The organism is Pseudovibrio axinellae, from assembly GCF_900110875.1.
In the GTDB taxonomy this organism is placed as follows: Bacteria; Pseudomonadota; Alphaproteobacteria; order Rhizobiales; family Stappiaceae; genus Pseudovibrio; species Pseudovibrio axinellae.
The window spans coordinates 1-115,343 of record NZ_FOFM01000008.1; the positions used below are offsets into that span (position 1 = coordinate 1).

A 115,343-nucleotide genomic window follows, 5' to 3' on the forward strand; every position below is an offset into this window, starting at 1 on the left:
GGAATTTGAACAGCTAAAGCAGCAGGCTAAATCTGAGCCGGTTCACCTTGTGGTCGACAGCACCGGATTGAAAGTATTCGGAGCCGGAGAGTGGCGGGAAAACAAGCATGGAACGGCAGTCAAGCGCCTATCCTCGCGTAAGCTACATCTTGGGAGGAATCTGGACACCGGCGAGATTGTTTGTTCTGAACTGACTGAGGAGAGGGTTGGAGACCCGACGCTCTTGCCCGATTTACTGGACCAGATTGAAGGACCGGTTTCCCGGTTGGGGCTATGACGGAGAGCCTGTCAGCAATGAATTGCAGCGACGCTTTGAAGGTGTCGAAGTCATTACTCCACCGCCTAAAACGCTGTCGTCAGCCTCGGGGCTGAGACCAACCCCACACAGCGGGACCGGCATATTGCTATCATCCAGAGCGAAGGACGGATGGCATGGCAGAAGCAAACCGGGTATACTCAGCGCAGCCGGATTGAAACTCAGATGGGCCGCTTTAAGCAGGTGATTGGCAACAAACTGAAAGCGCGTAACATCAAAAATCAGAGGGCAGAGATAAAAGCTGGCGTCAATGCTCTCAATAAGATGACGATCCTCGGGCGCCCGGCGTTTGAGCGCGTTTTGTGACCCAGACTTAGAGGCGGCGGGGGAACTTTATCTCAGTGCTGACCCGTGCAACACGGCCTCGGAAGACATATATTGGTCAACGCCAGCTAGACTAGGATGTTTGATCCCAGCTTCGAGCGCAAGCCTACGGGTATCATCTCTTTCAAGGGGGAACTGCTCACGGATTTGAATAACTTCACTATGCCATTCCAGCAGCAGGAACACTGAAAGTTCAAGGTCAGATAGTAGATGATGGGTTCTCTTCGATTTATGGCCGAAGACACGGTGTACTCTCCCAAGAGACGGCAAGTCCCGAACAGTCAGTCAGGGCTTATATTCAGAATACTCACCACTGCCCCGTCCCTCTTTAATCATCTTTGCAAACTTGGCGTCAGAAAACGCTTTACTCTTACCTGCCATGAAAAAACCGCCGGTCATTGCTCGCAAAACAAGCATAATACCGGCGGCTTCAGTATGTAACTTTATTACTCAGTATGATACTTTATTACTCTCCCACAAAAAAACATAAGTTTTTTGAGTACTTATTCAACCGTAACCGATTTCGCCAGATTACGTGGCTGATCCACGTCTGTGCCCATAAAGACAGCGGTGTGGTAGGACAGCATTTGCAGTGGCAGAGCGTAGATGAGTGGTGCAACGATTTCAGGAAGCTCTGGCAGAATGATCATCTGGTCAGCAGCAACACCTGCTGCCTCAGCGCCTTTTTCATCTGTGAACAGAGCAATCTCACCGCCACGAGCTGCCACTTCCTGCATGTTGGAAACAGTCTTCTCATAAACACCATCGAATGGCGCGACAACCAGAACCGGCATATTCTCATCAATCAGCGCAATCGGGCCATGCTTCAGCTCACCTGCTGCATAGCCTTCTGCATGAATGTAAGAAAGCTCCTTCAGCTTCAGTGCACCTTCTAGTGCCAATGGGAAGCTTGTACCGCGGCCAAGGAACAACGCATGATGCTTCTTCGACATCCACGGTGCCAGCTTCTCAATCTCTGGCTCTAGTTTCAAAGCCTGCATCGCATGTGCTGGCAATTCAGAAAGAGCGCCAACCAGCTCTTTCTCCTGCTCTTCACTCAAGTTTCCTCGCTGACGACCTGCAAGCACGGCAAGGCTGGCAAGCACAGCCAGCTGGCACGTGAAGGCTTTCGTAGATGCAACACCAATTTCCGGGCCTGCAAAGATCGGGAATACCAGATCAGATTCACGTGCAATCGTGCTCTCTGGCACGTTCACCACCGCACCGATGGTCATGCCCTGCTCTTTACAATAGCGCAGAGATGCCAGCGTATCTGCCGTTTCACCGGACTGGGAAATGAACAGAGCCAGATCGCCTTCTCCCAGAGGCATCTCGCGGTAGCGAAACTCTGAAGCAATATCGATATCTACCGGAAGGCGAGCGTATTTCTCGAACCAGTACTTTGCAGTCAGGCCAGCATAATAGGCCGTACCGCACGCAGAAATCACAAGTCGATTGATCTTGGAGAAGTCAAAGTCATTGCCCTCAGGCAATGCAACTTTACCTTCATTAAACTTCAAGTACTGCGAAATAGCATGGCCCAGAACCTCTGGCTGCTCATGAATTTCTTTGGCCATGAAGTGACGGTAGTTGCCCTTGTCCATCATGGTTGAGCTGACGCTGGACGTTTGAACCAAACGCTCAACAGCAGTGTTGTTCTCGTCAAAGATCTGCGCCCCAGCGCGTGCCAAAACAACCCAATCACCCTCTTCAAGATAGCTGATACGGTCAGTAAAAGGAGACAGCGCAATCGCGTCAGAACCGAGGAACATCTCACCCTCACCATATCCAACAGCAAGTGGCGAGCCGCGACGTGCGCCAATCATCAGATCATCCTGATCGGCAAACAAAATCGCAAGAGAAAAGGCACCTTTCAGGCGACCAAGAACGGCAGCAACAGCATCCTGCGGAGCTTTACCGCTTTTAACTTCGAGCGAAATCAGGTGTGCAACAACTTCAGAATCCGTTTCAGTGGAAAGTTTCACACCTGCACTGCGCACCTCTTCGCGCAGTTCAAGGAAATTCTCGATAATACCGTTGTGGACCACCATGACTCCATCAGAGGCATGTGGATGGGCGTTTTCAACCGTCGGGGCGCCATGCGTGGCCCAACGGGTATGACCAATGCCGCTCATGCCACCAAGAGGGTTATCTTCCAGCACGGCTTCCAGATTACGCAATTTACCTTTTGCACGGCGGCGAACCAGCTTGCCATCTTGGACAGTTGCAATACCAGCAGAGTCATATCCGCGATACTCAAGCCGTTTCAGCGCATCTACCAATAAAGGTGCAACAGGTTTTTGCCCTAAAATACCGACAATACCGCACATAAGTTATCTCCTTGAAATCCCACCTCGCAACCCATGCGAGCATCAAACCTGGGCTCAGTCTTTAGCCGCTGATACCTTGCGAGGGAAATCAATCCGTGTTTCGTTTCATTACAGCTTGAGGAAAATTAGAGATACACACCGTCAACCCAGACAGTGTGCAACAATATTACCTAACCCTTTTTTGCAGCTTTCGCGGCGGCGAGAGTTTCACGCATCGAGCTTGCGCGATTTTCCTTAGTGATCTGCTTCCCGCGGCCAATTGCAAACGCGTTTTCTGGCACGTCAGAAGTTATCACTGATCCTGCTGCCACAAACGAGCCTTTACCAAGTGTAACCGGCGCGACCAACACGCTGTCGGAGCCAACAAAGCTGTCAGCCCCAATATCGGTATGATGTTTCAGGTAGCCGTCATAGTTACAAGTAATCGTGCCTGCACCGATGTTCGATTTGGACCCAATCCGAGCATCGCCGATATAGGAAAGGTGATTTACCTTAGCGCCAGTCTCGATTTTTGCGTTCTTAATTTCAACGAAGTTGCCGATGTGGGCCTCTTCGCCAATCTGGGCACCTGGGCGCAGCCGCGCATATGGACCAATAACCGCACCCGTACTCACATGAGCGCTCTCTAAGTGTGAAAACGCGCGAATCCGAGCACCACTCTCAACCTGGACACCAGGAGCAAACACAACATTAGGTTCCACGACAACGTCTGCCTCGATCTGCGTGTCGTAAGAAAAATATACAGTATCAGGCGCCTGCAAAGTCACGCCGTTTTCCATGAAGGTATCGCGTTGAACCTGCTGGAACACCGTTTCGCAGGCAGCCAATTGAGACCGGTTATTGATGCCTTGCACTTCTTTCTCATCGGCAAGCTCGGAGACAACACGCATGCCTTTTGTTCGGGCAACCTCAACGGCATCGGTCAGATAATACTCGCCCTTAACATTGTCGTTGCGTATCTCTGAAATCAAACTCGGCAGCACTGTGCCCTTAAAGGCCATGATGCCTGCATTACATAAGGAGACGCTGCGCTCTTCATCAGTTGCATCCTTTTCCTCGCGGATCGCAGTGAGCTCCCCGCCACTCTCCAGCAAACGGCCATACCCAAAGGGATTTTCTGCTTCAAAACCAAGCACAACAACATCTGCCCCTTGAGCAAGCCGGCTGCGCAGTCGGTCAAGTGTTTTTGCGGTGACCAACGGCGTATCGCCAAACAATACAAGAACATGTTCGCAGGTTTCTGAATAGGCAGTCTCTGCCGCTTTCACCGCATGTGCAGTGCCCAAACGCTCATGTTGAATATGGCAGGTCGCATGAGGGACGCGAATGGCGACATGCTCCTCTAATTCAGGCATTTGCGGGCCGACGACAACAGCGACCTTGTCCGCTCCTGCCTGTACAACGGAATTGAGAACATGACCCACAAGCGGCAAACCACCTACCTCATGCATAACCTTAGGCAAGGCGGAACGCATTCGCGTTCCTAATCCAGCAGCCAAAACAATCGCCAAACAAGAACTATTGGACATGCAAACCTCTTGGGAACCCTTGAATTTCATACAGACTGGCAATTTGCACGAGAGCTGCAATTTTTCAAAGGAGATCCCTATGCTTTCACCAAGAAATTAAACGTAACCATCAGAAAAGGCGTAATTTGGTTGTTGTATCCCCTCACAGTACGTTTACACCTTATTAACCATAACTAATCAATGTAGCCTAAGTAGATTCAACTGGATTCGAGTGCGAGGCGATTGGAAGCTTTGAAACTTCGCAAAAAAATCATAGAATTACGCGAAGATCCTCAAAAGATGCGTGAACAAATCACTGTCCTTGCATGGGGGCTTTTTGCAGTTTCGTTTGTCGCGCTTGCAGTGTCGGCTGTTCAATTGCCTGGCCAATTTGCCCAACAAAAAAGGCAGTTGCCCCAAGTATCCTATGCTTTACCGGCTTCAGGGCCAGTCGAGACCACGGCGTCTATCGGCCAGAGCCTCTCTCCAAGACATATCCAAGTCTATAGTGGAGTGTTTAATCAGCCTAAACCAGAGCAGTACGCGCGTGATAGCAAAGACTTAGCTGTCGTCCGCACTGAACTAGTCTCCCTGCGCCGTACTATGTTGCACCTTACAGAGCAAAATCGCAGGCTCGCTGTTAGGCTGAATTCTATTGATGTGGCATCGTCCAGCACACAAGATGAACCCAGTACTCAGCTCAAGCAAGCATCTGCCTCTCGTCGCGCTGTTGTGCCAACACCCAAAACCACATCACCTGTAGAAACCTTGCCCGCTCCTGAAACTGCAAATATTCAGGTATACGAAGCATCCGCCAAAGCCCTGCCTCTGAGAGTGTTTACAGCGCCTGTACAGATCAAGGAGGTTGTACTTCCAAAAGCAACTGCACTTCAAACCGTCGCCGCCATACCGACCACAGCGATGCCAGATGAAGAGCTGGACTTTAAAAGAACACCAGAGGCTGGAACCTTTCACCAATCCGGCGCGCGCAAAATAACCCGCACCCGTTTTGCGGTGGATCTGGGGCGCTTTGACGATCAAAATGTTGCAAAAAACAGATGGAAGACACTGAAAGAAGATAACCTAAGCATACTCAGCAGTCTTCAAGAGCGCGTTACATCAACGAATACTGATAGTGGAACCTATTATAGGCTGCTTGCTGGGCCGTTCTTTAATGCAGCAGACACAGCTGTGGTCTGCGCAAGACTGACACGAGAAAAAGTCAATTGCTTGCCGACCGTATTCCAATAGGTTGACTTCATCTTCTTTCACCTGATTTCTGGTTGACTCATTTTCACGAGAGAAATTCCGATCAGATTTTGCAGGTCGTTTTGGAATAGTACACGTGCCGACTTCATCTCCGAGTTCAAATTGGGCCACAACCTATGCCCTGTTGTTTCTTATGCCAGTGTTCATGAGTTCCAACATCATTATTGCCAAGCCTGCAATTGAAAGTACAGAGCCTTGGACCCTCGCGTTTTTCAGGTGGGGCCTTGCCTCCCTCCTCCTGCTGCCATTTACTTTTCGCGAATTAAAAGCCTGCCTGCCAGTTATTCTGAAGAATCTAAAACTGCTGAGCTTTATGGCATTTTTGGCAATGTGGGTTTGCGGTGCAATTGTCTACCTAGCTTTAAAAGAAACATCGGCAACCAATGGCACTTTAATTTATTCTGCAGCCCCTGCCCTGATACTCACGCTTGAATGGCTCTTTCGAGGTCGCAAGGTTGCGTTTCGAGAGTTCATCGGCATCGGTCTTGCAATTACCGGCGTTTTCGTGATTGTGACCAAGGGCTCATTGAATAACCTGCTTAGCCTTCAATTGAACAAAGGTGACTTACTGTTTGCGCTGTGCACCCTAAGCTGGGCTATCTATTCCGTACTTATCAAGAAAAGCCAGTTACAAAGCATCTCAACCGTTCCTTTGTTCGCAGTCCTTTCAATCCTTGGAACCATTTTACTTGCTCCTTTTGCTTTGGGCGAAATGGCTATGACTGCTTCGATCCCCGCAACAAGTGAGGTTTGGCTTTCAATCGCAGGGGTCGCCCTCATCGCCTCAATTGCCTCCTTCCTTAGCTATCAGTACAGCATAAAGTTGGTGGGGCCTTCTATTGCAGGCATGTTTATGTACTTGATGACCCCTTATGGTGTTGGGATGGCCGTTTTGTTTTTAGGTGAAAAATTACAGATGTTCCATTACCTTGGCTTCCTGCCAATTATGGCAGGCCTGTTGCTTGCTACCCTACCCTCAATGGTTTTCAAGAAAACGGCCAGAGCCTGATATTTCCCTTAGTTTAAGGCACAAAAAAAGCAGGCTGACTGGCCTGCTTTTTCGTTTTAATTCTCGCCACATCTTATCCGATTTGTGAAAAGACCGGGAATGTCTCCAGTAACCAGAAAGAAAATGCCTGAATGTAACCGGTCAGGAAACCAACGCCTGTTAACACCAAAAACGCGCCCATGACCTTCTCCACAGTTCCCATGTGTTTTCTAAAGCGCGCCATAAAGCCCATAAACGGGCCCGCAAACATAGCCGCAATCAAAAATGGCACACCAATACCAAGCGAATAGGCCGCCAGCAGAATAACACCCTGATTAACAGAGCTTTGCGTCCCTGCGACCAGCAGGATGCTTGCCAGAACCGGGCCGATACATGGCGTCCAGCCAAACCCGAAAGCCAGCCCCATAAGGTAAGCACCGCCAAATCCACCTGGTTGACGGTCCATCTGTACGCGCGCTTCACGGTACAAAAATGCGATTTTGAAAGCGCCAAGGAAGTGAAGACCCATGATGATGATCATGGCGCCAGCCAAGTACGCAAGAAACTGCGAGTACTGCAGGACAAACTGCCCCAAGAAAGAAGCGCTTGCACCAAGCAGTATAAAGACCGTTGAAAAACCGGCCACAAAACACATGGCAGCAACCATCACTCTGTTGCTCTGGGCGGCACTCTTATTTCGGCTCGTCACCTCTTCAATAGATAAGCCGGCGATGTATCCAAGGTATGGAGGCACAAGCGGTAAAACGCAGGGTGAAACAAAAGACAATATGCCCGCGAAAAATGCCCCCCAAAGGGTAATGTCTTGCAACATGTATTTATCCTAATTCCGTTTGGAATACATCCATTCAGATTTGTGTGCGCTCACGCGTTCATACGCATCAGCACACCGACCCTGAATTGGATCATCAACGTTTGTATATACAATTTTGTTGAGAGTTTGATGTGTTTCGTCAAACAGATGCAAAAAACCTGCGACACTTTTTGGTGAACGGAAACTAGGAGACCCTACTCACCGTTCACCAATCACACAAAATGTGACGCTTAGTTGTCACGAACAACCAGTACTGACTGGTTGGCATGGCGTACGACGCGGGCCGCATTCGGTCCGAGAAGGAAGTCTTTAAGCTCAGGGCGATGAGAGGATAAAACGATCAGATCTGTACCCAGCTTATCTGCAGCACTGGTGATCTCCTCATAAATCGTCCCATGGGCGATATGCCCCTTCACATTAAGTTCTTCTTCAGGAAGCTGTGTATCGAGAAACTGCTCAAGAGCCTCACGTGTACGCTCCAACGCCTCAGTCTCAAACTCGCGAGCAAAGTATCCGCCAACGATTGACTTTCCAAAATCTGGCAGCACCGTCACCACATGCAGCTGGGCCTTGTAATGACGTGCCAAATCAATGGCCACGGGCAGCGCAGTTTTCCAGCTGCTTTCTTCATTCAAGTCCAATGGCAACAAGATATTGGAGTACATTTCCCAACTCCTCAATAGATAAAAACGTTATGGCACAGCCCGCTTAAAAAGCAGGCTGTATTTGGCGCCGGCGTTGAAGCCCGACAACCAGTAAGAGCAAGAGCAAAGCAGGTATATAGAACAGCTCTTTAGGCATGCGTTGTGCGTCAACCTGAGAATTCAAAATCACTACTGGAACATCTCCGTAGAAATCAAAATCCTGCAGCTTTTCAGCAAACTGAGTGCCTGGGAACGGTTCTTCCAACGTCAGTTGGCCATCCATATCCACGGTCACCAAACCTGACGCATTCAACCTTGCTTCAGCGCCTTGCTCGTCTCCAATGGTTAGCGGCAATGTGATTGTCTGGATTTTATCCATGTCATCAAAATCCGGACCTGAGAGGTTTAGACGCACCATATCACCCGGTTGTGCATCTCCCACCATCTGCATGACAGCTGGACCTGTGACAGTTACGTACGGGTCTTGCACCTGATCAAGCCAGAAGCCTGGACGGAACAGCGTGAACGCGATGAGAAGCAGTGCAACAGATTCCCACAAACGCGAACGTGCGAAGAAATACCCCTGCGTAGCGGCTGCAAATAACATCATCGCGACCACCGCCACAACGAAGACAAAGACCGCCTCAAGAGGTTCAACATCGATCAGGAGAAGATCTGTGTTGAAGATGAACAGGAATGGCAACGCTGCTGTACGCAACGAATAAATGAAGCCCTGAACACCCGTCTTGATTGGATCACCACGACTGATCGCAGCTGCGGCAAATGCCGCCAGCCCCACAGGTGGCGTGACGTCGGCCATGATACCGAAGTAGAAGACGAAGAAGTGAACCGCAATCAGAGGAACAATGAAACCGGTCTGTTCACCAAGATCAACCACAACCAGTGCCATCAACGAGGACACAACAAGGTAGTTCGCAGTTGTTGGCAGACCCATGCCCAAGATAAGGCTCATCACAGCAACCAGCACCAGCATCAACAGCAAGTTGCCACCGGAAAGGAACTCCACCAAAGCAGCGATCATCTGATGCATGCCGGTTAGAGATACCGTGCCCACGATGATACCAGCAGCAGCTGTTGCTACTGCAATACCGATCATATTGCGCGCGCCGCCTGTCATGCCTTCTACAAAGTCCACAACACCCTGCCAGATATGGCTTGTTATAGATTCTTTACGGAAGAATGCTTTGAGTGGGTGCTGGGTAACCACAATAAAGATCATGGCCATTGTTGCATAAAACGCTGACAGAGACGGTGAGAACCGCTCAACAAGGATACACCAGATCAGGACAACAATCGGCAGAATAAAGTAGTAACCAGTCCGGCCAACATCGCCAGCTGCAGGCAGTTCTTTCACTGGCGCATTCGGATCATCGACTTCTAGGTCTGGAACCTGCGCAGCAATATAAAGCAAGCCAACATACCCAACTGCAAACAAGGCCAGAACCACTGGGAATGTTAGTGATGGGAAGGCTGTTTTGGTCCATCCAAGGCCGTAATAAACCGCTGCACCAACAATTGTAATCCCGATAAAGCCGGTCAAAACGCCGATCAGACGCTGCAAGATGGTTACGTGTACGGGCGGCTTTGGCAACCCTTTCAGGTTCATCTTCAAGGCTTCAAGGTGCACGATATACACCAGCGCAATGTAAGAGATGACGGCTGGAATGAATGCGTGAATGACGACCTGATGATAGCTGGTACCAGTGAATTCAGCGATCAGGAATGCTGCTGCACCCATCACAGGTGGCATCAGCTGACCATTTACCGAAGACGCCACTTCAACAGCGCCTGCTTTTTCAGCAGGAAAGCCGGTGCGTTTCATCAAAGGAATGGTGAATGTACCTGTGGTCACAACGTTTGCAATGGAAGAGCCTGAGTAAAGACCACTCATTGCAGAAGCAAGAACGGCTGCTTTTGCAGGACCGCCGCGCAAATGCCCTAAAAGCGCAAATGCTGCTTTAATAAAGTAGTTGCCAGCTCCAGCTTTTTCAAGCAGCGAGCCAAACAAAACAAACAGGAAGATCATGGAGGCCGAAACGCCAATGGCGACGCCAAACACGCCTTCCTCTTGGATCCAGTAATGCCACATGGCTTTACCGTAGGACGCTCCGCGCCACTGAATAACTTCCGGCAGAATTGGAGAGTTACCAAACATCGCATAGGCAACGAAAACCGCTGCAACGATCACCAATGGCAAGCCAAGGCTACGATAAACCGCTATCGCGAGCACTGCCAGACCAGTTGAGGCAACGATCAGATCCATCTGCGTTGGAAGGCCAGCGCGATTTCCAAGATCACCGCGCATCACCACAAGGTAGAGACAAGCCGCGGCCCCTAAAAATGCAAGTATCCAATCATACCACGGGATCGTGTTACGCGGACTGCTGGAAAACAGAGGGTAAGCAAACGCTGCAAGCACGAGGCCAAAGGCCAGGTGGATGTTACGCACAGCGGAATCGTTAAAAATGAGATAGACACCAAAGGTATCATTCAGCCAAAATGGAACGTTCGACGCCACGTAGAGCTGAAAAACGGACCAGAAAAAGGCAATGGCCGCAATCATGGTGCCTAAGTTGCCAGTAAGGCTCCGCGCACCGGTATCTGCCTGAGCGACCAATTCTTGCGCATCAACTTGCGCTTTGTGTCGTTCTGGACTCATTTGCACCCCCAAAAACAGTTACCCTTTGCCTTAGCTGGAAAGGCAGAGCAAGGAACCTGCGAAATCTAATAGAAAAACAAAAAAATGCGGGGCACAAAGCGCCCCACATTATCGAAAACCGGGTTAAATTACATCCAACCACGTTCTTTGTAGTACTTCACCGCGCCGTCATGCAGAGGAGCTGTCAAGGAATCCTTGATCATCTCTTCTTCTTTCAGGTTTTTGAACGCAGGGTGAAGCTTTTTGAAGTCATCGAAGTTTTCGAAGACTGCTTTAACGAGTGTGTAAACAACATCATCCGGCACAGCAGCAGAGGAAACGAAGGTCGCGCCAACACCGAAAGTGTTGATGTCTTCTGCGTTGTTGTACATGCCTGCTGGGATAGTGGCTTTACGGTAGAAGGAGTATTTGTCGACCAGGTCGTCAATTGCCTTGCCTTCAAAGTTCACCAAGCGCGCATCACAGGTGCTTACTGTTTCCTGGGTAGATGCAGATGGGTGGCCAACGAGCCAGTAGTACGCATCGATCTTGCCATCACACAAAGCAGAACCAGCTTCAGCGGACTTCAGCTCAGTTGCCAGAGCCAAATCACCAGTGTTGACGATGCCTTCTTTTTCAAGCAGCTGCCAAGTCGCGTACTGGCCGGAACCTGCGTTGCCGATGTTGACTTTCTTACCCTTCAGATCTGTGTAGTTGTTTACACCAGAATCTTTGGAGGTCAGCATGGTCACAGGCTCAGGGTGTACTGAAAATACAGAACGCAGCTCACCAAATGGCTTGCCTTCCCACTGTGCGCGACCATCATATGCGTTCGCCTGAACGTCGGACTGTGCAACACCAAATTCCAATTCACCATTTTGGATGGTGTTGATGTTGTAAACAGAACCGCCTGTGGATTCTACAGAACAGCGAATGCCGTGTTCCTTGCGTGTCTTATTTACAAGACGACAAATCGCACCGCCTGTTGGGTAGTAAACACCGGTTACGCCGCCAGTACCAACAGATACGAAACGATTTTCGGCCGAAGCCCCGGTTGCTACACTCGCAACAATCAGCGCAGCTCCAACTGCAACATTGCTTAGTTTCATATGAACCTCCACTTAAGTTTTAATTGCGCAACACCGTAGCTCACGGTATCACGAAAAAGAATTCTCGGCATTTTAACCATCAGATACGCCTAATTCCCACTGGCATATAACGTAGGATGCCAAAAGCGGGGAACTACGTACACAGCAAATGGGCAGATTACCAGTGAGCTTTCAAAGCTCCTGAAAACAGCAGCGCCCTGCTGCTATTCATCTAACAATCTGATTCAAATGTAATTTTCACGATTTCAAGGCATTTCGCGCCAACGAAAGCCCCACAGATATTTCTCAAAAACAACGTAAAAACGATTAAATTTTGTATGAAAAATATAAAATTGTACACTAAAGTATTATATGTTTCATGAAGTATCACAAGTGAAATCTCACTCAAACCCTACGTTATTATACGTAGGGTACTCATACTAGCCTATCCCGTAGCAGCTCAGTTTTATGCACCAACTTCATAGAGCCAGAGCTCCCAGAAGCGCTCAAAACCACACCACATTCTATATAAGCTCCCTGCCCATCTCTCATGGCTGGATCTCTTTGTTTGATATCGCAGCTTATAACAACTCCTACAAACAACCGGCAAAGAAAGAGCATCAACGATGAAACCAATTCATCCTATGTCATTTAGGATAAGCGGTAGAACCCAAATTGAAGGCTCAGCAATGCAAAATACTGTCTGTGTGGAAAATGAAAAAAAGCACTTGCGCTAAGTCCCTGCGATCCTTAGAAGACCCCTCACAGGCAGCGACCACACCAGACGCTCCTAAGAGCCCGTAGCTCAGCTGGTAGAGCAACTGACTTTTAATCAGTAGGTCCACGGTTCGAACCCGTGCGGGCTCACCATTTAACCTCATGGTATACAAAGAGGTTTAGCAAAGCTCCCTTCCGGGAGCTTTTTTGCATTTGCGCTCCGTGTCATCACTATGTAAGCAAATGAGAGCCTTTCAGAAACCGTATTTGCTCTGCTGAACCTCTCAATTCCTCCATTATTTTACCTTTGGATAAGTTGTGAATGCCGTCACTATCGGTCAGTAGCAAGGCTTTGCGTGAGGTTTGACACAATCCAAGCCGTCAGAACGTTGTCACCGCTTGTCACAGTCTTCACATGCTTCGCTGTCGTCCAAGTCAGATTGACTTATACTCCTCAACCAACTCAGCTTGTTACAGCTATTCATCTGGCAACGGTGAGTTGTCGCTTGATTCCCAACGCAACTGACAGTGACAATCCAAATGCAGAAGGCGAAGCCCGATCAGGTCTAGAGGGGTTGGCCGTCATAAGAGCATTCCTTGAAACAGCGGCAGGAGTGACGGCGATCCGGTTCACTAAAACGGGCAGCCAGTTTCTGACGCTATCCAGATCATGGAACATGACTATACATAGAAGCAACCTTCTCATGCTGGAATAAATCAGTCCAATTTACTTACTTCATAAAGCAACCATAAATTGCATCAGTCAACAAGTGTTAATTGGTGGATGTGCTCCATCAGGAAAGTCACCAATGGCCGCATGGCACAGTTTCCCTCCAGAGATGAACCAAAGCACGCGAGCCAAGTTGAAAGCATTGCTCTAAAAACTTTATCCCCCTGTGCCCAAACACCCCTTACTCTTAGTTGCATGCCCACGTAACGGGCTGCTGGCGGACCGTCCGTCAGTGTGGCGTGGGCTGGGTGGGGCTACTGGGGGAAGTAACGTATCTCTCCAGCAGGTCCGGTGGAACCGATTTTCAGAGGTGACCGCATGCTCTGGAAGGAAGGGCTCAAGGCTGAAGGGCATCACGCGGTGGCAGGCTCCATTGGGGTTTATCAGGGATGAAGGACCTGTTTGGGCAAGGAAACGCCCCCAAACAAGCCCTTATTCTTCCAGGAAACTGGCTATCGTGTCTTTCAGTATAAGAGCGATGTTGTCTATAAAAAAAATGCCCGGGCAAGGCGACAAGCCAATGCCGAAGAAACTAGTTTAATAAGTAGCGCAGGCATTGCCTGCTCGCCTTGCTCACCCCGTATCTGGGGATTTCAGCTTCACCACTGCATGGCCAGCCATGCGGTGCTATTGGCACATGGGGCAGCAGCTCATGATAGACCAGCGGTCGTTGTCGGCTCCTCACCTGCTCGCGGTTTGATGCAAAGGATATGAGAGCACATGAGGAGACCTCCCTGCCCCGAACAGCCCAAGCCCGATGCTGACAGTAAAACGAGCAACTGGCTCATCTCTGGCAAAAGCGGCGTGACAGGCTGCCGGTTTCATCAGTTAGTTTCATTGGTGCCAGGTATCAGGTCGCGACGTTGTTGACAGCACCTCCAAGAAAACTTCTCCTTGCCCTGTCAAGAGTCCAACAAGATTGAAGCCAACCAATGATGTTGAGTTTATAAAACACAAGGATCGCCTGACCCAACGTTTACCTCCGTAATGCCGTTACAAAGGCACTCGCTAATTTCGCTCCGCTCCCATGCCTCAACTCGTCGGCTAGCCGTAATGCGCTCTAAGTCTTGGTCGATGAGAGAAATATGCCCAACCCTTTTGGCATCACCTTGCCCTTCTGAGTATTCTCAAGAAACACCAAAATGCATACGGTTTTGTTCAAGCACACGATCCAGGCGGTCTGCGTATTTTTCGAACCAAGGCTGATTTTTCAGGTCATCGTCATTGACGATAACACCAAGGATGGGTTCTTGCGTTTCAAGCCTTGCATCCAGCGCCGCTTTGATCAGCTGGACAGCCGGACTGTCTGATGTGAAGTTTTCGCGCTCTTCATCACTCTCAGCAATCAGCAGATCATAAACATGCTCATCTCCAGCGCGTGAATAAGCCCACATCACAGATGTTTTCTCGTCTGCACTTACCTGATCAAGAAACTGGATCGACAATTTGATCGCATCCAGGTGGTCATGATTATTAAGAAACTCAGATTTCAGGCTGATTGGGCCCCAGTAGTACCCCATGGCGAGCGCCTGTTGTTGCTGCATCAACCATCTTGCTTGTTCCTGCTCCGATTGAGTAAAAAGCCCACCTTCATTGCTGCTTACCGCAAACAGCGCGCGTCTGTCCAACTCGCCGAATGTGGCATTCCTATCCGCATGAGAATCCTGACCAAAGACACCACTGGCATGCATCTGCTCCAGTCTTGCATCCATGCTGGCACGGGCAGCTTCAGCCACGTCTGCCAGTGAACGATTTTGTGAAAAAACTTCAGACCCCGGGTCCTTAATGGCCGCGGCAAGATTAGTGATCGAAAGCCCTTCATAGCTTGGGTAAAATTGCTCATAATAACTATTAGAAGTTGTCGTCTGCTGGCTGACTTGCGCGACTGCGAAAAGGGCCTCCACTGAAAGGGAGGCAGCTGCTGCACCCGTTCCGGCGAGCGATTCAGAAGATTTACTTTGTTCTTGCTCAGCAGGAGTGTTTGCCGCAGCATCTTCAGTTCTGTTTTCTTCGAGTTTCAACTGGCCGTGATAGCTGCCAAATGCAGCAATTGAAGATACTGACATCTAATTTAACCTATGTAGAATCGATATGAACTGGTATAGTTACTTAAACTTGAGCGAAGCTTTCTGCGGAAGCTTGGATTTTTTATTATTAACTCACAGTAAACCCGATGCTTGACCGCAAACTCGTCTGTTTATTGATACTTACCGGCCAGGCTGGAATAATAGGATGCCTTAAAGCTAGATTTGGGATGAACCATAGATATTAAACCGAGACCTAACCACGCTCGAATCAATCAGTGCGGAACTTGCTCTAGCGTGCAAGCATTCCATGTCAGCCAGCGCATCCCGAAAATATGAAGGTTGATATGCGGGTGTTTCTCTATCTCTTCAATCGATTCTACCATCTATTTAGGCAAGCGTTCGCTATTTGATACTGCTGCAAGCATCTGGCTCTCGAAGAAAACATACACAAAGCGCCAAGCCTGCTGGCAGGCGCACCTAGCGTAATCGGTACTTTTTGGAGAAAGCCACGTTGCGTTTACCTATTTCTGATCTTGTAGAGCTAACTGGCGCAACTTGAGCCTTGCAAGAAGATTTGAGCAGGAATGCTTATTGAGTTTCGAAGGCCGCTTTTCACTGGCGCAAATGATGTGTCAGGGCACTCAACGGTGCCGCGTTTTCCTGGTATCGGCCCGCTCTGACCACTCAGAATTCTCCGCAAAGCACAAAAGAAAGCTGCTCTGCTGAACCCACGCGTTGATCAAACCGGAGACCCCATGCCTGACTCTCAAGCCCCAAGAAAAGCTTCCGATCTTCTTGTCGCCGCATTGGAGGCAGAAGGCGTCGAATACGTTTTTGCCGTTCCCGGCGAAGAAAACCTTGACGTGCTGGAAAGTCTGCGCACATCCACAATCGAGCTGGTGCTGAACCGACATGAACAAGGTGCAGCCTTTATGGCCGCCACGTATGGGCGCCTGACTGGTAAGGCTGGCGTGTGTATGGCAACCCTTGGCCCTGGCGCCACCAACTTTACCACCCCGGCGGCCTATGCCTATCTGGGCGGCATGCCGCTGATCATGATCACGGGCCAAAAACCAATCAAACAATCCAAGCAGGGGCAATTTCAGATTGTTGACATCGTTAATCTGTTTGAACCCATTTGCAAAATGTCCAAACAGATTGTGCATGGCAACACTATTCCTGCGGTGGTCCGCGAAGCTTTTCGCGTGGCTGAGGAAGAACGCCCCGGCTCCGTCCTGTTAGAACTTCCCGAAGATATCGCCATTGAAGAAACGAATGAATCTGTCCTGCAACCCCACCCCCGCTACTACGCTATTGCAGGTGATACAGTACTCAATGAAGCAGCGGAGATGATCCGCAACGCGAAAATGCCATTGATGTTGCTGGGCGCAGGTGCCAACCGAAAGGACGCACATGCGATCTTAGGTGACTTTGCTGAAAAGACGCAGATTCCTTTTTTCAACACACAGATGGGCAAGGGTGTCATAGACGAACGCTCCCATCTTTTTCTGGGCACCGCGGCACTTTCTGATGGCGATTATGTGCACTGTGCTATTGCACGTGCCGATCTGATCATCAATGTGGGTCATGACGTGGTTGAAAAGCCCCCCTTCTTGATGGAGGAAGGCGGCACCAAGGTTATCCATATGAATTATAAGGCAGCGCAGGTCGACCAGGTCTACTTTCCTCAGGTTGAGGTGGTGGGAGATCTGGCCCGTTCTGTTGAACGTCTTGGGGATATTTTGGGTGGCCCACTGGAGTTTGACCACAGCTACTTCGAGCGCATCAAGCAAGAGGTAGATCTACATACCTCAGAAGGTAGCGAAGACCCCCGTTTCCCGGTGATCCCGCAGCGACTGGTCGCAGACACGCGCAAAGTCATGGGCGACTTCGATATCATTTCGCTCGACAACGGCATCTATAAGATTTGGTACGCTCGTAACTACAAGGCTCATCAACCCAACACAGTTCTCTTAGACAATGCGTTGGCAACAATGGGCGCAGGCCAAGCCTCTGCAATGATGGCAGCAAAGCTCAACCCAAACCGGCGTGTGATGGCAATTTGCGGCGACGGAGGCTTTATGATGAATTCTCAGGAGCTGGAAACCGCTGTTCGTCTAAAACTTAATTTGGTGATCACTGTGCTTAATGACAGCGCCTATGGCATGATCCGTTGGAAACAGGCCCATGCCGGCTTTAAGGACTGGGGGCTTCAGTTCGGCAACCCGGATTTCGTAGAATATGCCAACAGCTTCGGTGCCACTGGTCACAGGATTACCCGTACCGAGGATTTGGTCCCCACGTTTGATGAAGCCTTTGCAGAAGGTGGCGTACACCTCGTTGATGTCCCGGTTGATTACAGCGAAAACAAACGGGTTCTGATTGATGAACTTGCAGCAAAGGTGTGCTTGTTATGAGCAAAACGCTGGAGGTCGTGAACCCCTACAGTTTGGCACCTGTCGGGCACGTCACAACGAGTGACTGGAAGGGGGTCAACGCACTGCTGGAAACAGCGCATACCCTCTTTCGCCAAAGTAACAGCAGGATTCCTGCCTATCAGCGGATCACTATACTCAAGAAAGTTGCCCACCTCATGGAGGAGCGGTTTGAGGAACTGGCCTTGCAAATCGCCAGTGAGGGCGGCAAGCCACTGGTCGATGCCCGCGTTGAAGTCAAACGTGCCATAGACGGGGTGGAGCTTTGCGTGCACGAAATAGGTCAACTGACTGGCCGGGAAATTCCCATGGAGCTGACAGAGGCTGGCTCAGGGCGCATCGCCTTTACACAGCGTGAACCAATCGGCGTCGTCGTCGCTGCTAGCGCCTTCAACCACCCCTTGAACTTGATCGTGCATCAAGTAGCACCTGCAGTAGCAACCGGCTGCCCGGTCATTGTCAAGCCTGCCCCTGACACCCCTTTGAGCTGCCTTGCCTTCGTCAGTATGTTATATGAGGCGGGCTTGCCTCAAGATTGGTGCCGCGCGGTTATCTGCGACAACGCGGTAGCTGAACAAATGATCACCGACACAAGGGTCGGCTTCCTCTCCTTCATCGGGTCCGCACGCGTCGGCTGGATGCTGCGTTCAAAGTTAGCCCCTGGTACGCGCTGCGCGTTGGAACATGGCGGCGCCGCGCCAGTCATCGTTGCGCAAGATGCGGACATTAATGCAATGATCCCGCTGCTTGCTAAGGGTGGTTTCTATCATTCCGGTCAGGTGTGCGTTTCCGTCCAGCGCGTATTTGCGCCCAAAGCCAAGGCAAAAGAAATTGCACAAAAGCTGGCAGACGTTGCCACCGCACTAAAAGTTGGCGATGCAACTGACCCCACAACCGATTGCGGCCCGCTGATCCGCCCCGCCGAAGTCGATAGGGTTGAAGCTTGGGTCGATGAAGCAATAGCGGGAGGCGCAAAACTAATCGCCGGAGGTAAACGTTTGGGCGCAACCACTTACGCCCCAACCGTGTTGTTGGACCCACCATCTGACGCTCGCGTCTCGCAATCGGAAATCTTTGGTCCTGTAATCTGTGTTTACACGACTGATAGTACAGCGGAGGCAATTGAAACTGCAAACAGTTTGCCCTTCGCCTTTCAGGCCGCGGTCTTCACCAAAAGCCTTGAAACAGCAATGCAAGCCGTGCACGAACTAGATGCCACCGCCGTCATGGTCAACGACCACACTGCCTTTCGTGTCGACTGGATGCCCTTCGCAGGCCGCCGCCACTCTGGCTACAACACCGGCGGAATTGGCTACACCATGCATGACATGACACAGGACAAGATGGCAGTAATCAAGTTGGTTTGAAGCCTACTTGAAAAATTAGATGACAACACCGTGTCAGACCATGCAAAGTTTTGGCATAACAAAACTGCCTAGAAATGAATTTAAGAAAAACGCGTAAGCCATTGAAATCAAAAGATTTACTTTTGCACATACCGATTGCTTACGTCATCACGAATTACTCATACGAAAGCCGGAGAAACCACTTCGAGCAACTAGTACATAGTCAAGGATAACAAGTAGAGGAAGTTAATAATATTTTGCTATATTGCACAATAAACACACCAACGCCCATTTAAAGTAATATAGAGAATACATTTCATTAAAAATAAAGAATACATATTTTTCGTGCGTCAATTACCATCACACTCAAAGCTCGACATCATCTGTAATTATTTCCAATACTAAGATTAACTGAGATAACTAGTGCCATGAAAACCTGTAAGAAAGATACTCTTTTCCAAGCCGAGAAAAGCGGCAACGGTGTGCAACCAAAAGGGACATACGAAGATAGCAAAACGGCGATGGCAGAATCTTTGAGACTTGATTTGCCTCCATCGCCAAAGCACATTGAGATAAACAACAGGCTAGTTGCTTGGGAAGCTTACCTGGGGATCGGAAAAGTATCCTCGTTTCCTACTATGTTACATATAGGTCTCAACGATGTCTGTAACGCACGCTGTGCTTTTTGTATGTATGACCCCGAGCGTTCAACATCAAACAGGGTGCAGGTTGAAGATATAAAGCGTGCAAAATGGTTGAAATATGTGCACACAATTCTACCAAACGCTGGGTTGAGTGACCCATTAACACATCCAGAAATTGCCAAGATTCTGGATGCCATACACAAAAACGCTCCTTACATTAAGATGCACCTTACGACAAATGCATCGCTTCTGGACAATCAGTTGACTTCGATTTTAGCCGGATACCTTTCCTTAATAATTGTCTCTCTGAATGCGGCCAGAAAAGAGACCTATGAGTTCCTTATACCTCCTCTCAAGTGGGAGAAAACGATAGGCAACTTACGTGATCTTCAAAAGGTAAAGGCAGAACGTCAGGCACACCTGCCAGAAATCCAGGCGGGCTACGTTTTGAACAAACACAACTTTGAAGAATTACCTGAACTACCAGCAGTATTGGCTTCACTTGATATTAGATCCGCACGTATCATAGAAATGGCAGTACCGGGCACGATCAAAAGTCGGGCACTTCTAACTGTCGATGACGTTGTTCCCGATGACAAACAGAGGGTATCTAGTGTATTTCATGAATTTCGTAAGGAGTGTATAAAATATAATATCAACTTAACTCAACCCATGCCTAAACTATAAAATATCTATTCAGTCTCTAATTAATATGTTGATTCATTTATTTGGAGTATGTCATTGAATAAATTATCAAATATTTTAAAGAACTGCGAAGAACTGTTCAACGTTAAAATATTAAAGCACGCCACACCTGATCACTCCATGAGCTCCAGCGTTACTACTGCAACCAGTTCACAGACAAAAAGTAAGCGGCTAACACCTGACGAGAAACGTGAGATCTACCTTCACTATGGAAAAGAGGGGCTTAGTATCTCGAAAGAGTTTCTAAAACAAATTGCTTTGGGTGAAGCGCCATTTTGTACCTACCCATGGAAGCGCCTTGATATTGTATCAGGTGATAACCGGACCAAAGTTTGCTCTGATTTCCCAACTCGATTACCGGTTTTCAACTGGCCAACGACTGAGGACTTCCACAATGAGAACAACATGTGGAACCATCCATTTATGCAGTATATGAGACAAAATATGGGCACCACCAGTGCTGTGCCTTATTGTGATCTTTGTGTTCGTGCGAATAAACGATCTCCAAAAAACTTTGATTGGAGAGACACAGCTCGAAGCGAAACGAAAAAAATATTCACCAAAATTGAAAGTGAACGCATTGCTAAGTCTTACCGAGGTTGTGTGAACAAAGAACTGGTTAATTCTTATAATGAACTTCTTTGGAAACAACGTTCAACGGTACCATTTCATCGCTCAATTGACGAGTACAGAAAGCAGATCTGGATTAATAACTTACATAATTCGGGCAGCTTGCTTCAAATTGGAGTGAAGAAACCTGCATATTCCATCTTTCTAGCGGAGGCAAATGAGAATCTGGACATTGCTGACTTTAGCAAGGATCGTTTGAAGTTAGCTGCCAACACTTTGGAACATTTCGGGCTCAGCACTTCACAACATCACCTCAATGGATCTGGTAAACTTCCGTTTGCAGATAGTTCATTTAATGCTGTTTGGATAGATGGAGAAATTATATACTCAGCTAATCGTGAGTTTCTTTTTTCTGAACTTCGGCGCATTCTGAAACCAAATTCTCGATTGCACGTAAATCGTGCATTTAGTGTAGGTGAACTGCTTCGCAGATTTTTGAATGCCCCAACAAACTTATCCGGATGCGAGGTTACTGCCAACATGTCTGCTGATAATAACTGGGCTCGGCAGGGAGAAGACATTCTGCAATGGCAGGCAGATTGTGTTCGATCACCCCATTTTGATGAGCTCGAACTGCCTAGGGATGCTAACCAAAAAAATTCAGGAAGGCAGTTTGACGCGATAGCTGCGCGAAGTGCTTTAATCTGCGGACAACACTATTCTCAACCCGGAAATTTCTTTTACGCGGACAGTGTTCGACGAGTACTACGGAAGCTAGGGGTTACACTTGATGTCATCAAAGGGATAAGCGTTAACCGTCTACCTACAAGCGCTCTAAGCAAGCTATCACTCGCTTTCCTTGCTAACGACCACGAATTGACAGCAGCACTTAAGCAGTATGGTGAACAAAACCCCTACACTCATGCTAGCCTAGCTACTTATAGTGCTTTCATTTCATTTAATGCTATCGTAAATAAGGAAACTCAGAAGAAGGTGCCATCAACTTAACTTGAATTTGGCGGCAAGAGCTTTCACCATGCGGATTTCAAGCGCGAAGCATAGCTGCCTGTTTCCATTGTGAGAAAGCGTGATGCGATGAAGATGAATGTCGATTGCAGAACGTTGGTGGCGAGGTGGAACGAACAGATTACGTAAGCCTGCGAAGACTGCCAGAAATCTTTGTAGCTGGCCCCGCGACATGAACTTTTGCATGCCCCTTTCGCGTTTTCGCAAGGGCAAATGCGAGTTCTCTGCACGATTGTTTAAGCGCTTGTGGCTGCGGTGCTGGACAGCTGGCATCACTTTGCGTTTTGCCGCCCGATAGGAAGACAGTTTGTCGGTAATAATTCGTTTTGGAGTAACGCCCTGACTTGATAACAAACGGTCAATAAACATTTGGCAGCCTTGGTATTGCGCCGTTTTTGAAGGATTTCGTCCAGAATGTAACCATCCTGATCAACGGCCCGCCACAAGCAATATCGCTGACCCTATATCTTGATAATAACCTCATCAAGATACCAGATATCCGAGCTTTGTGCTCTTTTGCGGCGCAACCGACGACTGTAAGCTGGACCAAACTTGATCCCCCACTTGCGGATGGTTTCATAGGACAGGGTAATGCCGCGCTCCAGCAGCATTTCTTCCACCTCGCGCAGGCCGAGGGAGAAGCGGTGATAGAGCCAAACAACGTGAGCGATAATCTCGGGTGTAAAACGATGGCGCTTTAACTGATCGCAGCTGAGGTCATACGCCTCTGCTATCATATCAATCTGGCCCGAAAGTTAACGTGACATCACCATTGCGAGACATGCTGGACAAGCTAAAGCGAGACCAGATCAGCAACAACATGCTCTCAACTCATGTTTTGACGAATACCAGGGGCAAACCCTAGACCACTGATGGGTTTCTAAGCTCGTGGGGAAAGGCAATCAAGAAAGTCGGGATTGAAGGATTACAATTTAATGATCTAAGGGGAACAGCCGTTACATCATGGGCGGAGGCAGAAGCAACCGTCCCAGAAATTGCAGCCCTATCCGGGCATAGTCTGAAGGATGTGAAAAAGTTCCAAAAGGCCAACAATCCGCACAAACTGTTGAAATCCTTTTGTTCCTGCCCAATCCCACTTAATCCCGTAACTTTTCCATTACTCCCGTTCGTTCTTGCGCCTTACACAAAAGTGTAAAACAGGCTGTAAAACATTCGCGTTGAGCGAAAATTAAAGCCTACTAACCAATTGAAAAATAATGGCGACCCCTGCAGGATTCGAACCTGCGACCGTCGGCTTAGAAGGCCGGTGCTCTATCCAGCTGAGCTAAGGGGCCGCGTTGCCAAAGGGCAATCACATCGCCCTTCACATGAGTTGCTTAATAAGGGTGTTGGAGAATAATCTCAATGCAGAAACTCAATGTGTCCACGGAGATAATCTGTCAAAACGGAAATTATCTGAATATGACGCCCGACGGAGCTTTCGCTTGCTCTCTTCATCAACGCGAAATTCGATTTTATTGCGCATCGCATAGGCGATCGCCTCATCTTTTGTCGGAAACTTAAGCCGCACCTGCTGCTTCATATCCGACGAAGATGTATAGCCCATCAAAGGGTCAATGGACTTTGGAGACTGCGGATCAAAATCCAGCACCCAACTGTTTGTTTTAGCTGTTCCTGACTGCATTGCAGTTTTTGCTGGATTATAAATGCGAGCTACCATGTAACCTCCCTCTTCCGCAATCGACTTGAAAACACGCTTTCCAGTGCGGTATACCAGTTTTTCTTTTTCTTCTCCAATTATGCCATTGGTGTCAATGCACTTGGTAAAGCTATACAAATTTCTCTTAGTAAATAACTATAGATGCACTTATTGCGGCATTAAGTGCAATATTTGCGGTTTTAGCATCAGTATTAATAGATTAAAAGATCATCTATATAGTATTAAGGACCCTACACTATTTCCTAATATTTCTCTGAGGTGTGACTTATTGGAAGTTTATGGGTATTTTTAACTTGAAATATACCGGAGACAAAACTAGTTTGCCCGCGAACTGAGTGTTCATTGGAAATAAAAGCGCTTGAAGGTAGCTTTAATACACAAAGTCCCTAAAAGCCTTTATGTCAAGTCACTCGTTTATTGGCATTGATGCCGCATTTAAAGACATGCACCCGCCCCTCCAAATCGATTGATACGGGGTTAGGTGCAAAATCGCTGTTTGGCTTTTTGTCAAACGCTGGTGCATGAGAAACTACGCGAAGAAGACGCGGCGAAAAAAGTATACAGCATGTCTAACCTTAGAAAAAAGCCGACTCTAGACAAAGACTTAGAAAAGTTCAGCAGACTAGAGCTGGCCGGCAATGCAATGGCGCGCCCATTGATTGCCCCTGCGGTCGCATTTGTTTTTCTTATGTTCGCTATGGCGATGGCTGGGTTTTATGTCTCAGACCATCCAAACGCTATAATTATTGTTGCAGCTGCAGGAATTGGTGCCTATCTGGCAATCAACATCGGCGCAAATGATGTAGCAAACAACGTCGGCCCTTCAGTGGGTTCCAAAGCCCTCACAATTGGCGGCGCACTCATACTTGCTGCCATCTTTGAAAGCGCGGGCGCATTGATTGCTGGGGGCGATGTTGTAAAGACGGTCTCAAAGGGCATTATCGATCCGACACAAGTTGGCGACTACACCAACTTTGTGAAGTTGATGCTTGCAGCATTGATTTCTGCGGCTGTCTGGTTGAATTTGGCAACATGGATCGGCGCGCCGGTTTCTACCACCCACTCCATTGTTGGGGGTGTTATGGGCGGCGGCATCGCGGCGGCTGGCTTCGGCTCCGTTAGCTGGGATACCATGTCTGGGATCGCTGCCAGCTGGGTGATCTCCCCCGTGCTTGGCGGCATCGTTGCTGCCCTGTTTCTAGCCTTCATCAAGACCTTCATCATCTACCAACACGATAAAATCGCAGCCGCGCGCAAATGGGTTCCCTTACTCATAGCTATTATGGCTGGTGCATTTGCATCTTATCTGGCGATGAAGGGCCTTAAGAAAATCGTGAAGGTAGAGATCGAAATCGCTCTTTTGCTTGGGGCCATCGCATTTTTCGTTGCTCTCGTTGTTTGTCGGCCACTTATCCGCAAACAATCTGAAGGCATGGAAAATCGCAACCAGTCCCTGCGTGTCCTGTTCCGCTGGCCTCTGATTTTTTCCGCAGCACTGCTTTCGTTCGCACACGGTGCCAACGATGTTGCAAACGCAATTGGCCCGCTCGCAGCAATCGTGCACACCATACAAGAAGGTGGCATCGCAAAGTCAGTTACAATTCCGATCTGGGTGATGTTGATTGGCGCATTTGGGATCTCTTTTGGACTCATGCTGTTCGGGCCAAAGCTGATCCGCATGGTCGGTGAAAAAATCACCAAGCTTAATCCAATGCGTGCGTACTGTGTTTCATTGTCTGCTGCGATCACCGTGATCTTCGCAAGCTGGTTAGGCCTTCCAGTGAGCTCAACTCACATTGCGGTCGGAGCAATATTTGGCGTTGGCTTCTTCCGTGAATGGTACACAATGAAGTCCAAACGCCGCATTGCTTTCGTCAAACAAACCACCGGCATGGATACCTACAAGCTCAACCATGCTAAGCAAGATGAGAAACGTCGACGCTTGGTTCGCCGCTCTCATTTCATGACTATTATTGCAGCGTGGATCATCACCGTACCACTGGCGGCAGTCTTATCCGCCGCGCTATACTACCTGCTGGATCTCTTCCTGCTATAAAACGCAGTTAGAACCGAAATCGACAAAGCCCGAAGGAGCACTCCTTTGGGCTTTTTTGTATGCATAGGCACTTTGAAAAAGCACCATCACACCAAACGCCAAGGAAAGAGCCATGGGATTGCTTTGCGAAACAAAGGAGCCATAAACCGCTTTAAAACGCACACAGAGCCGTAACTCCTTCGCCATACCTTAGCGTAGCAAGCCCATAAAACGATCGCACACAGGCTTGGCTAAAACGAACGCAGACAGCGATCATGAAGCAGAAGAAAGAGCCTGAGCTCTGCTGCAATGAATTGTAATTTGGAAAAAAGGGTTTTTGAAGGTGGTCGGAGCAGCAGGATTCGAACCTGCGACCCTCTGGTCCCAAACCAGATGCGCTACCAGGCTGCGCTATGCTCCGAACAGATCTTCGGCTCGATAGATGGTCGGAGCAGCAGGATTCGAACCTGCGACCCTCTGGTCCCAAACCAGATGCGCTACCAGGCTGCGCTATGCTCCGATCTATCGCGATGTTGATGAATGGTCGGAGCAGCAGGATTCGAACCTGCGACCCTCTGGTCCCAAACCAGATGCGCTACCAGGCTGCGCTATGCTCCGATCTCATCAGCGTGACGCCCGCGGCGTCTTGTTGAGGCAGGTATATAGGCAGAGTTTTTGAGCTTGGCAATAGCGTTTTTCAGTTTTTCCCAAATCATACGAGAAAAAATTGATTACATCGCCACACTGTTGAAAACACAGAAATTTCAGAGGCTTAAACAGCACAGACGGAGATCGCGAAAATTTTAACTTTTCCGCAAAATACCTGCAAAAAAAGGATAAGTATCGACACCCTCTTGAGGGTGACTAACTGCGCCAACAGTGCGGGCTTTAAAATAGGTTGAGAGCAAGGATGACCAAACTGAACGAACGGCAAACTCGCTAACCTGCCAAAAACAGGACACCAGAAACAATGATATAAAAAAAAACGGGTTAGTTGGTAGAGGCAACCATGTGGCTACGCTTATTCAGCCATTCATTGGCCCATTTGGCTGATTTGCGGCGCTCTTGTTCAGATGCAAGAGAGAACGCCTTTTCGTGAAGGGAGACAATCCAGGATTCTTTATCGCCGCCAACAACCTGACGGCGCGCAAGCGTCATCCATTTCAAACCAGTCATGCGCGCTGTTGCAAGCTCCTGCGTAAAGTAGAGTAGCTCACCAAACTTGGCCTGCGCGCCCACATGCCCTTTAACCGCAGCAAGTTTCAACCAACGAGCAGCAAGTCGGCGGTCATGGTCTGGAACATTTTTATCCAGATACATAAGGCCTAGATTGTACTGCGCATCAGCATCACCAAAATAAGACGCAGCATAGGTAAAAACCTCGCGCGCCTTATGGCTGTTCTTTTTTACAGGAGAATCGCTGATACCCGCCAGGAAATAGCGCCCCAACTCGACCAAGGCACTGGCCACAAACGGTGCGGAGCGAGCTTTAGGGCCATCAGAGGAATATTCCCGCACGACCTGAGAAAAGTATTGAAACGCTTGAAGGTCATCCTCAGGCACGCCATCTCCTTCAGCGTACATTCTACCGAGCTTCCAAGCGGCCATTGCCTGCCCGTTCTCTGCCGCATAGCGAAGTGGAGAAAGCGCCTTCCCCTTTTCACCCGAGTAATATGCACGAGCTCCGTCCTTCAGAGCCTGCTGCGGTGTAACGTTTGCCATTTGATTGATTGCGTCAATCGCGTTCTTATTACCTTCAAGTGCCTGAGCACTTGCGACAACACAGAAAGAAAGCACTGAGGCGCAGCCCAAATTTGTTGCAAGACGCGTCCACGCAGTGTGATGCGCTATCAATCCATCTTTAAACAAAGCTTTCTTCAAAGCGCCTCACTTGACCGTCGTGGAAAAAACTAACGGTTCTGACTTCTTATTCTATTCATGCCGTCCTGATGGAATCGGCTATGAAAGGAAAAAATGTCAATTTTGTTTCCAAGGGTGACATATCTTTAAATTGTCACAAATGATCTTACAAATGCCTAGCTTCCTGTCCGATCGACAAGAATACTACACAGTTCCCCCACCTCTCAAACGTGGACAACGCAAGCTATCTAATTTACGCGGAACGAACCAGTGTCAGTTTCTACCATTTCCGTCAGCGTAATTAGTTGTTGCATGCTCGCAACAATTTGCAGCACATGACGTTACTGTAGCGTGTATGCGCAGTGTAAAGTTTTGCTCACAACCCCAAGCGTGACCAGAAATGCTATTTGTAATTTCCGCTTGAATGGCGCATACGGTTTCTAGCACCCATTTTTATGGGAACAGGCACTCTCATGTAGTGGAAAAGCGTATATCTGACGCTTACCCACAAGGAACAAGAGTAGAACTCCGGCAGATCTTTGCCCTTTTCACTCAGCCCTGTAAGACTGCCGATTGATTCGAGAATTTTAAAGCGCAAGACCAAAGAGGTACAATGAGCACGCGTGATGATCTGTTTGCAGGTGTTACCAAAAGCATGGATGACCTGACATCCAAGTCTGGTAGCCTTGAAAGAAAACAAACGCCTGCTTCAAGTGCACCGACCACCGCTGCCAAGCGTCCTGCTGCGAGCCGACAAGACCCTGTTGGGGGCGACGCAGAATACACGGCAGCGGATATTGAAGTGCTTGAAGGGCTGGAACCGGTTCGCCGCCGCCCAGGAATGTATATTGGTGGCACCGATGAAAAGGCGCTGCACCACCTGTTCGCAGAAGTGATCGACAACTCCATGGACGAGGCCGTTGCAGGCCACGCAAGCTGGATCGATGTCTCCTTGGGCGACGATGGCTACCTAACTATCACCGATAACGGGCGTGGCATCCCGGTTGATCCACACCCAAAATACAAAGACAAGTCGGCGCTGGAAGTCATCATGACAACGCTCCACGCTGGCGGCAAGTTCGACAGTAAAGTTTACGAAACCTCTGGCGGACTGCATGGCGTAGGTATTTCAGTTGTAAACGCACTCTCCGAGGAGCTGGTGGTTGAGGTTGCTCGTAACCGCAAACTTTACCGTCAGATATTTCGCCGCGGCCTTGCAGATGGAAGCCTTGAACTGGTCGGTGATGTTCATAACCGCCGCGGCACAATGGTTCGCTTTAAGCCAGACGAAGAAATTTTCGGCAAAGGGTGCAAATTCAAACCTGCCCGCCTAATGAAGATGGCGCGTTCCAAGGCTTACCTGTTTGGCGGTGTCGAGATCCGCTGGCGCTGCGCCAAATCTCTTGCAGATGAAGTAAACGATATTCCAGAGACGGCAACGTTTCACTTTCCAGGCGGACTAAAAGACTACCTGGAAGAAGCTCTCGGCAAGGAGCGCCGTGTCACTGATGAGGTCTTTGCAGGGCGAACACAGGCGACAGGCAAACACGGGTCTGTAGAGTGGGCAGTTGCGTGGTTTGCAGGCGATGGCTTTGTAAATTCCTACTGTAATACCGTTCCAACACCTGAAGGCGGCACCCACGAAACGGGCCTGCGCTATGCGTTACTGCGCGGCCTGAAGGCCTACGGTGAGCTGATCGGCAACAAGAAAGCCTCCATTATCACCGGCGATGATATTCTCACCTCCGCTGGTGCTATGCTATCTGTCTTTGTTCGCGAACCCGAATTCGTCGGCCAGACCAAGGATAAGCTTGCAACGAATGAAGCAACCCGTATTGCAGAAAGTGCTGTCCGTGATGCCTTCGACCACTGGTTGACGGCATCTCCAAATCAAGCAAACAAACTGCTTGAATGGGTGGTAGACCGCGCTGAAGAGCGCTTAAAACGCCGGCAAGACAAAGACGTAGCCCGCAAAACAGCCGTTCGTCGTCTACGCCTTCCAGGTAAGCTCGCAGACTGCTCAACCAGTAAATCAGACGGCACAGAACTGTTTATTGTGGAGGGTGACTCTGCTGGTGGCTCTGCAAAACAAGCACGTAACAGATCGAATCAAGCAGTACTCCCGTTGCGCGGTAAGATTCTCAACGTAGCAAACGCCGGCCGCGATAAGCTTGTTGCCAATCAACTACTTGCCGACCTTATTCAAGCATTGGGCTGCGGTACGCGCTCCAATTACGACGACAAAGATCTTCGTTACGAACGTATTGTTATCATGACGGATGCGGATGTCGACGGGGCTCACATCGCAGCACTGCTCATAACCTTCTTTTATAAAGAGATGCCAGACTTGATCAATAACGGCCATCTCCACCTTGCCGTCCCTCCCCTTTACCGGATCAGTCAAGGTGGGAAGACGCTTTATGCAAGAGATGACGCACACCGCGAACAACTTCTCAAAAGCAGTTTCAAGAAAAACGGCAAGATTGAAATTGGTCGCTTTAAGGGGCTGGGTGAGATGCTCCCAGCACAGCTAAAAGAAACCACAATGGATCCGAAACGCCGTACCCTGCTGAAGGTTGTTGTTGGTGAAAATGAGATCTTAGAGACCAGCAGTGCAGTCGAGCAGCTGATGGGCAACAAGCCGGAAGCTAGGTTTAACTTTATTCAGGAACGTGCGGAGTTCGCAACCGATCTGGATATTTGAATCAAGCTTAACCCTGTGATATTTGCTGTGTTTTTCGTAAGTTACAGCACAGCAAACTCGGTATAACTTGAAGGAATATATCGCTTATGTCGCAGAATTTATTGACAACGCTGCTTAGAAATGTAGTGTTCCGCCAAACTGGTTGGAGAAACCTGTAAATCACACGGTTTCCAGCTCTTCTCCTTAATAATCGTAAAGAAACATGCCATATGTCGTTTTCCACTCTCGGACTTAGCGAGAAAGTTCTCGCCGCTGTTGAGGCCTCCGGTTACACAGAACCAACTGCCATTCAGGCAGGAGCCATCCCTTACGTTCTAGAACGCAGGGACGTGCTCGGCATTGCTCAAACTGGAACCGGGAAAACGGCAAGCTTCACTTTGCCGATGATTACTCTTCTGGAAAAAGGCCGTGCGCGCGCTCGAATGCCAAGAACACTTATTCTTGAGCCAACCCGCGAGCTTGCAGCGCAGGTGGAAGACAACTTCGAGCGTTATGGTATTAATCACAAACTTAACGTTGCTCTGCTTATCGGCGGTGTGTCCTTCTCCGAACAGGACCGCAAGCTCGAGCGTGGCGCCGATGTATTGATTGCGACACCAGGCCGGCTTCTGGACCACTTCGAACGTGGAAAGCTGCTGCTGCAAGGCGTTGATATTCTGGTCATCGATGAAGCCGACCGCATGCTGGACATGGGCTTCATTCCAGACATCGAACGCATCTGCAAACTCATTCCATTTACACGTCAAACACTCTTTTTCTCCGCCACCATGCCGAGTGAAATTCAACGTTTGACTGATACATTTTTGCAAAATCCAGCAAAAGTAGAGGTCGCAAAACCCGCTACAACTGCTGAAACTGTTGAACAACGGATTGTAGCATCGGACCCAGAAGACTACGAAAAGCGCGCTAAATTGCGTGAGCTGATTGAGCAAGCCGAAGAGTTACAAAACGCAATTGTCTTCTGCAATCGCAAACGCGATGTCGCAACAGTCTTCCGTTCTCTCGTTCGACACGAGTTTTCTGTTGGCTCGCTCCATGGTGATATGGATCAGCGCTCGCGCATGACGATGCTTGATAATTTCAAAAAAGGAAACATCAAGGTCCTTGTTGCCAGTGATGTCGCTGCCCGCGGTCTCGATATTCCAACCGTGAGTCATGTATTTAACTACGACATGCCTATTCATGCGGAAGATTACGTCCACCGTATCGGCCGCACAGGCCGTGCAGGTCGTAAGGGAACAGCCATATCCATAGTTACGGTTAAGGAAGAAAAAGCTTTGCAAGCGATTAACGAGACCATCGGCAAGGAGCTCGAATGGACCGGAGAACCAGTAGATTTTTCCGCCTCAGCTGATGAGAAGAAGTCTCGCCGACGCTCCACACGCAACCAAAAGGACAAAGCTCGCCCGCGCAAAACTGCAAAGGCTGAAGCTCCCGAAGCAGTTGCACCAGCAGCCGAACCTGTTCCGGCCGGATTGGAAGAACAGCCTGTCGTTCCTATGCATACTGAACGCCGTGCACCACCACGCGCGCGCACTGTTCGACATGCAAACCCGCCAAAAGATGACGCTATTTTCCGCAATGCGAGCCATGTACCCGCGTTCTTGCTCAGAGAAACTCGTTCCAAAGCGCAAAGTAGGTAACGCATTTTATGAAGTTAACTACTGGTTAGGTATATCCCATTAAATAAGCTAATATTAAATTAGTATTTTGATATTTTAGCCCTATCCGTGACGCGGTGATGCAACCATGAGTCAAGAAGACGAGTTCAAGCGCACAGTTGTTTATGCAGACAGTGCGCTTGATTACATCAAGACGAATAAGCTTCCTGCGTTTCCGCGCAACTATGAGCTGTGGTATTCATACGCCTCCGGTTTCAACAGGGCACTTAACCGAACCGTAAACAAGATACTTGCCAGAGATGGCAAGATATCACCTGAAGATACACAGAAAATCTACAACCGCTTTTTATCACCCAATCGTTTGGGCGAACGAATTGATGAGGTTGGTGAGAAAATTTCTCAGGAAGTGCGCGATCTAATCTCCGCACTTGATTCTGGAACAATTCAGGTCACCCACTATGGTGAAGAGCTCGCCCGGATTTTGAGCGCTCTTGACAATGTCAAAGACCGCACACAACTCTCGCTACTCATCGTCCAGCTCACCAAACTTACCACTCAAACTGCTGAGAGCAATCAGCAGCTCCGCGAGCAACTCGTTGATTCACGTGGCCAAATCGAAGTTCTGCAAGAAGGTTTAGAAGCGATCAGATATGAATCGCTGACCGATGAACTGACAACTTTAAACAACAGAAAGCACTTTGACCAAAGCCTGGTTAGGGCAATCAAAGAGGCCGAAGAAAGCCACGCTCCGCTTTCGTTGTTGATTTCAGATATAGATCACTTCAAACAGTTCAATGACAACTATGGTCACCAAACCGGTGATCAGGTACTCCGTCTTGTTGCGCTTGCGGTCAAGCAAAACGTCAAAAACAACGACATCGCGTGTCGCTATGGCGGCGAAGAGTTCGGAATTATCTTACCAAGAACATCAATCGAAGATGCAAAAGTGGTTGCTGAGAAGGTTCGTAAGAATGTTGTAGCCAAAGAACTTGTGAAGCGTTCAACTGGTGAAAACCTTGGCCGAATCACAATCTCGATTGGCATTTCGACCTTCCGTCCCGGTGACAGCGCTGAGAGCATGGTGTCTCGCGCAGATCTCGCGTTATATGCAGCTAAGAAAGCTGGCCGCAATCTTGTTCGCTCTGAAGACGAAAAGAAGATTCCAAGCGTAACGCAAGTTGCCTAACGAAATAAAATTCGGTTGCTCAAAGCAGTTAACCAAACTGCGACACCATCACCGCCTTAACTGACAAGCTCCCACCAATGAGAGAGCGCTGCTGCTGGGATTTCTTCTTGGTGGTCAGTATTTCGCGCTAGAATTCATATCAAAAGCAACATTAGGCTATAGAGCTTCCCTGCCCTTCATCTAACACCAAGATCGTCCGCTCCATCCAACGAGCAAGTTGAGCTTCATCCTCGATGATGGTCAAGGGCACTGGATAGAACTTAGTTGGGAAGAAATCTCCGAAACACTGATGGATGTATGGCAGCTGGCCAGACAACAGGAAATCAGCAACGTTTGCAGATCCCGCTTTCAAATAGAGGGACTCTTCACGCACCAGAGCAAACACCTTGCCATTTGCATAGTATCCTCGCCCACCAAACATTGGGCGGCAGTGAACTCTCTTAAGAAAGGGCGGCTGACTTTCAGAAATAAAGAATGTAGACAGAGACATAAGCAATCACCAAAAATCATGGAAACTTCGAAATATCTGAATATAGGTCAAAGCTAGATAAGCTTAGCTCTCGCTTCATCAAGTCATCGAAATCCAATATATTTTTATATGACTATACCTCGAGGCCCATCTGCCAGAAATTCGCCTCAAGTCTAGTTGCCTCGCGAAATATTCTAGACAATTTAGTGTATCGTGCCTCAGTGGAATACAGCGACCCCAACTCGTCAATTTCGCGAACAGCGTCAGCAGCCAGATCCTGATACTCATCACTTGAGTATTCACGAATCCACTCGGCATACGGGTTGCTTTCATCAAGTGCGCCTTCCTGCTTCGCAAGCGCTGCACCAATTTCTCCGTAACCAATTGCACATGGCGCGAGTGCAATTTTGAGATCGAGCATATCACCCTTCATTGCCGTATCGAGTACGTAGCGCGTATAGGCAAGGTTAGCTGGTTCTTCCGGCGTTGCTACGATCTCATCTTCAGACAGGCCCCAAGATTCACAAAGCCGTATATGAAGTCCCATCTCTGTTTCAAGAATCCCCTTCGCAGAAGACAAGCACTTGCGCATTTGCACCAGATCAGTGGCTTTGTACATGCCAAGTGCATAAGCGCGAGCAAACTCAATGAGAAAGAGGTAATCTTGGACAAGGTATTTCTTGAAGGATGCAATGTGCAACTTTCCGTTACCAAGTCCTTGAACAAACTCATGCTTGGTATAGCTATGCCATGTCTCAAGATTATCGTTTTTAAGAGAATTAAACAGAGACATGACATACCCACCCATTGTCATACCCAAGCAAACTTGGGCTTAATTAGTTCTTTTGTGCAAACTTAGAAAGATCAGCTGGTTGCAGCTCTACAGATTCACCGCATCCACAAGCAGACACTTCGTTTGGGTTTTTGAAGATAAAACCAGAACGGAACTTCGTGGTTTCAAAACCCATTTCTGTGCCAAGCAAGTAAAGAGTTGCTGCAGGATCAACAAAGACTTTCACACCTTTGTCTTCCACAACATCATCCGTCGCGTTCGCTTCTGAAACCAAACCCAGCTCATACTCCATGCCAGCACAGCCACCTGTTTTAATGGCAACACGCACCCCCAAAGGGTGTTCATCATTGTTGTCCAGCAGGGTTCTTATATGCTGCGCTGCTTCATCTGTTATCGACAAAACCTGAAATGCTGAGGTCATTTTGTGTCCTCCATGAGCACTCCAACAAACTTGAAGTGCTCTTTTTGTTTAAAGCATACTCTAAACCTTAGAAGAAATTCAACGCAACGCGAGCTTCATCTGACATACGGCTTGGATCCCAAGGAGGATCAAAGACCATATCCACCTGAACTGTCCCTACACCTGGCACTGAACTGACGGCGTTTTCTACCCAAATCGGCATTTCACCAGCAACCGGGCAGCCTGGAGCAGTCAACGTCATATCGATCTTAACTGTTCTGTCGTCTTCGATATCGACTTTGTAGATTAGACCTAACTCGTAGATATCGACCGGAATTTCCGGATCGAAAACAGTTTTCATCGCCGCGATAATATCACTCGTAAGAGTTTCCAGCTCTTCAGCTGGAATGGCCGAACTTTGCTTCATCTCAGGCGTCGTCAAAGGTCCGTCAGAGAACTCGCTTGTTTGTGTGTTGTCTGTCATAGGTCCTAACCAAACATCATCTGCGCTTTACGCAAGGCTTCTACCATGCGATCGACTTCGTCATGGGTGTTGTAAAGGCCAAAACTTGCACGGCATGTACTGGTCACCCCAAATCGAGCCAGCAACGGCTGCGCACAATGCGTACCTGCCCGAACTGCAACGCCCTCTCTGTCAATCACCATTGAGATATCGTGAGCGTGAACTCCTTCAATCTCAAAGGAGAAAATCGACCCTTTATCCTTGGAATTACCAAAGATCTTCAAAGAATTGACTTCCTTCAAGCGTTGTTCTGCATAGTCACGTAAGGACGCTTCATACACTGCGATATTTTCACGCCCTAGACTATCTATATAGTCAAGCGCGGCCCCTAATCCAATAGCCTGGACAATTGGCGGGGTCCCTGCCTCAAAGCGATGTGGTGCTTCAGCATAGGTGACGAGTGTTTCTGTCACGTCCTTGATCATCTCACCACCACCCTGGAATGGGCGCATCTTGTTGAGAATCTCTTTTTTACCGTAAAGCGCGCCAATACCGCTTGGACCGTAGAGTTTATGCCCGGTGATCGCATAGAAGTCGCAGCCGATATCCTGAACATCGACAGGCATATGCACAGCGCCTTGCGAGCCATCGATCAGGACTTTTGCCCCATACTCGTGTGCAAGACGCGTCACTTCCTTCACCGGAACAACCGTCCCGGTGACATTGGACATATGTGTCACTGCAACGATTTTGGTGCGATCTGACAGGAGTTTTTCAAACTCCTCCATCAAAAACGTCCCATCTTCTGCAATGGGCGCCCACTTGATAACCGCACCCTTGCGTTCACGAAGGAAGTTCCAGGGCACAATATTGGAGTGATGCTCCAGAATAGAGATGATGATCTCATCACCTTCCTGGATCTCTTCTTCCAAACCGTAGGACACAAGATTGATTGCTTCTGTCGTTGATTTAGTGAAGATCACTTCATCAACACTTGGAGCATTCAAGAAGCGGCGCGTGATTTCGCGTGCTGCTTCAAAGTTTTCGGTCGCCGTATTCGACAGATAATGCAGTCCACGGTGCACATTGGCGTATTCTTGGGTGTAGGCTTTGGTGATTGCATCAATCACCGCCATCGGCTTTTGCGCCGATGCACCATTATCCAGATAGACCAGTGGCTTACCATAGACTTCAGTTGAAAGGATCGGAAAATCTTTCCGAACCTTCTCAACGTCGTATGGAGCTGAAAAAGCCGTGTTGTCGACCTTGGTCATTCGCTCACCATTTCATCTGCATGAAGCCACTTGCGTGTCATTGCTTCCAGTAATTCTACACAACGTTCCTCTTCAAATTCCTCAACAGCTTCGGAAAGGAATGCAAGAATCAAGATTTTACGCGCCTGTGCCTCTGGAATACCACGTGCCGTGAGGTAGAACAGCAGGTCCTCATCAATGTCACCGGTGGTTGAACCATGCGCACACTGGACATCGTCAGCGAAGATCTCCAGCTCCGGTTTCGCATTGATTTCAGCGGCATCGCTCAATAAGAGCGATTTAATCATCATCTGACCATCGGTTTTTTGAGCGGCCGGTTCGACAATGATCTTACCCTGAAACACTGCACGGGCTTTGTCATCAACTACAGTACGATAGTACTCGCGGCTTTCACACTCTGGGACTGCGTGGTTCACATAAAGAGTGATGTCAGCGTGTTGCTGGTCCTGGAGCAAAGAAATTCCGCGCAGACCTGCGTGGGTTCCCTCGCCTTTCAACTCAACAAAAAGCTGTGCGCGTGACAGTGATGAGCCTTCATTGTAGATGAAGTGCTGGAAATTCACCTTGGCACCCAGTTCAATACCAAGTGTTTCAATGTGTTGAGCTTTTTGCGACTCAACTTGAAGCTTCAGCCAGTGAACATCCGCCTCATCACCAACTTTGATTTCGGTAAACGCATTGGACTGATAGTCCGCTCCATTTTCCCCTTCAAAGCTTTCGATGAACAAAACGTTTGCGCCTGCACCAATTTCAACACACGTGCTTGCGTAGGAGCTAACATCCGCTCCGTCGGTGTAACGAACAATCTCGATCGGCTTTTCGATCTTGGCATTAGCCGCCACTTCGATCGAAATACCACCCTGAACCAACGCTTGATTCAGGCTGATCATCGCGTCTTTACTGGCAAGTTCGCTAGAAACAACACCATCCGTTGCTGTGACGGTTAGCCCATCAAGCTCTTGATTTGATGACAGTTCTGGCGCGAAGCGACCATTCACAATAGCGATGCGGTATGACTCCAGACCGCCAGCGCCCTGCAGAACGTCTGCTTTAGGTACACAGGTCGGAGCCAGAGCAAACGCATCACGCATCTTGGTGCGCAGATCAGTGTAATGCCACTCTTCAACGCGGCGATGCGGGATGCCTTTGGCTTTAAAAGCGTCCCATGCCTGTTTGCGTTGGTTTGCGTTGGTTTGCGTTTTTTCCGCAATTAGTGCGTTGAACTGAGCGTCTAAGCTCTGTTCTGCCTTCGTCTCTTGAATCTTTGCCGGAGCATTCATCGGTCACCCTCCAGCTCAAGCTGCTTCTTCGTCGACGTATTCAGCGTAACCGTTTTTCTCCAGCTCAAGAGCAAGCTCTTTACCGCCGGTTTTAACGATCTTGCCTTTAGACAGAACATGCACAACATCTGGTACAATGTGATCAAGCAGGCGTTGGTAGTGAGTGATCACGATCATGGAGCGATCAGGGGAACGCAGTTGGTTCACGCCTTCTGAAACAACGCGCAGCGCATCGATGTCCAGACCGGAGTCGGTTTCATCCAAGACACACAGGGTTGGCTCCAACAAAGACATCTGCAAAATCTCAGCGCGTTTCTTTTCACCACCAGAAAAGCCAACGTTCAAAGGACGACGCAGCATTTCAGGAGTGACGTTCAGTGCCTTTGACTTTTCACGAACAAGCTTCATGAAATCAGGTGTAGAAATTTCATCTTCACCGCGCGCTTTACGTTGAGCGTTCAGCGCTGTTTTCAAGAATGTCATGGTCGCAACACCCGGAATTTCGATCGGGTACTGGAACGCAAGGAACATGCCGGCAGCTGCGCGCTCGTGTGCGCTCATCTCAGACCAATCAACACCATTATAGGTGATGGTTCCCTCAGTGATCTCGTAGTCGTCTTTACCCGCCAAAACGTAGGACAAAGTGGACTTACCAGAGCCGTTTGGACCCATGATCGCGTGAATTTCGCCTGGGCGAACAACCAGGTCGATGCCGCGAAGGATCTTGTTGCCATCAACTTCGGCGTGCAGGTTTTTAATCTCAAGCATCTATCGTTCTCGTCTTTTCAATTCTTCAATAGGTACGAGGCAAGCGCAAATCTGCGCTTTAACCCACACTTCCTTCAAGGCTGATGGAAATCAGCTTTTGGGCTTCAACTGCAAATTCCATTGGCAGCTGCTGAATAACGTCCCGCACAAAGCCGTTCACAATCAATGCAACAGCTTCTTCATCATCAAGGCCACGGGCCTGACAATAAAACATCTGATCATCTGAGATTTTTGAGGTGGTTGCCTCATGCTCAAAGACCGCTGTTGAGTTCTTGCTCTCAATGTATGGAACAGTGTGGGCACCGCACTTATCGCCAATGAGCAATGAGTCACATTGGGTGAAGTTACGTGCGTTAGATGCCTTGCGATGGGCCGAAACCTGACCGCGATAGGTGTTTTGAGAAACACCTGCGGAAATGCCCTTGGAGATAATCCGGCTGGATGTATTCTTGCCCAAATGGATCATCTTGGTACCGCTGTCGATCTGCTGGTGACCGTTGGAGATCGCAATGGAGTAAAACTCACCCTGTGAGTTATCCCCGCGCAAAATACAGCTTGGGTATTTCCAAGTGATAGCAGAACCGGTTTCAACCTGTGTCCAGGAGATCTTCGAGTTTTTCTCGCGGCAATCACCACGTTTCGTCACGAAGTTATAGATACCACCCTTGCCATCGGCATCGCCTGGGTACCAGTTCTGGACTGTTGAATACTTGATCTGCGCATCTTCCAAAGCAACAAGCTCGACCACAGCAGCATGCAGCTGATTTTCATCGCGCTGCGGAGCCGTACACCCTTCTAGATAAGACACATAGGAGCCTTTATCTGCAATAATGAGTGTGCGCTCAAACTGGCCGGTATTAGGTTCATTGATACGGAAGTATGTGGACAGCTCCATTGGGCAACGCACGCCTGGTGGAATGTACACAAACGACCCATCAGAGAACACGGCTGAGTTCAATGTTGCGTAGAAGTTATCGGAGACTGGAACAACAGACCCAAGGTACTTTTGAACAAGCTCAGGATGCTCGCGAATTGCCTCAGAAATTGGGCAAAAAATCACGCCTGCCTTAGCCAGTTCTTCCTTAAAGGTCGTTGCAACCGAAACACTATCGAAAACAGCATCAACTGCGACGCGGTTTTCTGGTGCAACACCTGCCAAGATTTCCTGCTCAGACAATGGGATGCCGAGCTTCTTGTAGGTATCCAGAATTTCTGGATCCACCTCGTCAAGAGACTTTGGTCCCTCGCGCTTTTTTGGTGCTGCATAATAATGAAGGTCTTCAAAGTCGATCTTCGGATAATCAACACGCGCCCATGTTGGCTCTTCCATCGTCTTCCAACGACGAAACGCCTCTAAGCGCCAGTTGAGCATCCATTCTGGTTCGTCTTTTTTCGCCGAAATGTATGCAACAATATCTTCGTTGAGCCCCTTGGGAGCAAGCTCACTTTCGATATCGGTTACGAAGCCGTATTTATATTGATCAACGTCAATTGCCTTGACCTGATCAATCGTTTCTTGGACTGCTGCCATGCCTTGTCTCCATACGCGGTTCAAAGCCGCATTGGGTACACCCTTATTGGACCCTTTTGCCCTTATTTAACAGATGCGCTGTCGCAACACAGTGCATCCTTATTTATACTAGGGCGTTGTCCTCGTTTATTTTTAAGTTCGACGCTCACCCCTTCTGTGTGAGCTTCATTCGCTTATAGATTTTCACCCAAGCACCCAAAAAGTGCTCGACGTCGTCTTTGGTCGTCGCCCAACCCAGACTCACCCGGATTGCACCACGCGCCAGTGATTCCGACACTCCCATTGCAAGAAGCACATGGGATGCGCCGACTTTACCAGAGGAACAAGCTGATCCAGAGGAAACAGCTACTCCAAATAAATCAAAGTTGATAAGCGCTGTTTCAGCTGAAATTCCTTCAACTGCGAAACACGTCGTGTTGCCAAGACGCGAAACATTCTTACCGAAGATCACGGCATCAGGAGAGATTTCATAGAGCCTCTCCTCCAAGTGGTCTCGAAGACCACAAACTCTAGCACGCTCATCAGGATCAGTTGATTGCGCTGCCGCAACCGCAAAGCCTGCAATGCCTGCCGTATTCTCTGTTCCTGCTCTTCTCCACGACTCCTGTCCGCCACCTGTTAGCAACGGAATAGGCCGGAAGTCTCCTTTTCCCAAAACCAGGACACCTACTCCCTGCGGGCCACCCATTTTATGGGAGGAAATCGACATGGAGTTGCACCCAATTTTGGCCATGGAGAGCGGTTCTTTACCCGCCATCTGCACGGCGTCTACATGGAGGATGTGTCCCATATCTTCAACTAGGACACCGATTTCCTGAAGGGGCTGCAAAACACCTGTTTCGCTGTTTGCGGCCATGACGGAAACCAAAACGGTTTCGTCCTCTCCAAGTTTTTCCAACATGCTTCGCAGTTCACTCACTACGACGCGACCATCTTCATCAACCGGAATACTTTGTACATTTTGAGCTGAAAAACGACCGCCTGCATTCACGGAGGGGTGTTCAATTGAGCTCACAAAAACCTGAGTAAGAATATAGGGCTCGCCATTTTTAAGCCAAGTGGGAGACAATGCAGTCACATTCGCCTCAGACGCGCCACTTGTAAAAATCACATTTGCCGGATTGCCTTCAATCAAATCTGCAATTTTGTGCCTTGCATCTTCGATGATGGCCCGTGCGCGCCGACCACTACTATGAATAGAGGACGCATTCCCAGCTGCCTTATAAGCTTCTTGCAGTGCAAAAAGAGATTCTTCCCTCAAAGGAGCACTGGCGTTATAGTCTAAATATGTCAGTTCGCGGTTCGTTGTCATAGTTTAACACAGAAAATGGGGTTCTTAAGTGCCCTAATTGGGTCGCTATGGGAATGGAAACCTTGAAATTTTCCACGGTGCTTACGATAAGGGTTAGTGAGTTCCCTTTGAATTCGATCAGGTCTATAACGTGAGTGCGCCGAGTTGGGTATACCTTTCTCCAGCAGAGGCCGATTTTCAGTGTAGTCCTTGAGATTCATCGTAGAATAATTCTAAACTGTTTCTAGTAAACTTGCGTTTCGCAGTCAAGTTTAATCGACAGCGATCCGATGTACGAAAAAGTTGGCGACTCTTCGTTGCCAGACAAAACAAAAAGGACTTTGCAGTATATGCCAGAGGTGATCTTCAATGGCCCTGCAGGGCGGCTAGAAGGCCGTTTCCATCCAGCAAAAAAACGCAATGCTCCGATCGCGTTGGTCTTGCATCTGCATCCGCAGTTCGGCGGAACGATGAACAACCAGATCATCTACCAGATGTATTACATGTTCGCGAGACGCGGTTTTGCCGTTCTGCGCTTCAACTTCCGCGGTGTCGGTCGTTCGCAAGGCCAGTTCGATCATGGACAGGGTGAGTTATCTGATGCAGCTGCGGCGTTGGACTGGGTACAAACCATCCACCCAGATGCACGTGCCTGTTGGATTGCTGGCTTCTCATTTGGTGCATGGATTGGCATGCAGCTGCTGATGCGCCGTCCTGAGGTAGAGGGCTTTATCTCAATCGCCCCACCAGCAAACCTGCACGACTTCTCCTTCCTGGCACCCTGCCCGTCTTCAGGCCTGATCATTCATGGTGAAGAAGACAAAGTGGTTCCGCAAAAAGATGTTCAGGTACTGGTCGATAAGCTGAAGACTCAAAAAGGCATTATCATTGACCACCAAGAAATGCCTGGCGCAAACCACTTCTTCGAGAATCACGTTGATGGTTTGATGCAGAACTGTGCCGGTTACCTCGATCGCCGCTTGGGCTTGATTGGCGAAGACGCCGGTTGATTCTAACAAGAGATCTAGAACAAAAAAAAGCCCGGTCACTGACCGGGCTTTTTATTAAACTAAACTCTGACTTATTCGCCTGGGGTCCAGGCATGATAATCGCCAGTTACTTCCGGGCGCTGCTCCGGCGTCAGAAGAGAGCCCTTCGGACGGTAGGCATTTGGCGTGCCCGTAAAGTTTGGTGAATGCGGCTTTTCCCACTCGCGCGTTACATAACCACTTTCGGTCGGCGGCGTGTCGGTACGGTAATGCATCCAGCCATGCCATCCGGCAGGGATCATCGAAGCTTCTGCAAGGTTTTTATAAATCACCCAACGACGTTTGCCGCCACGCTCTTTATAGTACTTGTTACCAAACTCATCGGTACCGACGAACTCACCCTTTCTCCATGTGAAGAAACGAGTTCCCCACGTGTCACTGTTCCACCATGTGAAGAACGTAAGCAGAAGGTGTTTCATGTGTCTGGCCTTTCCAGATCGCTGGCGCTATGATTTTGCTGGAATATGACGAGTGTTTTCTTGCCTGTCCAGTCTTAGAGCACCGTAGTTTCAACTATTCACCGGAAGTCACTCAAATTATCCTTGGGTCAGTTAGTATTTTCACAACCGCACCCACCATTTGTCCGCTTATTTCTTTACTCTGCGCCGCAGATACGGGTTTTCACCGAACTTGTCTGCAGGCGAAATGTTACCCACCTCCAAGTCCTTAAGAGACAAAGGTTCGCTTTCAGCTGACTCTGTACGCCTGCGCCGCGCTGGTGCCGGGTGAGAATCAATGCGCCCGCCATTTTCTTCTTTTTGGTATTGGCGCGCTTTATTAAGCGCGGCAAACTTAGCCTCATTATGCTCGAGCCGCCGTTTTGCGCCATCAATAATAAAAGCACCATCCTGCTTGCGCAAAAACTGACGGCGATCCTTACAAATCGTTTCCAAGGATCGTTTCAGGACTGAAGAAGATATGGGTGTCACAAGCAAATGATGAGCCCCCGCCTCCAGCGCACGGGTCACCAACGCACGCGTGCCGTAAGCTGTAATAAAGACAAGAGGCACGTTAATCAGCTCAGGAACGCGACCTGAACGCATAAGCTTTAGCAACTGAAAGCCACTGACCGGTTTCATCTCCCAACCAGACAACACTATATCTGGTGGGTCTGAAATGAGCATCGGCAACGCATCCTTGGGGCCATCATATACGCGCACACGCTCCAATTTAAGGGTACTTAAAATACCCCGTAGGATTGCCTGTGTGGGTTTTGAGTGTTCCACAAGAACCACATCTAACTGGGAAATGTCCTTGCCAAAGGCGGTATGATGCATATTTGCTCGCTAAATGAACCTAATCAGATGCTGAAGGTAACAAAGAAACTATAGAGGAACTCACCATACAACTACTGCGTAAAAATACGCGTGTTGCACAGACTTTTCTCAACGAGAATTTTTGTGATCCACTGAATAATTTTTCCTAAAATACTCCCCAAAAAAAATGAGGGAGATTTCTCTTTTTCGCTTGGTTTTACGGAAATGGCGGGGTTCTGCGAACTGCGCACCCCTTCAAACATTGTTTATGGTCCCCGCAATCCACACAGATTACAATATTTGGTGTCCCATTCCCTCTTATACACACCAGCAGTGGACAGAACGAGCTTGACGATGCTTTCCGATTCAATCTAATTTGAGGACGAAATCAAGACGTGTTCAGGATAGTGCGGCCTCGGCCGGGAGTTCACCACATTTAAGTAGCTTCGAGTGCGAGAAGTTGGATTAGTTTTCACTTCAAGCGGTCGCTTTTTTTTGCCAATTGCAAGCTAAATATTGTGTTAATATATTATAGGCACACTATATGTTGTGATAGTATAAGATTGCGCACCACTTTACCGGCGTTGAATAAGACACATGAAAAGTAGCGGATTGATCAGAACCGGCGGCGGATTTTTGATTGAAATCTTAGCTACTTAATCTCTAAAACCGAATGTATCGCGGTGGTTTCCACCGGGTACGGCAAGGGGCTAAATATGAGAATTGAGCGGCGATATACTGCGTCTGGTAAATCCCCATACGCAGATATTGAATTCTGTAACGCAACGAGCGAGATCCGTAACCCAGATGGATCCGTTGTGTTTCGCTTGGAGAACATTCAGGTTCCCAAGCAATTCTCTCAGGTTGCCTCTGATATTCTGGCACAAAAGTACTTCCGCAAGGCTGGCGTTCCTGCCAAACTGAAAGCGGTTGAAGAAAACACCGTACCTTCCTGGCTGTGGCGCCAAACTGCAGACAATAAAGCGCTGTCCAAGATGCCAAAGGACAAGCGTTACGGTTCTGAAATTGATGGTCGTCAGGTTTTTGACCGCCTGGCAGGCACATGGACCTACTGGGGTTGGAAAGGCGGCTACTTCGACAGTGAAGCTGATGCGCAAGCGTTTTACGACGAGCTGCGGTACATGCTTGCCACTCAAAAAGTAGCACCAAACTCCCCGCAGTGGTTCAACACCGGCCTGCACTGGGCATACGGAATCGATGGGCCAAGCCAGGGTCACCATTACGTTGACTTCGAAACAGGCAAGCTGACCCGCTCTGCGACCGCCTACGAGCACCCGCAGCCACATGCGTGCTTCATTCAGTCCGTTGATGATGACCTGGTGAACGAAAACGGCATCATGGACCTGTGGGTTCGTGAGGCGCGCCTGTTCAAATACGGCTCTGGTACTGGCACCAACTTCTCTTCATTGCGTGCAAGCGGTGAAAAGCTGGCCGGTGGCGGCAAATCATCAGGCCTGATGAGCTTCTTAAAGATCGGCGACCGTGCAGCGGGCGCAATCAAGTCTGGCGGCACCACACGACGCGCAGCAAAGATGGTTGTGGTTGATATCGACCACCCAGACATTGAAGAGTTCGTCAACTGGAAGGTTCACGAGGAGCAGAAAGTTGCTGCGATCGTAACCGGTTCCAAAATCTGTCAAAAGCATCTGCAAGCTGTGATGAAGGCTTGCGTCAACTGCGAAGGCAGCGGCGACGATTGTTTTGACCCGAAAAAGAACCCTGCCCTCAAGCGCGAAATGCGCTCTGCGAAAAAGGCAATGGTTCCTGATAACTACATCCAGCGTGTGGTTCAGTTTGCGCGTCAAGGCTACAAGTCTATCGAATTCCCAACCTACAACACAGACTGGGATTCTGAAGCTTACCTGACAGTTTCCGGCCAGAACTCTAACAACTCTGTTCGCGTCACTGATGGTTTCTTGAAAGCTGTCACTGATGATGGTGAATGGGACCTGACTGCCCGCATCACAGGTAAAGCGCACAAAACCATTAAAGCGACCGAGCTGTGGGAACAGATCGGATATGCAGCATGGGCTTCTGCTGATCCAGGCCTGCAATACCACACCACAATCAACGACTGGCACACCTGCCCACAAGGTGGCGAGATCCGCGCGTCCAACCCATGTTCTGAATACATGTTCCTGGACGATACCGCGTGTAACCTTGCATCCTTGAACCTGTTGCAGTTCCGCCTTGATGACGGTCAGTTTGACGCTGAGAACTTCGAGCACGCAACCCGCCTCTGGCAGATCGTGCTTGAGATTTCTGTTCTGATGGCTCAGTTCCCATCCAAACAGATTGCTCAGCTTTCCTATGAGTACCGCACAACCGGCTTGGGCTACGCCAATATTGGTGGTTTGCTCATGACCTCCGGTATCTCCTACGATAGCGACGAAGGCCGTGCTCTGTGTGGCGCGATCTCGGCAATCATGACTGGTGTATGTTACGCAACATCTGCTGAAATGGCTGGTGAGCTTGGCTCATTCCCGCGTTATGAAGAAAACGCAAAAGACATGCTGCGCGTTATCCGTAACCACCGCCGTGCAGCTCACAGTGAAGCAGGTGGATATGAGAAGCTGAGCACGCTTCCAGTACCCCTTGACGCAGCCTCCTGCCCTCAGCCCAATCTGGTAGAGCGTGCAAAGACGGCTTGGGACCTTGCGCTTTCTCTTGGCGAAAAACACGGTTACCGCAATGCGCAGACCACTGTTATTGCGCCAACAGGCACAATCGGTCTGGTTATGGATTGTGACACCACCGGAATTGAGCCTGACTTTGCACTGGTAAAGTTCAAAAAGCTCGCAGGTGGCGGCTACTTCAAAATCATCAACCGCGCTGTACCAGAAGCTCTTCGTACGCTTGGGTATAGTGAAGCTGAAATCGGCGAGATGGAAGCACATGCTGTTGGTCACGGCTCAATTGCTCAAGCTCCAGGCATCAACACCACTTCGTTGCGTGCCAAAGGCTTTGACGATGCGGCCCTTGAAAAGCTCAGCGGCGCTCTGGGCTCAGCATTTGATATCAAGTTCGTATTCAACCGCTGGACCCTTGGTGACGATTTGCTCACTGGCAAGCTCGGTGTTTCTGCCCAGCAGCTGGACGATATGGAGTTTGACCTCCTCTCGTATATGGGCTTCAGCAAAGCTGAAATTGAAGCTGCCAACACACACGTATGTGGTGCAATGACACTGGAAGGTGCACCGCACCTGAAGGAAGAGCATTACTCAGTGTTTGATTGTGCGAACCCATGTGGCCGCACTGGCAAGCGCTACCTTTCAGTAGACAGCCACATCAAGATGATGGCAGCAGCTCAGCCATTCATTTCAGGTGCAATTTCCAAGACAATCAACATGCCAAACACGGCAAGTGTTGAAGATTGTAAAGACGCTTACATGCTTTCTTGGAAGCTTGGCCTGAAGGCAAACGCGCTTTACCGCGATGGGTCAAAACTGTCTCAGCCCCTCAACTCCCAGCTTCTGGAAGATGAAGAGGACGATGCAGAAGACACCATTGAGGACATCCTTGCTCAGCCACAAGCTGCCCGTGCAGAAGCTGTTGCAGAACGCATTGTTGAGCGTATTGTAGAGCGTGCTGTTCGCAATCGTGAAAAACTGCCAAACCGCCGTAAGGGTTACACCCAAAAAGCATCCGTTGGTGGTCACAAGGTTTACCTGACAACAGGTGAATACGAGGATGGCCGCATCGGCGAAATCTTCATCGACATGCACAAAGAAGGCGCGGCTTTCCGCTCACTGATGAACAACTTCGCCATCGCGATCTCTCTCGGCCTTCAGTATGGCGTTCCGCTTGAAGAGTACGTGGATGCCTTCACATTCACCCGCTTTGAGCCTGCTGGCATGGTGATGGGCAATGATGCCATCAAGAATGCAACATCCATTCTTGATTACATCTTCCGTGAACTGGCTGTGTCCTACCTTGGCCGCAACGATCTGGCACACGTTCCGCCAGAAGCTCTAGGTAGCGTAACCTCCACCGCAAATGCATCTGCAGAAGGAGCGCAAAGCGAAGAGAGCGGCCCTGCGATCGTCTCACACGGCCTTGTGCGCGGTCAGACAGAAAAGTTCCGTCTGGTACCAGGTGGTGACCCTGCTGTTCAGCTGGCTGGTGCGATTTCCGCTCAGTCTGATGCAATTGCAACAGCCTTCCAACGTGGCGGTGAAGCCGCAGCTGCTGCCCCTGTTTCAGTGGGAACAGCTGCTCCAGCTGCAAAGCAAACAGTAGCAAGCCAAGTCGCTCAGGCCCGCATGAAGGGTTATGAAGGCGAAAGCTGCGCAGAATGCGGAAACTTCACCATGGTCCGAAACGGCACCTGCCTAAAATGCGACACATGCGGCTCCACAAGCGGCTGCAGCTAAGTAAAAAGCAAGTACGTTCCGACTGCAGCAGACCTCCTGCCGCTCTCAGCACATAACTGCCAAACCAAACAAAATGGCCCCAAGATCACTTGGGGCCATTTCTCATAGATACCACACACTTCGTATTGCAAAACCGGGCGGATTGATCTCAGCATTTTGATAGCGCACGAGGCAAACTACGCCTGCTTGCAGCGGATGGCTTCCAGTCAACCTCGCGCGAACCAAATACGCCCAGACCCTCCTTGGCTCGAACGCCTTCCACATACCTCCAGCATGATGCGCGGCACGCAATTAGCGTTCACCGGTTGTTAAGAGCGCCGTTTCTCAAGTCTCTACCCCCTAGCGCACGTAGCAAGGCAAAACTGCGAGCCCTGATCAGCTGCCAAGTGACACACACTTGCTCTATCAGTGAGGCGGTTGAGTTCTCTACGCATACCAAGTCAGGCTGATACAACAATGTATTCGTCAAGATATTCTGCGCTGACCTCAAATACGAGCAGATCAACCTCAAGCCCGTAACGAACTGCCAACAAAAGGACCGGAGATAACACAGAGATGAAGCCCCGACCTAATCGTTGAAAGGGCCTACTATAAGATAAGCTAATCTCAGAAGATTTCATTACAAGACCATGAATTTAAAGAGGAATACTTCATCTACAGCAGAAAATGCACCTAAGCAGCGTGCCTATATCATGGCTTCGAACCACAAGAGTTTTCCAGCCATTTCGACTGGCCGGTCTTGTTAAATCACGACCTTTCCGATTGCTCAAATACATCAACTGATCAGGAGGAGAGTTGGATTGAAATTTTAAACCCTCACAGAGCATCTAAAAACAATCGGTCTTCTAAGACTGAGATAATTAATAGTGATGGCCTCGGGATTGACGGAATCTGCTGCGGCAGCAATGACAAGTTTCGACTGACCCAAACCAATAATTTTACACTTTGACCATTGCGGTAGAGGGGTATTCGGGGGTCGTCCCAGCCGAACAAACACATTATGCGACAGCTATGTATCGCGCTTCAGCTCACAAGGCTATGAGGTCGCATCGATCATTGTGTAAGTATTAAAAGTTGCAACGAATGGCAGGAAACAAACTTACTCGAACTAAAAGCCGTACTAAACGGTGCTCCATGGTAAATTGACCCCCTTGCTATAATTGGGGGCAAGCAGTTCTAGAAGGTCGATAGCCTACGCTTCAACGCTACCGGGCTCTGCAGTTCTCAACCGTCAAATTAAGAGTTGAGGTTCAATATCGTTGCCAAGAAAAGCTGCCATGCAATGCGCTTTATTGGTACCAAGCCACCTCAATACATAGCCTTATAAAGTGTTATGTCGGTGGCGGTATTGGCCTTAAGCATTGCGCTGCCTCGTGCAAGTAGCCAGCCGTCTGCGCGTTCTAAGCGTGCAACGATTAGTACCACTGAGGCATCTGTGAGTGTGGTTGGCTTTGAAAAGGAAAAGGTAATCGCCTTTGACTTGCCGGAGCTCTTGAGCTGAACTTCACGCGTAAGTTCTTGCGTGCTTTTCTGACTGGCATGAGTTTCCAAAAAGATTTTGATATGGCCTTTGGGGACAACCGCGTTGTCTGCAAATGTGACCGTACCGCTGATATCGGCAGCTTGAGCAGTACCTATCCCTGAGGCTGTTGCTATACCAGCAACGATCAAACCAGCGGCCAAGATAATTCTCCCAGGATTGATAAGAGGTCTCATTCTCTTCCCCTTCAGGTGGCGCCGCGCTGGCGCTTGTTAAGATCTGCTCGGGAACCAACACAACGAAAAAAGTGGGGAGCCGATAAGCTCCCCACCCATAATTGCATCAGATGACAATAAAATCATCTGCAGAAAGTGACAAGCCTGTCTTCAACTGCGCGAACTGAATCGCACCGATGTCACCAGTTCCGTCTGCATCATACAACAGCGCTCCACTGTCAGTGTCGTAAATGATGCGGTCGTTTGCATCTTGGCTGACACCAGCAGCACTCATGTGGAATGCACCCAAAGCCAGGGGCCCATTACCGCCGAGTTCGGTGAAGATTTCGCTGTCCAGAAGGATCAAGTCGTCGTCGACATTAAAGTCCTTGATCCGATCGATATTGTCATTCCCAAGTTCTGTAGAGAAGCGGAAAGAATCCTCTCCTGAACCACCAACCAGAAGGTCAGCACCAAGACCGCCATCCAGCATATCACTGCCTTGACCGCCATAGAGCTTGTCGTTGCCAGATTCACCCGGCATGATTGGCTCAGGCGGGAAGTCAATGGACACGTTGAGTGTGTAGGTTGAACCTTCCGGCACAGCTTCTAACCAACCACCATCCGGTGCATCCGGAGACCAAGCACCCTCCAGAATGTAGTAGGTTCCGGTTTCTTCGACAGCAAAGACCATGCTGGAATCTCGACCGTGTACGGAACCTGGATCTCCGGCACCATCATCGTTCTGAGCAACGATATTGCCTTCGCTATCTAGCAGCAGGACCCAACTGTCGTGAACGTCTGGATCTGCAATACCATCAATGTCGATGGTGATAGTTGATCCAGCCTGCAGCTCAATCTTGTAGTAACCGCCCAGACCATTACCTGTCGCATCAACAGTGGTATGAAGAACCGTTGTTGAGTCAAAGATATTTGGATCTTCGGTCAACGAGAAGTTATCGGAGATATCGAACGCGGCCGCAATCGAGTTGTTGGTCGCATCCGCTCCAAGCGTGGCGTAGCCAGTGCCCATACCTGGGCGTGGGATCGGGGGAGCTACATCACCGAAGTCGCCGAGCAAGATGTCATCACCACGACCACCGCGTAGCACATCGTTGCCACCCTGACCTGTCAGCGTATTGGCAGCGTTATCTCCTCTGATACGGTCATTGTGGCCTGAGCCAGCAAGGTTTTCGATGGAGATGTAGGTGTCACCTTCAGAGCCGTTACCATTCAGCTTGAGGTTGACGCCACTGGTTGCATCCGCATAGTCCGCAGTGTCACTGCCTGCGCCACCATTGAGAACATCAGCACCGCCGCCACCTGTCAGCGTATCATTGCCTGATCCACCGGAGAGTTCGTTGGTCTCGTCGTTGCCGATCAGATGATCGTCGTGGAAGGAGCCGACAACATTTTCAACATCAACAATGATGTCGTGTCTTAGGACTGTGCCGCGACCGACGATCTGTACCGGTCCGTCAGCGTCACCACCACGTGCAGTTCCATTGGCAAGATCAACCATGACGCCTTCGGAGCTTCCGGAGTAAACAACGGTGTCAATGCCTTCGCCGCCATCCAGATAGTCCTGACCAGAACCACCAATGAGGATGTCATTTCCTTCGTCGCCATACAGGAGGTCCCCGTCATTGCCGCCGTCGAGAATGTCGTCACCGCCGCCGCCATTGAAGACGTCGCCGCCGCCTCGGCCCCAGAAATGGTTGTCTGAATCTGTACCGATAAAGCGATCGATACGGTCATCAGAACCAATCAGGTTTTCAACGCTGTAGAAGGTGTCGCCAGAGGCAGTACCACCGCTGGCCACGTTCGTTTCCAGGTTGACGAGCAACTGGAATGGGCTTTCGTGGCTGTAGTCAACCGTGTCAACGCCGTCACCGCCGATGAAGACGTCAACGCCGTCCTGACCCATCATTGTGTCGTCGCCGTCACCGCCGTCCAGGATGTCGTCACCAGCACCACCGAAGATGGTATCGTTGCCAGCACCGCCGTAGAGCACGTCGTCGCCGTCATCGCTCTCGGTCTGGTCCTCAAGATCCTCTATCGCAATGGTGTTGTTGATATCACGGCTTGCCAGAGAATCCCGGCCACCAATGATGAGATCATCACCATCCATGCCGAAGATTGTGTCGCCGCCGGCTCCACCCTCTAGCGTGTCATTTCCATCACCACCAATGATGATGCTGGTTGGTGTGCTACCGGGGGTTGGTGGTGTGTCGTCATCATCTTCAACGACGGGATCCACAGGCGTTCCGCCCACGTAGATGATGTTTTCGACATTTTCGACGTCACCCAGATCCAGATCACTGTTCAGAACATAGATTGTGTCGTTGCCGCCATCAGCTTCTTCACGAACGATATCGTCAGCAGAATCAACGAAGTAAACATCATCGCCGTTGCCGCCTGCCATGCGGTCAGCACCACCGCGACCGTCAATTACGTTGTCGCCGTCGTTGCCGATTATGATGTCATCGTAGTTACTGCCGATGCCGTTTTCGATGTAGTACTCGGTCTGATCGGTATTGTGTCCGGCAAAGATCGATACATTGTTGCTATGGCCGTTCACACTGGAGAACTGGCCGGCACGCAGATCAAGAATTGTGCCTGCAGTTGATCCGGAGAAGTCAACGGTATCATTGCCACCGGTGTCATGAATCACGAAGCCAATGTCGTGCTGCATGCCTGAGGAGGTGAGCTCGTAGCCGTATTCAGTGCTGTTAAAGCCGTAGGTGTTGTTGCCGGTGTTGAGGTCAATTTCCTGATAGACCCACTCCCCGTTCTCATCGACTTCTGCAAAGAAGCGGCGGATGGTTGCTTCGATGTCTGCCATCAGCGGTGTTGAGGCCGACCAACGGGTTGTTTCCCCTACATCGATCCCATCAAAATACGACATGACGCTGTATTGCTGGCGATCATAAATCCAGGTCGCATTGTTCAGATAGTTGATCTGAACACCGCCAGGCCCGCTGTAATTGTATAGGCCGGGATGGTTCAATCCAAACTCATGCCCAAATTCATGAATAAAGCTGTCAAACACATAGCCGCCAATGTCTGTCTTGTTTGGCTCTGTATCGTGGAAGCGTTGGCCGATGCTGACATAACGGTTGCTTGAATAAGCGCTGCCGTCGTCGGCTTCGCCGATTTCTGGGCTAACGACTTCCATCCACTGCGTATCAGGGTCAAATGGAACGTCATCTACGATCACGAACTCAAACGGAGTAACAGCCGCCCACATATTCAAGGCACCGATCGCAGCGGCCTTGTATTCTGGATGGTCGTTGAGATCGGACACATTGATCACCAATGGCCCTGCTGCGATCTCTGGTGTGAGGCTGCGAGGCAATGCGCCAAGGTAATCAAGATAGGCTTCGTAATCATCACTTTTGCCAAACGGGTTATCCGGCGTTTGGTCGTTAACCCACCATTCGTCGTTAGACTGGTTCGTCTCTGACATCTTTATTTCTCCCTCTACAACTAAGCTTGGATGGTTATGGCAGCCTGAATTGGGTGTGCCTGCCTAAAGTTTGGCATCACAAAAAATGTCGTCCTTACAAATATTGAAGGACGATTTAGGAAAATAAATTTTTGGAAAGCGTGAATTCTGTTTCGCCGGGAGTGCCCTCAACGAAATTATGAGAGGATTCCGGCTCGAAGTGGAAAGCAGACGACCTGCGCTAAATGTCGCTATGAACGAAGTGCGTGAACGCCTATCGCTACATTCAAATAAGCAGTCCACATAGCCATCAGACATTTCGGCAGCCCCACGTTCATATCTAGCGCACCACAGTCTAAAAAAACGACAGTTTCAGAGTATTCTGCCGTTTCATTACTCTGCACATATTACCAACTAAGTAATGATTATATAACGACAAATTCTTTGGCAATTTTAGCTAGGAGTCAACGCCATTTACGATGATATTTTCTAACTAACTCGACGTAATTTATATAAGCATGATGAATGTATGTGTTAGATTTTTTCATCCTTCCCCGAAGTCCGCACGTCTAGCCTCGTTGGTGGCAGGGATTTGGCAGTAGGCACGAACCTCAATAGATAATAGATGAAAGAACAACTCAGCGTACCCACACAAACCGATCAGTTCATGGGGCCTTCAAACTGATCGAATGCTATTAGTAAATTTAACTAAATCTATGACAATTAGTATCATTCAGTGTTCCTGCAAGGTATCAAAGAGGACTATGTAACCACCGGCTTAGGCTAGGCTTCGCACTCACAAGTTTGGACGGCAAACTCACTAGCAAGCATATACTGCATTCTACCAAGCTCACTAAGCCTAGCTTCGACCGCACAATTTACTGGGACTCTCGGCACTAACCTGAGCTGATGTCACCTTTCCGCTTGTAAAGATAATCTTTCAAAAAACAGGTTCTAATCATCAATACTTGATCGGGAAGCTTTTTGTCAGCCGCATATGAACATGGCAAACACCGAGACTTAGTTGGATCTCTAAGGCGCCACGTTACGGAGCTGATACCGCGAGAGCTAGTGACCTCACGCAAGTTGGTAATCTAGGGATATCTTCAGTCGGAACTAAAGGTGCAGAGCCTAACAAATACACTAAGCGCCTTCTCATCGCAGGTTGGAGAAGACGCTATTTCCGTTTTGAAAGCGAAGCGACCATTCTAAGATAATATGTGTTAGTTGTGATCTCTGTTGGAGCGCCACCCCGGTATCCAGCAGCACATCCACTCACGCAACTCATACGTCCATCCCCCCATGCAATTGCTGCTTTGCTAGTTCATGACTGCAACACCTAGGCTCGTTGTTATCTTAGAAGGATTTTCAGGGCATCGGCGATGATGATCGTGGCGTGCTTGAGGTCCGCAAGTTGCAGGTGTTCGTCTGCTCCGTGGGCGTTTGCCTCTAAAATGGAGCGTGGGCCAGCACCGTAAAGCACCGTCGGTATCCCGGCCTCAGAGTAATGGCGAGCATCCGTGAAGAGCGGCGCACCGGTGGCTTTAAGGTCGATACCAAGCACCTCTTTAGCAGGCCACTTCAACGCTTCCAGCAGCTTCTTAGCGCCGGGCAACTCGCGCAAAGGCTCCGCAATCATGATGCGTCGACATTCTACTTCAACGCCGCAACCCTGCGGAACAGCAGAATTGATCAACCCGATCAGCTGTTCCTCCACCAACTCACCATTTTCCTCCGGTATTAAGCGTCGGTCTATGCGCAGGGACACCCGTTCCGGCACCACATTGGTATTAACGCCGCCAGAGATAAGCCCCACCGTAATCTGAGGAGACCCTATACCGTCCTGCGAACTCTGGATTGCCCGCAAACGCTCTTTTTCCTGATACAGCGCGCTCAGCACAGGCGTTGCCACCTGCAAAGCATCTGCGCCAGTGTCAGGCATCGCCGCGTGAGCTTGTTTTCCGCGGAAGATAACTTCCATATGCAAGCAACCGTTGTGGGCCGTTGTGGCAGCATAAGAAAAGCCAGTGGTGATTGCGTAATCAGGTTTGGTCAGTTCTTGCTCTAAAAGCCATTTAGGCCCAACGAAGCCGCCCGTTTCCTCATCATAAGTCAGGTGAAGCTCAACAGTGCCATCCAGCTCTTCAGCATGCTCACGCAGTGCCAAAAGCGCAAAGGCGTAGGTTGCAAAATCTCCCTTAGAAACCGCAGCGCCGCGCCCGTACAGCGCACCATCGTGAATGGTTGCGCCATACGGCTCTTGCGTCCAACCCTCGCCAGCAGGCACAACATCCCCATGAGCATTGAGCGCAATCACCGGGCCTTCGCCGTAACCAAATTTCTCGCGGATAATCAAGTTGGTGACAGAGACCATGCCATACTGGCGTACGAACGGTTCAGGCACAGGGTGTTTTTCGACCTCAAAGCCAAGCTTTTCAAGCAGCTCAGCGGTCCGCAAGGCGTGTTGTGCTGTATCGCCTGGCGGATTGTCGCTTGGCAGTTTCACCAGTTCAACCAGAAATCCAACCTGCTCCGAAAACCGGTTCTCGATCGCGGCCCTCATGAATGCTCCCCTTGAATGTCACAGTGACCTATATCCAATCGATTACACAGTTGGTTGCAAGTCTCTTATGCCAAACGCCCTCATGTTCCAGTGGATGAGTTTTTATGGGGCCACAGGACAACGAAGTTTCTAAAGCAGGTCGAGGACAAAACCACGCTTAGCTCTCACGTGTCAGGTCTTCCAAACGAAACCGGAAAATCCGGCAAATCTGGCGCACCGCCTCTTGAAATTCTTCTTGCGCAGAGTTTTTAAGGCGTACCTGAAAAGCATCCAGTATCTGGTGCTTTGTTGCCCCCTTCACCGCAAAGATGAAGGGGAAACCATAGGCAGATTTATAGGTATCGTTAAGCTGGGTAAACTGCTCGTATTCCGCATCAGTAAGCTGATCAAGACCGGCTCCGGCTTGTTCATTCACCGAGGATGCGGCCATTTTACCAACACGAGCAGCTTTGCCTGCTAAATCAGGATGTGCCCGGATAAGAGCCAGTTGCGCCGGTTCATCAGCGCTTTGCAAGGCACTGGAAAATGCATCAACCAGTGCCTGCCTCGTCTCAAACGGGGCCGAACGCTGTGCAACCACTGCAACCCAAGGCGAGTGTTCGGCAACATCACCAAACACCTCAACAAAGGTGTCCAGCGAAAACGAATTAACGTCTTTAAGCGCGTAGGTACCCATCATTCCCCTCAGTGCTGTTCCAGCCAAACGCCCAAAAGCTCGCGTTCCTGCTGGGTCATCCCCGTCTCATTGCCCAGTGGCATGGCATCGGAGCGCACAGCCTGTGCAAGGATTAGGCTGCTATACTTGCGCAAATCAGCAATGCTATCTAAGTCGATATTTTTCGGTGCTTCAGTAAAGGCTTCGTTGCTTGGAGTGGCACTGTGACAAGCTGTGCAATGGGTGCGAGCAATTGCGAGCGCCTGTCCGTCAGATGCCAGTGTTAAGCCCGTTCCAAGTTTTGCAGGCTGTGTCACGATCAAAGCAACAAACAAGCTGACAGCAGCACATGGCAGCGCCCACCAGAAGTTAGCAAAATTGTCGTGTGCATCATGACGATTGATGAAATGACGAACCATCCCGCCCATAACAAGGATCAGCGCCACGACCAGAACCGGCTGGCTATGACCTGTGAGCAATGGATAGTGATTTGACACCATCATCAACAATACAGGAAGCGTCAGGTAGTTGTTGTGAACCGAACGCTGCTTGCCAATTTTGCCAAGTTCAGCGTCTGGCTCACGCCCTGCCAGCAATGCGGCTGTTATTTTCTTCTGGTTAGGAATGATCACCACGAACACGTTGAATGCCATAAACGTGCCAATCAGCGCTCCAACATGAATAAGCACACCGCGCCCGGAAAAGACCTGAGAGTAACCATAGGTCGCGCCCAAAATAATCACCAGAAGGCATGCTGCCAATAAGGGGGTATTTTGCCCAATCGCGGACCGGCAAAGGCGATCATAAACGAGCCACCCTGCGCCTAGCGAAACAATCGAGATCGTGACGGCCTCAGATGGCAAAAGCTTCATCACCGCAGGATCAATCAGATAAACACTAGCGTTGAAATAGTACTGTACTGTCAGCAGAGCAAAGCCTGAGACCCATGTAAGGTAAGCATCCCACTTGTACCAAATCAAGTCCTTGGGCAGTTCTTTAGGAGCCACCATGTATTTTTCTACATGATAAAAGCCGCCGCCATGGACTTCCCATGCACTGCCGAAAATACCTGCACCCTGCCCCTCACGTTTGCGTAAGGAAAGGTCAAGAGCGATAAAATAAAACGAGGTCCCAATCCAGCCCACGCCCACAATCAAGTGAAACCAGCGGAAAAGCAGATTGAGCCATTCACTAAGGAAGGTGGCTGTCATTGTCTTGTTCTTTTAAGTTTAACTGAAATAAGCAAGCAGTGGAGCCCTCCCTCACTGCCAAAATTCTGGGAGAGCACCATAAAACGCGGCGCTCTCCGTAAACTAAGCCCGAGGCTTATTCTGGTAATTTATCGTCGATGCCTTTGACGTAGAAATTCATAGACAGCAGCACGCCATCTTCAGCGCTTTCGCCTTCTTTCAAGAAGACAGACCCGTCTTGTTTGGTGATTGGACCGGTGAATGGCTTCAGGTCACCAGCTTTGATCGCAGCAAGTGTCTGTGCAGCTTCATCGGCAACATCCTGCGGAATGTTTGTGAACGGTGCCATGTGGACCATGTCAACATCAAGGCCACCCCAGGTATCGCCACCCTTCCAGGTGCCGTCCATTACAGCCTGCACGCGGGAGATGTAGTAGGAAGACCAGTCATCAACAATCGCGGTCGCCTGGGTTTTTGGTGCAAACTTGATCATGTCAGATGCCTGACCAAAACCGATGATGCCACGCTCTTCAGCGACCTGCAAAGGCGCAGGTGAATCGGTGTGCTGCACCATAATGTCAACACCCTGGTCAACGAGGGCTTTTGCTGCATCAGCTTCACGGCCCGGATCGTACCAGGAGTTCACCCAGATTGTCTTGACTTTGAAGTCTGGGTTAACGGACTGGGCACCCAGCATGAAGGAGTTGATGCCGCGCACAACTTCAGGAATTGGGAATGAGCCAATGTAACCGGCAGTGCCGGACTTGGAGACCTTGGCTGCAATTTGACCAAGAACATAACGGCCCTGGTAAAAACGTGCACCGTAAGAGGAGACGTTTTTCGTCTGCTTATAACCTGTCGCATGCTCAAACTTCACTTTCGGAAATTTGCGCGCAACTTTCAAGGTCGGGTTCATGTAACCAAACGAAGTTGTAAAGATCAGCTCGTGACCGGAGCGAGCAAGCCGTTCGATGGCGCGTTCTGCATCAGCGCCCTCTGGCACGCTCTCAATGTAAGTGGTTTCAATTTTCTCGCCAAAATGCTTTTCAATCGCCTGACGACCCTGGTCATGCTGGTAGGACCAGCCATGATCAGACACTGGACCAACGTAGATAAAACCGACTTTTAGCGGTTCAGCAGCAGCAGATGCACCAGCTGTAAGGCCAAGAGCAACAGCAGCAGTTGCTGCTAGTTTGAAGATAGTGCGCATTGTGCGCTCCCCTTTATAGGTTCGTTCGTAGCCTGCTGCACAACACCCTAATCAGCACCGCAGGCCACACCTTTGACAACCAAACGAAATGAAAGTGCCAAGCAAATGCGAATAGAACAGAGTTGTAGTCTGCTCAGCGCATCTGTGCGCTCTCAAGTTGTTTTCCTGCATTGTTTTCGCTCGTATAAAATACGATCTTTTATTCGTGCGCGGGCAGGTTTCCGCAAGTCGTGCATTGGTGAACTGAATTATCTTCACCCAAAGATCTAAGTCTTTGTTATCTACTATCTCGCCTTCTCATGTATACGAAGGTCGAGTAATTAACAATTTGATCAATGTCTACAAAGAGCACATTGGTCAAATCATGAGTATTCTTAGCGGTCAGGCACAAACGGCTTACCAAGACATGCAGGTGTATTCACCTTTGCAAGTGTCTTATTGCGCGAAATCATGATCAGGACGATGATCGTCGCAAGGTATGGCAGGGCTGACATGAACTGTGTCGGAAGCGCGATACCAGCAGCTTGGGCATGGAACTGCAAAATGGAAACGGCACCAAAAAGGTACGCCCCAATAAGCACACGCGCCGGACGCCAAGAGGCAAACACCACCAAGGCCAAAGCAATCCAGCCACGGCCAGCCGTCATCCCCTCAACCCACTGCGGGGTGTAGATGAGCGAAAGGTAGGCACCAGCAAGACCGGAACAGGCCCCGCCAAACATCACTGCCAGATAGCGCACCTTGATGACCGAGTAGCCCAGAGAGTGCGCCGAAGCATGGTTGTCTCCAACTGCGCGAATAATCAGCCCTGTTCGTGATTTGAACAAGACAAGATAAACCGCAAGCACGAGGCCGTAGCTGGTGTAAACCAGCAGATCTTGGTTAAACAGCAGCGGACCAATGAACGGAATAGAAGACAGTACCGGAATCGCAATCGGTTCAAGGCTGATACCGGGCTGACCAATAAAGGCTTCACCAATCATACCAGAAAGCCCAAGCCCCAAAATAGTCAGTGCCAGGCCTGTCGCCACCTGATTGGCCATCAAGTTGAGCGTGAGAAAGCCAAACAGCAAACTCATGGCAATGCCAGCAGCCAAAGCGGCAATGATACCAAACGTTGGCGAGCCGGTAGCCTGCGTTGCAGCAAAGCCAATCACAGCGCCCACAATCATCATTCCCTCAACACCAAGGTTGAGAACACCAGATCGCTCCACCACAAGCTCACCAATCGCGGCAAGTAAAAGTGGGGTTGATGCCGTGATGATGGTCAAAAGAACAGCTTCAATCATAGACAAATCAAACATGAGCTGTCTCCTTCAACCGCTTGGCACTGGAAACGAACTTGAACTTGTAAAGAATGAGCGTGTCACACGCGAGCACGAAGAACAGCAACATGCCCTGAAAAACGCGAGTGATTTTATCAGTCAGGCCCAAACTCACCTGCGCTGATTCACCGCCAATGTACGAAAGCCCGAGCAACAAACCGGCAAACAAGATGCCGATTGGGTTTAGCCGGCCAAGAAACGCAACAATGATCGCTGTAAAGCCATAACCAGGAGAGATAATCGGCGTCAGCTGCTCAATGGAACCCGAAACCTCTGCCATGCCAGCAAGTCCGGCAAGACCGCCCGAAACGAGGAAGCCAAACCAGACCACCCCATTACTGGAAAACCCGGCAAAGCGACCGGCACGCGGCGTCTCGCCCATCACTTTAATCTCAAAACCCTTGAGCGTGCGCGTAAGCATCCACCAGACCACGACCACAGCTATCACGGCAAAGATCATACCGATATGCAAACGCCCCTCACCGATCTTCGGAAGCACGTGTGCTGCATCAAAAATCCGACTTTCAGGGAAATTGAAACCGTCAGGATCGCGCCAAGGGCCGCGAACAAGAAAATCAAGGATGTATTGCGCAACGTAGACCAGCATCAAGCTCGTCAGGATTTCGTTGGTTCCAAAGCGTACCTTGAGAAAAGCAGGTATAGCGCCCCACGCCATACCGCCCAAAATACCCATCAAGACCATCAGGGGCAGCGCCATTGCGCCTGTATACTCGTGAAAAAGCACAGGGATCATGGAGCCGGCAAGAGCGCCCATGGTGAACTGACCTTCCGCACCAATGTTCCAGGAGTTTGAAAGAAAACAGACAGACAAGCCCACTGCAATCAAGACCAAAGGTCCAGCCTTCACCAACAGCTCTTCAATGGACCAGCTCGTGGTCAAAGGCTCAATGAAGTACGCATAAAGCGCATCAAGCGGGTTATAGCCCATGGTGGCAAACAACACCGAGCCACACACCAATGTCAGGCCAATCGCAACCAGCGGCGAAAGGAATGTCATGAGCTGAGAATGTTCAGCGCGCTTCTCAAGTTCAATGCGCATGGAGTTCTCCCACCTTAACATCTGATGAGGCCGCTTTGCCTTCACCCATACCCGCCATCAAGAGCCCGATCCTCTCACGGTTCATTTCAGCAGCTGGCTCAGCTGGAGAAAGCTCCCCGCGCGAAATGACGGCAATTCTATCAGCCAATTCGTAGATTTCATCCAGATCCTGCGAGATCACAAGAACAGCAGAACCACTGCGCGCCAGATCGATAATCGCTTGTCGGATGAGAGCGGCAGCCCCTGCATCCACGCCCCAGGTCGGTTGGTTGATCACCAACACCTTGGGTGCACGGTCCAACTCGCGGCCAACGACAAACTTTTGCAGGTTGCCACCAGAAAGAGAGCGTGCCTCAGGATTGTCGTGGGACATGCGCACATCATAGGAAACCTTGATGCGCTTTTCCATTTCACCTGCAAGCTTCTGATTAAGCATTCCATGGCGAATAAGGTCAGGGTCAGATTTATACCGAGTCAGCAAGATATTGTCGGACAACACAAACCCGGGAACAGCTCCGTGTCCCAAACGCTCTTCGGGCACGAAAGCACTTCCCAGAAGGCGTCGGTCATTGACTTTGCGCTTACCAACAGGGACACCGCACAGCTCGACAGCATAAGCGTCTTTGACCTGTGTTTCACCGGAGATCGCATCAAACAATTCACTCTGGCCATTTGCAGCAATGCCTGCCACAGCGACAATTTCGCCACCGCGCAAATCCAGGTTGATATTCTTCAATTCAATGCCAAATGCACCATCTGAAGGAAGCGACAGGTTGCGCAATTTCAGCATGACATCGCCCGGCGTAGCTTGCGCCGCGCCAGCATTGATATCATGCACGTCCCCGCCCACCATCAAACGGGCAAGGCTTGCAGGTGTTTCCTGTGCAGGATCGCACCCACCAACGACACGTCCATGACGCATAATCGTAGCGTCGTGGCAGATCCGCTTGACCTCCTCGAGCCGGTGGGAAATATACAAAATAGCACAGCCCTCACGCGCCAGACGCTGCAAGGTTACAAACAGCTGGTCAGCTTCTTGCGGCGTTAAAACCGAAGTTGGCTCATCCATGATGATCAGGCTGGGGTTCTGCAAAAGGCAACGTACAATTTCAATGCGCTGACGGATACCGACCGGAAGATCTGCAACAAGAGCTGTTGGATCCAGTGGCAGGCCATACTTTTGGGAAACCTCAGTGATGCGTCTGGAAAGGGCCTCGATTTTTTCGCCTTTAGGCAAGGCCAGTGCGATATTTTCAACCACACTTAAAGCTTCAAACAGCGAGAAATGCTGAAAAACCATACCCACGCCCAGTTTTCGGGCCGCAGCAGGGTTTGATATGGAAACGGGTTTCCCCTTCCACAAGATCACTCCTGCGCCCGGTTCCAGGGCGCCGTAGAGTATTTTGACGAGCGTAGATTTACCCGCTCCATTTTCGCCAAGCAATGCATGAATTTCGCCTTGCTTGATGACAAGATCGACATCGTCATTTGCGAGAATATCACCAAATTTCTTGGTAATACCCTTCGCTTCTATGAGCGCCTCGCCCCCTGTCACCGAGCCGGGCCTCTGCTCATTTTCCATCGTGTTATCCGTTCCCCAACAAACTCAGATCAAACGTTCTTTTTTGAACTTAAGAAGCAAAACGAAACCCTCCTTTAGCAGCGCTCATTTGCTGATCTTTCACCACCAGAAGTTGAGCAGCAATAGAAATTGCAATATCAGACGGTTTTTTGCTTCTTATCTCAGTAATTCCGACCGGACAAACAAGCTGTTTGCTATGCGCCTCCGACAAACCGGAGTCTTTGAACCGCTTAAGTGTTCGCGCACGCTTTGTTGCACTGCCTATCAAACCAATATATGCCATATCGGTTCTGCGAACCGCCGCATCTACTATAGCATGATCACGTTTGTGATCATGGGTCATGACAAGGATATAGTTTCCCGGTTCGAGGTTCTTAACGATAACTTGCGGCTCATGTAGATGAATGCAGCGAATATTGGAAGGCACATATTCTGGAAATATCTCACGCCTTTCATCAATCCAACTGACCTGAAAGCCCAAAGGTGCCAATACATGCACCAAAGCCTTCCCAACATGGCCTGCACCAAACAGATACAGATGAGGTCTGTCTTGCCCGAACCTCTCAGTCAGTTTGCCTTGATTTAAAACAATTTCTGCTGAGTTTGGATCACACATTGCAGGTGATAACACCTGTCTTTCAAGTGACTTTGAGCTGCAAATATTTGCAATTGTTGAAAAATTTCCCAGCACTTCTTGCGCGGAAAAATCTTGTGCACGACCTCGATAATTAAGATCAAATTGTTCCAAAGCGACCTGAACACGTCCACCACAACACTGCCCAAGGTCCGGTCCAAGCGCATAGGACTGGCTCACGAAAGCAGTTTGCCCACGCTTCATCATTGAAACAGCTTCATGCAGGAGGTCATATTCCAATCGCCCGCCGCCAATGGTTCCCTTAAAGGACATATCGGGACGAACGACCATGCGCGCGCCCGCTTCGCGCGGAGAGGATCCGGCAACATCTAAAATACTCACCAGAACGCATCGTCCGGCAGCATCCAGAGCAGACAAGACCTCGCTCCACACCAACATCAGTCCACCTCGCCGCGCTTGATCGCCTGAACAGCGTTCAAAATCGCCTCGGGTGTTGCAGGGGCATCCAGTTTTGGCAGCACGCCTTTGTTCAGGCTCGCGATCGCATCATTGATTGCGCAAAACACAGAAATCGGCAGCATCAAAGGCGGCTCTCCCACAGCCTTTGAGCGGTAGATCGTCTCCTCAGGGTTCCCCTCACTTTCAAAGAGGGAAACATTGAATTCCTCAGGCACATCAGAGGCTGTTGGAATCTTATAGGTCGAAGGCGCATGCGTGCGCAGTCGACCTACATCATCAAACCAAAGTTCTTCAGATGTAAGCCAGCCCATGCCCTGCACGAAACCGCCTTCAATCTGCCCAATGTCCAATGCCGGATTTAGCGACTTGCCAACATCATGCAGCACATCAACCCGCTCAACCTTCATCTCACCGGTCAACGTATCAATCAGCACTTCTGAGCAAGACGCTCCGTAGGAGAAATAGAAGAACGGACGCCCCTCCACCTTGTCACGGTCCCAGATGATCTTTGGCGTTTTATAAAAGCCAGAGGAAGAAAGGTGAATCCGGTTTTCGTAAGCAAGTTGAGCGAGCTTCTTTATGGAGAACTTCGCTTCACCTGAAATAAAGACCTGATCATCAAGAAACTCTATGTCCGTCTCTGACACATCAAAGCGCTCAGCAACAAACGCTTTGAGACGCCCTACAATTTCACGGCACGCGATGGCAGCGGCCATACCATTGAGGTCCGTGCCCGAAGACGCAGCAGTCGGCGAGGTATTTGCCACTTTTGACGTGTTCGTTGCTGTGATTTTCACCTTGCTCAGCGGCACGCCCATTTCGGTTGCCGTAATTTGTGCAACCTTTTGGTAAAGCCCTTGTCCCATCTCCGTGCCACCATGGTTCAAATGCACCGAACCGTCACGGTAAAGATGAACCAGAGCACCAGCCTGATTAAGATGTCTTAAAGTGAAGGAAATACCAAACTTCACTGGCGTGAGTGCAATCCCTTTTTTCAAGACCTTATTTTCAGCATTGAACGCCTCAACAGCTTTCCGGCGTGCACGATACGCGCAACTTGCCTCAAGCTGATCAACGAGCGTGGCCAGCAGCTCGTGCTCTTCAACTGGCTGTCCGTATGGCGTCGTATTTTCACCCTCACGGTAAAAGTTTACCTTGCGCACATCCAGAGGATCCAGGCCCAGCTTAATCGCAATCGCGTCCATCATTCGCTCAGCTGCGAACATCCCCTGAGGGCCGCCAAATCCACGAAACGCTGTATTTGAAACAGTATTTGTTTTCAGTCGCTTCGATCGGATTGTTAAATCTGTATAGTAATAACTGTTATCGGCATGGAACATCGCCCGGTCATTGATCCCCAGCGACAGATCTGCCGAGTGACCGCAACGTGAGTTAAGGTTGATTTTGACCGCTTCAATCTTGCCAGTTCCATCGTAACCAGCATCAAGATCAACTAGAAAATCGTGACGCTTACCCGTCAAAATCATATCGTCATCACGGTCCAACCTGCACTTGCAAGGCCGTCCTGTGGCATGAGCGGCCAATGCGGCCAATGCGGCCCACTGGTTAGCCTGGGATTCCTTACCCCCAAAGGCCCCGCCCATACGCCGCACTTCAACTGTGACTTCAGCTTCATCAACACCAAGGACTTTGGCAACGGTATGTTGAACTTCAGTGGGATGCTGGGTTGAAGAGTGAACGGTCATATCCCCGTCCTCTCCCGGAAAAGCAAAGGCAACTTGCCCTTCAAGGTAAAAGTGCTCCTGCCCACCAAGAGCAAAGCTACTCCTTACCGTGTGAGCTGCACGCTCCAACTTCGCTTCTGGAGATCCCCTTCGAAACTCATAGTCTGGCAAGACGGTCTGGTCCGCCTTAAGCGCGTCTGCCACGCTGATCAACGCAGCCTCAGCTTGCACATCAATATGCGCCAGCTTAGCCGCCTTACGCGCCTGTAAACGGGTTTGCGCAACAATAAGAAAAATCAGCTGTCCGTGAAACGCGATACGCTCCGATACAAGAACCGGGTCATCCCCCATGGCAGGCGAGCAATCGTTCACACCCGGAATATCGCCAGCTTCCAATACAGCAACAACGCCTGGAGCAGCCCTTACCGCAGCCAGATCAATCTTCGTAATCCGCCCACATGCAGCAGCGGTGGAATAGCCCGGAGCAACATGTAACGTACCCACAGGCTCGATCATGTCGTCGATATAGGTCGCCTTGCCAGAAACATGCTTTCTGGCACTATCATGTTTGTGAGGCTGACCAACGGCCTGTAGTTGATTATTTTCTGCAACCCGCGTCTCAAGCAAATCAGTTGACATGTGCATCTCCAAATACCGGAGCGCGCTGTCCATGCACTCGCATTGATGCCGCTGATTGGTCTGAAAGTTCCAATAGGGCCTTCTCTAAAAGCGAGCACGCAACCTTTTGGCGATAAGCGCCCGAGGCACGCATGTCAGTGAGCGGTGAGAAATCGCGTTCAAGTGCACTCAGGGCGTGCACCCAGCTGTCCGGTTCATCGAGCCTTGCTCCCACAATGGCCACTTCTGCACCGCCCGCACGCTTTGGCACCCCTGCCATTCCACCGAATGCCATACGCGCATGTTCCACAACACCGTCTTTCACTGTCAAGCAGAAAGCCGCCATTACAGCCGAAATATCCTGATCAAAGCGCTTGGAAATTTTATAGGCCCTGAAATGCTCACCAGACTTCAAACGCGGCACGCTGATAGATGTGAGCACCTCGTTTTCAGCGATATCTTGCTTGCCATAATCGATAAAGAAGTGTTCCAGCGGCAGATTGCGCCGTCCACGATTGCTTTGCAGCTCAATTTCAGCCCCAAGCGCAATCAGCATTGGCGGCATATCTCCAATTGGCGATCCATTGGCAATATTACCGCCAACCGTACCGGAGGCACGCACCTGCTTTGAGCCGATCCTGCTCATCACCACATCCAAATCAGGATCGATGGTCTTTAAAAACTCTTCTGCAACCGCATAAGAGGCACTGGCACCAAGGCGAATGCCCTGCTCATCCTCATAGCATGTACCAAGGCCAATCACGCGTCCAAGATAGATGATTTTGGGTAAGTCCCGCAGATGTTTAGTGATCCAGAGGCCAACATCTGTCGAGCCAGAAACCAGCGTCGCATCTGGGTGTTCTGCATAGGTATCAAGTAAGCTTTGAAAGTTTGCAGGCGCATAGAAGAAACCTGCGTCTTCTCCGACAAGAACGTCCTGCTCATCGTGAAGCGCCTCAAGCGCTTCGCGCGTTTGTTCAGCACGTGCAGAAAAAGCATCATTCAAGCCGCTGCAGCATGCCTCCAGCGCTGCATCAACAATTGGCCGGTAACCCGTGCACCTGCACAGGTTCCCTGCAATCCACTCATTAACGTCTGCACGGCTCAAACCTGGCTTGTTCGCGTGGTAAAGCGTGAAGAGACTCATAACAAAGCCCGGCGTGCAAAACCCGCATTGCGAACCATGCAATTCAAAGAGCGCTTGCTGTACAGGATGCAGCCCCTCAGGCCCCTCAAGATCCTCAACGCTCACAAGCTCACAGCCATCGATTTGCCCGAGCAGCAAAATACAACTGTTCACTGGCTCATACACCAGCTCACCATTTCGCAAACGACCAATCGCGATCGTACATGCGCCGCAATCCCCTTCGCCGCATCCTTCCTTCGTTCCCGTAGAGCGTTCGCTCAAACGCAGGTAATCCAGAAGCGTTGTTGTGGGCTCAAATTGGTCCAGTTCGACCACTTTGCCTTTTCGCAAGAAACGGATTGCTTTGCGCATCTGCTCAGCTCCCCCTGTAGGTCGTGTAACCAAATGGGGAGAGCAGCAACGGCACATGGTAGTGACTGTTCACATCTGCAACGCCAAATCGAATAGGTACAATATCGAGAAAAGCTGGGTCAGGAAGTGCAAGCCCTTCAGCCCGCAGATAGTCTCCTGCATGGAACCGCAGCTCATATGTGCCTGCTGTTAGTTCCTCGCCCTCCAGCAAAGCCCCCTCAACCCGGCCATCTGTGTTGGTCGAAAACTCACCAAGCTTGGAAAAGCTGTCCCCATCAACACAAACAAGCTCAACCTTTAGCCCGCAGGCTGGCTTCCCCTGAGCACTGTCCAGTACATGGGTAGTCAATCGTCCCATAGTTTCCTCTTATACCAATTATCATCTGAGATAGATGTTAGAATCTAAGTGAAACCACAGATTGCACTCTTTCTTTTGATAACAAAAGAATAAAAAAGAGCGCTTACTGTTGCCAATTAGGCATCAAACGAATGCAACATTTTTCCCATTCTTGCGACAGCCAGTTCCAGAAAGATTGCAGGCGCCAGCGCAAGCCCGCGCAAAGACGATGTAATGATACAAAAGTGCCCGCGTGTGAGCTGCTCATCAGTCAGAGGCTTAAACAGCAGCCGATCATCTGCAAGCTCTTCTTCCAGACCCACCACGGTCTGGAAGGCAATCATCTCTCCTGAACGCACCATATGCTTCATGAAGCGCAAAGAGTTGGCCTCCACGCTGCTTTGCCCGGCAATGGAGCTGTGTGACAACGCCACGTCCAAACGGGCTCTGATCGAAATTCCATGCGCGGGCATAGAAACTGGGTATTCGAAACACTGTGCAAGACTGAGCTTTTCTTCAACTGCGAGCGGATGCGTTGGCGCCATGATTGCGCCAATCTCCAGCGCCTTCTTGTAATTGACAGTAAACGCATCTGTCTCAGGTGGTTCAAATGTGAACCCCACATCCACTTCTGCTTTCTCAACAGCTTCAGCAACCCGCTCAGCCCCCATCACCTGCACATCCACATGAATGCCGCCATAGTCCTTTCGAAATTTGGCGATCAACTCCGGCAGGAGAGCCTCCGTCACACTTTCAACGGTTGCAATGGAAACCACACCACGGCGTAGCCCCTTGAGCGCATCAAGTTCAGCACCCGTTGCGTCCAAATCAGAAAGCGTCCTGCGAATGTGGGCGAGCAGAATTTCACCGGCTGACGAAAGCCGGATTGTGCGCCCGACACGCTCAAACAACTCCATCCCCAACTGCTTTTCCAAAGTGAGAATCTGCCGATTGACCGCTGACGAGGCCACGTTAAGTTTACGTGCCGCCGCACGAATGGAGTTTTCTTCCGCAGCAGCCGCAAAATAGCGAAGCGCTGGGCCGTAAAGGTACCGCGATCGATCCATCAAATCTTTCTTTATTTTCAGTTCTATGATTATGGGATGATGACTGTAGCGCCAGTTGTCTTCCGCCCTTCAAGATCACGATGTGCCTGAGCTATGTCTTTCAGCGCGTAACGCTGGTTTATCTGAATGTCGACCGTTCCATCTGCAACGACGGAGAAAAGGTCAGCTGCAGTTTCCTCAAGCTCCCACCGCTCAGAAATGTAATCAAACAGGCTCGGGCGGGTCGCAAACAAAGACCCTTTTTGAGAGAGTAGAGCAAGGTTGAACTCTGGTAAGGGACCAGAAGACTGACCAAAGCTGCACCAAAGCCCACGTTTACGAATGCAATCAAGCGAGGCTGGGAATGTATCCTTGCCCACACTATCGTAGACAACATCGCAGCCGCGGCCATCTGTAATGGCACGCACGCGCTCAACCCAATCTTCACTCTTATAGTTGATCACATAGTCATAGCCATGAGCGGAGGCCAACCTAGCCTTTTCAGCAGAGCTCACAGTACCAATAACGGTAGCACCAAGCGCTGATGCCCACTGCCCCACAATAAGCCCAACACCCCCAGCAGCTGCATGGTACAACAGGGTCGTTTCTGCCGTAACCTCATATGTTTTTTTAAGCAGGTAGCACGCAGTCATACCCTTCAGCATCAAAGCAGCCGCCTGCTCATCACTGACACCCTCAGGAATTTTCACCAATACACTGGCCGGGATATTGCGCTCTTCACTATAAGCTCCCAAAGGCCCTGCATAAGCGACACGGTCTCCAACAGCCAGGTTACTCACCCCCTCGCCGATAGAAACGACATAACCAGCACCTTCATTTCCAAGTGTAAGTGGCAGCTCGCCAGGCGCAGGATAAAGGCCTGACCTAAAATAGGTATCAATGAAATTGAGACCAATGGCGGTATGGCGTATGCGCACTTCACCCGCCTTTGGCTCAGGCAAATCAACATCAACGTACTTTAAGACCGAGGGGTCACCAACACTTTCAATATGAACCGCGCGAACCATATGGGTTTTCCCTTACAAATGAGAGGATGCGTAGTTTGATTACATTGCCTGCTGGTTGCAAGCAACTTGAAAGTGAACCACCTGAATATTGAGGGCCTTGGAACCAACTGGGCTCCTGTCAAAACAAAAAACGCCCGATCGAAGGACCGGGCGCTTAAACTTAAAATTTTACGAACCTAGATTTTTCGAAACACCTGATGAGCAGCGCCAACACAGAATAAATACAAACTCGTCGCTGTAATAAGAGCGTACAACCATGCATCAATTACGAAATCTTGGTAAAGAGCCATCGCAAGCGCAGCGCTCCAAACTGTAAGGATACTCAGCGTTAGTGGCCGCCACTTTGCAGTACGCACCGGATGGACAAACTCAACTGGCAAAAACGTCAACACAGAGCACAACGCAACCATGCCGATGATGACCAAGGGCGAACACTGGAGCGCAACAAGCACCACAATCAGCATATTCCAGACACCAGGAAACCCGAGAAAACCGCCGCTCTCGGTCTTCATGTTGTTATCCGCAAAATAGATTGCACCGGTAAACACAATAATAGAACCGGAAAGAAGCCCCCAAAACTCAGAAAGAAGGCCACTTTGATAAAGAGCAAAGGCAGGTAGGAAAACGTAAGTTGCGTAATCAATCACAAGGTCCAAAATTACCCCGCTCCAACGCGGTAGACGATTTTGAATATCGCATTTGCGTGCCAACGGTCCATCCAGCCCATCGACAACAAGTGCCACCCAGAGCCAGAAAAACATCATAGGCAAGTCGCCGTTCGCTCCTGCAACTAGTGCAAGCAAAGCAATTGGAGCACCCAGCGCAGTGAGTACATGTATGAGGAACAGCCGGGAATGGGTCTGACCGGTCAACTTCAGGTCCTTTGTTATTCTTTAGGTGAAAGCACCAATTAGAACAATCTATCGCCCACTGCTTCTACGAAAGACAAGTCCGCACGAGCAAAATAGATGTTTGCAGCGCCCCATAGCAGAAGCGCGATGCCAATTCCATAGCTTGTAAACGGTGTTTTACTCTTTTTTTCAAGTGTCATTATGAGACCAAGCAGCGCGATCCAAATAATATTCATGATTCCCACTGCAAACATAAGCACCATGAGCGCCCAACAGCACCCCAAACAATAAATGCCTTGTTCAACCCCAAACTGAAATGCACTTTGTTTTTGCTTGCCGCTATGCAGTGCCAACGCAACATTTGGGGTACGGCAGCGGTCAAGACATGCCTGTTTGGCTGGCGTAAACTGATAAATCGCTGCTGCAAACACGGTTGTGATCGTTAACGTGGAAAAAACAGGAAGCATCATCGGGCTCATCACACCCATTTCATGCAGCCCGCCCTGCGCAATGGCCGCAACAATGGAGAACCCTGTCCACACAGCAAGGTACCCTCCAGCCACAACATAAATGGAGCGTCCACCGCGAGCTTCATGATAGGTCGTCAACATAGGCATGGCAGTTGGCAACATCATCGCAAGCACCATCATGAACCACATCATGAACAGCAGGAAGTAATCGTATAAGCCCAAATTCGCGAGCGCTGGCATACCAAATGCCTCTTGCGCAAGTGGAAGGCACAGCGAAGCCAGCTGCACGCGCACATGCTCAGGCAGCCCTTTAAACATATTGAACTGATTAAACAGCTCCATTCCGGGGCCCATCTCGCCCATATCCATGCGCGAGATCATATCAACGACCATTGCAGCCAGATACACCCAGCCCAAAACGACAGCCCCACCCAAAATGATGTAAGGGAGTCGATAGGAAACCTGTAAATCCGTTTTCGGACTGGAAACTGACATAGCCAACCTCAAAATCAATCAGGATCAAAGAAAACTCGAGAGTTCCAGATCCAGCGCAGTGCATGCAGTTTCTCTAATAGACCAGTAATTACCCCAATGCGACATTGATTTAGTTCAAATGCAAACAGCACCCTGCGACATGGTGAAGCTGCTCCAAACACGCTTCTGCGTTCATTCATTGGGGGCGACCTACGTGCAGCACCTTGAAACCGATAGGTTTTATCCCCTAGATACCAGAGTAATAGAACGCAAACCAAAATGCGGGATGAAAAAATGGCAGCCAACCCTCCACTAGACGGTCACAAGAGCACAAAAGACAACCACCCGCCCTTGCAGGAAACGCACTTTGATTGCGCTGTGATTGGTACAGGCCCAGCTGGTATGATTGCTGCCCTGGCACTTGCCAGCAACGGATTGAGAACGGCCCTGGTCGGGCCACCTGTGAACCTGGAAGATGCCCGCACAACGGCACTGATGGACGCCTCACGCCAATTCTTAGAGAACATCGGCCTTTGGGAGGATTTACGCGCATCGTTCACCCCCTTGGAACGCATGCGCTTGATCGATGGGACTGACCGCCTCCTTAGAGCGCCCGAAACCACATTTTCTGCATCCGAGCTTGGTCTCGCCGCTTTCGGTTATAACATCCTCAACAAAGACCTTAACCACGCTCTTTATCGCCTTGTAAATTCAAGTGAATTTGTCGTTACGATTGAAGACACAATCAAAAGCGTCAGGAGCAACGATCACAAAGCCACCATTGAGCTAAACAACACTCAGGACCTGTCTTGCCAGGTGGTTATCGGGGCTGACGGGCGCAACTCCGTGGTACGTCGCTCCGCCGGTATTGAAACGAAAAACTGGAAATACCCGCAAGCCGCGCTTGTCCTGAACTTAAAGCATGACCTGCCGCACCTTAACGTATCAACAGAATTTCACCGCAACACCGGCCCATTCACAATGGTTCCGTTACCGGGAAAATCATCCTCTCTTGTTTACGTGGAAACACCAGAGCGCGCGCAAGAGCTGAACAATTATAGCGACAGCGCACTTGAAGCCGAGCTTGAAAAACTCAGCAAATTTGTTTTAGGGTCAATAAGGCTTGCAAGCCCAAGGCAGGTGTATCCGCTTTCCGGCCTCACAGCGTCCCATATGAGCGGCAACCGCTCGCTTTTGATGGGCGAAGCAGCTCATGCATTCCCCCCTATTGGAGCCCAAGGCCTCAACTTATCGCTACGCGATGTGGCTGTAGCCACGGAATTGCTGGCCAATGCAAAGCGCACCGGTGCGGATATGGGGTCATCTGATCTGTTGCAAAAATACGATCGCAGCCGCAAAGCCGATGTTATCAGCCGCACAACAGCTGTTGATTTGCTCAACCGCTCACTGTTAACCGACGCATTACCGGTTCAGGCACTCCGCAGCCTGGGGCTCTACACCGCCTCGCGCATTCCACTTGTCCGGCGTTTCTTAATGAGAGAAGGCATCGCGCCCTCGTGGAGTTTACCAAGGCTGATGCGTGCCGACGACAAATGACTACGGCACCAAGATTCCAGATTGTAGCAGATAGATAAGCACTGGCAGCGTCACAACCGATGCCAGTGTCCCATACAGAACCGCCGTTGAGGCACGCTCCACATAGCTGGAATAATGCTGAGCCAGCACATAAACATTTGCAGCGGGCGGCAAGGCCGCCATTAAGAGCGCAGTTGAAATCCACAAACTATCAAATCCGCCAATCCACTCCAGCAGAACAAAAACAAGAACCGGGTGCACAACCAGCTTGATGAGCAGCAGGATGGGGAGCTCCTTTGCCGTCCTGCGGCTCGGTTGCAGAGCAATCGTCACGCCCATAGCAAACAAAGCACAAGGTGCTGCAGCTTGCCTTAAAAACGAGATCGTCTGATCCAGAGCAACCGGCGGCTTAAACTCTATCGCTGCCGCCAAAATGCCTGCAAGAACGGCAAGGATGAAGGGATGCGTGATGATCCTCTTAAAGATCTCAAGGGCAAGTGGACCCACCCGAACATTCCGCGATCCCCCAATCGACATCATCATCGGTACAAGAATGAACAGCAAAATTGTGTCAAAACACAAAATAAGCGCCGTAGGCACCGCAGCCCCTGCCCCTAAAACTGCAAGAGTAACCCCCGGCCCCATATATCCGATGTTGGAATAGGAGCCCACAAGCGCCTGAACGGTCGCTTCCCCGATGTTGCCGCATAAAACAAACCGGGCAAAAGAGTAGGCAATCGCAAACATGGCAAATGTTGAGAATGTCGTTGCAGCTACAAAATCAAATGTAGCCAACTCCTCCAATGGCGTTTCTGAAAGAAGCTGAAAAAACAAAGCAGGAAGCGCCAGATAGATGACAAAAAAGTTCATCCAAGCCAGCCCGTCACGCGATAGCTTCGCCCTGCGACCAGACACGAATCCCAGAAAAATAAGCAGGAAAAATGGCATTGCCAAATTTACGACATTGAGCATCTAGACCATATCCCCATTCAAATTCCGTGCAATTTTCGCGTGTTCTCCCTATCACAATGGAGAATGTGTTGCTTTTAAAACACTGATTGGCTAATCACCATCACCGAATAGAGCCTATATAGCCATTCTACAGAGGTTGGCATACCGGCAACTACGACACTATAGTGTGGAACTGGACAGCTCCATCCGCCCAAAGGCCAATATGAAAGCTAAGAAATCCCGTCGTCCCTACACACAACGTGAGAAGCTCTCTTTTCGACTTGAATGGATGGCTTTAAGAATAATCGGTGGAATCCTGCGCGCAATACCGCTGGACTGGGCTTCCGCGTTCATGGGTAACATGTGGCGTCTCATCGCCCCAATGACCCACAGGCACGCCCGCGCCAAAGCCCATATCATGGCAGCCTACCCTGAAATGACGCTCAATGAAGCCGACCAAACCATCCGGGATATGTGGGAAAACCTTGGCCGGGTCTCTGCGGAAACCGTACTGCTCTCCAAAATCCACAAGGATCCAAGCCGGGTGACCTACGCAAACCCGCAGGCCTTTTCCCCCTCAATTGGCGAGGGTGCGATCCTGGTAACTATGCACTCAGGCAATTGGGAAGTCGTTTCAGACAAGGCCGAAGACCTCGGGCTCCCTCTGGCAGGTGTTTACCAGAAGCTCAAAAATCCATATTCTGAAGAATATTTGGTGGAAAAACGCCGTTTCCTTTATAAGCTAGGCCTGTATTGCAAAGGTCACGACACTGGAACGAGAATTATTTCAATTCTTCGAAAGAAGGGATCGGTCGCATTTGTTGCCGATGTCCGTGACCATCGCGGCGTAAAGATTAATTTCTTCAACCAGCAAGCGGCAGCCACCCATATTCCGGCAGCTTTGGCCCGCACAATGAACAAACGCCTGATTGCAGTCGTCGCACGGCGCAAGAAAGGCGCACGCTTTGAGATCATTGCCAAGGAAATTCCTGTCGCACGCACCAAAGACCGGGTTCAGGACGCAATCATCACAACACAGGCGGTACACGACCAATTCGAGAACTGGATCCGAGAAGAGCCCTCCCAGTGGATGTGGATCATGAAGAAGTGGATTTAACCCACCTCTCAGCAGGACTTAGCCCAAAGAACCGATTTTGCACCGCACCATAATCTGTATACTCGCCTCCTAAATTTCCATTTCGGCTCGGGAGGGAGCTCGCCAGATGAAAACCTATCGTTCCTTTTATAAACCACTGGCTATCGGTGCACCAGAACCATTTGCGGAGCCTCCTGTAGCGCTCGAGCGCATGATCCACTTTGTGCCGCCACACATCGAAAAAATGCGCCTGAAGATCCCGCAGATGATTTCTCAGGTAGACGTCATTCTTGGAAACCTTGAAGATGCAATTCCAGCTGACGAGAAGATAAATGCCCGTGAGGGCTTTATCCAAATGGCAAATGACAACGACTTTGGCTCAACCAAACTCTGGACACGCATCAATTCGCTGGAAAGCCCGTGGGTTCTTGATGATATCAGCGAAATTGTAACCCGCTGCGGCGATAAGCTGGACGTTATCATGCTTCCAAAGGTGAATGGACCATGGGACATTCACTACCTGGATCAGCTGCTCGCACAATTAGAAGCCAAGGCTGGCATTAAAAAGCCAATCCAAATTCACGCAATTTTGGAAACTGCAGAAGGCGTCAACAATGTAGAAGCAATTGCCACTGCCAGTCCACGCATGCATGGCATGAGCCTGGGACCAGCTGATCTGGCGGCATCGCGCGGTATGAAGACAACTCGCGTTGGCGGAGGCCATCCAGACTACCAGGTCCTTGCAGATGCAGATGGTGACGCACCACGCACCCGGTACCAGCAGGACCTTTGGCACTACACCGTCGCAAAGATGGTAGACGCATGTATGGCAGCTGGCATCAAACCATTTTACGGCCCATTTGGCGACTTTAGTGACCCGGCCGCGTGTGAGGCACAGTTCCGCAATTCATTCCTGATGGGGTGTCTGGGAACATGGACCCTCCACCCAAGCCAGATCAAAATAGCAAAATCCGTTTTTTCACCTGAGCCGGATGAAATTAAATTCGCCCGCAGGATTTTAGAAGCAATGCCAGATGGAACAGGCGCTGTAATGCTGGACGGAAAAATGCAGGATGATGCAACCTGGAAACAGGCAAAAGTCATCTGCGACCTTGCAGATCTGGTTATTTCCAAAGATCCAGAACTGGCTGAATCTTACAACTAATCAATCTTGAAGAGTGGAGACATTCACTCTTCAATCTATCGATGTGTAAATCGATGAAATGCCTGCACCTATTCATCCCCAAACGGCATGTTTTGATCGATTTCAGCAGCTCCTTGCCTTTTTGCTACGTTATCAACCTTGACATGGCGCTCACAACATGACCTTTAAGGCGCCCTGACAAGATATAATATCTGCGAGAGTTTGGTGGATTATGGAGACAATGAAAACCGCGAAATTTAGAATTGGACAGGTCGTACGTCACCGCCTGTACCCGTTCCGTGGGATAGTCTTCGACGTGGACCCCACATTCGACAATACAGACGAATGGTGGGAGTCAATTCCCGAAGACGCACGCCCTAACAAAGACCAGCCTTTTTATCACCTTCTTGCTGAAAACGCAGAGAGTGAATACATCGCGTATGTCTCAGAACAAAATCTGGAAACAGACGACAGTGGCGAGCCTGTCAGGCATCCGCAGGTTGAAGAACTATTTGATGAGACAATGGACGGCGACTACGTCGTCAAGGATGTAGAAATCCACTAAGAAAGCACAGCAATCCCAAAAGGAACGCAGCACTCAACGCTCATCATCATCGATTGAACAAGAAAAAACCCGAAGGAAATTTCCTTCGGGTTTTTTTGCTTAAAGCTGAAACCAATTTACTGGTTTGCCTGACGCTGCTGCTCAATCAATTTCTGACGAGCTGCTTCAGCGCGCTTTTGCAGTTCTGACTGCAAGCGCTCTTGCTTTGCCTGCAATTCTTCAGGCTTGATAGCTTCGCCATCATAAATGCGAGTGAAGCCCTTCAAAGTAAGGTCGAATGGACGTGCCTTACCCTGCTGGTTCAACGTGGTGACGATCAGCTTACCGCCTTTTTTCAAGTTACCAATGAAATTTTCATCAATAACCATCTCAGCGATACAAGCATTTGGGAAGCAAATAGTATATTTTGCTTCATCCTGCTTGCCACCATCAACTTGCACACGAAGACCTGGCTGAATCAGCATTCCAGGAGGTACAGCAAGGTGCAGCAATTTACGGCTTTCGCCAGTCACTTCACGCACAACAGCTTGAGCAAGGAACTGACCTGTATCCGTGCGCAATTCTTGTGTAATAAGGCAGAATTCCTTCTTGGATTTTGGATCAGTGTTACACACTTTCACCCAAGCATCCTCTGCCTGTGCGTTCTGTGCAATACTGGCGCCAGCAAAGCCAACGGCGGCCATTGCTGCAATAATCCCACCAGTCAGAACGCCCTTTAAATTAACGGCCATCCCAAATTCCCTCAAAGTTTGATCCGGTATAAAACATGCCACCGGCAATTCCGCAGCAACCAATTTTTTGGCTCAACAGTGTTTTAACTGCTTGTTCGGTGCAAGCATACTCAGAACAGAGCTGAAAAAAAGGCAGCGCATCTGTTAAATGCTACTTATGTACTCTTTAAACACGTCCAAGCCATTTTTCCACCTATAGATTGGGGTGGTTACTGTTCTAATTCACAGTATAACAGGCTGAATCTTCCTCAGAATCGTACTATTGCTAGTTTCTACGGATGCCCCAGGAGAATTTCGAATGAATAGATTCCGATCCTATGTGAATAGAATGATGAATTCTGCGAAGGGTCTAGTTGTCTTTTCCACTATGACAACATTAGCTTTCTCAGCCGCAAATGCGCAAGACACGGTTCCCTGGACCCATGGCATTGCAATGCATGGAAAACCGGAGTTAGCGGCAGGTTATACACACTTGCCCTATGCAAACCCTGATGCTCCCAAAGGTGGCCGACTATCACTTGGGGTTCAAGGTACATTTGATAGCCTCAATTCTTATGCTCTGAAAGGTGCATGGACATCAGCGCGCGGAATGAAAGAACGCCAGATAGGCTCCTACATCCTGGAAAGTCTGCTCTTACGCTCAGACGATGAGGCATTCTCGCTGTATTCCCACCTGGCAGAAGCGGTACGCATGCCAGATGAACGAAACTGGATTGAATTTCGTCTCAACCCGGCAGCAAAGTTCTCCAATGGGGATCAGTTGGGTGTAGAGGATATCATCTTTTCACTAGAAACCATTCGCGACCATGGACGACCGCCTTTCGCCCGTTGGTACAGCAAAATCGTAAAGTTTGAAAAGACCGGTGAACGCATGGTGAAGCTGCACTTTAAAGATGGCAGTGACCGCGAGCTTCCGTTTCTGATCGCTCTAGCTCCAATCTTCAACAGCAGAACCACCAATGCTGAAACCTTTGGCAACACCACGCTAACCCCGCCTGTTGGCACAGGCCCCTACATATTCTCTGAGATAAATCCGGGCCGCCGCACGACCTATACACGCAGGGATGATTACTGGGCCAAAGATCTGCCTCAAAAAATTGGCTTTGACAATTTCGACGAGGTCACTGTAGATTACTTTCGAGATTATAACGCATTGCAGGAAGCTTTCCGCAAAGGCGGCACACAGGCACTGATTTACAGCAATCCCGGTCTTTGGGAAAATGCAGGCAATTTCCCCGCGTTTGAAGAAGGTAAGGTTGTTAAAGACGTCTTTGAACGCAAAACGCCCTCGCCAATGACAGGCATTGCCTTCAATACACGTCGCACGCAATTTGCAGACAAACGCGTGCGCGAAGCGCTTGGAATGCTGCTCGACTTCCAGTGGATCAACAGATCCCTTTTTGGTGGCCTCTATCAGCGCACAGATGGCTACTGGGATAACTCAGTGCTGTCATCCATCGGACGCCCCGCAAGCGAGCTGGAAAAGAAGATCCTCCAGCCATTCCCCAACGCAGTTTCTGATGACGTGCTTGCAGGCACTTGGCGCCCATCGCAGGCAGATGGATCCGGGCGCGACCGGCAGGTACTGCGCGAAGCCTTAGCGCTTTTCAAACAAGCAGGTTACGAGCTGAATCAAAGGAAACTCGTCAACGCCCAAACTGGAGAACAGTTTGCTTTCGAAATTCTTGTTCGGGTGCAAGACGAGGAAAAAGTCGCCCTTGCGCTGCAACGTACCGCAAAGCTCTTGGGTATAGAAATCTCTGTTCGTTTTGTTGATGCAGCACAATTCGAAGCACGTCGGTCCACATTTGACTTTGATGCACTCTTCAACACGTGGAGTGCATCCCTGTCTCCTGGTGGCGAACAGTTTGCCCGCTGGTCTTCAGAGGCAGCAGACACTCCAAATTCCAGAAACATCGTCGGTGCAAAAGAACCAGCAATCGATGCTCTCCTCGATGCACTTGTAGCCGCTCGTAGCCGTGAAGAATTCATAGCCACGGTTCGCGCGTTTGATCGGGTGTTGATTTCTGGGTATTACGCAATCCCGCTCTATCATGCTCCGGCTGAATGGGTCGCCCGCTGGACAACAGTTGAACACCCCGCAAAAACGCCGCTTTACGGCATGCAGTACAACAATTGGTGGGAAGCACCTAAAGAGTAGATAAACACATAAAAAGTAGGCTGTGTTCTTGATGAAGGCAGCCTACTCAACAAAAGTGTCTACATTCTAATATGCCGAATCTCTAATTCCCCTGTCGTGTAGCGGACTTAACTTTAATGATACTGTCAAATACCGATGCCATTGCCGATCACAGCACAACCGGTGTTTGGGGAAATATTACCCTCGATATGCTGTTTAGACGTGCGGCACAAAAACATCCAAACCGCTTGGCATTGGTAGATGCACCCGACAGAGAGAAATGGACGGGCGGCAAACCGCGTCGCCTCACATATGCGCAAGCAGAACAGGAAATCAGCCGGATTGCAGGCTTCCTCGCTGCCGTTGGAATGGAGCCTGACCATATTCTAGGGTTGCAATCGCCAAACACCGTCGACAGTGTCCTGTGCATTTTGGGAGCATTACGTGCTGGTGTCATCATATCCCCCTTCCCGCTACATTGGCGTCATTCCGAAATCCTGCGGGCACTGAGTACAGTGGATGCCAAGGCGCTGATCACGGCAGACCGAATAGAATCTCGTATGCTTGGGGAAGAAGCACGAGATGCAGCAGCTGATTTTTTCTCGCTACGCTTTGTTTTTGGATTGGGGCAAGACATTCCAGATGGCCTGATTGATATGGCCCCAATGCTTGCAGAAGGCGCAGATGCTTTCCCTGAACCCATCATTGAGCGCGAAGGTGCTCCTGCAAACCACATAGCAACGCTCACCTGGACACACTCAGGCACAGAAATCAGTCCGATACCGCGAAGCCATAACCATTGGGTTTCAACAGGCCTCATGCCATTTTTAGAAACGCGCTTGGAACCAGGAGCCCGAATTCTTCTGCCCTATATCCTGTGCGGGATCACTGGCATAGGAGCTGGCCTCGTGCCGTGGCTCCTAAGTGAAGGAACACTTCACCTGCATCATCCACACGCGTTATCCACATTAACGGACCATGCCCGCTCCATTGAAGCAAATTATATTTTAACACCTGGTCCGCTGGCATCTCACCTAGATGGAGCTCTTGAGGGGTGGAATACGAACACCGTAGCCACCTGGTCAGTCACCTCTCCAAAGCCAGCTAACTATCGAGCTAAGGGTGTCGTCACCGACCTGCATGTGCTGGATGAATATGCTCTCGTCGCACACCTACGCGGACACTCAGAAGAACCCGTCCCGCTGATTCCGGGCAACCAATTTGCCCCCAGCACATCGACTCACGGGCCATGCCTTATCAATATTGAGCCCATTGAAATAAATGAGGAAATTTCGGAGGTCTCGTCACAGAAAGAGAGCCGTTTTCATCTCCGCCTTAATGGCGCAATGGTTCCTGATGCAGACTGGCCGTCAGCAGCCCCTCACCTGTCTCTCTTCAGTCAAGGAGACCCAGAACAGGGCCTGATTACACAAATTCCTGTTGGCGTAAATCAAGTTACAGGTGCCATTCATGACTTTGGAACACCTGGCCAAAGAGCTCCCGGGCTTTTGGAATTGGAGCATCTGGATGAAATATACTCTGAATTCTCGGGGGTAAAAGAAGCGGCTGCTTTTCTGGTAGAAGATGAATTAATGGGTGCACGCCTCATGGTGGCGGTGGTACCGTCAGAGGGTCTTCTGGTAGATGTAGAAGCTTTTTACGCCTATCTGGATGCATCAAGAGTTAGCCTTACGATGATGCCGCACCGTATCCTGTCACTGCGCGCTATGCCGATGACAGAGGATGGTAGTGTCGACAGACAAAAATTGACCAGACGCTCCCAGCCCAAATCTGCGGAAGCTGTCGCTTGAGAGGATGAATGGCCGAATATAGCCCGACTTTGGAGACTGAGACACAGGATTCCAGTTGGGGCAAAATTCTACTGATCGCCCCCGTCCATAATCACGTATTTGACATGCTCGAACCACTAACCGTTCTTTCAGAGCGTCTGGTGGCAATACGCTCCGCTAAACAACTTCTGGAAGAGCTTGAAGGGACCAATGTTCTTCCCATTTGCATTCTATTGCCTTGGCAAGAAGACAACCCTCCCGAATTCATTGAACTAACAAAGGCCATCAAGCATTTTAGGAAGGGCCCAGGAGTGGAAGTCCCACTGCTGGTAATCACCAACCAAAGTGCGCCAGTCCCTCTGGACCTTAAACCAAGCGCGACGGTAAGTGATGCCATCCCGCCAGATGTTTTGCTGCCACGCATTGCCGGGCTAAAGCGCCTTGCGAATCGAGCAGAAGAAGCTCGCATGCGTCGCGGTCTATTTGGGCCACTCCCACAATATAAGGCAGAATTCGGTCCCTTAAAATCCACAGGCCTGCTTGTAGCCGGGTTTGGCAAACACTTTGGCCGCGCACAGGCCCTTTTGGATCTTCCAGTGGACATCGTTGGCGCCTTTTCCTCCGAAATGACTGAGGACTACCTGGCTGCGCGTCGCTCCGAAGCCGTTTTAATAGACATGCCCACATGGCAAGCTTGCGAAGAAGTCGAGCGCCTGAGGGCAGACCCACGCTACTTCAACCTGCCGATTTTAGCTCATGCGACTGACGCAGAATCCGCCCATTTGCTCTATTCAGCCGGAGCAACTGATGTGTTGGTTGGTGAGGTAGGCGACAAAGCACTCAAAGGGCACATCATCAGCGCTTTGCGCGCAGGCAGACGACAACGTTTGACCGATGCAATCCTGACCGTTTCAAGCCAATGGCTCGCTCGGCAGGATGATAATGATTATCTCTCCGAAAAAAACTACCATAACTATCTGCAGTTGCTCGAGGAATCCACGAAGCGGCGCGGAGAAACCATCTACGTGCTCAACCTGCTTGAACTCATTGAGCGGTTCACTGGCAGCAACCCTCAAGCCTTTGCACAGCACCAGATTTATTGGAGCGGCACAGTTTTATCCATTGCGATGGCCGTATGCCGAGATGAAGATTTTGTCGCCAATATTAAAGGTCGCGGACCCATTGCGGTCCTACGCAGCAAGAAAGGCATGGAGCAACTCTCCAACCGAGTGCTGGTTATGGTACGCACAACAGGTTTAGGCAACGGGTAACGTCCTCTAACAGTTCCTGCCAACAGCTATATTTCATAGAAACCTGTCAGCTGTTAATGATAGGCTGCACAGCTAAAGCACTACATCTAAATTGAGAGTTCAAATGTCAACCACTGCCCCTATTGTCATTGACGTTATCTCCGACGTCATGTGCCCATGGTGTTTCATCGGCAAACGTCGATTGGAAAAAGCACTTATGCTGCTGCCTCAAAGCACGGTCAAAGTGCAGTGGCACCCCTACCAACTCGACGCGACCCTTCCAAAGGAAGGCAAAGACCGCAAAAAATACTTGGAAGACAAGTTTGGCGGTGAAGAGCGTGCGAAAGAAATATATGCTCAGGTGCGCGCGGCAGGAGCTGCTGAAGAGATCAATTTCCAGTTTGAAGCGATCAAGAAAGCTCCCAACACAATCGACAGTCACCGATTGATCCGATGGGCTCGTTCAGAGAGCATGCAAGATGCGATCGTCGAAGAGCTGTTCAAGCTATACTTCACCGAGGGAGAGGACCTCACAGACAAAAGTGTACTCTTAGACGCTGCTGACCGGGCGGGCCTTAACAGCGAACTCATTTCTGAGTTACTGGACACAAACCAAGACGTTAAGGAAATTGAATCCGACGTGAACCGCGCCCATGAAATAGGTGTGACTGGAGTCCCTTTCTTTATCATTGACGGTCGATTTGCCGTTGCCGGAGCAGAAACCCCAGAAACCCTCGCCGCAACGATCCGCCATGCTGAGGAAACGAAATCTGGTGAATAGCCAGCACCTGTAAAACAGATGATACTGTTTCCAGGCATTCAATAACTCCCATAGGAGGGCTGGAAAGCCATCAACGAGGATAGGCATCAAACGAAAGTTGAGCATAAGGCATAAATACAATTGATTGTCGCATGCTATGGTTATTTCAGCGCTGTATTTTCAGGGACTACTTTCATGACCAAACGCAGGGTTCTTCTTCTCCTATTTTCTGCACCAATCGTGTTTTGGCTGTTTTCCGCTTTGGTCGTACTCGCAGCGGGAGAATTAGGAGGCTGCGTAATTCACGAGGGTTATGCCAACCCCTGTTCTCTTGCAGGATATGATCTGGGTGAATTCCTCTATTCTCTTGGCGTTTTTGCAGCCTGGGGCTTGCTGCTGGTGCCCATTTTGTGGGGCTATATGATTGTAGGATGGGGCATTTACGAAATTGCCGCCTTCACCTACCGCCGCCTCAAAAAATAGCGCGCCAAGCAGACAGAACAAAAGATCCTATAAAAAAAAAGCCGGACCAAACGGACCGGCTTTTTCTAATTTACAGCAGATGCTGAGGTTCTTACCCGCGCAGGATAGAACGACCAGCAAATACGCCCTGAAGGCCTAGTTCTTCTTCAATACGGATAAGCTGGTTATACTTAGCCATACGGTCAGAACGGGACAAAGAACCAGTTTTGATCTGGCCACAGTTGAATGCAACTGCCAGGTCAGCAATGGTGTTGTCTTCGGTTTCACCAGAACGGTGAGACATCACAGAGGTGTAGCCTGCACGGTGTGCCATTTCGACAGCTTCCATGGTCTCGGTAAGAGAACCGATCTGGTTCACTTTCACAAGAATGGAGTTAGCTGTGTCATTCTTGATACCGCGAGCAAGACGCTCAGAGTTGGTTACAAAAAGATCATCACCAACCAGCTGACACTTATTGCCGATTGCCTGGGTTAGAGACTTCCAGCCATCCCAGTCTTCTTCAGCCATACCGTCTTCGATTGAGAACACTGGGTACTTGTTAACCAGGTCTTCAAGGTAGCGCACCATTTCGTCAGAGCCGAGAACTTTGCCCTCGCCCTTCAGGTTGTACTTGCCATCCTTGTAGAACTCGGTAGATGCAGCATCAAATGCAAGCATCACGTCGTCACCAGGTGTGTAACCAGCTTTTTCAATTGCGTTCAGAACGAAACCGATAGCTTCATCAGTAGAACCGATGCCAGGAGCAAAACCACCTTCGTCACCAACGTTGGTGTTATGACCTGCAGCAGAAAGACCCTTTTTCAGAGTATGGAAGATTTCTGAACCCATACGAACAGATTCACGCAGCGAGCTTGCACCCACTGGCATGATCATGAATTCCTGAAAATCGATTGGGTTATCTGCATGCTCACCACCGTTGATGATATTCATCATCGGAACTGGCAGTGTGCGTGCACCGAAACCGCCAACATAGCGGTAAAGCGGCATCGCAGCTGCTTCTGCAGCAGCTTTTGCAACAGCAAGAGAAACGCCCAAAATAGCGTTTGCACCAAGACGACCTTTGTTTTCAGTGCCGTCAAGCTCAATCATTGCACGGTCGACTTTGATCTGATCTTCAGCATCCATTCCGCCGATCGCATCAAAGATTTCGCCGTTAACAGCTTCTACCGCGTCCTCAACACCTTTGCCGAGGTACCGCTCGCCGCCATCGCGGCGCTCAACAGCTTCAAACGCGCCAGTAGAGGCGCCAGACGGAACATCAGCCCGACCGAAAGAACCGTCTTCCAAAAGCACATCAACTTCAACAGTTGGGTTACCCCGGCTGTCAAGGATTTCGCGACCAATAATGTCGATGATAGCAGTCATCTAAGAGTACTCCAATGTACTTGTAGAGTGAGGAACTTGGACACCAAAAGCTTTTATCTGAGGTACTGCCCATAAGGAAGAGAAGACAGCATACCTATCTTCAAATCCTTGGGAATAAACGCGTGTATTTTGTCGCACCCCTACGTAAAAACGCAGTCTTTTGTGTCGCTTAGCTTAAGTTCCGTGAAATATCTAAAGCGCGAACTGTCCATTTTTCGCGATCCGGTCAAACTCCTGCAACCACTGCAAGAGGTCCTTCAACCGGTTAAGCGGGATCATGTTCGGGCCGTCAGATGAAGTTGTATTGTCAGGATCATCATGTGTTTCTACAAACAACCCTGCAATACCAACAGCAACAGCAGCGCGTGCAAGAGTTGCAACGAACTCTCGTTGTCCGCCGGAAGAACCACCAAGACCACCAGGTTGCTGGACAGAGTGCGTGGCATCAAAAACAACAGGTGCGCCCATACCAGCCATAATTGGGAGCGCTCGCATGTCCGACACAAGAGTGTTGTAGCCAAATGTTGCACCGCGCTCACACAGCATTACATTTGAATTACCGCTCTCAACCACTTTGGTCATGACATTCTTCATGTCCCAAGGCGCAAGGAACTGGCCCTTCTTCACATTCAGCGTTCTACCAGTTTGCGCAGCAGCTACAAGAAGGTCAGTTTGACGGCACAGATAAGCTGGAATCTGCAAAATATCGCAAACCTCGGCAACTGGCGCGCAATGGTTTGGCTCATGCACATCGGTAATAACCGGCAACCCATAGGTTTCTTTGATTTCGGCAAATACGTCCAAACCAGCTTTCATGCCCATGCCGCGGCTTGCGGACAAGCTAGTCCGGTTCGCTTTGTCGTAACTCGCCTTAAAAACCAAACCGATATTCAGCTGTTCGGCAATTTCCTTGACAGCCTGCGCCATTTCCAAAGCATGTGCACGGCTCTCCATTTGGCATGGACCGGCAATGAGAGAGAAAGGCTTATCATTGGCAAAGATCGCCTTGCCAACGGTAACTTCTGAGTTTGGTTGAGACACGAATAGATCTCCTTAAAGGCGTGAATATAATTCAAAAGTTGATTAGGCCTTTCCCCTCAAAATTACAAGAGGCAGGAGATCCTGAAGTTCACTTCCATCAATATTTGACATCACCTCGGTGAGGAACGTCCCACCCTGGATTAAAGGTTGATGTTGCAACGCCTTACCCTCAACCACGAGGCTTCAAGATAAAAAACCGGGAACAAACGTTCCCGGTTTTAAGCTCAATCACGGAACTCTTTGTAAGAGCCCCTAAGGCTTATTTTGACCAAGAAAACCATCAGTTAGCAGTCGCTCAACAATCTCATCAGCAAGAGCCTCGGCAGTTTTTGCGGTAGTTTTCAAGTGTATCTCCGGATTTTCAGGGGCTTCATAAGCACTATCTACACCAGTGAAGTTACTAATCTCGCCGCGCCGAGCCTTCGCATACAACCCTTTAGGGTCGCGAGATTCGCAATCAGCAAGGGGAGTATCAACAAAAATCTCATAAAACTCACCAGCATCCATCAGCTCGCGCGCCAACCGACGTTCGGCCTTGAAGGGCGAGATAAACGAAACCAAAGTGATCATACCGGCATCTACAAACAGCTTAGATGTTTCTGCAACGCGGCGGATATTCTCAACGCGGTCAACATCCGTAAAGCCAAGGTCCTTGTTCAAACCATGACGAACATTGTCACCATCAAGGATATAGGTATGGCGCCCTAATCCGTGCAGCTTACGCTCAACAGCATTTGCAACTGTAGACTTCCCAGAGCCAGATAACCCCGTAAACCATAAGACAACAGGTTTTTGATTTTTAAGCGCACTACGTGATGCTTTATCGACATCCAAAGCTTGGAGATGGACATTTGTAGCACGGCGCAAACCAAACCAGATAAGACCAGCAGCAACAGTCTCATTTGTCATGCGGTCAATCAGGATAAAGCTGCCGGTGTCTTTATTGGCCTCATATGGATCAAAGGCGATCCGCTCTGACAGAGCCAAATTACAAAACGCAATTTCGTTGAGCTCAAGTTGCTTGGCAGCATGATGATCAAACGTATTCACATCAATCTTATGCTTGATCTCAGTAACACTTGCCCCAACAGTCCGTGTACCACACTTCAATAGGTATGGTCGTCCAGGTAACATTGCATCTTCTGACATCCAGATCAAATGCGCTGCAAATTGATCACTTACATCAGGGCGCGAATGAACCGGGGCGATGACATCGCCCCGAGAAATGTCGATCTCATCTTTCAGCGTTAACGTGACAGATTGGCCGTCTTTCGCGCTAATTAGGTCACCATCCATTGTAACGATCTTGTCGATATGGCTCGTCTTTCCCGACTGAGCAACGACGATTTCATCACCTACGTTGATCGCACCACCACGAACCGTGCCGCTAAACCCTCGAAAATCCAGATTTGGGCGATTCACCCACTGTACCGGAAAGCGGAACTCCGAACTGTGATGTTTAGATCCAATATCGATTTGCTCCAAATGCTCAAGCAGAGTTGGACCCTTAAACCAGCTTAGTTTCTCGCTACGGTTGGTCACGTTATCGCCAAAACGAGCTGATAGCGGGATCACTTCACAGCTGTCAAAATCAAAGCCAGATGAAAAGGTCTCGAACTCTGCTTTGATCTCTTCAAACCGTGTCTGATCAAAATCAACTAAATCAATCTTATTGATGGCAAGAACAACGTTCCGGACACCCAGTAAAGACGCAATAAAAGCATGCCTACGCGTTTGAGTGAGCAGTCCGTTACGCGCATCAACAAGCAAAATAGCAAGGTCCGCGGTCGAAGCGCCCGTTGCCATATTGCGAGTGTACTGCTCATGCCCAGGCGTATCGGCTACGATGAACTTTCGCTTGTCTGTTGAAAAGAAGCGGTAGGCAACGTCGATCGTAATACCCTGCTCTCGCTCAGCCTCAAGGCCGTCCACCAAAAGCGCCAGATCAATATCATCTGAAACGGTACCATGCTTACGGCTATCTTTTTCTAGAGCTGCAAGTTGGTCTTCGAAGATAAGCTTGGTGTCATAAAGCAAACGGCCAATCAACGTAGACTTACCATCATCAACGCTACCGCATGTTAGAAACCGGAGGAAGCTCTTATTCTCTTGTGAACTAATGTATTGGGAAAGATCAAAGGCTTCCGCAACAGGTGCAATCTCGTTCATTTAAAAATACCCCTCGCGCTTCTTCTTTTCCATTGATCCAGAGCTATCGTGATCAATCAATCGGCCGCTGCGTTCAGAGGTACGCGCCACCAGCATTTCACTAACAATACCTTCTAAAGTATCTGCAGAGGATTCAACGGCACCAGTCAGCGGGTAACAACCAAGCGTTCTAAAGCGGACTTGTTTCTGCTCGACCTTTTCGCCCTCTCTAAGCGGGAAACGATCATCATCCAGCATCAACAACGTACCATCACGCTCCACGACAGGGCGCTCCTTGGAGAAATAGAGCGGAACAATATCAATTCCTTCAGAAAGAATATATTGCCAGATATCTAACTCAGTCCAATTTGAAAGCGGGAAAGCTCTAATAGACTCGCCTTTACCAGTACGCCCGTTGTAAAGAGACCAAAGCTCTGGACGCTGGTTTTTCGGATCCCAGCCATGAGTAGAAGACCGAAATGAAAAAACACGTTCTTTCGCACGCGATTTTTCCTCATCCCTACGTGCACCACCAAACGCTGCGTCAAACCCATACTTTGTAAGAGCATCTTTCAACGCTTCTGTTTTCATCTCATGCGTATAGTTGGAGCTACCATGATCGAAGGGGTTAATGTTATTTTTAACCCCTTCTTCATTTCGGTGAACAATCAGATCAAGCCCATGCTTTTTTACTGTTTGATCACGAAATAAAATCATTTCTTTAAACTTCCAAGTGGTGTCCACATGAAGCAATGGAAATGGAGGCTTTGAAGGGTAAAAAGCTTTCAGAGCTAGATGCAGCATAACAGCGCTGTCTTTACCGATAGAGTAAAGCATTACAGGGTTTTCAAACTCTGCTGCCACCTCACGTATGATGTGAATACTCTCGTTTTCCAGTCCTTTCAAATGTGACTGGCTATGATTATCCATATCGGCCTCAACTATCTATTTGGTATACCCTTTGCATGCATTCTAGCGAACAAGATGCATTTTACCCAAGCTTACGAGTCTTACCTTGCACAGCACTGAGAAATAATTTTTTCATCCCCAACAGCTAAGAAGTATGGATTTTCAAAAGGTCGTTTTTCAGGTTGATCAAGCTTGCCATAAAGAAGAGGCGCCCCATCTTCAGTCACAACTTTTCCGCCCGCTGCACATAAGATAGCGTGACCTGCTGCTGTATCCCACTCCATCGTCGGACCAAAGCGCGGATAAAAATCTGCCGCGCCCTCTGCTATGCGGCAAAATTTCAACGAAGACCCTGCTGATGTAATAGAGGCACTGCCCAGGCGGGAAATCACACTCTCGGTTTCTGGGCTGAGGTGTGAGCGACTGGCGAGCACTCTAATTGGCTCTGAAATTGCATCACACACAATCTTCTGCGCAGCTTCGCTCCCTGCCAGAGTAACTTTAGCCGAAAATGCACCATTTTGATGATCGCCCCAATATAGTAGCTCAATCGCGGGTGCAAAAATCACTCCTGCAGTAGGAGCACCATTTTCAATGAGAGCTATATTGACGGTAAATTCACCATTGCGATTGATAAATTCACGCGTGCCATCCAAGGGGTCAACAAGGATAAAGCGTTCCCCAATCTCCGGCACACTCCCGCCAGCCATAGCTTCTTCAGCAACTACTGGAATATCAGGGCAAAGTTGCGAAAGGTGTTGAAGGATAATGTCCTCAGCCTTTTGGTCAGCAACTGTAACGGGCGTTCCATCGCCTTTGGTATGTGCTTGGAAACCAGCTTCATAGATTTCCATAATGCATTGCCCGGCTTCTAAAGCGGCAAGCTTAAATCCTTCAATCACATTCAGTCCCCTGACATATCAATTTTCAACGTACGACATTCTATTAGGCCAGCATATTCTGGATAAACAAGGGTCCCTCATAATTTGGCGACAATTCAATGCAAATGAACCACTATGAAGAGTGAATAACCCAACTTACCCTCATTAGAGGCATTATGCCTTGGGACAAATTCATTGGGCACCATTGACGATTTTATTGCGATGTCCATAAGTGCTACCAAAGTTAAGTTTTAGATCTCCTTGACCTAAGGAATTCAGATATATGAGACACACGATACGCAAAGCTGTTCTCCCGGTTGCGGGCCTTGGAACGCGTTTTCTTCCTGCTACCAAAGCAGTTCCAAAAGAAATGCTGACCATTTTGGATCGCCCAATCATCCAATACGTGGTTGACGAAGCAAGAGCTGCAGGGATCGAGCATATCGTATTTGTCACCGGCCGAAATAAGCACGTGATCGAAGACCACTTCGATATTGCTTACGAGCTTGAAGAAACCCTGCGTCGCCGCAACAAGACGCAGGCATTGGAATTGCTGGAGAAAATCCGCCCCTCAGCAGGTACGACAAGCTTTACCCGTCAGCAAGAGCCTCTCGGTCTTGGCCATGCTATCTGGTGCGCACGCGACCTCATCGGCAACGAGCCCTTTGCAATTTTGCTGCCAGACATGTTGATGAAGGCGCCAAAGGGCTGCCTTTCTCAAATGGTTAAAGCCTATGAAAGCCATGGCGGCAACGTCATTTCTGTTGAAGAGGTCCCCTTCGACCAGACACATAATTACGGCATTGTCGAGCGCGGTGAGCCTCGTACAGATGGAACCTTTGCCATCACGGGCATGGTTGAAAAACCAGAGCCGGGAACTGCCCCCTCCAACCTATACATTAATGGCCGCTATATTTTGCAACCAGAAATTTTTGACCTTTTGGGCGAGCAAACCAAAGGTGCTGGCGGCGAAATTCAGCTCACGGACGCAATGCTCACTTTAATGGGGAAGCAGTCATTCCATGGCGTCGAATTCCGTGGAGAAACATACGACTGCGGCTCGCGTAAAGGATTCCTTTCCGCAAATGTGGCCTATGCGCTGGATGACCATGAACTTGCAGTGGAGCTCCGTCCAATGCTCGACAAACTTCTTGTAAAAGCAAGCTGAATATCAGGAAACGCGAAATGGAAAAGGTACTTGTAACAGGCACCGCAGGTTTTATTGGCAACGCCGTAGCGCTTCGCCTGTTGCAAGAAGGCTCTCATGTCATTGGTCTTGATTGCGTTACTGATTATTATGATGTGACGCTCAAAGAACAACGTCTTAAGCGCCTTACGTCCTCCAACCATTTCACTGAGGAACGCATAAGACTTGAAGATGCAGATTCTGTTATGCGCATCTTCAAGCAACATTCGCCTACAAAAGTTATTCATCTCGCCGCACAAGCAGGCGTAAGGTATTCTCTGGAAAACCCGCAATCCTATGTAGATTCAAACATCACTGGATTCTTGAGTATTTTGGAGGCCATCAGAGCGCATCCTGTAGAGCATATGGTCTATGCGTCTACCAGCTCTGTCTACGGCTTGGATGAAACCATGCCACTAACGACACATCGCGGCGGGAACCATCCCGTTTCATTTTACGCAGCCACCAAAAAGGCGAATGAAGCAATGGCGCATTCTTATGCGCACCTTTTCAACCTTCCGTGCACCGGCCTGCGTTTCTTTACTGTCTATGGACCGTGGGGCCGCCCGGACATGGCCCTCTTCAAGTTCACCAAGGCGATTTTAGAGGACAAACCAGTGCCCTTATTTAATGGGGGCAATATGGTTCGCGACTTCACCTATGTAGATGATATCGTTGAAGGCATTTTGCGAGTTGCAAAGCATGCCCCAAAGCGAACACCGCTTTGGGATGGAAAGCAAGCAGACCCTGCAAGCTCAAGCGCGCCATTTCAGCTCTTTAATATTGGCAACAGTACACCAGTTCAACTGATGGACTATCTTGCAGCCATCGAAGACGCGCTCGGTAAAACGGCAGAGCGAGAGCTTCTCCCATTTCAGGCTGGCGACGTACCAGCAACCTTTGCAGACGTCAGCGACCTAATCGAAACAACCGGCTTCAAACCTCAAACCTCTGTAAAGACGGGGGTTGCAAACTTCGTCAAATGGTATCGGGATTACTACAATGTCTAGGACATCCCAAGGTGCCAATATATGGAAGAAGTTGTCTCAGTTGTCGGGCTTGGCTATGTAGGCCTGCCCCTTGCTTGTGCTCTGGCGCATGCAGGCATCAAAACTATTGGTTATGACATCGATCGCTGTCGAGTTCGTGAGCTTCTCAACGGGCATGACCGAACTTCGTCTGTGGGCAAAACCGCAATAAACTCAAAAAACTTAACACTAACCGACTCAGCACCTGACATCAGGCAGGCCCGCGTTCATATAGTCACCGTCCCCACGCCAATCAACCCCTCGAAACGACCTGATCTTGGTCCGTTAAAAAGCGCTTCCAAAACAGTAGGTGCTTTCATGAAACCCAACGATATCGTTGTATTTGAATCCACGGTCTATCCCGGCGCAACTGAAGAGATCGCGGTGCCGCTTTTACAAAGGGAATCTGGCCTATGTTATCAACGAGACTTTCAAGTTGGGTATTCCCCTGAACGCATTAACCCAGGCGACAAGAAGCACACAATCTCCAACCTCCTTAAAATCGTATCAGCAAGCTCAGAAGAAGCGCTCGACACACTCACGCAGCTTTATAGCAAGATTGTCAAAGCAGGCATTTACAAAGCCCCATCAATTAAAGTTGCAGAAGCAGCAAAGGTGATTGAGAACACGCAGCGGGACCTGAACATTGCGCTGATGAACGAGCTGTCCATGCTCTTCCATGCCATGGATATCGACACCCATGACGTTTTGGAAGGTGCCAGTACAAAATGGAATTTCCTACCGTTTTCGCCAGGCCTTGTGGGCGGTCATTGTATTGGGGTTGACCCCTACTACCTTACAGACAAGGCTCACCAGCTGGGTTTTTCACCACGCGTCATTCTTGCTGGTAGAGGAACAAACGAAGAAATGAGCCGCTTCATAGCCACTGAAGTCATCCAAAAATGCGTTCAGCTTGCACGACCTATGCCTCCACGCATCGCGGTTCTGGGTATCACCTATAAGAAAGATGTCCCTGATACTCGAAACTCGAAGGTCATTGATCTGATCAAAGAGCTGGAGCGCTTTGGCGCCCGCGTCTTTGTAGTAGATCCCTTGGCAGACCCGCAACACACCAAAGATCATTTCGCAATAGAGCTATCGGACCAAGACACGCCCGTCGAATGTGATGCAGTCATTCTGGCCGTTCCACACAGTGCGTTCTTCGAAAAAGACGACCCCTGGCAGTTGATGGAAAGGTACTTAAGTGCCGAAAACGTTCTTGTAGCAGATCTTCATTGTCTCTTAGACAGAAAAAAGACACCACAACACGTCGTATTGTGGCGTCTTTAAAACGGCTTGAACGCTATCACCCAAGCCTGTTAGATCAAAGCGAAACTAAATATTAAGACCAGACGTAAGGCTCAAGATCTCCACGTGCCCAGTCTTCCTTCGTCTGCTGGCGAAATTCTTCAAAGCGACCTTCATCAATGGCATCGCGAATGCCTTGCATGAGATACTGGTAGTAAGCAAGGTTATTCCATGTCAACAGCATCGCACCCAGCCCCTCGTTCACACGCACCAAGTGATGAAGGTAGGCGCGGGAATACTTGGAAGCCGCTTCGCATTGAGATTCCTCATCTAATGGGCGAGGATCTTCACTGTGACGCGCGTTCTTCAGGTTGACCTTGCCAAATCGGGTGTAAGCAAGCCCATGACGACCCGCACGAGTTGGCATAACACAGTCAAACTGGTCAATTCCGCGTGCAACACTTTCCAAAATATCTTCAGGCGTACCAACACCCATCAGGTAGCGCGGCTTGTCATTGGGCATTGCTGGCGTTGTAATTTCCAGCATTTTGAGCATCACAGCCTGAGGTTCACCAACAGCCAAACCACCCACGGAGTAGCCTTCCATTGGCAGCTCACCTAATCGCTGCGCAGATTCGATGCGAAGATCAGGTACATCACCACCTTGAACAATACCGTAAAGGCCTTGCCCCTTTTGTGGCCCACCCATGCTTTCAAACTGATTGCGGGATCGCTCAGCCCAACGCAGAGACAACTGCATTGCACGCTCAACTTCACTGCGCTCGGCAGGAAGCGCGATACACTCATCCAGCTGCATTTGAATATCAGAACCAAGCAAGCCCTGTATTTCAACTGAGCGTTCTGGGCTCATAAAGTGCTTTGACCCGTCATGATGAGAGGAGAAAGTCACACCCTCCTCTGTCATTTTACGCAGGCCCGACAGTGACATCACCTGGAACCCGCCGGAGTCGGTCAAAATGGTGTGGTCCCAACCCATAAACTTATGCAAACCGCCAAGTTTGGCAATGCGTTCTGCTGTTGGGCGCAGCATCAAATGGTAAGTATTGCCAAGCACAACATCAGCGCCCAGATCACGCACCTGCTGCGGATACATAGCTTTAACCGTTGCCTGTGTTCCAACCGGCATAAACGCAGGCGTGCGCACTTTTCCATGCGGGGTTGTGATCTCACCGCGGCGCGCCATTCCTTCAGTTTTCAGCAGTTTGAAGCTGAAGGGCTTAGTTGTCGCAGCCTGTTCTGTTGTCTTTTCACTCATCAATTAAGCCTTTGCAAACAATAGCGAACTATCGCCATAACTGTAGAACCTGTATCCATTTTTGATGGCGTGACCATACGCTTTATGCATCTCTTCAAAACCACTAAAGGCGCTGACAAGCATAAACAGCGTGGATTTTGGCAAGTGAAAATTGGTCATCAGCGCATCAATGGCTCTGAACTTGTAACCAGGGGTAATAAAGATATCTGTGCTCTTCGAAATTGGCTGGATAACCCCATCCTCATCCGCAGCTGTTTCCAGTATTCGAAGGGAGGTTGTACCAACTGAAACAACTTTGTTTCCGCGCCGCCGCACCTCATTAAGGGCAGCAGCTGTTTCTGCGCTCACCTCGCCCCATTCATAATGCATCTTATGATCTTCGGTCTTGTCTACCTTCACCGGCAAAAAGGTGCCCGCCCCCACGTGCAAGGTTACGAAGTGCTTTTCGATGCCGCGCGCTTCCAGCTTTGCAAAAAGCTCATCAGTAAAATGCAATCCAGCAGTTGGCGCTGCAACAGCTCCCTCATACTTGGCATAGACCGTCTGATAATCAGTCCGATCCTGATCATCCTCGGCACGCTTTGCTGCAATGTAAGGCGGCAGCGGGATGTGTCCGACCTCAGCAATAGCTGCATCCAGGTCTCCTGCATTGCGGTCAAACCGAAACAAAATATCGCCTGCCTCAGACTTCTCAACAACTTCAGCTCCAAGCTTGGCTGAACCAGCACCCTCTTCATCAAAAGCAAAACGAACACGGTCGCCAACTTTCAACTTTTTTGCTGGCTTTACAAAAGCACGCCATTCGCAAGAAGACGCACGTTGGTGCAAGGTAACACCCACTTTGGCAGTGACGCCGTCACGTGTCCGGAATCCCAAAAGCTGGGCAGGAATAACTTTGGTATCGTTAAACACCAGAGCATCACCAGGTTCCAGCAGATCGGGCAGTGAAACCACATGATCGTCTGTCAGCAACGAATCTAGACCTGGGCGAACCACAAGCAAACGAGAACTGTCTCGCGGAGACGCTGGTCTCAACGCAATATTCTCAGCTGGCAAGTCGAAGTCGAAATCATCTACAAGCATAGGTCTCTTTTCACATACAAACAGTCAAGCGCATCAAGGTCAGCAACGGAGTATGATGCAGGATATTGGAGGCAAGATGATTGCAATCGATATGATGCAGACTATGGCAGGCCTTTAGCTCATCAAGCCCATGCGCTTTACCCGATCAACCCAAGTACCGTCAAGCAGTCTGGGCGGTTTTGCAGCACCAACGCCAACGCAAAGAAAAACCCGGCAGCACAGGCCACCGGGTCTCTTTCTGCAAAAAAGCAACTGCGACTTATGCGTCAGCAGCAACCTTCAAGCTAACGATCTTGTCTGGGTTGGAGACTGGCTCACCACGTTTGATCTTGTCAACGTTGTCCATGCCTTCAATAACCTGACCCCAAGCGGTGTACTGGCCGTCGAGCCAGGAAGCATCGCCAAAGCAGATGAAGAACTGGCTATCACCGGAGTTAGGGTCCATAGAACGCGCCATGGAACATGTGCCACGGGTGTGTTTTGCGTCGTTGAATTCTGCTTTCAACTTGGTGCCTGAACCACCTGTTCCTGTGCCCTGAGGACAACCGGTCTGCGCCATGAAGCCATCAATCACACGGTGGAATACGATACCGTTATAAAAGCCTTCACGAGCCAACTCTTTAATACGAGCAACATGGTTTGGAGCCAGGTCCGGGCGCAGTTCAATAACAACGTTACCCTGTGTGGTTTCCAGCAGAAGGGTGTTTTCAGGATCTTTAATGTCAGCCATTGGCCTGTCCTTTATTTTAGAATTAGTCTGGGTGCAGACATAGCCCTTACTTGGCGTCTGCCGCAACCTGCATTTTGATGATCTTATCAGGGTTACGAACAGGTTCACCCTTTTTGATCTTGTCTACCGCATCCATTCCGGCAACGACCTCACCAAATACGGTGTATTGACCGTTCAACCAGGAACCCTCATTAAACATGATAAAAAACTGGGAATTTGCACTGTTAGGGCTGCTCGAGCGTGCCATTCCAAGTGTACCGCGTTTGAAAGGCGCCTTAGAAAATTCAGCTTTCAGGTCCGGCAATTCAGAACCACCCATGCCAGTTCCTGTCGGATCACCAGTTTGCGCCATAAAGCCATCAATCACACGGTGAAACACGATACCGTCATAAAAGCCTTCGCGGGTGAGCTGCTTGATGCGCTTCACGTGTTCAGGAGCTAAATCAGGACGCAGCGCGATTTCCACACGTCCATCTTTCAGGTCCAGATAAATTGTATTTTCAAGATCTTTGGCGCTGGCTGTAAATGGCATCATAAATGCGCCCAAAACCATCGCACATGCTGTCAGGATACGTAGCAAGATTTCTGTCCTTGTCTAAGCTAACGCGTATCTGAAAAGGCACCTGCTGGTCACCCAATACTGATACGCAAAAAAACAAAATTTAGAGCGTCGTACATAAATGCAGATAAATGTGACACCCTAAAAAGCCTAATGCTATCAAAGAGGTTTGTTGCTTTGTTTTCAAGCAATCACAAAGCGCTTTTTCAGCGCAACCTCAACACACTTGGGGACAAACGAGCTGTAATCTCCCCCCATTTTGGCAATTTGCCGAACCAAGGTGGCCGTAATAGGACGCATGATAGGAGAGCTCGGAAAAAACACTGTTTTGATAGCCGGTGCCATTGCACCATTCATACCAGCCATCTGCATTTCATAGTTTAGGTCTGTCGAATCTCGCAGGCCACGCACAAGAATGTTTGAGTTATGCTCGCGCGCAGCATCAACAACCAGCCCGCTAAAGGAAACTGTACGGATGCGCGCAGCATCGGCTTTGCCAAACTGCTCTTCGCAAGCCATTCCGATGAGTTCAACTCGCTCTTCAAACGAAAACAGCGGCGCTTTTGAAGCCTGAACTCCAATTGCAACAACCACTTCGTCAGCCAAAACAAGGGATTGTTCTAAAATGTCCAGATGACCGTGTGTCATAGGATCAAACGATCCAGGATAAAGTGCAACGCGCTTCATGAGCCCTCACCTTCTTTATTCATAGAACCCATGAATAATTAGGAATTTCAATTGTGTAAGTTGAAATGCACAGTGCCCAGTGAATCAGCAAGAAACAAGCCCTTTTTCGCTACCAAAACCAAAGACCAATAGCTCGTTAAGTTCACGGTACGGCTAGAAAAAAGGGGCCCGCAGGCCCCTTCCTCAATTATTCACTTGGCGTCTCGCCGCTGCTTTCATCTGTGGCAGGTGTCTCCACCTCACCACCAGTTTCAGCGCCATCAAGCGCAGCGTTCTCCGCTTCGTCATCACCATCAGCTTCGCTAATACGCTCCACCGCAACAACTTTTTCCTCAGCGGAGGTATTGAACACAATCACACCCTGAGTTGAGCGGCCCGCAAGGCGAATCCCTGTCACAGGGCAACGGATCAGCTGACCACCGTTGGTCACCAGCATAATCTCATCACTTTCTTCGCTGCGGAAAGATGCAATGAGGCGACCATTACGATCATTCACCGTCATTGCCGCGATGCCCTTACCGCCGCGACCTGTGGTGCGGTACTCATAAGAGCTCGTACGCTTGCCATAACCGTTCTCAGAAATAGTCAGGATGATCTGTTCGAACCCATCCATTTCTTCAAAACGTTCCTTGCTCACTCCAGCATCATCGTAAGATACCTCACCTTCCGCCTCTTCACCGCGCAGAGCACGAGAGAGTTTCAGATAAGCCGTACGCTCTTCCGCATCACACTCAAAGTGGCCAAGGATCGTCATTGAGATAACATGATCATCGTCCGCCAGATTAATGCCGCGCACGCCGACCGAATTACGGCCAGAGAATACACGAACATCTGTCGTCGGGAAGCGGATACACATACCACTGGACGTTGTCAGCAATACATCATCGTCTTCGGTGGACGTCATCACATTAACGATGCCATCGCCCTCATCCAACTTCATGGCGATTTTACCATTTTTGTTGATCTGGGCGAAGTCTGAAAGCTTATTCCGGCGCACGGTTCCGCGCTTGGTTGCAAACATTACATCCAGTTCTGCCCAGGTTTCCTCATCTTCAGGAAGTGGCAAAATAGATGTGATGCGCTCGCCTTGCTCTAGCGGAAGCATGTTTACCAGCGCATTCCCGCGTGCTTGCGGACTTGCAAGAGGCAAACGCCAGACCTTCATTTTATAAGCAATACCGCGGGAGGAGAAGAACAGAACCGGAGTATGCGTATTGGCAACGAACAAACGGGTAACGAAATCCTCGTCTTTCGTCTGCATACCGGAGCGACCTTTACCACCACGACGCTGTGCACGGTAAGTATCCAGTGGAACGCGTTTGATGTAGCCTGTGTGCGACACAGTCACGACCATATCTTCGCGCTGGATTAGGTCTTCATCATCAAGATCGCCGCCACCCTCGGTAATTTCGGTCCGACGCGGTGTCGCAAATTCATCGCGAACCTCTTCCAGTTCAGTGCGAACGATCTCAAGAATACGCTCGCGGCTGCGCAAAATATCAAGGTAATCCTTGATTTCTGCAGCAAGCTTATCCAGTTCTTCAGCAATCTCATCACGGCCAATCGCGGTCAAACGCTGCAACCGCAGCTCAAGAATGGCCCGCGCCTGATCTTCAGAGAGCTTGAACGTTCCATCTTCCTGAATGGCGTAGCGAGGATCATCAATCAGCTGAATAAGCGGCTCAATGTCCTTTGCCGGCCAATGCCGCTCCATCAACTGACGACGCGCAGTCGCAGGATCTGGAGCCGTACGGATCAGATGAATTACATCATCGATATTTGCAGTCGCAACAGCCAAACCAACGAGAACATGAGCACGATCACGAGCTTTGGAGAGCAAGAAGCGCGTCCGGCGTCCAACAACTTCTTCACGGAACGCTATAAACGCTTTCAACATGTCCTGCAAAGCAAGCTGTTCAGGTCGGCCACCATTCAAGGCAACCACGTTACAGCCAAAGCTTTGCTGAAGCTGCGAGTAGCGGAACAGCTGGTTCAAAACCACATCTGGAACAGCATCACGCTTAAGCTCGATTACAACGCGCATGCCCTGACGGTCAGACTCATCGCGAATGTCCGAAATACCCTCAACCCGCTTCTCACGAACAAGTTCCGCGATCTTTTCGATCATGGAGGACTTGTTCACCTGATAAGGAATCTCAGTGACAATCAAAGCCATGCGGCCTGAGCGAATTTCTTCCGTTTCAACGCGGCTGCGCATAAGAACCGAGCCACGCCCAGTCTCATAAGCTGACTTAATGCCAGCACGGCCAAGGATGAGGCCGCCCGTTGGAAAGTCTGGACCCGGAATAATTTCCATCAGCTCAGGCAAGGAGATCTCTGGGCGTTCGATCATTGCGATCGTGCCATCAATCACTTCACCCATATTATGCGGTGGTATATTCGTTGCCATACCAACAGCGATACCACCAGCACCGTTTACCAAAAGGTTAGGGTAACGTGCTGGAAGAACTTCAGGTTCTGTTTCAGAGCCATCATAGTTCTCGTTGAAATTGACAGTATCTTTGTCAATATCGGAAAGCTGAGTCTGAGCGACCTTTTCAAGGCGACATTCGGTATAACGCATCGCCGCGGCACGATCACCATCGACGGAACCGAAGTTGCCCTGCCCGTTAATGAGCGGCAGGCGCATGGAGAAGCTCTGCGCCAAACGCACAAGCGCGTCATAAATCGCACTATCGCCGTGCGGATGGTATTTACCCATCACATCACCGACAACACGCGCAGACTTACGGTAGGGCTTGTTCCACTCATATCCGTTTTCGTGCATGGAATACAGAATACGGCGGTGAACCGGCTTCAAACCATCACGAACATCGGGAAGCGCACGGCTAACAATCACGCTCATTGCGTAATCGAGATAGCTGCGTTTCATTTCATCTGTGATCGAGATGGGCTGAATTTCGCTGGGAAGGCCACCTGGTGGTGTACTTAAGTCCTGATCTGCCAAGGATTATTCTCATCAATTTTAAGTCAGAATTTTATTCTTTATAGCCGATTCAAATGCCAGAACCAAACACCACTTGCACTGAAAAGGCACCTAATAACAACTACATTACCCTGCAGGTCCACTCCAGCCCGAATACAGGGGTATTTTTCGCTATTTCATTGCAAAAATAACCCAGCAAGATTCAAAAAAGTGCCATGAGCCATTCTGCTAGTGTAAAAACCTATCAAAACCTTGCTAAGTTATCACTAGTCTGTTAGCGCCCAGTCCAAACTCGCAATATAGCGTATGAACATGCCTGTACAAACGGGCCCACCACACACAAATTTAAGGTAAAGCGCAATGCTCATTGAATTTCTACTCAATGCATTTGCCATGCTGTTCGTAACTATCGACCCAATAGGCCTGGCCCCCGTTTTTCTTGCAGTGACAGCAGGAGCAGGTAGCTCCGAGCGCAAACAAATCGCCATAAAAGCCATCCTGATATCAGGAGGCACCCTCATGGCGTTTTTCTTCGCCGGACGCCAACTTCTCAACGTACTCGGAATTTCGCAGGCAGCCTTTCAGGTCGCTGGTGGCTTATTGCTGTTCATCATCGCAGTTGAGATGATCTTTGAACATCGCCAGAAACGAAAAGCTGAAAGCGCCGAAAAGGCCGTTGAGCAAGAAGACCTGTCGCAGACTGCGGTATTTCCGCTTGCCATCCCTTTGATTGCTGGCCCAGCAACCATCTCGGCAATCATCCTGCTTGCAGGTCAGGCCCCCGGATTCACCGGCCAGATTGGCTTGATTGCCGTACTGCTTTCTGTGCTTGCAATGAGCCTCTTCGTCTTTCTTCTGGCAGCACGTATCGACCAGCTTTTAGGCTCAACAGTTCAGCTGATCATCACGCGCCTGTTCGGCGTGATCCTTGCCGCACTCTCTGTTCAATTTGTTGCAGACGGCATCTTCTCACTGATTGATATGCACTCCTAACAACACTGTGTGCCCGCATCCGATTGTGGGCACACAGCACTCCCCCTCAGATTGCACTTGAAGTCCCCAAACACCTCCGTAAAGTCTCCCTTGTACTCACGGAGGATTCTAATGGCTGCCCACGGCTCCAAAAAAGTCATTTTTGCCGCCCTTGCTGGCAATTCACTCATTGCAATCACCAAGTTTGCAGCCGCCGCATACACCGGCTCAGCCGCGATGCTTTCTGAAGGAATTCACTCGCTTGTAGACACAGGCAACCAAGGCCTATTGCTACTCGGCATGAAACGCGCAGAAAAACCAGCGGACGACAAACACCCATTTGGATACGGCTCTGAAATCTACTTCTGGGCTTTTGTTGTCGCGATCATGATTTTTGCAGTGGGCGCAGGCATCTCGCTTTACGAGGGAATTCAGAAAATTCTGAACCCCCACCCACTTGAATCCGCCTTTGTAGCATATGCCGTTCTTGGGCTTGCCATGATCTTTGAAGGCTGGGCCTGGATGGTCGCCTATAAGGAATTCAAAAAGACAAAGGGCAACCGGCCTTTCCTTGCAGCTGTGCGAGACAGCAAAGATCCGACGGTCTTTACGGTCCTCTTTGAAGATACAGCAGCAATGCTAGGCCTTGTCATCGCGCTTGCTGGCATCTACGGCGCTCAAACCTTCGGCATCCTCTGGTTAGACGGCGCTGCGTCTGTCGGAATCGGCCTTATCTTGGCTGGTACAGCGTTTGTATTGGCACTAGAAACGAAAGGCCTCCTGATCGGAGAGAGCGCCTCACCTGAGCTTATTGCCTCTGTTCGCCAGATCCTAATTGCGCCAGCAGCTGTAAAAGGCGTCAACGAAATCAGAACCCTCCATCTTGGACCAAATGATGTACTACTTGCCGCCTCACTAGACTTTGAGGATGCCCTCACTGCAGGCGCAGTGGAGGAGGTTATCTTTTCATTGGAAGCCACAATTAAACGCTCACAACCACTGGTCGGACGTGTATTCCTCGAGGTCCAAGCGGCTCAAGACCACATGCACTTTGGCCAGGAATAAACCATAGTAAAACTCACTGTGGACTGCGCGCAAAGCTGCACTATAGGATACACACTTTCAAATTTTGGGTAGAAAAATGACAATACTCGTTACAGGCGGCGCAGGATACATCGGAAGTCATATGGCATGGTGCCTTCATGACGCTGGTGAAGACTTCGTAGTTATAGACAACCTATCTACGGGCTTTGAGTGGGCTATTCCGCAATCAGTAAAGTTGTATGAAGGCGACATCACGGACGAGAAGCTGCTTCAAACAATCTTCCATAATCATGACATCACCGCAGTCATTCATTTCGCTGGTTCGATCATCGTACCAGAATCTGTATCTAACCCATTGAAATACTATAATAATAATACTGCGGCATCCAGAACACTCATTGAGGCTTGCGTCAAAAACAACATCAAGCATTTCATCTTCTCATCAACAGCTGCAGTTTATGGCGACCCAAAAGTTATTCCTGTTTCTGAAGATGCGCCGTTAAGCCCTTTAAGCCCTTACGGCACCTCCAAGCTTATGACGGAACTCATGCTGCGCGACACTGCAGCAGCCCACGACTTCCAGTACACCGCACTTCGATACTTCAACGTCGCAGGCGCAGACCCGGAAGGCCGCACCGGCCAATCGACAAGAAATGCAACGCACTTAATCAAAGTCGCCTGCGAAGCTGCGCTTGGCAAACGCACGCACCTAGGCATTTTTGGAGCAGACTTCGACACTCCAGACAAAACGGGCATTCGCGATTACATTCACGTTTCGGACCTCGCCAGCGCACATTACCTCGCGCTTAAACGATTACGCGAAGGTGGCGAAAGCATCGTCATGAATGCTGGCTATGGTGATGGCTACTCTGTGTTGCAGGTTATCGACGCAGTTAAAGCGGTTTCTGAGGTCGATTTTGAGGTTAAAACGGAGCCACGTCGTGCTGGCGACTCCCCAAAAGTTGTCGCAGACAATTCAAAAATTATGAGCAATCTGGACTGGAAGCCGCAATTCGATGATCTCCCAACGATTATCCGGCACGCTTTGAACTGGGAGAAAAAGCTACAGTTCAAAAACAGCCTCTAAACGCAAGTGCCGGACGAGATTACTCTTCCGGCACATTTTACACGCTCAGACATGACATCCCATACGCAACCAATTCAGCTATCACGGAATCCGAATGATCCGGTCACCCGGCTTGATCCCCAGCTCTGCAGCACGCCCCGCTAACACTTCCAAAACATATTTGACCGGAACGTCAGAGGAAATAACGTCTTCTGAAAACGGGACAGTGTTGTGAGCTATGCGCTTAATTTTATAATCCGTACCGATGAAAATGATATCAAGCGCGCTCGGTGTATTTTTCATCCAAAAATACTGAAGCCCAGATTGCGGAAAAATGAACAACATCCCTTGGTCTGGCGTCAAATCAGTGCGCCCCATAAGCCCTTTCGCTCTGTCACTGGCACTCTCTGCAACTTGAACCTGAAATGCGTGTTTCCCATTCCCGCTACGCACCTCGAGCGTCTCAGTTCGCATATCAGCCGCCAAAACCGACATTGCGCCCAGCAAAATGAAAACAAAGGCTAATCGAATAACTCTCATGTCACGCTGCACTCCCCTTTTTCCTCCAGCTTTGACGCAAAGAAAAACCCTTGGCAAGTCACCAAGGGCTTGAATTCCAAATTCTTACAAAAGCGCACCCAGAGTCGAAAATGCAACACTAATGCGAGGCGGGAATGTGGGTTCCAGCTCCAAGCGGGCGGACTTCCGCAGCCATCTTACCCTTAGGACCATCCCCAAAACGAACTTGAACCTTTTGCCCGGGGCGAAGTTCCGTAATGCCAAAGCGGCGCAATGTCTCCATGTGAATGAATATATCTTCAGTCCCCTCACCACGCGTCAGAAAACCAAAGCCCTTGACGCGATTGAACCATTTCACCTCCGCTTCGATGAACCCACCATCAGGCAAGACCTGAACATGAGTACGCGATGGTGGCAGCTGGGATGGGTGAACCGCAAAGCTTTCATCCATAGAAAGAATGCGCATAGCCTGGAGACCGCGAGGCCGATTCAGCACCTCGCACACAACACGCGCGCCCTCATAAGCCGTCTGATAACCATCCCTGCGCAGACAGGTCACATGCAGCAAGACGTCAGGCAGATCGTCTTCCGGTTCCACAAACCCATAGCCCTTACCAATATCAAACCACTTGATTGTTCCTGCCACTTGAAGAACATCTAAGGCTGTATCGTCAACCAGGTCCTCGACAGAGCCTACCTGAGGCGCCGTTTTTACCACCATGATGAATGCCCCGAAATTTGCCGCATCTGACATGCAACGCTCGACCGCAACCGAACGCCGCTTGATTCCACAAAAGAATATCATTACGCCCGACGCCACGAAGGCAAAAAATTAATAAAGAGCTAAATGATCCCCCATTGATTTGTTTTGTGTTGTCCTATCAACACTATTTACCTAAATTTCGCAGGGGGTATAGCTAACACTACTGAAAAATTTATCCAGTAGATCCTAAAGTTACTGTCCTAAGCTCAAAAAATCTTCCGCTAGACAGCACCAAGAGCATACCTTGCATAATACCAATTGAGAAATACTAGTTCCTCTTCCCCTTGAGCATCTTTCGCGCTAGCTTCGCGCAACCTCAACTGCCGTTAATTTGCTCCCTGACAAGCTAATCCCCAATAAGAAAGAGCACAACATGCGTTACCTACACACCATGGTCCGCGTTAAAGACTTGGAAGAGTCACTTAACTTCTACTGCACCATCTTTGGCCTGGAAGAAACACGCCGCCGCGAGAGCGAGGCAGGCCGCTTCACGCTCGTCTTTCTCGCCGCATCAAAAGACAAGGATTCCTTTAACGCCTCTTCTGCGCCTGCACTTGAGCTGACTTATAACTGGGATCAGGAAGAGTACACTGGTGGGCGCAACTTCGGCCACCTCGCCTATGAAGTCGATGATATCTACGAGACTTGCGCAAAACTTCAGGCCGCAGGAATTACCATCAACCGCCCACCACGTGATGGCTACATGGCTTTCATCGTATCACCGGACGGAATTTCCATCGAACTTCTTCAAAAAGGCGGCAAACTGGAGCCAGCAGAACCTTGGCTGTCTATGGCCAACACCGGCACCTGGTAAAAGACAGGTCTTTGCGATTGCACCTCGATGATAATCGAGGTGCTGAAATCTAACGAGAAAATCGAAATATCAACGGCCACTCATATGTGTGGATTGTTTGAATTATAAAATTTTAAGAACTAGACAAGATCCACACAGATCCATATAAGCCACTCCACACAGTACGCATCCTTGCAGTACTGATGTAGTGTGCGCCCATCGTCTAGCGGTTAGGACGCCGCCCTTTCACGGCGGAAACAGGGGTTCGATTCCCCTTGGGCGTACCATTTACTTCCCCCCTTAAAATCTGAATGACGCTCACCCCGCTTGCATTACTGCGAGCGCAGGACACAAATTTACACACCACCTTTAAACAAAACGCGTGTGTAAGAACCACTCAGACACAACACTTTCCCTAAAAGCTGCACCTTCCAACCTTCTCATACAAAAAAGCCCGGTCGCGAACCAAAGTTCACCCCGGGCCTCTTGAATTTATGCGCTTAGCTTAGAATGGAATCTCGTCGTCCATTCCACCGCCAAAACCACCTGATGGGGCTGAGCCGCCACCGCCACCGCTGCTACCGCCACCAAAGCCGCCGCCGCCCTGATTTCCTGAGCCACCGCCAAAACCACCGCCTTGGTTTCCAGAACCGCCGCCAAAGCCGCCGCCACCCTGATCGTATCCACCAGACTGGCTATCCTGACCGCCCATTCCACCTTCACCACGGCCATCAAGCATGGTCAGCGTAGAATTAAAGCCCTGCAAAACGATCTCGGTTGAATATCGGTCCTGCCCGCTCTGGTCCTGCCATTTACGAGTTTGTATCTGGCCTTCCAAGTAAACCTTGGAACCTTTGCGCAAGTACTGCTCAGCAACTTTTGCAAGACCCTCGTTGAAGACAACAACACGGTGCCATTCGGTACGCTCGCGGCGCTCACCGCTGCTGCGGTCACGCCAGCTTTCAGAAGTTGCGATGCGCAGGTTCACGATGGGGCGACCATCCTGCGTACGCCGAACTTCCGGATCTGCGCCCAAGTTTCCAACTAAAATAACTTTATTGACGCTACCGGCCATTGTTTTACTCCTGATGCGAAGCTCGCCCAAAGTTTAAGAGAGCTAAGTTGGCAAGTAACCTATGCTCCGCGCCCTACAATTCAAACAGACTTTCTCTTAGGCGTGGGGGGTTGTCCACATTTCCCGCCTATTCCGTCGATATATGAGGGGCAAGCAAGCAAGGCTCTTCGCTCGTTCTATATTTGTTCCATATAATGCCCCGCAGAAGCTCCAAGTTCAACTCTCAATTCTACGACAGGAGTTTTTTCCAGAAGCGACGCCAAAAAGGCTTGCCCCTTAAAATTGTTCCGTTTATGTTCCACATGTTTTCCTGCGCACATTCTCGCCAATTTCGAGGAGCGCGCCAAGCCTCTGTTACTTTCTATATGTGAACTCAGCACCCGTGATAAAGGACAGTTCCATGGCGAAATCGCCAAAACACGATACACAAAATTCTCCCGCACGTGCTGATCTCATGAAACAGATTACGGTACGCGGCGCTCGCGAACATAATTTGAAAAATGTGGATCTGGACCTTCCACGCGATAGCCTCATCGTTATGACTGGCCTGTCGGGTTCTGGCAAATCCTCCCTTGCCTTCGATACAATTTATGCCGAGGGGCAGCGCCGCTACGTTGAAAGCTTGAGCGCATACGCCCGCCAGTTTTTGGAGATGATGCAAAAGCCGGACGTCGACCAAATTGATGGCCTGTCGCCCGCGATCTCAATTGAACAAAAAACCACTTCCAAAAACCCGCGCTCCACCGTCGGCACCGTTACCGAGATCTACGATTACATGCGCCTTCTTTTCGCGCGTGTCGGTATCCCATATTCCCCAGCAACCGGCCTTCCAATTGAGAGTCAGACAGTCTCCCAAATGGTTGATCGTATTTTGATGATGGAGGAAGGCACACGCCTTTATCTTCTTGCCCCCATCGTACGTGGCCGCAAAGGCGAATATAAAAAAGAACTCGCTGAGCTTATGAAAAAGGGCTTTCAGCGCGTTAAGATTGACGGCGAATACTACGAAATTGCCGATGCTCCCGCGCTCGACAAAAAATTCAAACACGATATCGACGTCGTTGTTGACCGGATCGTGGTCCGCGAAGACATGGCGGGCCGGCTTGCCGACTCGTTGGAGACCGCACTAGAACTCGCAGAAGGACTGGCAACAGCTGAATTTGCTGACCAGATAGACGAAAAAGGCAAAGCAAAACAGGTCGTTTTTTCTCAAAAATTCGCCTGTCCAGTCTCTGGGTTTACAATCCCAGAAATCGAACCTCGCCTGTTTTCATTCAACAACCCCTTCGGCGCTTGTCCAACCTGTGACGGCCTAGGAACAAAGCTCGCCTTTGAGGCGGAACTGGTGGTACCAGACCAATCGCTCTCTTTGCGTGGTGGGGCAATTCTTCCCTGGTCAAAAACCGGCTCCACATCCCCTTATTACACCCAGACGCTCGAAGCACTGGCTAAGCACTACAAGCAGCCAATGACAAAGGCCTGGAAGGATCTACCGGAAGACTTCCGCAATGCTGTGCTGTTTGGCAGCGGCAATACAAAAGTACAATTCGTTTATGACGACGGCACACGCTCTTACAAAACGGAAAAACCGTTTGAAGGCGTCGTTGGCAACATCGAACGCCGCTGGCGCGAAACAGAATCGCAGATGGTGCGCGATGAACTCTCCCGCTACCAGTCAGATCATGCCTGCGACAGTTGCCACGGCCACCGCTTGAAGGCTGAAGCTCTTTGCGTAAAGATTGGCGATCGCCATATCGGCGAGATCACCGCCCTCTCCATCAAGACCGCCCACGAATGGTTTTCCAGCATCGACGAAAAACTGTCTGGAAAGCAGAACGAAATCGCCTACCGCATTTTGAAAGAAATCCGCGAGCGACTGAAGTTCCTCAATGACGTCGGGCTCGAATATCTGTCCTTGGACCGTGCATCCGGAACACTTTCAGGCGGCGAAAGCCAACGTATTCGTCTCGCCTCACAAATCGGTTCGGGGCTGACAGGCGTTTTGTATGTTCTGGATGAGCCGTCCATCGGCCTTCACCAGCGCGACAATGCCCGCCTGCTTGAAACGTTGAAGCACCTACGCAATCTTGGCAACACAGTTATTGTGGTGGAACACGACGAAGACGCTGTTTTAACAGCCGATTACGTGGTCGATGTAGGCCCTGGAGCAGGCATACACGGCGGACAGGTTGTTGCGCAGGGAACACCTGAAGAGGTGATGGCCAACCCAGCGTCCCTAACGGGTAAATACCTGTCTGGCAAAATCAGCATTCCGCAGCCAGATGAACCGCGAAAGATTGACAAAAACCGCCAGATTAAGGTTTTCGGCGCTCGCGGCAACAACTTGAAGGATGTGGATGCGACGATCCCACTGGGCACATTCACATGCGTGACCGGCGTATCTGGCGGTGGCAAGTCAACATTCCTCATCGACACGGTCTACAAGGCAACCGCCCGCCGTCTGAACGGTGCGCGTGACAACCCCGCCCCGCATGACCGCATCGAAGGCCTTGAGCGACTGGATAAGGTCATCGACATTGACCAATCTCCGATCGGCAGAACCCCGCGCTCCAACCCAGCCACCTACACCGGCGCCTTCACGCCGATCCGCGAATGGTTCGCTGGCATGCCAGAGGCAAAAACACGCGGTTATGCACCAGGGCGCTTCTCCTTCAACGTCAAAGGCGGGCGATGCGAAGCCTGTCAGGGGGACGGCGTTATCAAGATCGAGATGCACTTCCTTCCCGATGTGTACGTCACCTGCGATGTGTGTAAGGGCAAGCGCTACAACCGCGAAACGCTTGAGGTGCTGTTCAAAGGAAAATCCATTGCAGACGTTTTGGATATGACCGTTGAAGAAGCTGCCTCCTTCTTCAGTGCGGTGCCTTCCATCCGCGATAAGATGGAAACACTTTCACGCGTTGGCCTTGGCTATATTAAAGTCGGTCAGCAGGCCACCACATTGTCTGGAGGCGAAGCTCAGCGCGTTAAGCTGGCTAAGGAGCTCTCCAAGCGCTCAACGGGCCGCACGCTCTACATTCTGGATGAGCCAACCACAGGGCTCCACTTCCATGATGTTGCCAAGCTGCTGGACGTTCTTCACGAGCTGGTGGATCAAGGCAATACCGTGTTGGTGATTGAACACAATCTGGAAGTTATCCGCACAGCCGACTGGATTCTCGATCTGGGACCAGAAGGAGGAGACGGCGGCGGCACCATTGTTGCAACTGGGCGCCCAAGGGATGTTGCTGAAGTCCCAGAAAGCTACACCGGTCACTTCCTCAAAGAGCTGTTTGAAAGACGAAACACCAACAGGCTTGATGCAGCAGAGTAAAAAAACACCAGATGACCGGGTCTCAAGCCCGGTCATTTTACCTCTCCACGCCAACGCACCCCTCACCTCGCCTCTGGCATAAGCGCTAAACAGCGGAGAATATCTGCGCAGCGTTGGACCAGTGCAAAGCCCCCAATTATTGAGATATCATTAAAATTCCAGGCTCAATTGAAGCTTAGCCCATGCATTTCTTTTGAGGTATGCAGATTTGTGCTTCAGATCACAAAATTACTGCAGCGCACAATCTGTCTTATTGTCATTTATGTCTATTTTTTGGTCGGATACGACAACATTTGACACAATGCTATGCATATTTTGCATATCGGACATGCGAAATGATGTGATGCACAATACGAAACTCTTTTGTATAAACCAAATCAAGGCCGCTGAGGGACTCCTCCCAATTAACCTCGGCAGCCTAACATATAATCTTCAGGTGGCACCTCCTCCCAAGTCACTTGCAGATGTACAAACAGGGATTTCCTCCCAAGTCTCTGTTTACTAGCTTCGCCCGTCGTTCCTCCCATCGACGGGCGTTAGCTGTTTTTGGGGCCTACTTTCTTCTAAACCCAAGACGCCCCCCAAAAAAAATACACACCCTGATAGATATGCCCTCAATTTTGGAATGGAGCGCACGCGCTAACAAATCCTTTTGTGCTGGCTGCGGACGACAAGAAGCAAAAGCGGCAGCACAAGGCATAAGCTTACTCGTTTCAGCGGGTTTGGCATGGCTATGCTTAAAGAAGGATCAGGGGCAGCGCTCAAAACTGCTATGCAACTAACCTGCGCAGCGCAGCTCCTCAAAGTCATCTGACATCAGGAGCTTCAAGGTCAGAGCTGGTCATCTTCAACCATTTGGACATATGCAGGATATCGGGCGGTTCACCGTTGCTCAGACGCCAGCTGTCCACCACCCACGCAATGTCTGTGGTTGTGTCCACAATAACAGCTGAGGCGTGAGGGTATTTTCCATCAAAGAAATACCCGCGAGAGGCCGGGCGCGTCACGCGGTGGTATTTGAGCCAGCCCTGCGAGCTTGCATAGATCAAAAGCCCTGCGGTATTGGTCGCCTCATCAATACAGTCCATCTGCCCCCATACATTGCCGCTCTTCATATCAAGCCCGCCAATATCATTGGAAGACCCTACAATCGGCCCAACCCGCCTCTCCTGCCATTGAACGGCCCTCGAAATTGCAGCGCGCTCTGCACGCGAGCTATCGCTTCCACGCAAGAGGATTGCGCGGAGTGTGACTTTGTCGTGTTTGCTAAACGTGACGGGAGAAAGGTATTGGCACCCAAACCCATGGCAAATGTAGAGTGTATCACCGCTGTTTTCCAGAGCGCCCATTTGCTCATACCAGGAGCTTGGTGAAAGGTTAATTTGGCTCATACATGCACTTAGCCCGATTGCGCCAATTGCAATCAGCAGAGCCCGAGACGTCACCATCATTTTCTTTTTCAAAAAATACATGTGTTTTTGTGAATCACGTTGCACAACCATGCAAGATTGATGACCTAAATGATTGAACTGAGCAAGTTCAGAGGCTAAGCAATTCGCAAGAGAAAACCACTTAGGCTTCTATGGACGTTTTAGCGCAACAGAAGCCCAGCCGATTGGATAGGAAATGACAAAGCAACCCATACACGTGGTTGGTGGTGGCCTGGCAGGCTCCGAGGCAGCATGGCAGATTGCAGAAAAAGGCATCAAAGTCGTTTTGCACGAAATGCGCCCAACGCGTGAAACAGACGCTCATAAAACAGACGGCCTTGCGGAGTTGGTTTGCTCAAACTCATTTCGTTCAGACGATGCTGAAAACAATGCAGTAGGATTGCTCCACGCTGAATTGCGCGCTGCTGGCTCCCTGATCATGAAATGCGCAGATGCTAACAAGGTGCCTGCTGGCGGCGCTTTGGCAGTAGACCGTGACGGCTTCTCTCATGCCGTCCAGTCTGCACTGGAAACGCATGAAAACATAGAAATCATCCGCGAAGAAATCACCCAGATCCCGCCAGCTGAAGATGGTCAGGTGATTATGGCAACAGGTCCGCTCACATCCCCAGCTCTGTCGGAAGAAATTCTGCGTGTCACCGGTGAAAATTCCCTAGCCTTCTTCGACGCAATCGCACCCATCATCCATACCGAGAGCATCAATATGGATGTGGCGTGGTTTCAGTCCCGCTATGATAAAGTCGGGCCCGGCGGCACCGGTAAAGATTACATCAACTGCCCGATGGATAAAGAGCAATACGAAGCCTTTATTGATGCCCTGATCGGCGGCGAGAAAACCTCGTTTAAAGAATGGGAAGAAAACACCCCATACTTCGACGGCTGCCTGCCGATTGAAATCATGGCAGAACGTGGCCGCGAGACCTTGCGTCATGGTCCAATGAAGCCAATGGGCCTCACCAATGCCCACCAGCCCGACATCAAGGCCTATGCGGTTGTCCAGCTGCGCCAGGATAATGCTCTGGGCACGCTTTACAATATGGTTGGCTTCCAGACGAAACTGAAATACGGCGCTCAATCCGAAGTGCTGCGCATGATCCCGGGTCTGGAAGAGGCGCAATTTGCCCGCCTTGGCGGCCTGCACCGCAACACCTTCTTAAACTCGCCGCGCCTCCTGGATGATCAAATGCGCCTCAAAGCGCTGCCCCATATCCGCTTTGCTGGGCAAATCACCGGCTGTGAAGGATATGTGGAATCAACAGCTGTTGGGTGCATGACCGGCCTGTTTGCAGCTCATCAGGCACTTGGAACCGACATCGCTCCCCCGCCAGTAACAACCGCGTGCGGCGCGATCGTCAACCACATCACCGGTGGTCATATCGACCGCGAAGACGGCTCAGGACCACGTTCTTTCCAGCCGATGAACATCAACTTCGGCCTGCTGCCTCCACTGGACGAAATGCCTAAGCATCCAGAAGGAAAACGCTTGCGCGGCAAAGAAAAAACACGCCTGAAAAAGCAGGTCATGGCCAAACGCGGTCTGGATGATTTTAAAGCCTGGGTCGCAACAGTCTAACCTGCGAACACAGGTTCCAACATCGCATAAAAAAAGGGCCGGTTAATCCGGCCCTTTTCTACTTTGCAGATAACTTGGCAAGCTGGCGCGATGATCGCCACATATGCCACATCCGGTGAATGTGGGATGCGCCACTATTAATCTCCAAGGGTTCAAAACCCTTTCTGCCAGCTTCTTTGAAGAACAGCTCCACCTGAAACACAGGCAGGAATGCAGGCAGCACGGCCGGGTCGACGCCTTCCAACGCATTCTCGCAGCTTAAAAGGTGCGTTTTACTATGACCAACCATCTCACCCACCACAGCCAAGACGCCCGCATCTGAGCTTTTGGCCTGTAAAGCACCCGCCTCAACCCTATGACGCTCCAGCACATCAACAGGAACAAACTGCTGATGCCGCGCGCCCTGCCATGCCAGGGTCTGCATCAAACCAGCAAACGCGTATGCCACCCCGCCATGACCGCATGCATCAGACAATTGCCGGTCAGCAGGCGCACCACTCAAAATCATAGCCGCCAGCAACACCAGCGCAGAGCTGGTTTCCCCGCAATACCCTTCAAGATCATTCAGGCTCGGCATTGGATCTGAGTAAAGGTCGAAACGGCGGGCGGATATCAAATTGACAAACGGCTCACGCGACAACTTATGTTGCTCAATAGTCTCAAGCACCGCTTGTGCAACCGGGTTATGGCGAACATCACCATGATCTGTCCCACTCAGCGCATCCACCCACCACTGCAGGCGGATCTCTCCCGGCATCGGCTCATTGACCAGCTCGCGAATACGCGCGATCTCACAGGCAAATGCATAAAGCGCAATCAAACCGGGCCGTGCACTCAAAGGTGCGTACAAAGTGCTTAAATACCGCTCATAGGAGAAGCGTTTTACAAAATCATTGCAGTAGTCAAAAGCCTGACTCATAACTGGCTCTTCTGCTCGCTCTAAGTGTTTTCAACTGCAATAAAGACAGCCGCGACCGCACGGTCCTCGTTAAGCAATACATTATAGGTACGCACAGCTGCTCCGGTCGACATGCTATCGACCATAATGCCTTTTTCCCGAAAAGGCGCTTTGCGCGATTCTGCAAACGGCTTCAACTCATCGCCTGCACCAATCAACAGCACTTCGATATTATCAGCCTCCGCGAGCACGTGCTCCAGCGCTTCATCGGTGATTTCTTCAAAGCTCTTAGGCTCCCAGCCATACACACCAGAGGG

The 115,343-nt window shown here is 49.8% G+C and carries 89 protein-coding genes, 6 tRNA genes and 1 pseudogene (1 of these 96 running past the window's edge); 34 read left to right on the forward strand and 62 right to left on the reverse strand.

All coding sequences use genetic code 11. From position 1 onward, the window contains the following. A partial coding sequence (locus tag BMZ51_RS23925) for a transposase (protein WP_139201414.1) occupies positions 1–277 on the forward strand: 277 nt, incomplete at its 5' end. Between the two features lie 150 nt (positions 278–427). Then, positions 428–622: a hypothetical protein gene (locus tag BMZ51_RS23930; protein WP_139201415.1), complete on the forward strand. Its 195-nt coding sequence runs from the start codon at positions 428–430 to the stop codon at positions 620–622. 521 nt (positions 623–1,143) lie between these two features. On the opposite strand, the gene glmS is transcribed toward BMZ51_RS23930, so the two are convergent. Beyond that, positions 1,144–2,970, reverse strand: a complete 1,827-nt coding sequence (gene glmS, locus BMZ51_RS16810) for a glutamine--fructose-6-phosphate transaminase (isomerizing) (RefSeq protein WP_068011309.1) — start codon at positions 2,968–2,970, stop codon at positions 1,144–1,146. A gap of 170 nt (positions 2,971–3,140) precedes the next feature. Further along, complete coding sequence (gene glmU / locus BMZ51_RS16815) at positions 3,141–4,499, reverse strand: bifunctional UDP-N-acetylglucosamine diphosphorylase/glucosamine-1-phosphate N-acetyltransferase GlmU (protein WP_068011313.1); 1,359 nt, start codon at positions 4,497–4,499, stop codon at positions 3,141–3,143. 231 nt (positions 4,500–4,730) lie between these two features. Here glmU and BMZ51_RS16820 point away from each other — a divergent pair, with 231 nt between their 5' ends. Together BMZ51_RS16820 and BMZ51_RS16825 are read left to right on the forward strand one after the other, a co-directional pair. Beyond that, positions 4,731–5,729, forward strand: coding sequence for an SPOR domain-containing protein (locus BMZ51_RS16820; RefSeq protein ID WP_208979546.1), 999 nt, complete (start codon positions 4,731–4,733; stop codon positions 5,727–5,729). Between the two features lie 94 nt (positions 5,730–5,823). After that, positions 5,824–6,756, forward strand: a complete 933-nt coding sequence (locus tag BMZ51_RS16825) for a DMT family transporter (protein ID WP_275078231.1) — start codon at positions 5,824–5,826, stop codon at positions 6,754–6,756. 73 nt (positions 6,757–6,829) lie between these two features. Here the strand turns inward: BMZ51_RS16825 and BMZ51_RS16830 are convergent, their stop codons facing one another. From BMZ51_RS16830 to BMZ51_RS16845, 4 genes are all read right to left on the reverse strand, one after another. After that, the gene (locus tag BMZ51_RS16830) at positions 6,830–7,567 is read right to left on the reverse strand and encodes a cytochrome c biogenesis CcdA family protein (RefSeq protein WP_068011304.1); all 738 of its coding nucleotides are present in this window, start codon (positions 7,565–7,567) and stop codon (positions 6,830–6,832) included. A gap of 230 nt (positions 7,568–7,797) precedes the next feature. Beyond that, entirely contained in the window at positions 7,798–8,232 is a 435-nt protein-coding gene (locus tag BMZ51_RS16835) for a universal stress protein (RefSeq protein ID WP_068011303.1), read from the reverse strand. 43 nt (positions 8,233–8,275) lie between these two features. After that, complete coding sequence (locus BMZ51_RS16840) at positions 8,276–10,891, reverse strand: TRAP transporter permease (RefSeq protein ID WP_068011302.1); 2,616 nt, start codon at positions 10,889–10,891, stop codon at positions 8,276–8,278. Between the two features lie 128 nt (positions 10,892–11,019). After that, on the reverse strand, positions 11,020–11,979 hold the full coding sequence (locus BMZ51_RS16845; protein WP_068011301.1) for a TAXI family TRAP transporter solute-binding subunit: 960 nt from the start codon (positions 11,977–11,979) through the stop codon (positions 11,020–11,022). A 773-nt stretch (positions 11,980–12,752) separates the two neighbouring features. On the opposite strand from BMZ51_RS16845, the gene BMZ51_RS16850 reads away from it, so the two are divergent. Beyond that, positions 12,753–12,828, forward strand: a tRNA-Lys gene (locus BMZ51_RS16850). A 1,704-nt stretch (positions 12,829–14,532) separates the two neighbouring features. Here BMZ51_RS16850 and BMZ51_RS16855 read toward each other — a convergent pair. Next, a complete protein-coding gene (locus BMZ51_RS16855; protein WP_068010765.1) occupies positions 14,533–15,471 on the reverse strand; it encodes a hypothetical protein in 939 nt (312 codons plus the stop codon). Positions 15,472–16,187: 716 nt separating this feature from the next. Between BMZ51_RS16855 and BMZ51_RS16860 the strand changes: the two genes are divergently transcribed. The 4 genes from BMZ51_RS16860 (at position 16,188) to BMZ51_RS16875 (ending at position 22,140) form a co-directional block, all read left to right on the forward strand. Then, the gene (locus BMZ51_RS16860) at positions 16,188–17,849 is read left to right on the forward strand and encodes an acetolactate synthase large subunit (protein ID WP_068010763.1); all 1,662 of its coding nucleotides are present in this window, start codon (positions 16,188–16,190) and stop codon (positions 17,847–17,849) included. Beyond that, a complete protein-coding gene (locus BMZ51_RS16865) occupies positions 17,846–19,234 on the forward strand; it encodes an aldehyde dehydrogenase family protein (RefSeq protein WP_068010761.1) in 1,389 nt (462 codons plus the stop codon). Before BMZ51_RS16860 ends, BMZ51_RS16865 begins: the two co-directional genes overlap by 4 nt. A 407-nt stretch (positions 19,235–19,641) precedes the next feature. Continuing rightward, complete coding sequence (locus BMZ51_RS16870; protein ID WP_068010759.1) at positions 19,642–20,544, forward strand: radical SAM protein; 903 nt, start codon at positions 19,642–19,644, stop codon at positions 20,542–20,544. Between the two features lie 54 nt (positions 20,545–20,598). After that, positions 20,599–22,140 carry a class I SAM-dependent methyltransferase gene (locus BMZ51_RS16875; RefSeq protein WP_161941257.1) on the forward strand — a complete coding sequence of 514 codons (1,542 nt, stop codon included), beginning with the start codon at positions 20,599–20,601 and terminating at the stop codon, positions 22,138–22,140. Here BMZ51_RS16875 and BMZ51_RS24750 read toward each other — a convergent pair. From BMZ51_RS24750 to BMZ51_RS16890, 4 genes and pseudogenes are all read right to left on the reverse strand, one after another. Further along, positions 22,132–22,604 (reverse strand): annotated as a pseudogene (locus tag BMZ51_RS24750) (DDE-type integrase/transposase/recombinase). The gene BMZ51_RS16875 and the pseudogene BMZ51_RS24750 sit on opposite strands and share 9 nt — an antisense overlap. 15 nt (positions 22,605–22,619) lie before the next feature. Beyond that, positions 22,620–22,895, reverse strand: a complete 276-nt coding sequence (locus BMZ51_RS24755) for a hypothetical protein (RefSeq protein ID WP_425287458.1) — start codon at positions 22,893–22,895, stop codon at positions 22,620–22,622. Positions 22,896–23,376: 481 nt separating this feature from the next. Next, positions 23,377–23,453: transfer RNA gene (locus BMZ51_RS16885), tRNA-Arg, on the reverse strand. Positions 23,454–23,533: 80 nt separating this feature from the next. Then, positions 23,534–23,839 carry an ETC complex I subunit gene (locus tag BMZ51_RS16890; RefSeq protein ID WP_068007777.1) on the reverse strand — a complete coding sequence of 102 codons (306 nt, stop codon included), beginning with the start codon at positions 23,837–23,839 and terminating at the stop codon, positions 23,534–23,536. A gap of 565 nt (positions 23,840–24,404) precedes the next feature. Between BMZ51_RS16890 and BMZ51_RS16895 the strand changes: the two genes are divergently transcribed. Then, positions 24,405–25,895: an inorganic phosphate transporter gene (locus BMZ51_RS16895; protein WP_175485039.1), complete on the forward strand. Its 1,491-nt coding sequence runs from the start codon at positions 24,405–24,407 to the stop codon at positions 25,893–25,895. Positions 25,896–26,218: 323 nt separating this feature from the next. On the opposite strand, the gene BMZ51_RS16905 is transcribed toward BMZ51_RS16895, so the two are convergent. The 4 genes from BMZ51_RS16905 to BMZ51_RS16920 form a co-directional block, all read right to left on the reverse strand. Continuing rightward, a tRNA-Pro gene (locus tag BMZ51_RS16905) sits at positions 26,219–26,295 on the reverse strand. A gap of 22 nt (positions 26,296–26,317) precedes the next feature. Then, positions 26,318–26,394 (reverse strand) — tRNA-Pro (locus BMZ51_RS16910). 21 nt (positions 26,395–26,415) lie between these two features. Beyond that, positions 26,416–26,492, reverse strand: a tRNA-Pro gene (locus BMZ51_RS16915). A gap of 372 nt (positions 26,493–26,864) precedes the next feature. Continuing rightward, positions 26,865–27,755 (reverse strand): tetratricopeptide repeat protein, encoded by an 891-nt coding sequence (locus BMZ51_RS16920; protein WP_208979548.1) that lies wholly within the window; start codon positions 27,753–27,755, stop codon positions 26,865–26,867. A 592-nt stretch (positions 27,756–28,347) separates the two neighbouring features. On the opposite strand from BMZ51_RS16920, the gene parE reads away from it, so the two are divergent. The 3 genes from parE to BMZ51_RS16935 all read left to right on the forward strand — a co-directional run bounded on the left by parE (position 28,348) and on the right by BMZ51_RS16935 (position 33,246). Continuing rightward, positions 28,348–30,438 (forward strand): DNA topoisomerase IV subunit B, encoded by a 2,091-nt coding sequence (parE, locus tag BMZ51_RS16925; protein ID WP_068007747.1) that lies wholly within the window; start codon positions 28,348–28,350, stop codon positions 30,436–30,438. A 209-nt stretch (positions 30,439–30,647) separates the two neighbouring features. Then, entirely contained in the window at positions 30,648–32,081 is a 1,434-nt protein-coding gene (locus BMZ51_RS16930; RefSeq protein WP_068007744.1) for a DEAD/DEAH box helicase, read from the forward strand. Between the two features lie 106 nt (positions 32,082–32,187). Beyond that, positions 32,188–33,246, forward strand: coding sequence for a GGDEF domain-containing protein (locus BMZ51_RS16935; protein ID WP_068007743.1), 1,059 nt, complete (start codon positions 32,188–32,190; stop codon positions 33,244–33,246). 151 nt (positions 33,247–33,397) lie between these two features. On the opposite strand, the gene BMZ51_RS16940 is transcribed toward BMZ51_RS16935, so the two are convergent. From BMZ51_RS16940 to BMZ51_RS16980, 9 genes are all read right to left on the reverse strand, one after another. Continuing rightward, positions 33,398–33,736 carry a TfoX/Sxy family protein gene (locus BMZ51_RS16940; RefSeq protein ID WP_082825661.1) on the reverse strand — a complete coding sequence of 113 codons (339 nt, stop codon included), beginning with the start codon at positions 33,734–33,736 and terminating at the stop codon, positions 33,398–33,400. Positions 33,737–33,848: 112 nt separating this feature from the next. Continuing rightward, a complete protein-coding gene (gene tenA, locus BMZ51_RS16945) occupies positions 33,849–34,508 on the reverse strand; it encodes a thiaminase II (RefSeq protein WP_068007768.1) in 660 nt (219 codons plus the stop codon). A 43-nt stretch (positions 34,509–34,551) separates the two neighbouring features. Next, entirely contained in the window at positions 34,552–34,929 is a 378-nt protein-coding gene (locus BMZ51_RS16950) for a HesB/IscA family protein (protein WP_068007738.1), read from the reverse strand. Between the two features lie 67 nt (positions 34,930–34,996). Continuing rightward, entirely contained in the window at positions 34,997–35,392 is a 396-nt protein-coding gene (locus BMZ51_RS16955; RefSeq protein WP_068007735.1) for an SUF system Fe-S cluster assembly protein, read from the reverse strand. A 5-nt stretch (positions 35,393–35,397) separates the two neighbouring features. Then, positions 35,398–36,645: an aminotransferase class V-fold PLP-dependent enzyme gene (locus BMZ51_RS16960; RefSeq protein ID WP_068007733.1), complete on the reverse strand. Its 1,248-nt coding sequence runs from the start codon at positions 36,643–36,645 to the stop codon at positions 35,398–35,400. Beyond that, positions 36,642–37,925, reverse strand: coding sequence for a Fe-S cluster assembly protein SufD (gene sufD / locus BMZ51_RS16965; protein ID WP_068007729.1), 1,284 nt, complete (start codon positions 37,923–37,925; stop codon positions 36,642–36,644). The genes BMZ51_RS16960 and sufD overlap by 4 nt, the downstream gene beginning before the upstream one ends. A 15-nt stretch (positions 37,926–37,940) precedes the next feature. After that, positions 37,941–38,693 (reverse strand): Fe-S cluster assembly ATPase SufC, encoded by a 753-nt coding sequence (gene sufC, locus BMZ51_RS16970; protein WP_068007728.1) that lies wholly within the window; start codon positions 38,691–38,693, stop codon positions 37,941–37,943. 58 nt (positions 38,694–38,751) lie between these two features. Beyond that, positions 38,752–40,224, reverse strand: a complete 1,473-nt coding sequence (sufB, locus tag BMZ51_RS16975; RefSeq protein WP_068007725.1) for a Fe-S cluster assembly protein SufB — start codon at positions 40,222–40,224, stop codon at positions 38,752–38,754. A 145-nt stretch (positions 40,225–40,369) separates the two neighbouring features. Next, entirely contained in the window at positions 40,370–41,536 is a 1,167-nt protein-coding gene (locus tag BMZ51_RS16980) for a cysteine desulfurase family protein (protein ID WP_068007723.1), read from the reverse strand. A 329-nt stretch (positions 41,537–41,865) separates the two neighbouring features. On the opposite strand from BMZ51_RS16980, the gene BMZ51_RS16985 reads away from it, so the two are divergent. Further along, entirely contained in the window at positions 41,866–42,525 is a 660-nt protein-coding gene (locus BMZ51_RS16985; protein ID WP_068007766.1) for an alpha/beta hydrolase, read from the forward strand. A 71-nt stretch (positions 42,526–42,596) separates the two neighbouring features. Here the strand turns inward: BMZ51_RS16985 and BMZ51_RS16990 are convergent, their stop codons facing one another. Both BMZ51_RS16990 and BMZ51_RS16995 read right to left on the reverse strand, forming a co-directional pair. Next, the gene (locus BMZ51_RS16990) at positions 42,597–42,983 is read right to left on the reverse strand and encodes an NADH:ubiquinone oxidoreductase subunit NDUFA12 (protein ID WP_068007720.1); all 387 of its coding nucleotides are present in this window, start codon (positions 42,981–42,983) and stop codon (positions 42,597–42,599) included. 168 nt (positions 42,984–43,151) lie between these two features. Further along, on the reverse strand, positions 43,152–43,841 hold the full coding sequence (locus tag BMZ51_RS16995) for a response regulator (protein ID WP_068007717.1): 690 nt from the start codon (positions 43,839–43,841) through the stop codon (positions 43,152–43,154). 695 nt (positions 43,842–44,536) lie between these two features. Here BMZ51_RS16995 and BMZ51_RS17000 point away from each other — a divergent pair. Continuing rightward, the gene (locus tag BMZ51_RS17000; protein WP_068007715.1) at positions 44,537–48,214 is read left to right on the forward strand and encodes a vitamin B12-dependent ribonucleotide reductase; all 3,678 of its coding nucleotides are present in this window, start codon (positions 44,537–44,539) and stop codon (positions 48,212–48,214) included. 1,308 nt (positions 48,215–49,522) lie between these two features. Here BMZ51_RS17000 and BMZ51_RS17005 read toward each other — a convergent pair. The 17 genes from BMZ51_RS17005 to BMZ51_RS17085 form a co-directional block, all read right to left on the reverse strand. Beyond that, positions 49,523–49,930 carry a hypothetical protein gene (locus BMZ51_RS17005; protein WP_068007712.1) on the reverse strand — a complete coding sequence of 136 codons (408 nt, stop codon included), beginning with the start codon at positions 49,928–49,930 and terminating at the stop codon, positions 49,523–49,525. Between the two features lie 106 nt (positions 49,931–50,036). Next, a complete protein-coding gene (locus BMZ51_RS17010; protein WP_068007711.1) occupies positions 50,037–53,378 on the reverse strand; it encodes a M10 family metallopeptidase C-terminal domain-containing protein in 3,342 nt (1,113 codons plus the stop codon). Positions 53,379–54,708: 1,330 nt separating this feature from the next. Beyond that, positions 54,709–55,920 (reverse strand): ArgE/DapE family deacylase, encoded by a 1,212-nt coding sequence (locus BMZ51_RS17015; RefSeq protein WP_068007708.1) that lies wholly within the window; start codon positions 55,918–55,920, stop codon positions 54,709–54,711. A gap of 157 nt (positions 55,921–56,077) precedes the next feature. Beyond that, positions 56,078–56,599, reverse strand: a complete 522-nt coding sequence (uraD, locus tag BMZ51_RS17020) for a 2-oxo-4-hydroxy-4-carboxy-5-ureidoimidazoline decarboxylase (protein ID WP_244271398.1) — start codon at positions 56,597–56,599, stop codon at positions 56,078–56,080. Positions 56,600–56,604: 5 nt separating this feature from the next. After that, positions 56,605–57,786 (reverse strand): urate hydroxylase PuuD, encoded by a 1,182-nt coding sequence (locus BMZ51_RS17025; RefSeq protein WP_068007703.1) that lies wholly within the window; start codon positions 57,784–57,786, stop codon positions 56,605–56,607. A gap of 115 nt (positions 57,787–57,901) precedes the next feature. Next, positions 57,902–58,975: a BMP family ABC transporter substrate-binding protein gene (locus BMZ51_RS17030; RefSeq protein WP_068007700.1), complete on the reverse strand. Its 1,074-nt coding sequence runs from the start codon at positions 58,973–58,975 to the stop codon at positions 57,902–57,904. A gap of 374 nt (positions 58,976–59,349) precedes the next feature. Further along, positions 59,350–60,279 (reverse strand): ABC transporter permease, encoded by a 930-nt coding sequence (locus tag BMZ51_RS17035; RefSeq protein ID WP_082825660.1) that lies wholly within the window; start codon positions 60,277–60,279, stop codon positions 59,350–59,352. Continuing rightward, positions 60,272–61,360, reverse strand: coding sequence for an ABC transporter permease (locus tag BMZ51_RS17040; RefSeq protein WP_068007697.1), 1,089 nt, complete (start codon positions 61,358–61,360; stop codon positions 60,272–60,274). The genes BMZ51_RS17035 and BMZ51_RS17040 overlap by 8 nt, the downstream gene beginning before the upstream one ends. Next, positions 61,350–62,942: an ABC transporter ATP-binding protein gene (locus BMZ51_RS17045; protein ID WP_208979549.1), complete on the reverse strand. Its 1,593-nt coding sequence runs from the start codon at positions 62,940–62,942 to the stop codon at positions 61,350–61,352. The genes BMZ51_RS17040 and BMZ51_RS17045 overlap by 11 nt, the downstream gene beginning before the upstream one ends. 49 nt (positions 62,943–62,991) lie before the next feature. After that, on the reverse strand, positions 62,992–63,975 hold the full coding sequence (gene xdhC, locus BMZ51_RS17050; RefSeq protein WP_068007695.1) for a xanthine dehydrogenase accessory protein XdhC: 984 nt from the start codon (positions 63,973–63,975) through the stop codon (positions 62,992–62,994). Continuing rightward, entirely contained in the window at positions 63,975–66,320 is a 2,346-nt protein-coding gene (xdhB, locus tag BMZ51_RS17055) for a xanthine dehydrogenase molybdopterin binding subunit (protein ID WP_068007692.1), read from the reverse strand. Before xdhB ends, xdhC begins: the two co-directional genes overlap by 1 nt. Continuing rightward, positions 66,310–67,797: a xanthine dehydrogenase small subunit gene (gene xdhA / locus BMZ51_RS17060; RefSeq protein WP_068007690.1), complete on the reverse strand. Its 1,488-nt coding sequence runs from the start codon at positions 67,795–67,797 to the stop codon at positions 66,310–66,312. The genes xdhB and xdhA overlap by 11 nt, the downstream gene beginning before the upstream one ends. 4 nt (positions 67,798–67,801) lie before the next feature. After that, entirely contained in the window at positions 67,802–68,155 is a 354-nt protein-coding gene (uraH, locus tag BMZ51_RS17065; protein WP_068007686.1) for a hydroxyisourate hydrolase, read from the reverse strand. A gap of 116 nt (positions 68,156–68,271) precedes the next feature. Continuing rightward, the gene (locus BMZ51_RS17070) at positions 68,272–69,201 is read right to left on the reverse strand and encodes a LysR family transcriptional regulator (protein ID WP_068007684.1); all 930 of its coding nucleotides are present in this window, start codon (positions 69,199–69,201) and stop codon (positions 68,272–68,274) included. 29 nt (positions 69,202–69,230) lie between these two features. Further along, complete coding sequence (locus BMZ51_RS17075) at positions 69,231–70,208, reverse strand: quinone oxidoreductase family protein (protein WP_068007681.1); 978 nt, start codon at positions 70,206–70,208, stop codon at positions 69,231–69,233. A gap of 176 nt (positions 70,209–70,384) precedes the next feature. Next, positions 70,385–71,080 (reverse strand): CDP-alcohol phosphatidyltransferase family protein, encoded by a 696-nt coding sequence (locus BMZ51_RS17080; RefSeq protein ID WP_068007678.1) that lies wholly within the window; start codon positions 71,078–71,080, stop codon positions 70,385–70,387. Positions 71,081–71,118: 38 nt separating this feature from the next. Next, the gene (locus tag BMZ51_RS17085; RefSeq protein ID WP_068007674.1) at positions 71,119–72,024 is read right to left on the reverse strand and encodes a DUF2182 domain-containing protein; all 906 of its coding nucleotides are present in this window, start codon (positions 72,022–72,024) and stop codon (positions 71,119–71,121) included. Positions 72,025–72,297: 273 nt separating this feature from the next. Between BMZ51_RS17085 and BMZ51_RS17090 the strand changes: the two genes are divergently transcribed. Next, on the forward strand, positions 72,298–73,560 hold the full coding sequence (locus tag BMZ51_RS17090) for a UbiH/UbiF family hydroxylase (protein WP_068007759.1): 1,263 nt from the start codon (positions 72,298–72,300) through the stop codon (positions 73,558–73,560). On the opposite strand, the gene BMZ51_RS17095 is transcribed toward BMZ51_RS17090, so the two are convergent. Then, positions 73,561–74,511, reverse strand: a complete 951-nt coding sequence (locus BMZ51_RS17095; protein ID WP_068007671.1) for an AEC family transporter — start codon at positions 74,509–74,511, stop codon at positions 73,561–73,563. Positions 74,512–74,713: 202 nt separating this feature from the next. Here BMZ51_RS17095 and BMZ51_RS17100 point away from each other — a divergent pair, with 202 nt between their 5' ends. The 3 genes from BMZ51_RS17100 (at position 74,714) to hspQ (ending at position 77,295) form a co-directional block, all read left to right on the forward strand. Beyond that, a complete protein-coding gene (locus BMZ51_RS17100) occupies positions 74,714–75,607 on the forward strand; it encodes a lysophospholipid acyltransferase family protein (RefSeq protein WP_068007756.1) in 894 nt (297 codons plus the stop codon). Between the two features lie 106 nt (positions 75,608–75,713). Beyond that, on the forward strand, positions 75,714–76,751 hold the full coding sequence (locus BMZ51_RS17105; RefSeq protein ID WP_068007668.1) for an HpcH/HpaI aldolase/citrate lyase family protein: 1,038 nt from the start codon (positions 75,714–75,716) through the stop codon (positions 76,749–76,751). Positions 76,752–76,971: 220 nt separating this feature from the next. Then, positions 76,972–77,295: a heat shock protein HspQ gene (hspQ, locus tag BMZ51_RS17110; RefSeq protein WP_068007753.1), complete on the forward strand. Its 324-nt coding sequence runs from the start codon at positions 76,972–76,974 to the stop codon at positions 77,293–77,295. 116 nt (positions 77,296–77,411) lie between these two features. On the opposite strand, the gene BMZ51_RS17115 is transcribed toward hspQ, so the two are convergent. Then, positions 77,412–78,026, reverse strand: a complete 615-nt coding sequence (locus BMZ51_RS17115) for an invasion associated locus B family protein (protein ID WP_068007666.1) — start codon at positions 78,024–78,026, stop codon at positions 77,412–77,414. 298 nt (positions 78,027–78,324) lie between these two features. On the opposite strand from BMZ51_RS17115, the gene BMZ51_RS17120 reads away from it, so the two are divergent. The 5 genes from BMZ51_RS17120 (at position 78,325) to BMZ51_RS17140 (ending at position 84,449) form a co-directional block, all read left to right on the forward strand. Continuing rightward, on the forward strand, positions 78,325–80,187 hold the full coding sequence (locus tag BMZ51_RS17120; RefSeq protein WP_068007663.1) for an extracellular solute-binding protein: 1,863 nt from the start codon (positions 78,325–78,327) through the stop codon (positions 80,185–80,187). Positions 80,188–80,303: 116 nt separating this feature from the next. Then, the gene (locus BMZ51_RS17125) at positions 80,304–81,977 is read left to right on the forward strand and encodes a class I adenylate-forming enzyme family protein (RefSeq protein WP_068007661.1); all 1,674 of its coding nucleotides are present in this window, start codon (positions 80,304–80,306) and stop codon (positions 81,975–81,977) included. A gap of 8 nt (positions 81,978–81,985) precedes the next feature. Continuing rightward, positions 81,986–83,227: a response regulator gene (locus tag BMZ51_RS17130; protein ID WP_074882173.1), complete on the forward strand. Its 1,242-nt coding sequence runs from the start codon at positions 81,986–81,988 to the stop codon at positions 83,225–83,227. Positions 83,228–83,330: 103 nt separating this feature from the next. Further along, on the forward strand, positions 83,331–83,987 hold the full coding sequence (locus tag BMZ51_RS17135; protein WP_068005690.1) for a DsbA family oxidoreductase: 657 nt from the start codon (positions 83,331–83,333) through the stop codon (positions 83,985–83,987). A 174-nt stretch (positions 83,988–84,161) separates the two neighbouring features. Beyond that, positions 84,162–84,449 carry a hypothetical protein gene (locus BMZ51_RS17140; RefSeq protein WP_208979550.1) on the forward strand — a complete coding sequence of 96 codons (288 nt, stop codon included), beginning with the start codon at positions 84,162–84,164 and terminating at the stop codon, positions 84,447–84,449. A gap of 91 nt (positions 84,450–84,540) precedes the next feature. On the opposite strand, the gene eno is transcribed toward BMZ51_RS17140, so the two are convergent. The 5 genes from eno to cysQ all read right to left on the reverse strand — a co-directional run bounded on the left by eno (position 84,541) and on the right by cysQ (position 90,815). Continuing rightward, positions 84,541–85,815, reverse strand: coding sequence for a phosphopyruvate hydratase (gene eno / locus BMZ51_RS17145; protein WP_068005691.1), 1,275 nt, complete (start codon positions 85,813–85,815; stop codon positions 84,541–84,543). A 192-nt stretch (positions 85,816–86,007) separates the two neighbouring features. After that, positions 86,008–86,856: a 3-deoxy-8-phosphooctulonate synthase gene (kdsA, locus tag BMZ51_RS17150; protein WP_068005693.1), complete on the reverse strand. Its 849-nt coding sequence runs from the start codon at positions 86,854–86,856 to the stop codon at positions 86,008–86,010. Between the two features lie 252 nt (positions 86,857–87,108). Continuing rightward, positions 87,109–89,025 carry a sulfate adenylyltransferase subunit CysN gene (gene cysN / locus BMZ51_RS17155; protein WP_068005698.1) on the reverse strand — a complete coding sequence of 639 codons (1,917 nt, stop codon included), beginning with the start codon at positions 89,023–89,025 and terminating at the stop codon, positions 87,109–87,111. Beyond that, positions 89,026–89,934 carry a sulfate adenylyltransferase subunit CysD gene (gene cysD, locus BMZ51_RS17160; RefSeq protein ID WP_068005699.1) on the reverse strand — a complete coding sequence of 303 codons (909 nt, stop codon included), beginning with the start codon at positions 89,932–89,934 and terminating at the stop codon, positions 89,026–89,028. An 80-nt stretch (positions 89,935–90,014) separates the two neighbouring features. Then, on the reverse strand, positions 90,015–90,815 hold the full coding sequence (gene cysQ, locus BMZ51_RS17165; RefSeq protein ID WP_068005700.1) for a 3'(2'),5'-bisphosphate nucleotidase CysQ: 801 nt from the start codon (positions 90,813–90,815) through the stop codon (positions 90,015–90,017). A 262-nt stretch (positions 90,816–91,077) separates the two neighbouring features. On the opposite strand from cysQ, the gene galU reads away from it, so the two are divergent. Genes galU through BMZ51_RS17180 form a run of 3 tightly spaced genes read left to right on the forward strand, consistent with a single transcriptional unit; the run spans position 91,078 to position 94,298 of the window. After that, a complete protein-coding gene (gene galU, locus BMZ51_RS17170; RefSeq protein WP_068005702.1) occupies positions 91,078–91,962 on the forward strand; it encodes a UTP--glucose-1-phosphate uridylyltransferase GalU in 885 nt (294 codons plus the stop codon). A gap of 17 nt (positions 91,963–91,979) precedes the next feature. Then, entirely contained in the window at positions 91,980–92,990 is a 1,011-nt protein-coding gene (locus BMZ51_RS17175) for an NAD-dependent epimerase (protein WP_068005712.1), read from the forward strand. A 21-nt stretch (positions 92,991–93,011) separates the two neighbouring features. After that, a complete protein-coding gene (locus tag BMZ51_RS17180) occupies positions 93,012–94,298 on the forward strand; it encodes a nucleotide sugar dehydrogenase (protein WP_068005714.1) in 1,287 nt (428 codons plus the stop codon). 52 nt (positions 94,299–94,350) lie between these two features. Here BMZ51_RS17180 and tgt read toward each other — a convergent pair whose 3' ends face one another. From tgt to gyrA, 6 genes are all read right to left on the reverse strand, one after another. Next, positions 94,351–95,532, reverse strand: coding sequence for a tRNA guanosine(34) transglycosylase Tgt (tgt, locus tag BMZ51_RS17185; RefSeq protein WP_068005715.1), 1,182 nt, complete (start codon positions 95,530–95,532; stop codon positions 94,351–94,353). A gap of 3 nt (positions 95,533–95,535) precedes the next feature. After that, positions 95,536–96,615: a tRNA preQ1(34) S-adenosylmethionine ribosyltransferase-isomerase QueA gene (gene queA / locus BMZ51_RS17190; protein ID WP_068005717.1), complete on the reverse strand. Its 1,080-nt coding sequence runs from the start codon at positions 96,613–96,615 to the stop codon at positions 95,536–95,538. A 259-nt stretch (positions 96,616–96,874) separates the two neighbouring features. Beyond that, positions 96,875–97,345, reverse strand: a complete 471-nt coding sequence (locus tag BMZ51_RS17195) for a peptidylprolyl isomerase (protein ID WP_068005718.1) — start codon at positions 97,343–97,345, stop codon at positions 96,875–96,877. Between the two features lie 46 nt (positions 97,346–97,391). Further along, positions 97,392–97,898, reverse strand: a complete 507-nt coding sequence (locus tag BMZ51_RS17200) for a peptidylprolyl isomerase (RefSeq protein ID WP_068005719.1) — start codon at positions 97,896–97,898, stop codon at positions 97,392–97,394. Positions 97,899–98,087: 189 nt separating this feature from the next. Next, positions 98,088–98,591, reverse strand: a complete 504-nt coding sequence (gene coaD / locus BMZ51_RS17205; RefSeq protein WP_068005720.1) for a pantetheine-phosphate adenylyltransferase — start codon at positions 98,589–98,591, stop codon at positions 98,088–98,090. 187 nt (positions 98,592–98,778) lie between these two features. Further along, a complete protein-coding gene (gene gyrA / locus BMZ51_RS17210; RefSeq protein WP_068005722.1) occupies positions 98,779–101,559 on the reverse strand; it encodes a DNA gyrase subunit A in 2,781 nt (926 codons plus the stop codon). Between the two features lie 339 nt (positions 101,560–101,898). Between gyrA and BMZ51_RS17215 the strand changes: the two genes are divergently transcribed. From BMZ51_RS17215 to galE, 3 genes are all read left to right on the forward strand, one after another. Continuing rightward, positions 101,899–102,531, forward strand: a complete 633-nt coding sequence (locus tag BMZ51_RS17215; RefSeq protein ID WP_068005724.1) for a MarC family protein — start codon at positions 101,899–101,901, stop codon at positions 102,529–102,531. A gap of 111 nt (positions 102,532–102,642) precedes the next feature. Further along, positions 102,643–103,575, forward strand: a complete 933-nt coding sequence (locus tag BMZ51_RS17220) for a cation diffusion facilitator family transporter (protein ID WP_068005726.1) — start codon at positions 102,643–102,645, stop codon at positions 103,573–103,575. A 76-nt stretch (positions 103,576–103,651) separates the two neighbouring features. Further along, positions 103,652–104,641 carry a UDP-glucose 4-epimerase GalE gene (galE, locus tag BMZ51_RS17225; RefSeq protein ID WP_074882175.1) on the forward strand — a complete coding sequence of 330 codons (990 nt, stop codon included), beginning with the start codon at positions 103,652–103,654 and terminating at the stop codon, positions 104,639–104,641. Between the two features lie 81 nt (positions 104,642–104,722). On the opposite strand, the gene BMZ51_RS17230 is transcribed toward galE, so the two are convergent. Together BMZ51_RS17230 and BMZ51_RS17235 are read right to left on the reverse strand one after the other, a co-directional pair. Then, positions 104,723–105,160, reverse strand: a complete 438-nt coding sequence (locus BMZ51_RS17230; protein ID WP_208979551.1) for a DUF192 domain-containing protein — start codon at positions 105,158–105,160, stop codon at positions 104,723–104,725. 118 nt (positions 105,161–105,278) lie between these two features. Further along, positions 105,279–105,860 (reverse strand): cold-shock protein, encoded by a 582-nt coding sequence (locus BMZ51_RS17235; RefSeq protein ID WP_068005732.1) that lies wholly within the window; start codon positions 105,858–105,860, stop codon positions 105,279–105,281. Positions 105,861–106,275: 415 nt separating this feature from the next. Here BMZ51_RS17235 and BMZ51_RS17240 point away from each other — a divergent pair, with 415 nt between their 5' ends. After that, positions 106,276–106,716 carry a VOC family protein gene (locus BMZ51_RS17240; protein WP_068005733.1) on the forward strand — a complete coding sequence of 147 codons (441 nt, stop codon included), beginning with the start codon at positions 106,276–106,278 and terminating at the stop codon, positions 106,714–106,716. Between the two features lie 191 nt (positions 106,717–106,907). Beyond that, positions 106,908–106,982: transfer RNA gene (locus BMZ51_RS17245), tRNA-Glu, on the forward strand. A 218-nt stretch (positions 106,983–107,200) separates the two neighbouring features. On the opposite strand, the gene ssb is transcribed toward BMZ51_RS17245, so the two are convergent. Then, positions 107,201–107,770, reverse strand: coding sequence for a single-stranded DNA-binding protein (gene ssb / locus BMZ51_RS17250; RefSeq protein ID WP_068005735.1), 570 nt, complete (start codon positions 107,768–107,770; stop codon positions 107,201–107,203). A gap of 400 nt (positions 107,771–108,170) precedes the next feature. Between ssb and uvrA the strand changes: the two genes are divergently transcribed. Next, a complete protein-coding gene (gene uvrA, locus BMZ51_RS17255; protein WP_068005737.1) occupies positions 108,171–111,104 on the forward strand; it encodes an excinuclease ABC subunit UvrA in 2,934 nt (977 codons plus the stop codon). 806 nt (positions 111,105–111,910) lie between these two features. Here the strand turns inward: uvrA and BMZ51_RS17260 are convergent. Then, complete coding sequence (locus BMZ51_RS17260) at positions 111,911–112,555, reverse strand: hypothetical protein (protein ID WP_208979552.1); 645 nt, start codon at positions 112,553–112,555, stop codon at positions 111,911–111,913. 175 nt (positions 112,556–112,730) lie between these two features. On the opposite strand from BMZ51_RS17260, the gene trmFO reads away from it, so the two are divergent. Then, positions 112,731–114,128: a methylenetetrahydrofolate--tRNA-(uracil(54)-C(5))-methyltransferase (FADH(2)-oxidizing) TrmFO gene (trmFO, locus tag BMZ51_RS17265; RefSeq protein ID WP_074882177.1), complete on the forward strand. Its 1,398-nt coding sequence runs from the start codon at positions 112,731–112,733 to the stop codon at positions 114,126–114,128. A 58-nt stretch (positions 114,129–114,186) separates the two neighbouring features. Here trmFO and BMZ51_RS17270 read toward each other — a convergent pair whose 3' ends face one another. Then, the gene (locus BMZ51_RS17270; protein WP_068005739.1) at positions 114,187–115,047 is read right to left on the reverse strand and encodes a phytoene/squalene synthase family protein; all 861 of its coding nucleotides are present in this window, start codon (positions 115,045–115,047) and stop codon (positions 114,187–114,189) included. A gap of 20 nt (positions 115,048–115,067) precedes the next feature. Then, positions 115,068–115,343 carry the 3' portion of an Mth938-like domain-containing protein gene (locus BMZ51_RS17275; protein ID WP_068005740.1) on the reverse strand. It continues 129 nt past the right edge of the window, so 276 of the gene's 405 nt are visible here — the last part of the coding sequence; the start codon falls outside the window, past its right edge; its stop codon occupies positions 115,068–115,070.

Bases quoted from the DNA above. Each gene is read 5' to 3' on its own strand.
- BMZ51_RS17105 (WP_068007668.1), top strand. From the start codon at position 75,714: ATGAAAACCTATCGTTCCTTTTATAAACCACTGGCTATCGGTGCACCA.
- xdhC (WP_068007695.1), bottom strand. From the start codon at position 63,975: ATGTTGGTGTGGAGCGAGGTCTTGTCTGCTCTGGATGCTGCCGGACGA.
- BMZ51_RS16840 (WP_068011302.1), bottom strand. From the start codon at position 10,891: ATGAGTCCAGAACGACACAAAGCGCAAGTTGATGCGCAAGAATTGGTC.
- BMZ51_RS16870 (WP_068010759.1), top strand. From the start codon at position 19,642: ATGAAAACCTGTAAGAAAGATACTCTTTTCCAAGCCGAGAAAAGCGGC.
- BMZ51_RS17015 (WP_068007708.1), bottom strand. From the start codon at position 55,920: ATGAGGGCCGCGATCGAGAACCGGTTTTCGGAGCAGGTTGGATTTCTG.
- uraH (WP_068007686.1), bottom strand. From the start codon at position 68,155: ATGGGACGATTGACTACCCATGTACTGGACAGTGCTCAGGGGAAGCCA.
- BMZ51_RS17270 (WP_068005739.1), bottom strand. From the start codon at position 115,047: ATGAGTCAGGCTTTTGACTACTGCAATGATTTTGTAAAACGCTTCTCC.
- xdhB (WP_068007692.1), bottom strand. From the start codon at position 66,320: ATGTCAACTGATTTGCTTGAGACGCGGGTTGCAGAAAATAATCAACTA.
- BMZ51_RS24755 (WP_425287458.1), bottom strand. From the start codon at position 22,895: ATGATAGCAGAGGCGTATGACCTCAGCTGCGATCAGTTAAAGCGCCAT.
- BMZ51_RS16985 (WP_068007766.1), top strand. From the start codon at position 41,866: ATGCCAGAGGTGATCTTCAATGGCCCTGCAGGGCGGCTAGAAGGCCGT.
- sufC (WP_068007728.1), bottom strand. From the start codon at position 38,693: ATGCTTGAGATTAAAAACCTGCACGCCGAAGTTGATGGCAACAAGATC.
- BMZ51_RS17230 (WP_208979551.1), bottom strand. From the start codon at position 105,160: ATGAGAGTTATTCGATTAGCCTTTGTTTTCATTTTGCTGGGCGCAATG.
- BMZ51_RS16980 (WP_068007723.1), bottom strand. From the start codon at position 41,536: ATGACAACGAACCGCGAACTGACATATTTAGACTATAACGCCAGTGCT.
- BMZ51_RS17195 (WP_068005718.1), bottom strand. From the start codon at position 97,345: ATGGCTGACATTAAAGATCCTGAAAACACCCTTCTGCTGGAAACCACA.
- BMZ51_RS17025 (WP_068007703.1), bottom strand. From the start codon at position 57,786: ATGACAGCCACCTTCCTTAGTGAATGGCTCAATCTGCTTTTCCGCTGG.
- glmU (WP_068011313.1), bottom strand. From the start codon at position 4,499: ATGTCCAATAGTTCTTGTTTGGCGATTGTTTTGGCTGCTGGATTAGGA.
- BMZ51_RS16835 (WP_068011303.1), bottom strand. From the start codon at position 8,232: ATGTACTCCAATATCTTGTTGCCATTGGACTTGAATGAAGAAAGCAGC.
- BMZ51_RS16935 (WP_068007743.1), top strand. From the start codon at position 32,188: ATGAGTCAAGAAGACGAGTTCAAGCGCACAGTTGTTTATGCAGACAGT.
- BMZ51_RS16855 (WP_068010765.1), bottom strand. From the start codon at position 15,471: ATGTCAGTATCTTCAATTGCTGCATTTGGCAGCTATCACGGCCAGTTG.
- BMZ51_RS17200 (WP_068005719.1), bottom strand. From the start codon at position 97,898: ATGGTTTTGGGCGCATTTATGATGCCATTTACAGCCAGCGCCAAAGAT.
- BMZ51_RS17005 (WP_068007712.1), bottom strand. From the start codon at position 49,930: ATGAGACCTCTTATCAATCCTGGGAGAATTATCTTGGCCGCTGGTTTG.
- BMZ51_RS17140 (WP_208979550.1), top strand. From the start codon at position 84,162: ATGACCAAACGCAGGGTTCTTCTTCTCCTATTTTCTGCACCAATCGTG.
- BMZ51_RS17175 (WP_068005712.1), top strand. From the start codon at position 91,980: ATGGAAAAGGTACTTGTAACAGGCACCGCAGGTTTTATTGGCAACGCC.
- BMZ51_RS16950 (WP_068007738.1), bottom strand. From the start codon at position 34,929: ATGACCTCAGCATTTCAGGTTTTGTCGATAACAGATGAAGCAGCGCAG.
- trmFO (WP_074882177.1), top strand. From the start codon at position 112,731: ATGACAAAGCAACCCATACACGTGGTTGGTGGTGGCCTGGCAGGCTCC.
- BMZ51_RS17090 (WP_068007759.1), top strand. From the start codon at position 72,298: ATGGCAGCCAACCCTCCACTAGACGGTCACAAGAGCACAAAAGACAAC.
- hspQ (WP_068007753.1), top strand. From the start codon at position 76,972: ATGAAAACCGCGAAATTTAGAATTGGACAGGTCGTACGTCACCGCCTG.
- sufB (WP_068007725.1), bottom strand. From the start codon at position 40,224: ATGGCAGCAGTCCAAGAAACGATTGATCAGGTCAAGGCAATTGACGTT.
- BMZ51_RS16890 (WP_068007777.1), bottom strand. From the start codon at position 23,839: ATGGTAGCTCGCATTTATAATCCAGCAAAAACTGCAATGCAGTCAGGA.
- tgt (WP_068005715.1), bottom strand. From the start codon at position 95,532: ATGAGTGAAAAGACAACAGAACAGGCTGCGACAACTAAGCCCTTCAGC.
- cysN (WP_068005698.1), bottom strand. From the start codon at position 89,025: ATGAACGAGATTGCACCTGTTGCGGAAGCCTTTGATCTTTCCCAATAC.
- uvrA (WP_068005737.1), top strand. From the start codon at position 108,171: ATGGCGAAATCGCCAAAACACGATACACAAAATTCTCCCGCACGTGCT.
- uraD (WP_244271398.1), bottom strand. From the start codon at position 56,599: ATGATGGGTACCTACGCGCTTAAAGACGTTAATTCGTTTTCGCTGGAC.
- sufD (WP_068007729.1), bottom strand. From the start codon at position 37,925: ATGAATGCTCCGGCAAAGATTCAAGAGACGAAGGCAGAACAGAGCTTA.
- BMZ51_RS16845 (WP_068011301.1), bottom strand. From the start codon at position 11,979: ATGAAACTAAGCAATGTTGCAGTTGGAGCTGCGCTGATTGTTGCGAGT.
- galE (WP_074882175.1), top strand. From the start codon at position 103,652: ATGACAATACTCGTTACAGGCGGCGCAGGATACATCGGAAGTCATATG.
- BMZ51_RS17085 (WP_068007674.1), bottom strand. From the start codon at position 72,024: ATGTCAGTTTCCAGTCCGAAAACGGATTTACAGGTTTCCTATCGACTC.
- BMZ51_RS17045 (WP_208979549.1), bottom strand. From the start codon at position 62,942: ATGGAAAATGAGCAGAGGCCCGGCTCGGTGACAGGGGGCGAGGCGCTC.
- BMZ51_RS17240 (WP_068005733.1), top strand. From the start codon at position 106,276: ATGCGTTACCTACACACCATGGTCCGCGTTAAAGACTTGGAAGAGTCA.
- BMZ51_RS17040 (WP_068007697.1), bottom strand. From the start codon at position 61,360: ATGCGCATTGAACTTGAGAAGCGCGCTGAACATTCTCAGCTCATGACA.
- BMZ51_RS23930 (WP_139201415.1), top strand. From the start codon at position 428: ATGGCATGGCAGAAGCAAACCGGGTATACTCAGCGCAGCCGGATTGAA.
- BMZ51_RS17070 (WP_068007684.1), bottom strand. From the start codon at position 69,201: ATGGATCGATCGCGGTACCTTTACGGCCCAGCGCTTCGCTATTTTGCG.
- BMZ51_RS17135 (WP_068005690.1), top strand. From the start codon at position 83,331: ATGTCAACCACTGCCCCTATTGTCATTGACGTTATCTCCGACGTCATG.
- BMZ51_RS16865 (WP_068010761.1), top strand. From the start codon at position 17,846: ATGAGCAAAACGCTGGAGGTCGTGAACCCCTACAGTTTGGCACCTGTC.
- BMZ51_RS16895 (WP_175485039.1), top strand. From the start codon at position 24,405: ATGTCTAACCTTAGAAAAAAGCCGACTCTAGACAAAGACTTAGAAAAG.
- ssb (WP_068005735.1), bottom strand. From the start codon at position 107,770: ATGGCCGGTAGCGTCAATAAAGTTATTTTAGTTGGAAACTTGGGCGCA.
- BMZ51_RS17075 (WP_068007681.1), bottom strand. From the start codon at position 70,208: ATGGTTCGCGCGGTTCATATTGAAAGTGTTGGTGACCCCTCGGTCTTA.
- BMZ51_RS17000 (WP_068007715.1), top strand. From the start codon at position 44,537: ATGAGAATTGAGCGGCGATATACTGCGTCTGGTAAATCCCCATACGCA.
- BMZ51_RS17260 (WP_208979552.1), bottom strand. From the start codon at position 112,555: ATGATGGTGACGTCTCGGGCTCTGCTGATTGCAATTGGCGCAATCGGG.
- BMZ51_RS16955 (WP_068007735.1), bottom strand. From the start codon at position 35,392: ATGACAGACAACACACAAACAAGCGAGTTCTCTGACGGACCTTTGACG.
- BMZ51_RS17095 (WP_068007671.1), bottom strand. From the start codon at position 74,511: ATGCTCAATGTCGTAAATTTGGCAATGCCATTTTTCCTGCTTATTTTT.
- BMZ51_RS16940 (WP_082825661.1), bottom strand. From the start codon at position 33,736: ATGTCTCTGTCTACATTCTTTATTTCTGAAAGTCAGCCGCCCTTTCTT.
- eno (WP_068005691.1), bottom strand. From the start codon at position 85,815: ATGACTGCTATCATCGACATTATTGGTCGCGAAATCCTTGACAGCCGG.
- BMZ51_RS17115 (WP_068007666.1), bottom strand. From the start codon at position 78,026: ATGGCCGTTAATTTAAAGGGCGTTCTGACTGGTGGGATTATTGCAGCA.
- cysD (WP_068005699.1), bottom strand. From the start codon at position 89,934: ATGGATAATCATAGCCAGTCACATTTGAAAGGACTGGAAAACGAGAGT.
- BMZ51_RS17100 (WP_068007756.1), top strand. From the start codon at position 74,714: ATGAAAGCTAAGAAATCCCGTCGTCCCTACACACAACGTGAGAAGCTC.
- BMZ51_RS16995 (WP_068007717.1), bottom strand. From the start codon at position 43,841: ATGCATCATACCGCCTTTGGCAAGGACATTTCCCAGTTAGATGTGGTT.
- BMZ51_RS17030 (WP_068007700.1), bottom strand. From the start codon at position 58,975: ATGCGCACTATCTTCAAACTAGCAGCAACTGCTGCTGTTGCTCTTGGC.
- BMZ51_RS16930 (WP_068007744.1), top strand. From the start codon at position 30,648: ATGTCGTTTTCCACTCTCGGACTTAGCGAGAAAGTTCTCGCCGCTGTT.
- BMZ51_RS16990 (WP_068007720.1), bottom strand. From the start codon at position 42,983: ATGAAACACCTTCTGCTTACGTTCTTCACATGGTGGAACAGTGACACG.
- BMZ51_RS17220 (WP_068005726.1), top strand. From the start codon at position 102,643: ATGGCTGCCCACGGCTCCAAAAAAGTCATTTTTGCCGCCCTTGCTGGC.
- parE (WP_068007747.1), top strand. From the start codon at position 28,348: ATGAGCACGCGTGATGATCTGTTTGCAGGTGTTACCAAAAGCATGGAT.
- BMZ51_RS17120 (WP_068007663.1), top strand. From the start codon at position 78,325: ATGAATAGATTCCGATCCTATGTGAATAGAATGATGAATTCTGCGAAG.
- tenA (WP_068007768.1), bottom strand. From the start codon at position 34,508: ATGTCTCTGTTTAATTCTCTTAAAAACGATAATCTTGAGACATGGCAT.
- BMZ51_RS17130 (WP_074882173.1), top strand. From the start codon at position 81,986: ATGGCCGAATATAGCCCGACTTTGGAGACTGAGACACAGGATTCCAGT.
- BMZ51_RS17035 (WP_082825660.1), bottom strand. From the start codon at position 60,279: ATGTTTGATTTGTCTATGATTGAAGCTGTTCTTTTGACCATCATCACG.
- BMZ51_RS16860 (WP_068010763.1), top strand. From the start codon at position 16,188: ATGCCTGACTCTCAAGCCCCAAGAAAAGCTTCCGATCTTCTTGTCGCC.
- BMZ51_RS17215 (WP_068005724.1), top strand. From the start codon at position 101,899: ATGCTCATTGAATTTCTACTCAATGCATTTGCCATGCTGTTCGTAACT.
- BMZ51_RS16830 (WP_068011304.1), bottom strand. From the start codon at position 7,567: ATGTTGCAAGACATTACCCTTTGGGGGGCATTTTTCGCGGGCATATTG.
- BMZ51_RS17180 (WP_068005714.1), top strand. From the start codon at position 93,012: ATGGAAGAAGTTGTCTCAGTTGTCGGGCTTGGCTATGTAGGCCTGCCC.
- glmS (WP_068011309.1), bottom strand. From the start codon at position 2,970: ATGTGCGGTATTGTCGGTATTTTAGGGCAAAAACCTGTTGCACCTTTA.
- coaD (WP_068005720.1), bottom strand. From the start codon at position 98,591: ATGAAGCGCGTTGCACTTTATCCTGGATCGTTTGATCCTATGACACAC.
- BMZ51_RS16960 (WP_068007733.1), bottom strand. From the start codon at position 36,645: ATGACCAAGGTCGACAACACGGCTTTTTCAGCTCCATACGACGTTGAG.
- BMZ51_RS17235 (WP_068005732.1), bottom strand. From the start codon at position 105,860: ATGGTGGTAAAAACGGCGCCTCAGGTAGGCTCTGTCGAGGACCTGGTT.
- queA (WP_068005717.1), bottom strand. From the start codon at position 96,615: ATGCTTGTAGATGATTTCGACTTCGACTTGCCAGCTGAGAATATTGCG.
- BMZ51_RS17010 (WP_068007711.1), bottom strand. From the start codon at position 53,378: ATGTCAGAGACGAACCAGTCTAACGACGAATGGTGGGTTAACGACCAA.
- BMZ51_RS17125 (WP_068007661.1), top strand. From the start codon at position 80,304: ATGATACTGTCAAATACCGATGCCATTGCCGATCACAGCACAACCGGT.
- xdhA (WP_068007690.1), bottom strand. From the start codon at position 67,797: ATGCGCAAAGCAATCCGTTTCTTGCGAAAAGGCAAAGTGGTCGAACTG.
- galU (WP_068005702.1), top strand. From the start codon at position 91,078: ATGAGACACACGATACGCAAAGCTGTTCTCCCGGTTGCGGGCCTTGGA.